Source organism: Micromonospora sp. NPDC047527, from assembly GCF_040643015.1.
In the GTDB taxonomy this organism is placed as follows: domain Bacteria; phylum Actinomycetota; class Actinomycetes; order Mycobacteriales; family Micromonosporaceae; genus Micromonospora.
The window spans coordinates 170459-284966 of the sequence record NZ_JBEYTK010000004.1 but is presented as its reverse complement, the minus strand read 5'-3'; the positions used below and the strand labels follow the sequence as shown (position 1 = coordinate 284966).

At 71.0% G+C, this 114508-nt stretch carries 106 protein-coding genes, 2 tRNA genes and 2 pseudogenes (2 of these 110 cut by a window edge); 51 read left to right on the top strand and 59 right to left on the bottom strand.

Annotation, left to right across the window (positions count from 1 at the left end; translation table 11 throughout):
* Positions 1-893, top strand: partial view of a glycerol kinase GlpK gene (glpK, locus tag ABZ808_RS18045; RefSeq protein ID WP_357007451.1) — the 3' portion only. Its footprint begins 592 nt before the window's first position; 893 of the gene's 1485 nt are visible here — the last part of the coding sequence; its start codon lies beyond the left edge, outside the window; its stop codon occupies positions 891-893.
* Between the two features lie 10 nt (positions 894-903).
* On the opposite strand, the gene ABZ808_RS18040 is transcribed toward glpK, so the two are convergent.
* Positions 904-1737, bottom strand: coding sequence for a phosphoribosylaminoimidazolesuccinocarboxamide synthase (locus tag ABZ808_RS18040; RefSeq protein WP_357007449.1), 834 nt, complete (start codon positions 1735-1737; stop codon positions 904-906).
* A gap of 148 nt (positions 1738-1885) precedes the next feature.
* Here ABZ808_RS18040 and ABZ808_RS18035 point away from each other — a divergent pair, with 148 nt between their 5' ends.
* Entirely contained in the window at positions 1886-3217 is a 1332-nt protein-coding gene (locus tag ABZ808_RS18035; RefSeq protein WP_357007447.1) for an extracellular solute-binding protein, read from the top strand.
* A gap of 106 nt (positions 3218-3323) precedes the next feature.
* Here the strand turns inward: ABZ808_RS18035 and ABZ808_RS18030 are convergent, their stop codons facing one another.
* Entirely contained in the window at positions 3324-3572 is a 249-nt protein-coding gene (locus ABZ808_RS18030; RefSeq protein WP_357007444.1) for a hypothetical protein, read from the bottom strand.
* 161 nt (positions 3573-3733) lie between these two features.
* Here ABZ808_RS18030 and ABZ808_RS18025 point away from each other — a divergent pair, with 161 nt between their 5' ends.
* A complete protein-coding gene (locus tag ABZ808_RS18025; protein WP_357007442.1) occupies positions 3734-7501 on the top strand; it encodes a S8 family serine peptidase in 3768 nt (1255 codons plus the stop codon).
* A gap of 129 nt (positions 7502-7630) precedes the next feature.
* On the opposite strand, the gene ABZ808_RS18020 is transcribed toward ABZ808_RS18025, so the two are convergent.
* The 6 genes from ABZ808_RS18020 to ABZ808_RS17995 form a co-directional block, all read right to left on the bottom strand.
* Positions 7631-7704: transfer RNA gene (locus tag ABZ808_RS18020), tRNA-Met, on the bottom strand.
* Positions 7705-7875: 171 nt separating this feature from the next.
* Positions 7876-7949: transfer RNA gene (locus ABZ808_RS18015), tRNA-Met, on the bottom strand.
* An 88-nt stretch (positions 7950-8037) separates the two neighbouring features.
* Positions 8038-8967, bottom strand: coding sequence for a hypothetical protein (locus ABZ808_RS18010; protein WP_357007439.1), 930 nt, complete (start codon positions 8965-8967; stop codon positions 8038-8040).
* On the bottom strand, positions 8957-9466 hold the full coding sequence (locus tag ABZ808_RS18005; RefSeq protein ID WP_357007437.1) for a SigE family RNA polymerase sigma factor: 510 nt from the start codon (positions 9464-9466) through the stop codon (positions 8957-8959). Before ABZ808_RS18005 ends, ABZ808_RS18010 begins: the two co-directional genes overlap by 11 nt.
* 192 nt (positions 9467-9658) lie before the next feature.
* Positions 9659-12664: a UPF0182 family protein gene (locus ABZ808_RS18000; protein ID WP_357007435.1), complete on the bottom strand. Its 3006-nt coding sequence runs from the start codon at positions 12662-12664 to the stop codon at positions 9659-9661.
* Positions 12665-12760: 96 nt separating this feature from the next.
* Positions 12761-13774, bottom strand: coding sequence for a PDZ domain-containing protein (locus tag ABZ808_RS17995; RefSeq protein WP_357007432.1), 1014 nt, complete (start codon positions 13772-13774; stop codon positions 12761-12763).
* Between the two features lie 115 nt (positions 13775-13889).
* Between ABZ808_RS17995 and ABZ808_RS17990 the strand changes: the two genes are divergently transcribed.
* Positions 13890-15179, top strand: coding sequence for a zinc-dependent metalloprotease (locus ABZ808_RS17990; RefSeq protein WP_357007430.1), 1290 nt, complete (start codon positions 13890-13892; stop codon positions 15177-15179).
* 102 nt (positions 15180-15281) lie between these two features.
* On the opposite strand, the gene ABZ808_RS17985 is transcribed toward ABZ808_RS17990, so the two are convergent.
* Both ABZ808_RS17985 and ABZ808_RS17980 read right to left on the bottom strand, forming a co-directional pair.
* Positions 15282-15890 (bottom strand): hypothetical protein, encoded by a 609-nt coding sequence (locus tag ABZ808_RS17985; protein WP_357007427.1) that lies wholly within the window; start codon positions 15888-15890, stop codon positions 15282-15284.
* A 548-nt stretch (positions 15891-16438) separates the two neighbouring features.
* The gene (locus ABZ808_RS17980) at positions 16439-16969 is read right to left on the bottom strand and encodes a M48 family metallopeptidase (protein WP_357007424.1); all 531 of its coding nucleotides are present in this window, start codon (positions 16967-16969) and stop codon (positions 16439-16441) included.
* 511 nt (positions 16970-17480) lie between these two features.
* Between ABZ808_RS17980 and ABZ808_RS17975 the strand changes: the two genes are divergently transcribed.
* The 3 genes from ABZ808_RS17975 to ABZ808_RS17965 all read left to right on the top strand — a co-directional run bounded on the left by ABZ808_RS17975 (position 17481) and on the right by ABZ808_RS17965 (position 20309).
* The gene (locus tag ABZ808_RS17975) at positions 17481-17648 is read left to right on the top strand and encodes a DUF5679 domain-containing protein (protein ID WP_167517324.1); all 168 of its coding nucleotides are present in this window, start codon (positions 17481-17483) and stop codon (positions 17646-17648) included.
* 205 nt (positions 17649-17853) lie between these two features.
* On the top strand, positions 17854-18966 hold the full coding sequence (locus tag ABZ808_RS17970; RefSeq protein ID WP_357007421.1) for a TOMM precursor leader peptide-binding protein: 1113 nt from the start codon (positions 17854-17856) through the stop codon (positions 18964-18966).
* Positions 18963-20309 carry an AarF/ABC1/UbiB kinase family protein gene (locus ABZ808_RS17965; RefSeq protein WP_357007419.1) on the top strand — a complete coding sequence of 449 codons (1347 nt, stop codon included), beginning with the start codon at positions 18963-18965 and terminating at the stop codon, positions 20307-20309. The genes ABZ808_RS17970 and ABZ808_RS17965 overlap by 4 nt, the downstream gene beginning before the upstream one ends.
* A 291-nt stretch (positions 20310-20600) precedes the next feature.
* Here the strand turns inward: ABZ808_RS17965 and ABZ808_RS17960 are convergent, their stop codons facing one another.
* The 3 genes from ABZ808_RS17960 to ABZ808_RS17950 form a co-directional block, all read right to left on the bottom strand.
* Positions 20601-20966 (bottom strand): WhiB family transcriptional regulator, encoded by a 366-nt coding sequence (locus tag ABZ808_RS17960; RefSeq protein WP_357007417.1) that lies wholly within the window; start codon positions 20964-20966, stop codon positions 20601-20603.
* A gap of 133 nt (positions 20967-21099) precedes the next feature.
* Positions 21100-21351, bottom strand: a complete 252-nt coding sequence (locus ABZ808_RS17955) for a hypothetical protein (RefSeq protein ID WP_357007414.1) — start codon at positions 21349-21351, stop codon at positions 21100-21102.
* A gap of 121 nt (positions 21352-21472) precedes the next feature.
* Positions 21473-23638, bottom strand: coding sequence for an ATP-dependent DNA helicase UvrD2 (locus tag ABZ808_RS17950; protein ID WP_357007411.1), 2166 nt, complete (start codon positions 23636-23638; stop codon positions 21473-21475).
* Between the two features lie 93 nt (positions 23639-23731).
* Here ABZ808_RS17950 and ABZ808_RS17945 point away from each other — a divergent pair, with 93 nt between their 5' ends.
* Positions 23732-23974 carry a mycoredoxin gene (locus ABZ808_RS17945; RefSeq protein WP_357007408.1) on the top strand — a complete coding sequence of 81 codons (243 nt, stop codon included), beginning with the start codon at positions 23732-23734 and terminating at the stop codon, positions 23972-23974.
* Between the two features lie 67 nt (positions 23975-24041).
* Here ABZ808_RS17945 and ABZ808_RS17940 read toward each other — a convergent pair whose 3' ends face one another.
* Entirely contained in the window at positions 24042-25349 is a 1308-nt protein-coding gene (locus ABZ808_RS17940) for an MFS transporter (protein WP_357007405.1), read from the bottom strand.
* A gap of 218 nt (positions 25350-25567) precedes the next feature.
* Between ABZ808_RS17940 and ABZ808_RS17935 the strand changes: the two genes are divergently transcribed.
* From ABZ808_RS17935 to ABZ808_RS17925, 3 genes are all read left to right on the top strand, one after another.
* On the top strand, positions 25568-26548 hold the full coding sequence (locus ABZ808_RS17935) for a helix-turn-helix transcriptional regulator (RefSeq protein WP_357007402.1): 981 nt from the start codon (positions 25568-25570) through the stop codon (positions 26546-26548).
* A gap of 73 nt (positions 26549-26621) precedes the next feature.
* Positions 26622-26861 (top strand): DUF397 domain-containing protein, encoded by a 240-nt coding sequence (locus ABZ808_RS17930; protein ID WP_357007399.1) that lies wholly within the window; start codon positions 26622-26624, stop codon positions 26859-26861.
* A 209-nt stretch (positions 26862-27070) separates the two neighbouring features.
* Positions 27071-27340: a hypothetical protein gene (locus tag ABZ808_RS17925; protein WP_357007396.1), complete on the top strand. Its 270-nt coding sequence runs from the start codon at positions 27071-27073 to the stop codon at positions 27338-27340.
* A 126-nt stretch (positions 27341-27466) separates the two neighbouring features.
* On the opposite strand, the gene nudC is transcribed toward ABZ808_RS17925, so the two are convergent.
* From nudC to ABZ808_RS17905, 4 genes are all read right to left on the bottom strand, one after another.
* Positions 27467-28408 carry an NAD(+) diphosphatase gene (gene nudC, locus ABZ808_RS17920; protein ID WP_357008194.1) on the bottom strand — a complete coding sequence of 314 codons (942 nt, stop codon included), beginning with the start codon at positions 28406-28408 and terminating at the stop codon, positions 27467-27469.
* A 49-nt stretch (positions 28409-28457) separates the two neighbouring features.
* On the bottom strand, positions 28458-29801 hold the full coding sequence (locus ABZ808_RS17915; protein WP_357007393.1) for a pitrilysin family protein: 1344 nt from the start codon (positions 29799-29801) through the stop codon (positions 28458-28460).
* Between the two features lie 114 nt (positions 29802-29915).
* A complete protein-coding gene (locus ABZ808_RS17910) occupies positions 29916-31226 on the bottom strand; it encodes a pitrilysin family protein (RefSeq protein ID WP_357007390.1) in 1311 nt (436 codons plus the stop codon).
* A 10-nt stretch (positions 31227-31236) separates the two neighbouring features.
* A complete protein-coding gene (locus ABZ808_RS17905; RefSeq protein ID WP_357007387.1) occupies positions 31237-32364 on the bottom strand; it encodes an LLM class flavin-dependent oxidoreductase in 1128 nt (375 codons plus the stop codon).
* A gap of 142 nt (positions 32365-32506) precedes the next feature.
* Between ABZ808_RS17905 and ABZ808_RS17900 the strand changes: the two genes are divergently transcribed.
* The 4 genes from ABZ808_RS17900 to ABZ808_RS17885 are packed head-to-tail and all read left to right on the top strand — an operon-like array spanning position 32507 to position 35684.
* Positions 32507-33571 carry an ABC transporter substrate-binding protein gene (locus ABZ808_RS17900; RefSeq protein ID WP_357007384.1) on the top strand — a complete coding sequence of 355 codons (1065 nt, stop codon included), beginning with the start codon at positions 32507-32509 and terminating at the stop codon, positions 33569-33571.
* Positions 33568-34347: an ABC transporter ATP-binding protein gene (locus ABZ808_RS17895; protein WP_357007381.1), complete on the top strand. Its 780-nt coding sequence runs from the start codon at positions 33568-33570 to the stop codon at positions 34345-34347. Before ABZ808_RS17900 ends, ABZ808_RS17895 begins: the two co-directional genes overlap by 4 nt.
* On the top strand, positions 34337-35221 hold the full coding sequence (locus tag ABZ808_RS17890) for an ABC transporter permease (protein ID WP_357007378.1): 885 nt from the start codon (positions 34337-34339) through the stop codon (positions 35219-35221). The genes ABZ808_RS17895 and ABZ808_RS17890 overlap by 11 nt, the downstream gene beginning before the upstream one ends.
* A gap of 1 nt (position 35222) precedes the next feature.
* Entirely contained in the window at positions 35223-35684 is a 462-nt protein-coding gene (locus tag ABZ808_RS17885) for an Rrf2 family transcriptional regulator (RefSeq protein WP_357007375.1), read from the top strand.
* A gap of 125 nt (positions 35685-35809) precedes the next feature.
* Here the strand turns inward: ABZ808_RS17885 and ABZ808_RS17880 are convergent, their stop codons facing one another.
* The 7 genes from ABZ808_RS17880 to ABZ808_RS17850 form a co-directional block, all read right to left on the bottom strand.
* Positions 35810-36010 (bottom strand): hypothetical protein, encoded by a 201-nt coding sequence (locus ABZ808_RS17880; protein ID WP_357007372.1) that lies wholly within the window; start codon positions 36008-36010, stop codon positions 35810-35812.
* Positions 36011-36242: 232 nt separating this feature from the next.
* On the bottom strand, positions 36243-37556 hold the full coding sequence (locus ABZ808_RS17875) for a DEAD/DEAH box helicase (protein ID WP_357007370.1): 1314 nt from the start codon (positions 37554-37556) through the stop codon (positions 36243-36245).
* A gap of 222 nt (positions 37557-37778) precedes the next feature.
* Positions 37779-37982 (bottom strand): cold-shock protein, encoded by a 204-nt coding sequence (locus ABZ808_RS17870; protein WP_101369720.1) that lies wholly within the window; start codon positions 37980-37982, stop codon positions 37779-37781.
* Between the two features lie 227 nt (positions 37983-38209).
* Positions 38210-41587: an ATP-dependent DNA helicase gene (locus ABZ808_RS17865; protein WP_357007368.1), complete on the bottom strand. Its 3378-nt coding sequence runs from the start codon at positions 41585-41587 to the stop codon at positions 38210-38212.
* Positions 41588-41688: 101 nt separating this feature from the next.
* Positions 41689-45318: a PD-(D/E)XK nuclease family protein gene (locus tag ABZ808_RS17860; protein WP_357007365.1), complete on the bottom strand. Its 3630-nt coding sequence runs from the start codon at positions 45316-45318 to the stop codon at positions 41689-41691.
* Between the two features lie 179 nt (positions 45319-45497).
* The gene (locus tag ABZ808_RS17855; RefSeq protein WP_357007362.1) at positions 45498-46043 is read right to left on the bottom strand and encodes a TIGR00730 family Rossman fold protein; all 546 of its coding nucleotides are present in this window, start codon (positions 46041-46043) and stop codon (positions 45498-45500) included.
* Positions 46043-46906 carry a TIGR00730 family Rossman fold protein gene (locus ABZ808_RS17850; RefSeq protein ID WP_357007359.1) on the bottom strand — a complete coding sequence of 288 codons (864 nt, stop codon included), beginning with the start codon at positions 46904-46906 and terminating at the stop codon, positions 46043-46045. The genes ABZ808_RS17855 and ABZ808_RS17850 overlap by 1 nt, the downstream gene beginning before the upstream one ends.
* Before the next feature lie 154 nt (positions 46907-47060).
* On the opposite strand from ABZ808_RS17850, the gene ABZ808_RS17845 reads away from it, so the two are divergent.
* Complete coding sequence (locus ABZ808_RS17845) at positions 47061-47225, top strand: hypothetical protein (RefSeq protein WP_357007356.1); 165 nt, start codon at positions 47061-47063, stop codon at positions 47223-47225.
* Between the two features lie 50 nt (positions 47226-47275).
* On the opposite strand, the gene dapE is transcribed toward ABZ808_RS17845, so the two are convergent.
* The gene (dapE, locus tag ABZ808_RS17840) at positions 47276-48349 is read right to left on the bottom strand and encodes a succinyl-diaminopimelate desuccinylase (RefSeq protein ID WP_357007354.1); all 1074 of its coding nucleotides are present in this window, start codon (positions 48347-48349) and stop codon (positions 47276-47278) included.
* 123 nt (positions 48350-48472) lie between these two features.
* On the opposite strand from dapE, the gene dapD reads away from it, so the two are divergent.
* On the top strand, positions 48473-49432 hold the full coding sequence (dapD, locus tag ABZ808_RS17835; protein WP_357007352.1) for a 2,3,4,5-tetrahydropyridine-2,6-dicarboxylate N-succinyltransferase: 960 nt from the start codon (positions 48473-48475) through the stop codon (positions 49430-49432).
* Positions 49433-49483: 51 nt separating this feature from the next.
* Here dapD and ABZ808_RS17830 read toward each other — a convergent pair whose 3' ends face one another.
* A complete protein-coding gene (locus ABZ808_RS17830) occupies positions 49484-52849 on the bottom strand; it encodes a S8 family serine peptidase (protein WP_357007350.1) in 3366 nt (1121 codons plus the stop codon).
* A gap of 139 nt (positions 52850-52988) precedes the next feature.
* Between ABZ808_RS17830 and ABZ808_RS17825 the strand changes: the two genes are divergently transcribed.
* A complete protein-coding gene (locus ABZ808_RS17825; RefSeq protein WP_357007348.1) occupies positions 52989-53546 on the top strand; it encodes a sugar O-acetyltransferase in 558 nt (185 codons plus the stop codon).
* A 22-nt stretch (positions 53547-53568) separates the two neighbouring features.
* Here the strand turns inward: ABZ808_RS17825 and ABZ808_RS17820 are convergent, their stop codons facing one another.
* Genes ABZ808_RS17820 through fdxA form a run of 5 tightly spaced genes read right to left on the bottom strand, consistent with a single transcriptional unit; the run spans position 53569 to position 57351 of the window.
* Positions 53569-54216, bottom strand: coding sequence for a nucleoside/nucleotide kinase family protein (locus ABZ808_RS17820; protein WP_357007346.1), 648 nt, complete (start codon positions 54214-54216; stop codon positions 53569-53571).
* On the bottom strand, positions 54216-54866 hold the full coding sequence (locus tag ABZ808_RS17815; protein ID WP_357007343.1) for an SIMPL domain-containing protein: 651 nt from the start codon (positions 54864-54866) through the stop codon (positions 54216-54218). The genes ABZ808_RS17820 and ABZ808_RS17815 overlap by 1 nt, the downstream gene beginning before the upstream one ends.
* A 10-nt stretch (positions 54867-54876) precedes the next feature.
* Entirely contained in the window at positions 54877-55905 is a 1029-nt protein-coding gene (locus ABZ808_RS17810) for a prephenate dehydrogenase/arogenate dehydrogenase family protein (RefSeq protein WP_357007340.1), read from the bottom strand.
* A gap of 16 nt (positions 55906-55921) precedes the next feature.
* Positions 55922-57028, bottom strand: coding sequence for a succinyldiaminopimelate transaminase (gene dapC, locus ABZ808_RS17805; protein WP_357008191.1), 1107 nt, complete (start codon positions 57026-57028; stop codon positions 55922-55924).
* Positions 57025-57351 (bottom strand): ferredoxin, encoded by a 327-nt coding sequence (fdxA, locus tag ABZ808_RS17800; protein ID WP_110563518.1) that lies wholly within the window; start codon positions 57349-57351, stop codon positions 57025-57027. Before fdxA ends, dapC begins: the two co-directional genes overlap by 4 nt.
* A 79-nt stretch (positions 57352-57430) precedes the next feature.
* Between fdxA and ABZ808_RS17795 the strand changes: the two genes are divergently transcribed.
* A complete protein-coding gene (locus ABZ808_RS17795) occupies positions 57431-58387 on the top strand; it encodes a GNAT family N-acetyltransferase (protein WP_357007337.1) in 957 nt (318 codons plus the stop codon).
* A 124-nt stretch (positions 58388-58511) separates the two neighbouring features.
* Here ABZ808_RS17795 and ABZ808_RS17790 read toward each other — a convergent pair whose 3' ends face one another.
* From ABZ808_RS17790 to mshB, 3 genes are all read right to left on the bottom strand, one after another.
* Positions 58512-58976: a hypothetical protein gene (locus ABZ808_RS17790; RefSeq protein WP_357007334.1), complete on the bottom strand. Its 465-nt coding sequence runs from the start codon at positions 58974-58976 to the stop codon at positions 58512-58514.
* Positions 58977-59059: 83 nt separating this feature from the next.
* A complete protein-coding gene (locus ABZ808_RS17785; RefSeq protein ID WP_357007331.1) occupies positions 59060-59494 on the bottom strand; it encodes a hypothetical protein in 435 nt (144 codons plus the stop codon).
* Between the two features lie 17 nt (positions 59495-59511).
* Positions 59512-60438, bottom strand: coding sequence for an N-acetyl-1-D-myo-inositol-2-amino-2-deoxy-alpha-D-glucopyranoside deacetylase (gene mshB / locus ABZ808_RS17780; RefSeq protein WP_357007328.1), 927 nt, complete (start codon positions 60436-60438; stop codon positions 59512-59514).
* 86 nt (positions 60439-60524) lie between these two features.
* On the opposite strand from mshB, the gene ABZ808_RS17775 reads away from it, so the two are divergent.
* Positions 60525-62678, top strand: a complete 2154-nt coding sequence (locus tag ABZ808_RS17775) for a prolyl oligopeptidase family serine peptidase (RefSeq protein WP_357007326.1) — start codon at positions 60525-60527, stop codon at positions 62676-62678.
* Here ABZ808_RS17775 and ABZ808_RS17770 read toward each other — a convergent pair whose 3' ends face one another.
* From ABZ808_RS17770 to ABZ808_RS17750, 5 genes and pseudogenes are all read right to left on the bottom strand, one after another.
* Positions 62679-63092, bottom strand: a complete 414-nt coding sequence (locus ABZ808_RS17770) for a nuclear transport factor 2 family protein (RefSeq protein WP_357007323.1) — start codon at positions 63090-63092, stop codon at positions 62679-62681.
* Positions 63093-63280: 188 nt separating this feature from the next.
* Positions 63281-63695, bottom strand: a pseudogene (locus ABZ808_RS17765) (cyclic-phosphate processing receiver domain-containing protein).
* 298 nt (positions 63696-63993) lie between these two features.
* Positions 63994-66054, bottom strand: coding sequence for a hypothetical protein (locus ABZ808_RS17760; RefSeq protein WP_357007320.1), 2061 nt, complete (start codon positions 66052-66054; stop codon positions 63994-63996).
* A 96-nt stretch (positions 66055-66150) separates the two neighbouring features.
* Positions 66151-66282 carry a hypothetical protein gene (locus ABZ808_RS17755; RefSeq protein WP_357007317.1) on the bottom strand — a complete coding sequence of 44 codons (132 nt, stop codon included), beginning with the start codon at positions 66280-66282 and terminating at the stop codon, positions 66151-66153.
* A 173-nt stretch (positions 66283-66455) separates the two neighbouring features.
* Positions 66456-67631 carry a helix-turn-helix transcriptional regulator gene (locus tag ABZ808_RS17750; protein WP_357008189.1) on the bottom strand — a complete coding sequence of 392 codons (1176 nt, stop codon included), beginning with the start codon at positions 67629-67631 and terminating at the stop codon, positions 66456-66458.
* Between the two features lie 277 nt (positions 67632-67908).
* Between ABZ808_RS17750 and ABZ808_RS17745 the strand changes: the two genes are divergently transcribed.
* The gene (locus ABZ808_RS17745; RefSeq protein ID WP_357007314.1) at positions 67909-68505 is read left to right on the top strand and encodes an XRE family transcriptional regulator; all 597 of its coding nucleotides are present in this window, start codon (positions 67909-67911) and stop codon (positions 68503-68505) included.
* A gap of 122 nt (positions 68506-68627) precedes the next feature.
* On the opposite strand, the pseudogene ABZ808_RS17740 reads toward ABZ808_RS17745, so the two are convergent.
* Positions 68628-68939, bottom strand: a pseudogene (locus ABZ808_RS17740) (DUF664 domain-containing protein); the annotation flags it as partial.
* 69 nt (positions 68940-69008) lie between these two features.
* The gene (locus ABZ808_RS17735; protein WP_357007311.1) at positions 69009-70067 is read right to left on the bottom strand and encodes a Glu/Leu/Phe/Val dehydrogenase dimerization domain-containing protein; all 1059 of its coding nucleotides are present in this window, start codon (positions 70065-70067) and stop codon (positions 69009-69011) included.
* 108 nt (positions 70068-70175) lie between these two features.
* Here ABZ808_RS17735 and ABZ808_RS17730 point away from each other — a divergent pair, with 108 nt between their 5' ends.
* Positions 70176-70634, top strand: a complete 459-nt coding sequence (locus ABZ808_RS17730; protein WP_357007309.1) for an Lrp/AsnC family transcriptional regulator — start codon at positions 70176-70178, stop codon at positions 70632-70634.
* Between the two features lie 217 nt (positions 70635-70851).
* A complete protein-coding gene (locus ABZ808_RS17725; RefSeq protein ID WP_357007306.1) occupies positions 70852-71367 on the top strand; it encodes a pyridoxamine 5'-phosphate oxidase family protein in 516 nt (171 codons plus the stop codon).
* A gap of 52 nt (positions 71368-71419) precedes the next feature.
* Here the strand turns inward: ABZ808_RS17725 and ABZ808_RS17720 are convergent, their stop codons facing one another.
* The 11 genes from ABZ808_RS17720 to ABZ808_RS17670 form a co-directional block, all read right to left on the bottom strand.
* Entirely contained in the window at positions 71420-71866 is a 447-nt protein-coding gene (locus tag ABZ808_RS17720; protein WP_357007303.1) for a hypothetical protein, read from the bottom strand.
* A 92-nt stretch (positions 71867-71958) separates the two neighbouring features.
* Positions 71959-72495 carry an ATP-binding protein gene (locus tag ABZ808_RS17715; protein WP_357007301.1) on the bottom strand — a complete coding sequence of 179 codons (537 nt, stop codon included), beginning with the start codon at positions 72493-72495 and terminating at the stop codon, positions 71959-71961.
* A gap of 66 nt (positions 72496-72561) precedes the next feature.
* On the bottom strand, positions 72562-73248 hold the full coding sequence (locus ABZ808_RS17710) for a uridylate kinase (RefSeq protein WP_357007298.1): 687 nt from the start codon (positions 73246-73248) through the stop codon (positions 72562-72564).
* A 75-nt stretch (positions 73249-73323) separates the two neighbouring features.
* Positions 73324-73623, bottom strand: a complete 300-nt coding sequence (locus ABZ808_RS17705) for a hypothetical protein (RefSeq protein ID WP_357007295.1) — start codon at positions 73621-73623, stop codon at positions 73324-73326.
* Positions 73624-73693: 70 nt separating this feature from the next.
* Positions 73694-75436 carry an ABC transporter substrate-binding protein gene (locus tag ABZ808_RS17700; protein ID WP_357007292.1) on the bottom strand — a complete coding sequence of 581 codons (1743 nt, stop codon included), beginning with the start codon at positions 75434-75436 and terminating at the stop codon, positions 73694-73696.
* 147 nt (positions 75437-75583) lie between these two features.
* On the bottom strand, positions 75584-76570 hold the full coding sequence (locus tag ABZ808_RS17695; protein WP_357007289.1) for an ABC transporter permease: 987 nt from the start codon (positions 76568-76570) through the stop codon (positions 75584-75586).
* An 8-nt stretch (positions 76571-76578) separates the two neighbouring features.
* Positions 76579-77586 (bottom strand): ABC transporter permease, encoded by a 1008-nt coding sequence (locus ABZ808_RS17690; RefSeq protein WP_357007286.1) that lies wholly within the window; start codon positions 77584-77586, stop codon positions 76579-76581.
* Positions 77583-78617 carry a dipeptide ABC transporter ATP-binding protein gene (locus ABZ808_RS17685; protein ID WP_357007284.1) on the bottom strand — a complete coding sequence of 345 codons (1035 nt, stop codon included), beginning with the start codon at positions 78615-78617 and terminating at the stop codon, positions 77583-77585. Before ABZ808_RS17685 ends, ABZ808_RS17690 begins: the two co-directional genes overlap by 4 nt.
* Positions 78614-79669 (bottom strand): ABC transporter ATP-binding protein, encoded by a 1056-nt coding sequence (locus tag ABZ808_RS17680; RefSeq protein WP_357008186.1) that lies wholly within the window; start codon positions 79667-79669, stop codon positions 78614-78616. The genes ABZ808_RS17685 and ABZ808_RS17680 overlap by 4 nt, the downstream gene beginning before the upstream one ends.
* 634 nt (positions 79670-80303) lie before the next feature.
* Positions 80304-81320 (bottom strand): hypothetical protein, encoded by a 1017-nt coding sequence (locus ABZ808_RS17675; protein WP_357007282.1) that lies wholly within the window; start codon positions 81318-81320, stop codon positions 80304-80306.
* Entirely contained in the window at positions 81317-81856 is a 540-nt protein-coding gene (locus ABZ808_RS17670) for an RNA polymerase sigma factor (protein WP_357008183.1), read from the bottom strand. The genes ABZ808_RS17675 and ABZ808_RS17670 overlap by 4 nt, the downstream gene beginning before the upstream one ends.
* Positions 81857-82199: 343 nt before the next feature.
* Between ABZ808_RS17670 and ABZ808_RS17665 the strand changes: the two genes are divergently transcribed.
* From ABZ808_RS17665 to ABZ808_RS17640, 6 genes are all read left to right on the top strand, one after another.
* On the top strand, positions 82200-82751 hold the full coding sequence (locus ABZ808_RS17665; RefSeq protein ID WP_357007280.1) for a Uma2 family endonuclease: 552 nt from the start codon (positions 82200-82202) through the stop codon (positions 82749-82751).
* 33 nt (positions 82752-82784) lie between these two features.
* Positions 82785-84221, top strand: a complete 1437-nt coding sequence (locus ABZ808_RS17660) for a TldD/PmbA family protein (protein WP_357007277.1) — start codon at positions 82785-82787, stop codon at positions 84219-84221.
* Positions 84218-85624: a metallopeptidase TldD-related protein gene (locus ABZ808_RS17655; protein ID WP_357007275.1), complete on the top strand. Its 1407-nt coding sequence runs from the start codon at positions 84218-84220 to the stop codon at positions 85622-85624. The genes ABZ808_RS17660 and ABZ808_RS17655 overlap by 4 nt, the downstream gene beginning before the upstream one ends.
* Before the next feature lie 261 nt (positions 85625-85885).
* Positions 85886-86692, top strand: coding sequence for a hypothetical protein (locus tag ABZ808_RS17650; protein WP_357007268.1), 807 nt, complete (start codon positions 85886-85888; stop codon positions 86690-86692).
* A gap of 12 nt (positions 86693-86704) precedes the next feature.
* Entirely contained in the window at positions 86705-88633 is a 1929-nt protein-coding gene (locus ABZ808_RS17645) for a fumarate reductase/succinate dehydrogenase flavoprotein subunit (protein WP_357007265.1), read from the top strand.
* Positions 88630-89694, top strand: a complete 1065-nt coding sequence (locus ABZ808_RS17640; protein ID WP_357007262.1) for a succinate dehydrogenase/fumarate reductase iron-sulfur subunit — start codon at positions 88630-88632, stop codon at positions 89692-89694. The genes ABZ808_RS17645 and ABZ808_RS17640 overlap by 4 nt, the downstream gene beginning before the upstream one ends.
* Positions 89695-89870: 176 nt before the next feature.
* Here ABZ808_RS17640 and ABZ808_RS17635 read toward each other — a convergent pair whose 3' ends face one another.
* A complete protein-coding gene (locus ABZ808_RS17635) occupies positions 89871-90311 on the bottom strand; it encodes a (deoxy)nucleoside triphosphate pyrophosphohydrolase (RefSeq protein ID WP_357007259.1) in 441 nt (146 codons plus the stop codon).
* Between the two features lie 183 nt (positions 90312-90494).
* Here ABZ808_RS17635 and ABZ808_RS17630 point away from each other — a divergent pair, with 183 nt between their 5' ends.
* The 8 genes from ABZ808_RS17630 (at position 90495) to ABZ808_RS17595 (ending at position 96530) form a co-directional block, all read left to right on the top strand.
* Positions 90495-90803, top strand: coding sequence for a 4a-hydroxytetrahydrobiopterin dehydratase (locus ABZ808_RS17630; protein WP_053660437.1), 309 nt, complete (start codon positions 90495-90497; stop codon positions 90801-90803).
* Positions 90804-90817: 14 nt separating this feature from the next.
* On the top strand, positions 90818-91573 hold the full coding sequence (locus tag ABZ808_RS17625; RefSeq protein ID WP_357007257.1) for a class I SAM-dependent methyltransferase: 756 nt from the start codon (positions 90818-90820) through the stop codon (positions 91571-91573).
* 10 nt (positions 91574-91583) lie between these two features.
* Positions 91584-91946, top strand: a complete 363-nt coding sequence (locus tag ABZ808_RS17620; RefSeq protein WP_282256748.1) for a PH domain-containing protein — start codon at positions 91584-91586, stop codon at positions 91944-91946.
* A gap of 229 nt (positions 91947-92175) precedes the next feature.
* Positions 92176-92910, top strand: coding sequence for a class I SAM-dependent methyltransferase (locus ABZ808_RS17615; protein ID WP_357007255.1), 735 nt, complete (start codon positions 92176-92178; stop codon positions 92908-92910).
* A gap of 187 nt (positions 92911-93097) precedes the next feature.
* A complete protein-coding gene (locus ABZ808_RS17610) occupies positions 93098-93676 on the top strand; it encodes a hypothetical protein (protein WP_357007252.1) in 579 nt (192 codons plus the stop codon).
* Between the two features lie 59 nt (positions 93677-93735).
* Positions 93736-94110, top strand: coding sequence for a VOC family protein (locus ABZ808_RS17605; protein WP_357007250.1), 375 nt, complete (start codon positions 93736-93738; stop codon positions 94108-94110).
* Between the two features lie 172 nt (positions 94111-94282).
* Positions 94283-95497, top strand: coding sequence for a GAF domain-containing SpoIIE family protein phosphatase (locus tag ABZ808_RS17600; protein ID WP_357007248.1), 1215 nt, complete (start codon positions 94283-94285; stop codon positions 95495-95497).
* 163 nt (positions 95498-95660) lie between these two features.
* The gene (locus ABZ808_RS17595) at positions 95661-96530 is read left to right on the top strand and encodes an AraC family transcriptional regulator (protein WP_357007246.1); all 870 of its coding nucleotides are present in this window, start codon (positions 95661-95663) and stop codon (positions 96528-96530) included.
* A gap of 185 nt (positions 96531-96715) precedes the next feature.
* Here the strand turns inward: ABZ808_RS17595 and ABZ808_RS17590 are convergent, their stop codons facing one another.
* Together ABZ808_RS17590 and ychF are read right to left on the bottom strand one after the other, a co-directional pair.
* Positions 96716-96898 carry an SDR family oxidoreductase gene (locus ABZ808_RS17590; protein ID WP_357007244.1) on the bottom strand — a complete coding sequence of 61 codons (183 nt, stop codon included), beginning with the start codon at positions 96896-96898 and terminating at the stop codon, positions 96716-96718.
* 928 nt (positions 96899-97826) lie between these two features.
* Positions 97827-98912, bottom strand: coding sequence for a redox-regulated ATPase YchF (gene ychF / locus ABZ808_RS17585; protein WP_357007242.1), 1086 nt, complete (start codon positions 98910-98912; stop codon positions 97827-97829).
* A 161-nt stretch (positions 98913-99073) separates the two neighbouring features.
* Here ychF and ABZ808_RS17580 point away from each other — a divergent pair, with 161 nt between their 5' ends.
* From ABZ808_RS17580 to ABZ808_RS17555, 6 genes are read left to right on the top strand one after another with little or no spacing between them, the layout of a single operon-like run.
* On the top strand, positions 99074-99490 hold the full coding sequence (locus ABZ808_RS17580; protein ID WP_357007240.1) for a YbaB/EbfC family nucleoid-associated protein: 417 nt from the start codon (positions 99074-99076) through the stop codon (positions 99488-99490).
* 4 nt (positions 99491-99494) lie between these two features.
* A complete protein-coding gene (locus ABZ808_RS17575) occupies positions 99495-99812 on the top strand; it encodes a hypothetical protein (RefSeq protein ID WP_357007238.1) in 318 nt (105 codons plus the stop codon).
* An 8-nt stretch (positions 99813-99820) separates the two neighbouring features.
* Positions 99821-100312 carry a hypothetical protein gene (locus tag ABZ808_RS17570; protein WP_357007236.1) on the top strand — a complete coding sequence of 164 codons (492 nt, stop codon included), beginning with the start codon at positions 99821-99823 and terminating at the stop codon, positions 100310-100312.
* Positions 100309-100911 carry an exonuclease gene (locus ABZ808_RS17565; protein WP_357007234.1) on the top strand — a complete coding sequence of 201 codons (603 nt, stop codon included), beginning with the start codon at positions 100309-100311 and terminating at the stop codon, positions 100909-100911. The genes ABZ808_RS17570 and ABZ808_RS17565 overlap by 4 nt, the downstream gene beginning before the upstream one ends.
* Positions 100908-101462: a nucleotidyltransferase domain-containing protein gene (locus tag ABZ808_RS17560; protein WP_357007232.1), complete on the top strand. Its 555-nt coding sequence runs from the start codon at positions 100908-100910 to the stop codon at positions 101460-101462. The genes ABZ808_RS17565 and ABZ808_RS17560 overlap by 4 nt, the downstream gene beginning before the upstream one ends.
* A 29-nt stretch (positions 101463-101491) precedes the next feature.
* A complete protein-coding gene (locus tag ABZ808_RS17555; RefSeq protein WP_357007229.1) occupies positions 101492-101839 on the top strand; it encodes a hypothetical protein in 348 nt (115 codons plus the stop codon).
* Positions 101840-101846: 7 nt separating this feature from the next.
* Here the strand turns inward: ABZ808_RS17555 and ABZ808_RS17550 are convergent, their stop codons facing one another.
* Together ABZ808_RS17550 and ABZ808_RS17545 are read right to left on the bottom strand one after the other, a co-directional pair.
* Positions 101847-102581: a peptidase E gene (locus ABZ808_RS17550; protein ID WP_357007225.1), complete on the bottom strand. Its 735-nt coding sequence runs from the start codon at positions 102579-102581 to the stop codon at positions 101847-101849.
* Between the two features lie 95 nt (positions 102582-102676).
* Positions 102677-103183, bottom strand: a complete 507-nt coding sequence (locus ABZ808_RS17545) for a hypothetical protein (protein ID WP_357007222.1) — start codon at positions 103181-103183, stop codon at positions 102677-102679.
* A 139-nt stretch (positions 103184-103322) separates the two neighbouring features.
* On the opposite strand from ABZ808_RS17545, the gene ABZ808_RS17540 reads away from it, so the two are divergent.
* Both ABZ808_RS17540 and ABZ808_RS17535 read left to right on the top strand, forming a co-directional pair.
* On the top strand, positions 103323-103832 hold the full coding sequence (locus tag ABZ808_RS17540) for a SigE family RNA polymerase sigma factor (RefSeq protein ID WP_357007219.1): 510 nt from the start codon (positions 103323-103325) through the stop codon (positions 103830-103832).
* On the top strand, positions 103829-104323 hold the full coding sequence (locus tag ABZ808_RS17535) for a hypothetical protein (protein ID WP_357007216.1): 495 nt from the start codon (positions 103829-103831) through the stop codon (positions 104321-104323). Before ABZ808_RS17540 ends, ABZ808_RS17535 begins: the two co-directional genes overlap by 4 nt.
* 15 nt (positions 104324-104338) lie before the next feature.
* Here ABZ808_RS17535 and ABZ808_RS17530 read toward each other — a convergent pair whose 3' ends face one another.
* Positions 104339-104752 (bottom strand): helix-turn-helix domain-containing protein, encoded by a 414-nt coding sequence (locus ABZ808_RS17530; protein ID WP_357007213.1) that lies wholly within the window; start codon positions 104750-104752, stop codon positions 104339-104341.
* Between the two features lie 198 nt (positions 104753-104950).
* On the opposite strand from ABZ808_RS17530, the gene ABZ808_RS17525 reads away from it, so the two are divergent.
* The 6 genes from ABZ808_RS17525 to valS form a co-directional block, all read left to right on the top strand.
* Positions 104951-106351 (top strand): FAD-binding oxidoreductase, encoded by a 1401-nt coding sequence (locus tag ABZ808_RS17525; protein ID WP_357007210.1) that lies wholly within the window; start codon positions 104951-104953, stop codon positions 106349-106351.
* A 157-nt stretch (positions 106352-106508) separates the two neighbouring features.
* Positions 106509-108032, top strand: a complete 1524-nt coding sequence (locus tag ABZ808_RS17520; protein ID WP_357007207.1) for an AlkA N-terminal domain-containing protein — start codon at positions 106509-106511, stop codon at positions 108030-108032.
* Entirely contained in the window at positions 108029-108538 is a 510-nt protein-coding gene (locus ABZ808_RS17515) for a methylated-DNA--[protein]-cysteine S-methyltransferase (RefSeq protein ID WP_357007204.1), read from the top strand. The genes ABZ808_RS17520 and ABZ808_RS17515 overlap by 4 nt, the downstream gene beginning before the upstream one ends.
* A gap of 37 nt (positions 108539-108575) precedes the next feature.
* Positions 108576-110414, top strand: coding sequence for an ABC transporter ATP-binding protein (locus tag ABZ808_RS17510; protein ID WP_357007201.1), 1839 nt, complete (start codon positions 108576-108578; stop codon positions 110412-110414).
* Positions 110411-112291 (top strand): ABC transporter ATP-binding protein, encoded by a 1881-nt coding sequence (locus tag ABZ808_RS17505; RefSeq protein WP_357007198.1) that lies wholly within the window; start codon positions 110411-110413, stop codon positions 112289-112291. The genes ABZ808_RS17510 and ABZ808_RS17505 overlap by 4 nt, the downstream gene beginning before the upstream one ends.
* Before the next feature lie 55 nt (positions 112292-112346).
* On the top strand, positions 112347-114508 hold the 5' portion of the coding sequence (gene valS, locus ABZ808_RS17500) for a valine--tRNA ligase (protein WP_357007195.1). 403 nt of this gene lie beyond the right edge of the window; the window shows 2162 of its 2565 coding nt (coding positions 1-2162); it begins with the start codon at positions 112347-112349; the stop codon falls past the right edge of the window.

The following is a 114508-nucleotide window of genomic DNA, read 5'->3' as shown; positions in this document are numbered from 1 at the left end:
CCCCGGAGCTGCTGGACGCGATGGGCGTGCCGGCGGCGATGTTGCCGGAGATCCGCTGCTCCGCCGAGGTGTACGGCACCGCCACCGGCGTCCTCGCCGGGGTGCCGGTGGCCAGTGCGCTCGGCGACCAGCAGGCCGCGCTCTTCGGTCAGACGTGCTTCCAGCCGGGCGAGGCGAAGTGCACCTACGGCACCGGCAGCTTCCTCCTGCTCAACACCGGCGCCAGCCCGGTCCCCTCCACGCACGGCCTGCTCACCACGGTCGCGTACCAGATCAAGGGCCAACCCCCGGCGTACGCGCTGGAGGGCGCGATCGCCGTCACCGGGTCGCTGGTGCAGTGGCTGCGGGACAACCTCGGGTTGATCTCGACAGCGGCGGAGGTGGAGGAGCTGGCCCGCACCGTGGACGACAACGGCGGCTGTTACGTGGTGCCGGCGTTCTCCGGGCTCTTCGCCCCGCACTGGCGCAGCGACGCACGGGGCGTGATCGCCGGCCTGACCGGCTACGTCACCAAGGGGCACCTCGCGCGGGCGGTGCTGGAGGCGTCGGCGTGGCAGACCCGCGAGGTGGTCGACGCGATGAACGCCGACTCCGACGTGGCGCTGCGCCGGCTCCGGGTGGACGGCGGGATGACCGCCAACGGCCTGCTCATGCAGTTCCTCGCCGACGTGCTCGACGTGCCGGTGGTCCGCTCCCGGATCACCGAGACCACCTGCCTGGGCGCGGCGTACGCGGCCGGCCTGGCGGTCGGCTTCTGGCCGGACCTCGCCACGTTACGGGCACAGTGGCGCTCGGACGCGCAGTGGACGTCGACGATGGCGCCGGAGCTGCGCGACCGGGAGCTGCACAACTGGCGCAAGGCCGTGCAGCGCACCCTCGACTGGGTGGAGTGAGGGCCGGCGGTCACTCCCAGCGGTTGCCGGTGAGCTTCTCGTAGACCTCGACGTAGCGGGCGCGGGTCGCCTCGACCACCTCGGCGGGCACATCCGGCGCCGGGGCCTGCTTGTTCCAGCCGCTACCCGTGGCCCAGTCCCGCACGTACTGCTTGTCGTAGGAGAACTGCACACGGCCCGGCTGGTACGACTCGGCCGGCCAGAACCTCGACGAGTCGGAGGTGAGCAGCTCGTCGGCGAGGACCAGGGTGCCGTCCGGCGCCCAGCCCAGCTCGATCTTGGTGTCGGCGACCAGGATGCCCCGGTCGGCAGCCAGTTCCGCGCCGCGCCGGTAGATGTCGATGGTGATCTGCCGCAGCCGCTCGGCGGTGGCCTGGCCCACCTTGTCCACCACGTCGGCGAACGTGATCGGCTCGTCGTGCTCGCCCGCCGGGGCCTTGCTCGACGGCGTGAAGATCGGTTCGGGCAGGATCGACGCCTCGCCGAGCCCTCGGGGCAGCGGCACGCCCGAGACCGCGCCGGTGCGCTCGTACTCCCGCAGGCCGCCGCCGGTCAGGTAACCCCGGGCGACGCACTCCACCGGGACCATGTCCAGTCGCTGGCAGCGGATCGCCCGGCCGGCGAACTCGGCCGGCACGTCGGTGGCCGAGATGACGTGGTTCGGCACCAGGTCGGCGAGCTGCTCGAACCACCAGAGCGAGAGCGCGGTGAGCAGTCGACCCTTGTCCGGAATCGGCGTCGGCAGCGCCACGTCGTAGATCGAGATACGGTCCGAGGCGACCAGGATCAGGTCGTCGCCGTCGGCGTAGACGTCCCGGACCTTGCCCGAGTGCAGAAGTTCCACGCGCCCTAGTACACCACGCGGCACCGGCGGGCCCGTTTTGGCCACCCACACCGGAGCCCGGTCGGGAGGGGTGACCGGACGGACGTTGACACCCAACTGCGACGCCTGCGTGAATGGTCCGACCCCGCCCGCAGTGCCAGGAGACCCCGTGCCCGTTGTTCGTCCTCCGTTCGCCCGCCTCGGCGCCGACCCGGGCCGGCGCCGAGTGCTGACCGCCCTGCTCGGCGCGCCTCTGCTGGCCACGGGCGGGCTGGCCGGGTGCAGCGACGAATCCGCCACGTCGACCGAGGACGGGCCGGTCGAGCTGTCGGTCTTCTGGTGGGGTGGGCCGAGACGGGCCGAGTTGACCGAGAAGGTTCTGCGGCTCTACTCGGAGCGCAACCCCCGGGTCACCTTCCGGGTCACCTGGCAGGGCGCCGACGGCTACTACGACCGGCTGGCCACCCAGGCTGCCGGCGGCAACGTGCCGGATCTGATCCAGCTCGACGACGCTGTGCTGGCCGAGTACACCCAACGTGAGATCGTTTTCGACCTCACCGAACGGGTCGTCGATCACCGGTTGGATCTGCGCGGCCTGCCGGACGGCCTGGTCCGCTGCGGCACCGTGGAGGGCCGGACGATGGCGGTGGCCGCCGGGCAGACCCACGCGGCCGTGGTCTTCAACCGTGACCTGCTGAGCGAGCTGCGGGTGCCCGAGCCACGCGCCGGGATGTCCTGGGCGGACTACATCTCCTGGGCCGAGCAGGTCACCGAGGCCAGCGACGGGCGGGTGGCCGGCACGGTCGACGCGTCCGGCGACTATCGCGCCCTCTGGCTGTGGCTGCGTTCGCAGGGCGGCGAGTTCTATCGGGGGCGGCAGGTCGGCTTCGGCGCCGACGAGCTGATCGCCTGGTTCGAGCTGTGGCAGCGGGCCCGCAGCGGGCGGGCCACGCCGGGCGCTGCTCTGGTCGAGCAGGTTGACGGTGGGGAGCCGGCCCGGCAGCCGGTGGTCACCGGGTTGACCGCCGCGTCCTTCGCCTGGTCCCACCAGCTACCGGAACTACAGCGACTCACCGACTCGGAGCTGGGCGTGGTGGGCTTTCCCGGCCCGCCGGGCGCGCAGTGGGCGAGGGCGTCGATGTACTGGTCCGCGTTCCGCGGCACCCGCCACCCGGACACCGTCATCGACGTGATCAACTTTTTGACCACGAACGGCGAGGTCGGCACCGTTCTCGGCCACGAACGCGGCCTCAACGCCAGCATCGCCGTGCGTCGGTACACCGAGGGCAGCATCACCGACCCAGCTCAGCAGCGCGCCTCCGCGTTCGGCGCCAGCATCGCCGACCAGCTCGGGCCGGCGCCCGCGCCGCCGCCGAAGGGGCACGCGAAGGTGCGTACCCTGCTGGTCGCCGCCGCGGAGAGCATCCGCGGCGGGCGGGCCGGCACGCGCGCGGCCACCTCGCGTTTTCTCGCCCAGGCCAACGCCGCCCTGGCGGCGTGACCACCGGCGGCTCGACCGGCACGGCCCGCCGCCCGGCGATGAGCTGACAGCCCGCACGGCGGCCGGCAGTCAGCTGCCATCAGCGGCAGGCCGCGCGGGCGACGGGTCAGCGCGGCGGGCCACCCCGGCGGCCGCGCGTCAGGCGCAGCAGCAGGAACACGATGATCGCCACCACCACGAGGCAGCAGAGCAGGCCGAGAAAACCGAAGCCACCCCGGGACCGCCGTCGGGCGGCCTCCACCACCAGCTCGCCGGTGCCCGTGGACGCCCACGCCGCGACGGGCACGAAAACCGCGAGGACAACCCCGCCAAGGACCGCGCTGAGCCGGCCCCACCACTTGCCGAATGAAGACATGTGCCCATCCTCGCCGAAGCGCGCAACCTGGGCACGTCGGTCCACGCCGAACCATGGGCGAGATCTTCCAGGGGTACGCCGGGTGGCGCGCAACAATCTTGCAACCTCCCGGCAAAGACGATGATCTTTACACGTATCGCCGCGGATGATCAGATCCGACCATGGTCAACTTTAGATGTCTGTTGCCGCCCTCTCTCACCCGGAGATCTGCGGCAGCAGCGGTCGGCGTCACCCTCATCGCCGCTCTCGTCACCCCCACGGCGGCGCACGGCGCCCCACCACCTCCGGTCACACCGACCGCAACCGCCAACGCGCACCGCACACCCGTCACAGTCACGCTGATCACCGGCGACAAGGTGACGGTGACCCCGGGCGTCAACGGTGCACCCCCCACGGTGGACGTCAAGCGCCCCCCGGGCGCCATGGGCTCCGTGCGCATCACCACCGAAGGCGGGGACACCTACGTGTACCCCGACCAGGCAACGCCCTACCTCGCGACCGGTCGACTCGACAAGCAGCTCTTCGACGTCACCCAACTGATCGCGCAGGGCTACGACGACGCGCGGGCCAGCGAACTCCCCCTGATCGTCACCCGTACGGCGGGCTCGGCGAAGCTCAGGACCGGCACCACACTGCCGGGCGCACGGACCACGCTGGACCTCTCCTCCGTCGGGGGTGAGGCGATCCGCACCCGCAGGTCGCAGGCCGCCGACTTCTGGTCGGCCCTCACCAGCGGCGGGCAGTCGTCGACGGGCCGGAGTGCTGCCACGTCGGAGCCCTCCTTCACGGCCGGCGTCGACAAGGTGTGGCTCGACGGCAAGGCGAAGGCAGCCCTCGCCGAGACCACCGCACAGATCGGCGCACCCGCCGCCTGGGCCGCGGGGGGCACTGGCAGCGGCGTACGGGTCGCCGTCCTGGACACCGGAGTGGACACCACCCATCCGGACCTCGTGAACCGCATCGTGGCGTCCCGGAGCTTCATCCCCGGCGACGACGTCATCGACCGCAACAGGCACGGCACGCACACCGCCTCGACCGTCGCGGGCACGGGTGCCGCCTCCGGCGGCAAGGAGCGCGGGGTCGCTCCCGGTGCCGACCTGGTCGTGGGCAAGGTCCTCGACCAGGACGGAGGCGGGACGATCTCGGGGATCATCGCGGGCATGGAGTGGGCGGCGCGGACCGAACGCGCCCGAGTGATCAACAAGAGCCTGGGCGTCAGCGCATGGCACACCCAGGACGACCCGCTGAGCCAGGCCGTCAACCAGCTGACCGCCGAGACGGGGGCGCTCTTCGTCGTCTCGGCCGGCAACAGCGGACCCGACCCGTACACCCTTGGTGCGCCGGGCACCGCGGACGCCGCGCTCACCATCGGCGCGGTGGACGCCTCCGACCGCCTGGCCGGCTTCTCCAGCGCCGGGCCGCGCATGAACGACGAGGCTCTCAAGCCCGACATGACCGCTCCCGGCGTGGACGTGCTCGCGGCACGCTCGCAGCACACGGACGGTGAGGGCTACTACTACGTCGACAGCGGCACGTCCATGGCGGCACCTCACGTCGCCGGGGCCGCCGCCCTGCTGGCTCAGAAGCACCCGACGTGGACCGGGCAGCAGATCAAGGACGCTCTGATGAGCACCAGCGCGCGTACGCCGGACTACGACGCCTACCAGGCCGGCAGTGGTCGGCTCGACGTCGCCGCCGCCTACCGGCAGGACCAGGTCATCGCGACCGGATCGGTGGACGCGGGGCTCGTCCCATCCTCGACCGGTACGCAGCAGCAGCCGATCAAGCGGAAGATCACCTACACCAACACCACGGCCAACCCGGTGACGTTGGACCTCTCCGTCGACAGTGGCACGTCCCCCGCACCGACGTTCGCGGCAGCCGCCAACCGCGTCACCGTGCCAGCACGCGGAAGCTCGACGGTCGACGTCGTGGTGAACCCCAAGGGACTCCCGGCGGGCCGGTACTCCGGCCAGGTCACGGCACGCTTCGCGGCCGGTACGGTGCACACGGCCGTCGGGGTCGCCATCGAATCCAAGAAGTACGACCTCACCATCCGCCTGAGGGACCGCGCCGGACGGGCCATGAGCGGCGAGGCGGAGATCGTCAGCGCCGACGGCGTCTCCACCTTCATGTGGGTCCGGGACGGAAGCCTCACCAGCCGCTGGGCGCCCGGCTCCTACACGGTCGTCACCGCCGCGGACGTGGAGGGCCTCAACGGCCCCCGCTCCCTCGGGCTCGCGATGCTGACCGCTCCGGAGGTCGACCTGACGACCGATCGGGTCGTGGAACTCGACGCCTCACGGGCACGGCAGGTCAAAGTGGCCACACCCCAACCGACCACCGTCGCCAACAGCAGGATCGACGTCTACCGCTCCTTCACCGCAAGCGAGCCGACGCCAACCGACTGGAACGCCCTGCGCGAGACGATCTTTCCCAGTGCCACGTACGACAGCCTGTGGGCACTGCCGACCAACAAGGTGAAGAAGGGCAGCTTCGTCTTCACCACCAGGATTCGTGCCGAGCAGACGCCGCTGGCGGTCACCTACGGCGGCCGTCGCCTCAGCGACCCTCTCGTGCAGCCCGGTTCACGGCCGCTGCCCGACGGCACCTCGCGCCTGGACGCCGTCTTCGCCGGCAACGGCGCGAAGGCCGACTACGCCGGCCGGTCCGCCCGTGGCAGGGCCGTGGTCGTACGCGGCAACGAATCGGTGAGCCCCACGGATCAGGCAGCGGCGGCGCACACCGCCGGTGCCGCGCTGCTCATCGTGGTCAACGACCGTCCGGGCCGCAAGAGCGACTGGTACGGCAACCCCGACGGCGTGACGACCGGGCCGATTCCCGTCGCCTCGGTGACCCTGGACGAGGGCGAAGCACTGATCCAGAAGATCACCGCTGCGGGCCGGCACACCGTACGGCTCGATGTGGTGGCCCACCCCGCGCCGAAATACCTGTACGACCTGGTCGACTACCACCGTCAAGGGGTGCCCGACGATCCCTCCGCCAAGACCGGTCCCCGCGATCTCGCCCGTATCGATCTCACCTTCAGCCCGCCCCCGGGGAAGCAGGCCACCGAGAACCGGGTGGACTTCCCGCCGTACGAGTACTCGGCGGGTCGCCCCTTCCCGACCGAGCCGGTCTCCCCGGGGCCGCGTACCGACTGGGTTTCCACGGGCAGCGACGTCAGGTGGCAGCAGTCGACCGCGGTTGTCAACTGGACGCAGTCGTACACGGAGGAGGTGAGCTACCGGCCGGGCAGCGTGCAGAAGGACCGCTGGTTCGGGCCCATCATTCGGCCGCGTCTGCTCAGCAACGACATCCCGGGCCGCGGTGACACCTGGCTCAGCGCGTACATCCAGGGGTTCAGCGACGCGGGAGCCGCGCACAGCGGCGGGTCCGTGCTGCCACAGAAGATCACCTTCTACCAGGGTGACAAGCAGTTGCGCCAGGCCGAAGGCGTGGCGGAGTTCTTCGTCGACTCGCTGGCGCCGGCCACGTTGCCATACCGACTGGTCGTCGACACGAAGGGCGATCCCGACTTCGGCCCGTACTCGACTGCCACCCACACCGAGTGGAGCTTCGTCTCCGGCGCCGCCGAGGGAGTGCAGGCCGTCCCGCTGCTCCAACTGGACTACGAAGCCGATGTGGACACCACCGGCCGGGCGAAGCGCAGGACCGACTTCTCCATCGTGCCCGTGGTGGTGGGCAGCGCCGCCGCCCAGGATGCGGTGTCCTCGGTCAGGTTCGAGGTCTCCTACGACGACGGGGTCACCTGGCAGCGGCAGGACCTGAACGAGAAGAACGGCACCTGGCAGGCGTCCCTGAACGCACCGAACCGGGCCGACTTCGTGACCATCCGGGTCACCGCCAAGCAGCGCAACGGCGGCGGCATCAGCCAGACCGTCACCCGGGCCTTCGGCCTCAGGTAACACCCGCGAGAAGGGGCCGGTGCCCGCCTCGGCGCGCACCGGCCCCTTCGAGGCTGCTCATCCGGCACAGGCACCACATGAGTCCGGCCCCCACGATGTGGGGGCCGGACTCAGTGTTATTTCCATTTGTAGCGGGGACAGGATTTGAACCTGCGACCTCTGGGTTATGAGCCCAGCGAGCTACCGAGCTGCTCCACCCCGCGTCGACTGGTTAAGACTAACCCATCGGATCCCCGCGATGATCAGTGGGGTCGTCATCGGCCGCGGACCGCCGGTGCGGCCCCGGAGCCGCCCGCTGTCGGCGCTGTGGCACGCGTGGGAAACACCGAAGGCCCGCATCCGGATCCGGATGCGGGCCTTCGACACTTCTCTCGTAGCGGGGACAGGATTTGAACCTGCGACCTCTGGGTTATGAGCCCAGCGAGCTACCGAGCTGCTCCACCCCGCGTCGGTTCACTAACCGTAGCGCACCGACCCGGGGCACCGCAAAGCGACTCCGATACCGCTGCCGCCGACACCTCTGACCTGGGCCGCTGTCAGTCGAGCCAGCTCTCGATCGCCGCCACCGCCCGTCGACTGTCGGCATCGACCCGGGCGCGCTCGGCGGTGGTGTGCTCCCAACCCTGCTCCCAGAGCACCGTCACCACGTCGCCGATCCGGACCGCCCGGACCAGCCGCACCTCCTCCGCGCCCGGCTCGCTCATCCCGTCCGGATACGGAGACCGCATCTCGAACAGCACCGACTCGTCCCCGTACTCCCCGGAGGCCAGTAGCCGCTGCCGCCACGTCCTGGTGCCGTCGGACAGTTTCTGGACGGGACAGTCGCGAACGGCCTGCCGCAACTCCCGCAACACGTCGTCGGCCCGGCCGGCGCGGTAGATCGTGATGGTGTGCCGGTAGCTGCCGTCCGGCACACTCTCCGCCGGTGACTCCGGCCGCTTGTAGGCCAGGAACCGACCGCGGCGCTGGACCACGGCGGAGTCGCTGGGATAGTTGGCCGCGCAGAGCTTCGGCAACACCTCCGACTTCGTCCACGACTCCAGACCTCGCTCATTGGCCGCCGCCAACGAGAAGAAGGCTCGGTCCGGGATCGAGGTGGGCGTTCGGGGCACCGCCGGGCCGGTTGTCGAGGCTGGCGGTCTACCACCCGACGTGCTGTCCGGCGGTGTCGGTGACGCCGACAGCGTTGGTGAGACAGACGGCGACGGCCGGAGAGCCGGCCCGGTCGGCAGCGGGCCGGGCGTGTCGGCCGGTGGCGGCAGCGGCGCGGATCCGTCCGCCGAGAACGCCAGTCGTCCGCCGACGGCCACCCCGCCGAGCAGCACCACCACCGCGACGGCGGTGCTGGCGACCCGGATCCTGGCCCGCCGGTCGGCGCGCCGTCGGACCAACTCGGGGCGGGTCACCTCCACGCCGTCGGCGACGACGGTGAGCGACCGGTACAGGTCGGAGATCTCAGCTGACATCGTTCGCCTCCAGTTCCTCGGTGCGGAGGTCGGGTAGCAGCGCGGCCAGTCGGGCCCGACCCCGGGACAACCAGGACTTGACGGTGCCGACCGGTACGTCGGTCTCCCGGGCGATCTCCTCGACCGGCATGTCGAAGAGGTAGTGCAGGGCCAGCGCCTGTCGATGCGTGGCGGGCAGTTGGCGGAGCGCGTGGACCAGCAGCACCCCGTTCTCGCTCGGTGCTGGCGCGGTCGGTGGCGGCCCGGAACGACTGAGCACCACCCGCCAGCGGTGCAGGCGCCGCCAGCGGTCGTTCGCGAGCCGGGACACCACCAGCCGCAGCCACGCCTCGGGCGCCGGATGCTCCGACAGCCGCCCCCACTGCCGCCAGGCCCGGGTGAAGGCTTCCTGCACCAGGTCCTGCGCCTCGGTGTGGTCACCGGCCACCGCGTAGCCGTACCGCATCATCCGCCGGGCGGTGCTGCGATAGAACTCGTCGAAGCTCTGCGCATCCCTCACGACTGTTCCCCCTCGTCCGCGCCCCGTTGCAGTGAGGACGGCGGCCAGGTGTCGTGGGTTGCGGGTCGGCCGGACTAAAGCTGTCGGAGAGGCGACAGGCGGGCATACCGCGCGAACACGGCGGAGCCCCCGCCGTCAGGACCGGATGAGGTCCGACGGCGGGGGCTCCGCGAGGTGCTTCCCGGTAGGCGGTCAGCCGCCCGCGCTCGGGCTGCCGCTCGGCGACGGCGGCGGTGCGCTACCGCTCGGCGTACCGGCCGGGTTGACCGCCTGCTGTGCCTGCTGGAACGCGGTGAGCGCCTCGTCCAGAGCCTTGAGCGCGCGGCCGTACCGCTCGAAGTCACCGGACGTCTGCGCGGCCCGGACCTCGGTGATGGCGGTCTGCACCCGCTCGGCCGCGACGGCCAGATCGCCGGTCAGCGGCGGTTCCTCGCCACCGGGCGTGGGCGGCGTCGTGGGCGTCGTCGTGGGTGACGGCGTCGTCGGGTTACCCCCGGTGGTCGGAGGCGGCGTCGCCTGCCCGGCCCGCTTACCCTGGTCGACCAACTGTTTGATGCCGTCGTTGATGTTGTCGGCGAGCGCCACGAACGAGCCGCCGTCACCGTAGGAGAGCAGCACCTTCTGCAACAGGGGGTACGCGTCCTGCTGGTTGCTCTTCACATAGACCGGCTCCACGTAGAGCATGCCGTCGGCGAAGGGCAGCGAGAGCAGGTTGCCGTAATGCACCTGCGCCTGGTTGCTGGAGAGCAGGTTGAGCTGCTGACGGATGTTCGCGTTGTTGGTCATCTGCTGGTGCACCTGCACCGGGCCGGAGATCCGGGTCTGGTCCGGCAGCTCCAACACCTCCAGCCGGGGCTTCCCGTCGACGTACGACCCGGAGATCAGCGCGGCCAGGTTCTGCCTGCCGTTCGGGGTGACCGCGGAGGTGAGCTGGAACCGAGGGCTCTCCTGCCCCGGGAACTGGGTGAACAGGTAGTACGGGGGCTGCTTCTGGCCGCTGTCCGGGGCGTCCGGCACGTTGGGCACCTGCCAGAAGTCCTGTGCGGAGTAGAAGTCGCCCGGGTTGGTCACATGGAACTTGGTGAGCAGGTTGCGCTGCACCTTGAACATGTCCGCCGGGTAGCGCAGGTGCTCGCTCAGCTCGACCGGGATGTCCGCCTTCGGCAGGATCAGGTCGCCGCCGAACGCCTTGTTCCATGCCTTGAGCACCGGGTCGGTGTCGTCGTACTCGTAGAGCTTCACCGTGCCGTCGTACGCGTCGACGGTGGCCTTCACCGAGTTGCGCATGTAGTTGACGTTCTCCCGGGCCAGCTGGAAGGTGCCCCGGTTGGTCAGCTCGTCGGTCGTCTCGGTCTGGAGGTTGACCCGCTCGGCGTACGGGTAGGTGGCCGCCGTGGTGTAGCCGTCGACGATCCACTGCACCCGACCGTCCACGACCGCCGGGTACGGGTCGCCGTCCAGGGTGAGGAACGGCGCGACCTTCTCCACCCGGTCCCGCGGGTTACGCACGTAGAGCAGCTTGGAGTCCTCGTTGACCGCCTCGGAGAGCAGGAAGTTCGTCTCCTGCTCCTTGATGGCGTACAGCAGCCGCCGGGCGAAGGAGCCGATCTCGACGCCGCCCTCACCGGTGTAGGTGTAGGACTCGCCGCCACCCTCACCGACCGGCCGGTCGAACTCGGCCTTCTTGTTCGGGTCGGACTGGCCGACGATCGCGTAGTCGTCGGCCGCCATCCGCTCGCCGTAGTAGATGCGCGGCTGCTTGGCCGGGATCTGCTCGGTCTGCGAGGAGCACGCCTCCTGGGTGCGCTCGCCGAGGAAACCGGAGACGAAGAACGGCTGCCCGCCGCAGACCACCTGGTTGGCCGGGGCGGCCACCAGCCCGAACCCATGGGTGTAGACGGTGTGCCGGTTGATCCAGGTGTTCTGCTGGTCGGTCAGCTCGCCATAGTTGATCTCTCGGACGCCGACCACGTAGTCGGAGACCTTCCCGTTCACCCCATAGCGGTCGATGTCCAGCTTGGGGCCGAAGTCGTAGAAGCCACGCACCTGCTGGAGCTGGGTGTACGTCTCGCTGACCAGCTGCGGGTCGAGCAGCCGCACGTTCGACACGACCGAGGTGTCGGTGGCCAGGCTCGCCGGTGGGTTGAGGTTGCTCGCCGCGTACGGGGTCGTCTCGGTGGCCCCCAGCCCGAACGCCGCCCGGGTCGCGTCGATGCTGCGCTGGATGTACGGCGCTTCCTTGTCCTTGAGGCTCGGCTTGACCTCGAAGGTCTGCACCGCCCAGGGGTAGATGCCGCCGATGGCCACCGCGGAGACACCGAGCAGGGCGAGCGAGATGCCCGGCCAGACCAGGTTCCGCATCCAGGCGTTGGAGAACACAATGATCGCGATGGCCACCACGATCGAGATGTACGCCAGGATCTCCTTCGCCGGCAGCAACGCGTTGACGTCGGCGTAGCCAGCGCCGTACAGCCTGGCGCCCTCGTTGTACTCCAGCAGCATCGCCCGCCGGTCCAGCACGTACGCGACGGCCTTGAGCAGCACGAAGGCCGCCACCAGGCTGCTCAGGTGAGCGCGTGCCGCGTTGGTCATGCGGTCCCCGACACCCTGGAGGCGGACCCCGCCGAAGAGGTAGTGCACCGCCAGCGCGCCGATCAGAGCCAACACCACTGCGGTGAAGCCGACGCCGAGCAGGTAACGCCAGAACGGCAGCTGGAAGACGTAGAAGCCGATGTCCACCCCGAACTCCGGGTCCTTGACCCCGAAGTCGCCACCGTTGCGGAAGAGCAGCCACTGGTTCCACCGACTCTGTGCCGACAGGCCGGCGAAGAGGCCAATCACGACGGCGGTCAGCGCGATCCAGGTGCCGAGGCGCGGGCTGAGCACCATCCGGTAGCGTTCCAGGGCGGCCTGCTCGACCGAGTGCGGGCGCAACCGCGGGCGCAGCCGGTGGGCCAGCCACAGGTTGCCGGCGACGATCACGGCCATGCCGAGACCGATGGCGAGGAAGAGCAGCAGCCGGGTGAACAGCACACCGGTGAAGACCTCGGTGTAGCGGACCTCATCGAACCAGAGCCAGTCCGTCCAGGCCTGAACACCCCAGCCCAGCAGGGTGAAGAGCACGAAGACCCCCACCAGGACGGCGATGGTGACGCGTCCGCGCCTACTCATCTTCGGTAGGGGGGTGCTGCTACGCATTACCACTGTTGGCTCCGCACGCTCGATGTGATCGGCTCCGACCAGGCACCCAGAGTACGGGGTGTTCCTGAACGTGTCCGGACACGGTCACGAGCGTCAGCAGCGGGTCGGCTGGCCCCCCGAGCGCAGCGTCTCCAGCGCGGTCATCGCCTCGTCCAGCGACCCCACCCGCAGCAGCGGCAGATCGGGCTGCGGATTGCGGACCGCCTCGGCGCAGTTGTCCGCCGGCACCAGGAACACCTTGGCCCCGGCGCGCTTCGCGCCAACCAACTTCTGGGCGATCCCGCCGATCGGGCCGACCGTGCCCTCGTCGTCGATGGTGCCGGTGCCGGCGATGATCTTGCCGCCGGTGAGGTCGGCCGGGGTCAACTTGTCCACGATGCCCAGGGCGAACATCAGCCCGGCGCTCGGGCCGCCGATGTCACCCAGGTCGATGCTGAGCGTGAACGGGTGCGGCTGCTGCTGGTCGATCTCGACGCCGATCCGCGGCCGGCCGTCCTGCTCACGGCTGGTCACCGTCGCGGTGGCCGGCGCGCCGTCGCGGGTGTAGCCGATGGTCAGGGCCGTACCGGCCGGCTTGGCCCGGATCAGCTCGGTGAGCTTCGGGGCCACCGGCACCGGCTGGCCGTCGACAGAGGTGACCACGTCGCCGACCTTCAGCAACCCGGCGGACGGGCCGTCCGCCGCCACCGTCTTGACCACCACCTGCACCGGGAAGCCCAACTCACGCAACGCGGCGGTCTCGGCGCTGCTCTGCGACACCTTGAAATCCTCGGCGTTGCGCTGCTCGACCTGCTCCGTCGACTCCCCCGGCGGGTACACCAACTCGCGCGGCACCACCGCCTCGTCGTCGGAGAACCAGCCGGCGATCGCCGATCGCAGCCGCACGGTGGGCTGCACCCCCACCGTCGTCAGCCGGAGCTGACCGGCGGACGTGGAGGTCTCCCGTCCGGTGACCTGGATGACCTCCTTACCGTCGGCCGTACCGAGGGTGTTGACCGTCGGGCCCGGGCCGAGCACCACGTACGGGATCGGCACCCGGAGCACCCCGACGCTCAGCAGAGCGGTGAACAGGGCACCGAGCAGGACCGTCAGGCCACGACGTCTCATGCGGCAGAGCGTACCGATCGCCCGGGGCCGGGCTGCCGGATGCGCCACGCGACTTCGCCCTCAGCGCAACGCCAGGGGCGGCTACCTGGGGCTCGGCCCGCGTACCGTAGACGTCGTGCCTGATATTCCGTTCGGTTTCGCGCTCCCGGGTGGGCAACCACCAGACCCCAACGATCCCGCGCAGATGCAGCAGTTCATGTCGCAGTTGCAGCACCTGCTCTCCGCGCCGGGCAGCGGGCCGGTCAACTGGGACCTGGCTCGGCAGGTAGCAGCCAGCCAGCTCGCCGCCGCCGGCGACCCGGCGGTGTCGCCGTACGAGCGCAACGCCGTCGAGGAGGCATTGCGCCTGGCCGACCTGTGGTTGGAGCCGGCGTCGTCGTGGCCGACGGGCATCCAGACCCCGGTGGCCTGGAACCGCAATGAGTGGATCTTCAAGACGCTGGACGTGTGGCGCAAGCTCTGCGACCCGGTGGCCAGCCGGATGGTCGCCGCGATGGGCGACCTGGTGCCACCGGAGGCCCGCGCCCAGCTCGGCCCCATGCAGTCGATGGTGGCGACCCTCGGTGGCGCCCTCTTCGGCGGCCAGTTGGGGCAGGCCCTCGGCTCGCTCGCCGCCGAGGTGCTCTCCGCCGGCGACATCGGGCTGCCGCTCGGCCCGGCCGGCACGGCCGCGCTGATCCCGGCCAACATCCGCGCGTACGGCGAGGGCCTGGAGCTGCCCGAGGACGAGGTACGCCTCTACGTGGCGCTGCGTGAAGCCGCCCACCAGCGGCTGTTCCAGCACGTCCCGTGGCTGCGCGGGCACGTGCTCAGCGCGGTGGAGATGTACGCCTCGGGCATCCGGGTCAACCGGGAGGCGATCGAGGAGGCGATGGGCCGGGTCGACCCGACCGACCCGGAGTCGATGCAGGCGATCGCCTTGGAAGGCATTTTCACCCCGGAGGACAGCCCGGCGCAGAAGGCCTCGCTGGCCCGGTTGGAGACCGCGTTGGCCCTGGTCGAGGGCTGGGTGTGCCACGTGGTGGACAGCGCCGCCAGCGACCGCCTGCCCAACGTCGTCCGGCTGGGCGAGGCGTTCCGGCGCCGTCGCGCCGCCGGCGGTCCCGCCGAGCAGACCTTCGCCGCGCTGGTCGGTCTGGAGCTGCGCCCGCGCCGGCTGCGCGAGGCGGCCGCCCTCTGGGCCGCGCTCACCGAGCACCGCGGCATCGCCGGCCGGGACGCCGTCTGGGGTCACCCGGACCTACTCCCGTCCGACGACGACTTCGCCGACCCGGTGGCCTTCGCCATGAACGACATGGACCTGAGCGAGCTGGACAGCTTCGACTTCACCGCTCCCGGCGGTGCGGAGGAGAAGGCCCCGGGCCAGCCCGACGAAACCGACGGCGAGGGCGACGCCAAGTCCTGACGCCTGAGCCGGGGTGCCCGCCGTCGATCTGTGCGGGCACCCGGCCTGGGCTCGGACAGCAGGTCGGCCGCTACTCCGTCACCGCGCGGAGTCGTGGCAGGGTCAGGCGGGTCGGCCCGAGCCCGACAGAAGGGCACGGGTCGCTTCCCAGCCCTCGAAGGCCTCGTCCAGCGTGGCCAGATCAGCCGGGCCGCGTAGCCGTCGCCAGCCGGCGGTGACGACCACGTCGCCGGGTCGAGGGGCACCGGCACGCGCGTCGACCGGCGTCGCAGTGTCCAGGTCCAGTGGGGGCAGCCAGCCCGGCACCGGCAGTCGCACAGCAACCCCGAGCAGGCCCGGGTCGGCACCCTCCGCCGGAGCGACCGCGACCGGTCGGGTGGTGAGCGGGCGCAGCAGCTTGCCGACGGTCAGCGCGGGCAGATTCGGCACGTCACCCGCGAGCACCGCCGCCTGGTCGTAGCCGTCCAGCAGCGCGAACACGGCGTTCGGCGACGGCTCAGCCACCTCGTACACGGCCGTGCCCGGCCACACCAACGCGTCGGCGAGAGCACGATCGGTCGGGGTCACCGCGACCGCGACCTCCACCTCGTTGAGCGTGGCGAGCAGGTCGATGACGTCTTCCGCGAGCGCGGCTCGCCACTCCGCCCGGTCGACGCCGGGCGGCGACCAGTTGACCGGCCCGAGCAACGCCACCACTACCCGTCGTGCCACATTCCGACCCTAGCGCCCTGCCCGCCCACGCGCCGAACCCACCCGGCCCGCCCTCGCGCCGAGCCCGCCCGGCCCGCACCAGCACAGCACCGACCTCGGCTTGCCCTGCCCTGCCCTGCCCTGCCCTGCCCTGCCCTGCCCTGCCCTGCCCTGCCCTGCCCTGCCCTCGGGCGAGCATGATCGACTCCGTATCGGCGACATGGGGGTGTCCCAAGTCGCGGATACCCCCATGTCGGCGAAACGGAGTCGATCACCGAAGACGACCGCCCAGGCGGGGCGTCACCCAAACAGAGTCAGGGCAAAAGGGGCGGCAACAGACGTGGACGCGAGGACTGGCGGGCGGACGGCTGGAGCCAACGGGCCCACGGCGGGGGATCAGCGGGCCGCCGGCGCGAGGAACGGCGCGGACCGGCGGGAACAGCGCGGAACAGCGCGAACCGGCGCGGAACGGCGAGAGATCAGCGGGCCGACAGCGAGGTCAGCCGCCGACGGCGCGAGGACCAGCGGGGGGCCGGCGGGGCTGGTTGGGCACGGGCTTGCGGATGAGGTCAGGTGGGGACCGGGGCGCAGGAGGCGGCGGCGACACCTTCGAGGTAGCCGCGGGCTCGTTCGGTCCTGGGGTAGCGGCCGACCAGCGCCCAGAAGCGGGCGTTGTGGCTGGGCACGATGAGATGGGCCAGCTCGTGCAGCAGCACGTAGTCGATCACCCACTCGGGCATGTCCTGCACGCGGTGGGAGATCCGGATGCTGCGATCGGCGGGCGTGCAGGAGCCCCAGCGGCCGTTCTGGTTGGTGACCCACCGGACGCTGGCGGGCACCGCCTTCTCGCCGTACCCGCTGAGGTAGAGGTCGATCAGGCGGGTGGCCCGGGCTACCAGCTCGGCGTCGGAGCGGGCCAGCCGACCCTCGCGGGCGGCGAGCCGGGCCAACATCCGGTCGACCCACTCGCTCTCCTCGGCCCGGGAGAACTGGTCCGGAATGAGGACGACGACCCGCTCACCATCACGGTACGCAGACACCGTGCGTCGCCGGCGCTGGCTGCGCCGTACCTCGACGACCGGCTTACGCGTCCCCGCCATCACTGGCTCGCGCAGCCTCGGCTACGTGTCACGAAGGAAAGCTAATGCGTACTGACCAGGGGTCCGCAAGAGTCAACCACCCGACACGCGCCCAGAAAATGGCGATTGGTCGCCCGGCGTCCCGAAAATTTCTTGGCCAGGCCGTCGTCAGGCCATCTCGTCACCCTTGGTGAACACCGATGGCGACGCCGCGCGCCTCCCTCCACCGTAGGTGATCATCGTGCTCCGCAGTGCCGCGGGGGCACTCGCACGGGTGTCTGTGAGGGTTTGGTCGGCGTGTCCCCGCCAAACTGACTTATCCGACCTTATTCGCCATGCACACTCTCGACGTCGACTTGCTCACAGGCCGATGCACAGCTGACATGGAACCGCCCAGACCTGGGTAGGGTCCGCGGACCAGCGGTCACGAAGGTGGCTGCGAATGAGACCCAGCGCCGGCGCCCCGCGTGGCCCGCCGCCGGGCACCCCGCCGGGACGGCATTGACCGGCGGACGAGACGAGGAGGGGCACCGTGGCCGACCAGGCCCAGAGCTACAACGGTTACTGCGTGAAGTGCAAGGAGAAGCGGGACTTCGAGGGGCACGTGGAGGTCTCGAAGACCGGGATGAACATGGCCAAGGGCAAGTGTCCGGTATGCGGCACAACAGTGAACCGCATCCTCGGCAAGGCGAAGGTCTGACCGTACGGGTCAACGGGGGGCGGGGTGGCTCGATGGTCACCCCGCCCCCCGTTGCCGTACCGGCAGGGATCCTGTCGGGTGACCGACACCCCTACCGGCGGGTTGTGGATAACCCGGCAAATCCTGTGGACAGCGCTGGACACAGGCCCGGCCATCTGTGGACAACGATCGACTGAGCGCAGGGGCTCGGTCACGATTCGTCATCATGAGTCGTACCGCACTGCCCCGCCCCATGCTGCTTCCCGGCCTCAGCCGGCTCTGGCGGGACCGGCACACCCTCCAGCTCGGCATCGGCCCCGGGCCCGCCGTGCTGCTGGAGCTGGCCAACCCGCGCGCCGCCCACCTGCTCGACCTCCTGGACGGCACCCGCAGCGAACGCACCGTGCTGACCCACGCGAGCACGGCCCGCGTCACCGCCGACGACGCTCGTACCCTGCTCGACGCCCTCCGCGCGGCGGGCCTCCTGGTGCCCGCGCACAGCCTGCTCCCCCGCGACCTTGCCGGGCCGGTCCGTGCCCGACTCGCCGCCGAGGCCGGCGCGTTGGCCCTGGTCGCGGCCCGACTTCCGGGCACTCCCGCGCAGGTCCTGCGTCGACGGCAGGCGGCCCGGGTGCTGCTCGCCGGGGCCGGAGCGTTCGGCGGGCCGCTGGCGGTTGCGCTGGCCCAGTCCGGCGTCGGGCAGGTGATCCCGCAGCTCACCGGCTCGGTACGCCCGGTCGACCTGGTCGGCACCGGCATCCCGACGACCGAGTTGGGCCATCCGCTGGCCGGGGCGGTCCGGGCCGCGATCGACCGCGTCGCGCCGGGCACCGGCACCCACCCGGTCCGGGCCACGCGGGTGGACCTGGTGATCCAGCTCGGCGCGGACCGCCCGCCCGCGCTGCTCGCCGCCGGCCTTGCCCAGCGTCGTCAGCCGCACCTGCTGGTCACCCTCCGCGAGGGCGTACCGGTCATCGGGCCCCTGGTCCGCCCGCCTGCCGGGCCGTGCCTGCACTGCATCGAGCTGCACCGGACCGACCGTGACCCGGTGTGGCCCCGGCTCGCCGCCCAACTCGCCGCGGCCGACCCCGTTGCCGCCGGCGCGACCGGCACCCTGCTCGCGGCCACCGGGTACGCGTTGTCCGAGGTGCTGGCGCACCTCGATGGCGGCAGCCCGGAGACGCTGGGCGGCGCTGTGGAGATCACCGGCGCGGGCCGCTTCCGCCGCCGGGGCTGGCCGCCGCACCCGGCGTGTGGGTGCTCGCGGGGCCGGCTGTCGGCACCAGCCCGGCCGCAGAGCAGCAGCGGGGCCCTCCGGTCGGTAACAATGGCCGAGTGACCGACATCCCGCGCCGGGCCGTGTCCCGGACCGCCAAGCTCGCCGCTCTGCCGCTCGGCTTCGCCGGTCGGACCGTCCTCGGCATGGGTAAGCGCGTCACAGGGCTCGCCTCCGACGTGATCTCCGCGGAGATCCAGCAGCGCACCGCCGAGCAGCTGTTCAGCGTGTTGGGCCAGCTCAAGGGCGGGGCGATGAAGTTCGGCCAGGCGCTGTCGGTCTTCGAGGCGGCGCTGCCGGAGGAGATCGCCGCGCCCTACCGGCAGGCGCTGACCAAGCTTCAGGAGGCCGCCCCGCCGCTGCCGGCCGCCAGCGTGCACAAGGTGCTGGCCGAGCAGCTCGGGCCGGACTGGCGCGACCGGTTCGTCGAGTTCAACGACACCCCGGCCGCGGCGGCCAGCATCGGCCAGGTGCACCGGGCGCGGTGGCGGGAGCCGGGGTACGACCCGTCGGGCGAGCCGAACAGCCGCGACGTGGCCGTCAAGATCCAATATCCGGGAGCGGGCGACGCGCTGCTCACCGACCTCAAACAACTCTCCCGCCTGGGCGGGATGTTCCGGGCCATCCAACCCGGCCTGGACGTCAAGCCGCTCCTGGTCGAGCTGCGCGAGCGGATCACCGAGGAGTTGGACTACGAGCTGGAAGCCGAGTCGCAGCGCACCTTCGCCGCGGCGTACGCCGACGACCCGGAGATCTTCATCCCGGAGGTGGTGTCGGCGTCGCCCCGGGTGCTGGTCACCGAATGGGTGACGGGCACCCCGCTGGCCGACATCATCCGCGACGGCAGCGAGGAGCAGCGGGACGAGGCCGGTCGGCTGATGGCGACGCTGCACCTCTCCGCGCCGCAGCGGGCCGGTCTGCTGCACGCCGACCCGCACCCGGGCAACTTCCGGCTGCTGCCCGACGGCCGACTCGGGGTGATCGACTTCGGTGCGGTGGCCCGCATGCCGGGCGGAACGCCGGAGCCGATCGGCCGCATCGCCGGGCGTGCACTGCGCGGCGACGCCGACGGGGTGGTGGAGGGGCTACGGTCCGAGGGGTTCATCGGCTCCGCCGACCAGATCGACGCCGAGGGGGTGCTCGACTTCCTTCGCCCGATGTTGGAGCCCATCGCAGCTGACGGATTCCGGTTCACCCGGGCCTGGCTGCGGGGCGAGGCGACCCGCCTGGCCAGCCCCCGCTCCCCCACGTACCAGTTGAGCCGGCAGCTCAACCTGCCGCCGTCGTACCTGCTCATCCACCGGGTGACGCTGGGGTCGATCGGGGTGCTCTGCCAGTTGGAGGCGAAGGCCCCGTACCGGAGCATCCTGGAGCGCTGGTTGCCCGGCTTCGCGCCGGTCGCCTGAACGTCGCGAAGGGCGGGTGCCGATTGGCACCCGCCCTTCTGCGTGGGGTGGTACTAGAGAATGCCCAGGTCGCGGGCCGCCTGGTTGCGGCTGTTCATGGCGACGGTACGGGCGGATCGGGTTGCCTCAGTGCTCGTGGTGGTACGACCGGCCTGAGGCCGCCGCATTCGAGCCCGGGACAACGCTTCGTGGAGTAGTTGCATCTCGAAGGCTCCAGTCGGAACGTTCAACATCGTCGTCTCTCTAACTGCCGATGTGGCACCGGCGTAGTTGGTACTGGTCGGGAACATGTCAGGCTGCCAGCCGGACCGCGCCACGCGCCTCGGAGAGCCCACTGGCCTCCAAGCGCGCCTCGGCCTCGACCCGAAGTGCGGCGTCACGAGCGACGTCCTCCTTACGCGGACGGCCACGGGGCCGCTTGCGCGGAACGACCGCGCCACGCTCGAAGATCTCGCCGCCCCAGACGCCCCACGGCTCCGCACGCTCCACCGCTCCGGCCAGGCACTCGACGCGCAGCGGGCAGTCCCCGCAGAGCGACTTGGCCAGCTCGAGCTCGGCAGGCGAGTCGGAAAACCACAGGTCGGGGTCGAACTTCCGACAGGGCAGGTTCGCCTCCATCTCGACGGTTAAGTCGACGGGGGCCAACGCCAGACTCATCGCCCGGTCACCTCTCTCTCACACTTCGATCTCGTGGATCGCATTCCGACGTACTTCGGCGGGGCAAAAAAACTAAGGCCGCGGATCCCGGTATGCGGGTTCCGCGGCCTCAAGGTGAGCCGGTGTCTGATGGTCAGACCGGTCTACCTCGAGGTGGAACGCCGCGGATATCCATGCGCTTCTTGGCGACCTGGATGCCCTTGCCCGTGAAGCCACTGGTCCCCTCGACTCCGGTGGCCGGTGCAACGGTCAGGTTCAGCTCGGCCTGAACCTGGTGCACCTGCGGAACCGACGGTCGCGTGGCCGCGAGGGCCACCCAGACAGCCGACAGCGGAGCGTGGACAGACGGCATCGCCGCCAGACGCTCATAGGTGAAGATCTCCACGGGTGCCACCTCCCTCACGTTCCTCGAATCGACTGGACCGACCCCTTGAGCAGCCGGAATGGCGCCGCTCGCGTGGTGTGTTCTGAGGCTATTCCTCGCCCGGGGGCGAGGGCAAACGAATTTACGACGAGATTTCGAAAGTTTTCTCTGGGCAGACGTCGTCCACCCCCGCGCCCCCCACGAGGGCCAGCACCGACTCGCCGTAGAGGCCCAATTTTCGGGGGCCGATGCCGGCGATGGCGATCAACTCCTCCGGTCGGCCGGGACGTCGCTCGGCCAGCGCGACAAGCGTGGCGTCGGTGAAGACCACGTACGCCGGGACCTTCTGCGCGCCGGCCACCCGCTGCCGCCACTCGCGTAGCCGTTCGTGCAGCTCATCGTCGATATCGGAGGGACAGGTGGGGCAGCGACCGAGCTTGCGGTCCGGGCCGGCGAGCAGGGTGGCGCCGCAGATCCGGCAGGACACGATCTGCGTCCGGCGCCGCTCCGGGCGACGCGCCGGGCCGGTGCCGGCAGAGGCCCGCTCGGTTCCGCCGGAGCGGTCCAGTTGGGGCAGGAACCGCGACGGCCGCCGGGCCCGACCGCCCGGCGAGCGGGCGGCGGCGTACGACAGCCAGAGCCACTCCCGAGCCCGGGTGATCCCCACGTAGAGCAGTCGGCGCTCCTCCTCGACCTGCTCGACGGTCTTGGCGTACGTGGTGGGCAGGGTTCCCTCGGCGAGGCCGACCAGGAAGACGGCGTCCCACTCCAGCCCCTTGGCCGAGTGCAGCGACGCGAGGGTGACCCCGTCCACCGTCGGTACGTGCTGTTGGGCGGCCCGGCGGGCCAGTTCCTCGTTGAAGTCGGTGAGGGTGACCGGGCGCTCCACCGACGCCGCCTCGCCGATCGGCACCACCTCGGGGCTGGCCGCGTACTCCTCGGCGAGCTGGACCAGCGCGGCGAGCGCCTCCCAACGCTCCCGGGCGGCACCCCCGGCCGGAGGCGAGTCGGGGGCCCAGCCGACCGCGGTGAGCGCCTCGACGACGGCGGCCGGCAGCGGGGTCTCGCCCGGAATCGAGCGGGTGGCGGCGCGCAGCGCGACCATCGCCTGGCGCACCTCCGTCCGCTCGAAGAAGCGCTCGGCGCCCTGCACCACGTACGGCACCGCGGCCTCGGTGAGCGCCTTCTCGTACGCCTCGGACTGCGCGTTGATCCGGAACAGCACGGCGATCTCCTTGGCCGGCGTGCCCGCGTCGATCAGCGACCGGCAGCGGGCGGCCACCGCGTTCGCCTCGGCCGGCTCGTCGGTGAAGATCCGCAGGTCGGGTTCGGGGCCGGCCGGGCGCTGCCCGCTCAGCTCCAGCCGCAGTCGCGCCTCGGTGCCACGGGCCTGGGAGATCACCGCGTTGGCCAGCCCCACCACCTGCGGGGTGGAGCGGTAGTCGCGGACCAGCCGGACCACGGTGGCGCCCCGGTGTCGGCGCGGAAAGTCGACCAGGTACGCCGAGGTCGCCCCGGTGAACGAGTAGATGGTCTGGCTGGCGTCGCCGACCACGGTCAGGTCGTTGCGGCCGGCCAGCCAGGCGTCCAGCAACCGCTGCTGGAGTGGGTTGACGTCCTGGTACTCGTCGACCACGAAGTGCCGGTACTGGGTGCGGATCTGCTCGCCGACGTCCGGGTGCTCCTCGATGCCCCACACCGCGGCACGCAGCATGTCCTCGAAGTCGATCACCCCGTTGGAGCGCTTGAGCTGCTCGTACGCGGTGAACACCTCGGCGACCTTCGCCGGCTCGTGCGGCGTGTCGCGCAGCGCGCGGGCCGCCGACACCACGTAATCCCCGGGCTCGACCAGCGACGACTTGGCCCACTCGATCTCGCCGGCCAGGTCCCGTGCGGCGGCCCGGTCGGTGCGCAGGCCGACCCGGGCGGCGGCGAGGGTGACCAGCCGCACCTTGCTGTCCAGCAGCTCGGGCATGGCCCGCCCGGCCAGCAACCGGGGGGCGAAGTAGCGCACCTGGCGCAGCGCCGCCGCGTGGAACGTCCGCGCCTGCACACCACCGACCCCGAGCACGGTGAGTCGACTTCGCATCTCGGCGGCGGCCCGGGCGGTGAAGGTGACGGCGAGCACGTGCCGGGGGGATATCTCACCGGAGAGTGCCCGATGGGCGATCCGGGAGGTGATCGCGCGGGTCTTGCCGGTGCCGGCACCGGCGAGGATGCAGACCGGGCCGGCGGGTGCGGTCACCGCGGAGCGTTGCTCAGGGTCCAGCCCGGCAAGTACGCGTTCCGACGCTGAGTGAACCACCACAACCAGGAATCATCTCAGCTCCTCCGGATGTTGTAGCGGACAGCCTCGGCTTGATCCGCAAGCCGGCGGCTGGAGGAGTTGGAGGGTCCGACCATGCTGACGATGTATTCCACCCCCTGGTGCGGCTACTGCCACCGGCTGAAGTCGCAGCTCGACCGGGAGGGCATCGGGTACGAGGTGGTCGACATCGAGGAGGACCCGAAGGCCGCGGAGTTCGTGATGAGCGTCAACGGCGGCAACCAGACGGTGCCGACGTTGCGCTTCGCCGACGGCAGCGCCCTGACCAATCCCTCGATCACCCAGGTCAAGCAGCACCTGGCGACCCTCACCGCCTGACCGGCCGAGTCGCCTCTTCCTGAACGGCCGCCCCACCCGGGCGGCCGTTCGTCGTGCCCGGCGCCGGTCACCGCCGGGGCGTACGGGGGGTTCCCGTCGCCACCGGCTGGTCGATCTCGACCTCGGCCGGGCGGCGGGGCGCCGGAATTGACGGGTTCGTCGGCGAGGTGGGCGGCAGGGGCGGACGTGCTCCGGCCGGCGCGCTCAGGTGCCGACCCCGCCACAGGTAGGCGCCCGCCGCGAGGGTGGCCACCCCGACGAGCACGAACAGCGTCCGGTAGTCCAGGACGCCGACCAGCAGCGCGCCCACGCCGATGGAGAACGCCTGCGGGCCGCTCACCACCGCCTGGGTCGCCGCGGCGACCCGACCGACAAGCGCCGGCGGGGTACGCCGCTGGATCAGCGTGTGCAGCCCCACCATCGTCAGCGGCAGTGAGATGCCGGCCAGCAACACCGCCGCGAAGGCGAGCCGCAGGTCGGGGTACGCGAGCGCGAGCGCCGCTGGCCCGAAGAAGGCCACGCCGGCAGCCAGCGTGCCGACCTCGCCGAGCCGACGGACCAGCGCCGGTGAGCAGAGCCCGCCGAGCAGCCCACCCACGCCCTGCACGGTGACCAGCACGCCCACGAACGCGGCGTTGCGGTCCAGCCCCTGGTCGACGTAGGCGAAGATCAGCGACTCGCTGAAGCCCATCACCAACGACCCCAGCCCGTAGCCGAGCAGTGCCCGGCGCAGGGCCGGCACACCGGCCAGGTGTCGCAGGCCGGCCCCCAGCTCGGCGGGCCAGCGCAGCCGCAGGGTCGGCGACGCCGGCTGCGGGCTGGGCACCGTGGTCACCACAGCGGCCGCGGTCATGAAGCCGATCATGCCGATCCCGGCCAGCGCCCACCCGCCGAGAGCCGCGTAGAGCGCCGCGCCGGCCAGCGGGCCGATCAGCCGAAGCCCCTGGCGTACGGTCTGCAGCGCGCCGTTCGCCTCGGCCAGCAACTCCACCGGCACGAGTTGTCGGATCAGCCCGCTGAGCGCCGCGCCCAGTGTGATCGACGACAGGCCGTACAGGGCGGCGACCAGGTAGACGAGCCAGATGTCGCCCGCGTCCCGGACCGTGAACAGCGGGGTGAGCAGCGCCGCGGTGGCCAGGTTCGCGCCCACGAAGAAGGGACGGCGCGGGTACCGGTCGACGAACCAGCCGACCAGTGGTGCCAACGTCATCGGGGCGACGACGGCGAAGATGGTGCCGCCGGCGAGCCCGTTGGAGCCGGTCAGATCCTTGACCCAGATCGCGAGCGCGAGCAGCAGGATCGACTCGGCGGTCATGCTGGCCAGCAGACCGCCGAAGAGCAGGCGGAAGTCGGGTCGGCGCAGGACGGTGCGCATGGGGTCCCTCCGGCGGGGATGGCGCGCCCGGGGTGGGCGTGGTCGACGGGGCCGCGACCGCAGGTCCGTCGTCGTCCGGCGTACCCGTGGTCCATTTTTCGCAAGACACGCCCCCGCCGGAACCACCGACGCCGGTCGCGCCGTCCATACTGACTGTGGGGGGCGAATTTCATACAGTTACCGTCGCGTCTGCGGCGGTCGACGGGAAAGAGGACACTGTGCCTCCTGCCGCACCCAGCCCGATCATGCGTCGCCGCAGGTTGGGCCTAGAGCTGCGCCGCCTGCGTGAGGCCGCGGGCCTCACCGGTGACCAGGTCATCGAACGGATCGGTTGGGCGTCCGCGTCCAAGCTGTCCCGGCTGGAGAACGGTCGTAGCCGGCCAGACCCGCAGGACGTCGCCGTTCTGCTCGACCTCTACGGTGCCGACGCGGCCCTGCGCGAGGAGCTGCTCGGAATCGCCGGCGAGGCAGGCGACATGCGGGGCTGGTTGAAGAACTTTCCGGTGATGACGCAGCAGCAGCGCAGCTGGGCCGAGTTGGAGGCGGGCTGCGCGGAGATCTCCGAGTACAACCCGGTGCTGGTGCCCGGCCTGTTGCAGACCGCCGGGTACGCGCAGGTCCGCATCGTCTCGGCCCGCCAGGTGGCCGAGAGCGCCGGCGAACCGAAGCCTGGCGACGAGCCGGAGACCGAGGTGCGTGCGCGGCTGGCCCGCCAGTCGCTGCTGACCCGGGAGCCGCACGCGCCGCGCTACACCGCCGTGCTGGAGGAGGCGGCCCTCGGTCGCCGGGCCGGGCCACCCGAGGTGCTGCACGAGCAACTGCGTCAGCTCTGTGAGCTGGCCCTGCTGCCCAACGTGACGCTGCACGTGCTGCTCCGGGACACCCAGATCGGCGATTGGTACCTTCCGCCGACCGCGTTCTCCCTCTACCGGTTCGCCGATCCGCTCGATCCGGAGACATTGGCCATCGAAGGGGGGTTCACCGACGTCATGTCGACCGAGGCAATCGCGCTAAATCGCTATAAAGTGGTGTTCGAGTGGCTATGCACGGCGGCACTTAACGCCTCGGACACCCTCTCCTGGCTGATCGAGGCGACAGGACGGGTGACCGAGGCGACGCCCCCATCCACAGTGGTGTTCGGCTCGGCAACCGCGCCGGTCCAACGCCGCCGGGCTTCGGGGCGGCTGACGGAACTGTGATCCACAGGGGACCTCCGTCGGGGCGTGCGGCACCACTCGTCCCATCGGATCGGTTCACATCAGGAGCAGAACCATGAACGACATCCACAACACGCCGTCCGTCTCCGCCAACTCGTTGGCGGACGCGCCATGGCGTACGAGCACGCGCAGCCAGACCTCCAACTGCGTGGAGGTCGCCCCGCTGGGCACCGGGCCGTCGGCCGTCGCGCTACGCGACAGCAAGGACCGGGGTGGCCCGGTGCTGCTGTTCAACCGGGCGGGGTGGCTCGACTTCATCGCGGGAACGAAGACAGGTCAGTTCGATCTGGACTGAGCCGTCGATAGGAGACGGGGCCGTCGGCAGCTTGCCGGCGGCCCCGTCGCGTTACCCGCCGCCGACCCGCTGACCAGGCATCCACCGATCGGATGACTCGCAATCAATAGGTGCGTTTCACTTGCTGGGACGAACACGCGGCGTAACATGGCCCTTGAATTCATAGAACTTCCACCGGCTCATCCGTCGCGGTTCATCCGGAGACCCCCATGCGTTTCCTGATCGTTCGCACCGACATCCGCACCGTCGCCGACGGGGACATCGCCGCAGCCTGGGCGGACGGCCACCGACTCCGCGACGAGACGACCACGCCCGAGCCGCGCCGGCAGACCGTGCACGCGGAGGACCGGGACGCCGCGCTACTGCTGGCCCGGGCCCTCTCCACGGTCGGCGCGGTCCGCGCCGGCAGGCAACGGGTCAAGGTCCTCCCGCTCGGCGAGCCCCGACCCGCCTTCCTGCGCCGCCGCACCGGCACCTGACCCACCAGACGTCCGTCGTGGTCGACTCGGCTCCCCCGCCGCGTAACTCGCCCTAACCGACCACGGCGGCCCGTGTTCCCGGCCCGTGACCGTCGCGGCAACGGCGGCCACGGGCCGGGACCGTGCTCACCGACCCGTGTCCACCCAGCCGTCCAACCAGCGGTGGATGAGGAAAAGCGCGATCGACGACGGCGGCGGCAGGATCAGCCGGGCCCCATCACCCACGTCCACGGTCCGCCCGGCCAGCGCCGCACCGACCTCGTCCCGAGAGAACCAGCGGGCGTACGCGATCTCCGACGGGTCGACCCGCACCGGTTCCGTCGGGTCCGCGGTGGCCAGGAAGCCCAGCATCAGCGACCCCGGGAACGGCCATGCCTGGCTGCCGGCGTACCCGATCCGGTCGATCCCGATGCCCACCTCCTCGCGGACCTCACGCAGCACGGCGGCCTCCGCCGACTCCCCCGGCTCGATGTAACCGGCCAGGCAGGAGTAACGCCGACCGCCCGGTGTGCCCGACCAACCGGCGTTGTTGCCGAGCAGGCAGCGGCCGTCCGGCCCGTCGACGCCGTCGTGCACCAGCACGATCATCGCCGGATCGGTACGCGGCCAGATCCGCCCGCCGTTGCGGTCCACCCGGGACCAGCCGGCCTCGTCCATCGCGGTCGGCGCCCCGCTCGTCGCCGAGTAGCCGTGCCGGGTGTGCCAGTTGACCAGCGCGAGCGCGGTGGTGAAGATGCCCGCCTCCCGGTCGGCCAGCAGGTGGCCCACCTCCCGCAGGTTGACCGCCCGGGTGCCGCGGAGCGCCGGCAGCCGCGCGTCGACCGCGAAGACCGGCACCCCGTCCGGCTCGACACCGAGGAACATCGCGGTCGCCTCGGAGCCGGCCGGCACGTCCTCCGCGCCGAACAACACAAGGGCCGGGGGCGACACGTCGGTACGGGCCAGCGTCCGCCCGTCGGTCGAGTCGAGCAGCAGCACCCGACCGCGCAGCCACGCCTCGGTCAGCCACTGCGAGTCGCCGCGCCGGTGCGCGACCCGGTCCAGGGTGGACCGGGCCAGCGGCGGCATCGTCTCCCCGCTCACGCCACGCCCGCCGCAGCCGGTGTGACCGGTCGGCTCACGACTGCACCGGCTCGGTCCGGATCTCGGTCAGCGCGGTCAGCGCGGGGGTGACCCGCTCCGCGTCGCCGAGCACCACGACCGCCGCCCGAGCCGGCGCGAGGTACTGCGCCGCGACCCGCGCGACGTCGTCGACGGTCGCCTTCGCCAACCGGGCCGCGTACTCGGCGAGGAAGTCCAGACGCAGGCCGCTGCCGGCGTACGCGCTGGTCAACGCCGCCAGACCGGCCTGGGTCGACATGCCGAGCTGGAGGGTGCCGAGGGCGTACTGGCGGGCCTGCTCCAGCTCCTCCGGCTTCGGCGGGAGCGACGCCAGCCGGCCCAGCTCGTACGTCGTCTCCAGCAGTGCCGGGCCGGTGACCTCGGTGGCCACCTCGGCGGCGGCGACCAGCACCGACCCGGCCACCGAGTGTTCGATCACCGAGTGCGGGCCGTACGTGTAGCCCTTGTCCTCGCGGATGTTCTCGACCCAGCGGGAGGAGAAGTAACCGCCGAAGATCAGGTTGGCCAGTTGCAGCGAGGCGTGGTCCGGATCGGTGCGCGGCACCGCCGGCAGCGCCACCCGCAGCGAGGACTGCACCGAGCCGGGCCGGTCGACCAGCAGCAGCGGCCCCGGCTCCAGCGGCGGAGTGGCCGCCAGGGTGGCCGTACGCCCAGCGCCGACCCAACCGCCGAGCGCCCGCTCGACCGCGTCCAGGGCCTTCTCCGGCTGCACGTCACCGACCACCACCAACTGCGCGCCGGCCGGATGCACCCGCTCGGCGTGCAGGGTGCGCAGCGCCGCCGGCCGCACGGCGCGGATCTGGCTCGGCTCCGGGGTCTGCGTCGCGTACGGGTGCCGCCCGTAGATCCGCTTCAGCAACGCCTCCCGGGCCAGGTGCGCCGGCTGGCTCTGCGCGACCTGGATCCGATCGATGAGCCGGTCCCGTTCGGTGGCCACCTCGTCGCTGGGGTAGCTGGCGCCGGTCAGCACCTCGGCCATCAGCTCCAGCATCCGGTCCAGACCGGTCACCAGGCCGGCACCCGAGAGCATCAGGCGGTCCGGATCGACCCCCGCGGACAGCCCGCCGCCCACCTTCTGCAGCTCGGCGGCGATCTGCACGCTGGTCATCGACTCGGTGCCGGAGAGCATGGTCTGCGAGAGCATCGCGCCGCGCGCCAGGTGTGCCCGGCCGAACGGCACCCAGAGCCGCAGCTCGACCAGCGGCACCGCCGGCCGACGTACGGCGATCACGGTGAGCCCGTTGCGCAGGGTGCGCTCGGACTGCTTGGGCACCTTGAGCTTGCGGGTGGGGCCGAGCGGAGGCAGCGTACGCGGCCCGGCAGACACGGTCGCGGTCATCGGGCCACCTTCGTTCGCGACTGCGGGGCTCGCAAAACCGGCTCACTCCTCGCGCTCACCACATCACCTTCGTTCGCGACTGCGGGGCTCGCAAAACCGGCTCACTCCTCGCGCTCACCGGGCACCTCCGGGAATGACCTCGATCGTGGCGCGCCGCTCCGGGCGCAGGGTGGCCGCGGCGGCTTGGACCTGCTCCTCGGTCACGTCGCCGACCAGCCGGGGCAGGTCGTTGAGCAGGCCCGGTTCGCCGCGCTGCTGTTCCAGTACGGCCATCTGGAGCGCCCGGCCGAGCACCGCGTCGGTGTCGCGCAGCAGGTGGGTCGCCATCCGGGCCTGAGTCCGGGCCAGCTCGCCGTCGGTCAGCCCGTCGGTGGCCAGCCGGTCCAGCTCCTCGTCGACGGTGCGCAGCACCTTGTCCACGTCGCCGCCCGGCGGCAGGTGCGCCTGGAGCAGCAGCGCGGTGGGGTCGCGCACGTCGAACGGGTCGCCCATGAAGCCGAGGTACCCGCTGAGGCCGGTCACCGAGCGGTCGCGCTGGACCAGCCGCTCCACCAGCCGTGACGCGTCACCATCGGTGAGCACCTCGGCCAGCACGACGTACGGCAGGTAGCCGGCGAAGTCGGTGATCGGGTCGGGCACCCGCCAGGCGCCGGCCACCGCAGGCAGCGGTGCCAGGGCGTCGGTGTACGAGGTGCGCCGCTCGGCGGTCAGGTCGGGCTCGGTGAAGTCGGGCCGCTTCGGCGCCGGACGGGCCGGCACGTCGCCGAAGTGCCGGGTGACCAGCTCGGTCGCCTCGGCCACGTCGATGTCGCCGCTGACCGCCAACACCGCGTTGCCGCTGGCGTAGTAGCGGCGGAAGAAGTCCGCCGCGTCGGCGACGGTGGCCGACTCCAGGTCGTCGAAGGAGCCGTAACCGTCGTGCGCGTTGGGGAACGTGTCGAACATGACCGGCGGGAGGGTCAGCCAGGGGAAGCCACCGTACGGCCGGTTGAGCACGTTGACCCGGATCTCCTCCTTGACCACGTCGACCTGGTTGCGCAGGTTCTCCTCGGTCAGCCGGGGGCCGCGCATCCGGTCCGCCTCCAGGAACAGCGCGCGCTCCAGCGCGTTGCTCGGCAGCGTCTCGAAGTAGTCGGTGTAGTCCAGGTGGGTGGAGCCGTTGAAGGTGCCGCCGGCGCCCTGCACGTGCCGGAAGTGGGCCAGCTTCTCCAGGTTCTCCGAGCCCTGGAACATCAGGTGCTCGAAGAGGTGGGCGAAGCCGGTGCGCCCCTCCGGCTCGGACCGGATGCCGACGTCGTAGACCACCGCCACCCCGATCACCGGGGCACTGCGATCAGGGGTGAGCACCACCCGCAGGCCGTTGTCGAGGGTGAACCGCTCGACCGGATACTTCGTCGCTGGAATTCTGGATCTCCGCGCCGCCACGGGAACGACCCTAGCGCGTCGGCACCCCCGTCATCCGCGACCTCCCCGGAGCAGCCGCTACCGGGGCGGTGAACCGGGGCAGCACCTCGGCGCCGACCCGCTCGGCCTCCTCCCGGTGCGGCCAGCCGGAGAGGATGAATTCGTCGACGCCGAGCGCGGCGTACTCGTCGATCCGGGCCGCCACCTCGGCGTAGCTGCCGACCAGCGCGGTGCCGGCGCCCTCGCGGACCAGGCCGACGCCGGCCCAGAGGTTCGGTGCGACGGTGAGCCCGTCGGTGCGGCCGGCGTTCAACGCGGCCATCCGGGCCTGGCCGACGGAGTCCATCCGGCGGAACCGGGCCTGGGCGGCGGTGATCCGCTCCGGGCTCATCCCGGCCAGCAGCCGGTCCGCCTCGGCCCACGCGTCGGCGCTGGTGGGCCGGGCGATGACGTGCAGCCGCAGGCCGGTGCGCAGGGCGCGGCCATGCTCGGCGGCTAGCGCCCGGATCCGGGTGACCCGGGCCGCGATCGCCGCCGGTGGTTCGCCCCACATCAGGTACGTGTCGGCGTGCCGGGCGGCCACCGTCTCGGCGGCCGGGGACGCGCCGCCGAAGTAGACCGGCGGCGGGTTGGCCAACGGTGTGGCCAGGCCACCGCCGTCGACCCGGTAGTGCGTTCCGGCGTGGTCGAAGGGGCGGCCGGCCCAGGCGCGGCGCAGCACCTCGATGAACTCCCCGGTGCGCGCGTAACGGTCGTCGTGCCCCAGGAAGTCGCCGTACGCGCGCTGCTCGGCCGGGTCGCCGCCGGTCACGATGTTGAGCGCCAGCCGACCACCGGAGATGGCCTGGAACGCCTCGGCCTGCTGGGCGATCAGGGTGGGCAGCGCGAAGCCGGCTCGGACCGCGACCAGCATGCCGAGCCGCTCGGTGTGCTGGGAGACCGCCGCGCAGACGATCCACGGGTCGGGGCAGCCGGCGCCGACGGGGGTGAGGACGGCGGCGAAGCCGTTGGCCTCGGCGGCGCGGCCCACCTCGGCCAGGTACGCCACGGTCGCGGCCCGGTCATGGCGCGCGGCCCCGGCGGTGACGGTGGCGGCGCCGACCTGGTCGCCGTCGCCGGAGGTGGGCAGGAACCAATGGAAGGTCATCGCTCCGGTCACCCGCCTACCCTAGCGAACTGGTAGGAAATGCCGACATATCTGAGACGCGTCTTCCCGCTATGTGGATGGGGCTTGACGCTGCCGCCACCCTGGCCCACTCTTCCTACCAACTAAGTAGGAATACTGCGGATTGGATAGGACGATGAGACGCCTCCCCCTGCGCCGGTTGGTCACCCTGGCCACCCTCGCCGCCGTCGGCACGGCCACCCTGGGCACCGCCGCCGCGTGCGGCGACGACAGCGAGGGCGCGGGCGGCAGCTCCGGCCCAGTGACCCTCCGGCTCGGCTACTTCCCCAACATCACGCACGCGCCGGCGGTGGTCGGCGTGGAGAAGGGCATCTTCGCCGAGAAGCTCGGCGCTGACGTGAAGCTGGAGCCGAAGACGTTCAACGCGGGTCCGGCCGCCATCGAGGCCGTCTTCTCCGGCGCGCTCGACGCGACCTACATCGGCCCGAACCCCACCGTGAACGCGTTCTCCAAGTCCAATGGGGAGGCGGTCCGGGTCGTCTCCGGCGCGGCCTCCGGGGGCGTGGCGCTGGTGGTCAAGCCGGGCATCAACGGAGCGCAGGACCTCAAGGGCAAGAAGATCTCCACCCCCCAGCTGGGTAACACCCAGGACGTGGCGATCCGCTACTGGCTCAAGCAGCAGGGGCTGACCACCACCAAGGAGGGCGGCGGCGACGTCAAGATCGTCCCGCAGGAGAACGCCCAGACGGTGGAGACGTTCAACAGCGGCGCCATCGACGGTGCCTGGGTGCCCGAGCCCTTCGTCTCCCGCCTGATCAACGCCGGCGGCAAGGTGCTGGTCGACGAGCGCGACCTGTGGCCGGACGGGAAGTTCGTCATCACCAACCTGCTGGTCAGCACGAAGTTCCTCAAGGCACACCCGGACGTCGTGCAGAAGCTGGTCGAGGGCCAGGTCGCCGCGAACGAGTTCGTCAACACCAAGCCGGACGAGGCCCAGCAGGCCATCTCCGAAGCGATCGGCAAGATCACCGGTAAGCCGCTGGACCTGAAGCTGATCAAGCAGGCGTGGCCGACGTTGGAGTTCACCAACGACCCGATCCCCTCCTCGCTCAAGGCCGGGCTCGACCACGCCGTCGAGGTCAAGCTGACCGACCCGGTGAACCTCGACGGCCTGTACGACCTGTCGTACCTCAACAAGGCGCTCAAGGCCGCGGGGAAGCCCGAGGTCGTCCAGCCATGACGTCGACCACGACGACGCCGGGAAGCGCGACCACCGCGGTCGCGCTCTCCGGCGTGACCAAGGTGTACGGACGCGGGGAGAGCGCTGTACTGGCCCTCGACGGCGTGTCCCTGGACGTGGCACCCGGTGAGTTCGTCTGCCTGGTCGGCGCCTCCGGCTGCGGCAAGAGCACCCTACTCAACCTGGTCGCCGGCCTGGACCGGCCCAGCGGCGGGCAGATCGACCTGGCCGGCGACATCACCCCTGGGCTGATGTTCCAGGAGCCGGCGCTCTTCCCCTGGCTGACCGTCGACGCCAACGTCGACTTGCCGCTGAAACTGCGCGGCCTGCCCCGGTCCAAGCGACGCGAACGGGTGGCTGAGCTGCTGCGCACGGTGCACCTGGGCGAGTTCGGCCGCAAGCGGCCGCACGAGCTGTCCGGCGGCATGCGGCAGCGGGTAGCGCTCGCCCGCACCCTGGCGCTGGACACGCCGGTGCTGCTGATGGACGAGCCGTTCGGCGCGCTGGACGCCATGACCCGGGACATCCTGCACGACGAGCTGGAACGCATCTGGTCCGAACGCAACCTCTCGGTGCTCTTCGTCACGCACAACGTCCGCGAGGCGGCCCGGCTGGCCGACCGCATCATCCTGCTCTCCAGCCGCCCCGGCCGGATCATCTACTCCACCGAGGTGAACATCCCCCGGCCACGGCGGATCGACTCCCCCGAGGTCGCCGCCATCGCCGCCGACGTCACCGAACGGCTCCGCACGGAGGTGGGCCGCCATGGCCAATGACACCCTGACCAGCACAGCGCGGACCGACGCGCAGATCTCCGGCCTCGACGCGCTGGAGATCGCCGGTCGGGAGCCGGAGGTCTCCCGGGGCAAGCGGATCTGGGCGGCCACCTGGCCCAAGCTGGCCGCGTTGGCCATCGTCATCGCGGCCTGGCAGCTGGTGGTCTGGTCGGGCTGGAAGCCGCCGTACTCGCTGCCCGGCCCACTGGTCGTCGGCCGCGAGCTGGTCAACCAGGCCCAGGGCCCACAGCTCTGGGACGGTCTGGTCACCACGCTGCGACGGGCCGCCCTCGGGTACGTCTTCTCCGTCGCCGTCGGTCTGCTGGTGGGCCTGGCGGTGGCCCGGTTCAAGGTCCTCCGGGCCGCCATCGGCTCGATGATCACCGCGTTGCAGACCATGCCGTCGATCGCCTGGTTCCCGCTGGCCATCCTGCTGTTCGAGCTGAGCGAGAAGGCGATCTTCTTCGTGGTGGTGCTCGGCGCGGCGCCGTCCATCGCCAACGGGGTCATCTCCGGTGTGGACTACGTGCCACCGCTGCTGCAGCGCGCCGGCCGCAACCTGGGTGCCCGAGGGCTCAACCTCTACCGGTACGTGATCGCGCCGGCGGCGCTGCCGGCGATCGTCGCGGGGCTCAAGCAGGGTTGGGCGTTCTCCTGGCGGAGTCTGATGGCCGGCGAACTGCTCGTGGTCGGCATCTCGCAGACCTCGCTCGGCGCCCAGCTCACCTACTCACGCGAGCTGTCCGACGCGCCCTGGCTGCTCTCCACAATGATCGTCATCCTGACGCTCGGCCTGGTGGTGGACGCGGCGTTCGGCGCGGCGGACAAGTCGATCCGTCGGCGCTGGGGCGTACTGGACCAGGCTGGTCAGTGACGTGTACGTCTCCGCGCGCAGCGACTACGCGCTCCGGGCCATGCTCGCCATCGCCGCCGCCGTTCGCGGCGGCGGCGGTGGCGGTGGTGGTGACGGTGCCGAGTTGGTGAAGGCGGCCAGCCTGGCCGAGGTGCAGGAGATTCCGCTCAGCTTCCTCCAGGGCATCCTGCTCGACCTGCGCCGGGCCGGCCTGCTGCACAGCCATCGCGGCGCCGAGGGCGGGTACGCGTTGACCCGGCCACCCGAGGAGATCACCGTCGGGGACGTGCTGCGCGCGGTCGGCGGCTCGCTGACCACGGTACGAGGGCTGCCCGCCGAGCGAGCCGGATACCACGGGGTGGCCGCGGGGCTCACCGACGTCTGGCTGGCCGTGCACGGGGCGATCGCCACCGTGGTCGACAGCACCACCCTCGCCGACCTGCTCGACCGCGAATCGACCGACCGAGCACCCACCGCATCATGATCATCTGGTCCGGCCGCCCACTGCGGTGGCGGTGTGGTCGGGCCGGTGCCCCGCCGGCCCGACCACACCTCGTACCGAGCTGACCGGGCCTGCCCCTCCGCCGGCGCCGGTCGGCCGGTCACTGCTCAGCCCACGTGCCCGACCGTCGGGCCAGAGCCCGGGTCGCCGGGGCTGCGCAGCTCCACCAGACCGGCGGGAGCGTTGCCCGTCGCGGTGGTCTGCCAGGGCATGAAGGCTGCAACCATGGCGAGCAGCAACCCGGCGAGCGCGACCACGACCACCAGGGTCAGTTCCCGCAGCGCTCCCGAGCCGGCTTCGCCCGCCATGGCCACCCCTTCCGCGCCGAGCCCCCCGCCCGGCGTCCCCCCGGTGGTCAGCTTTGCCCACATCGCGCCGGAAAACAGTCGGCCAGCCGACCCAACCGAGGCTGATTGCCGACTCAGCCGAACAGCCGGGGCCGCGACCACCGGCCGTTGACGCGGGGCCAGAACCGGACCACCGGGAAGACAAACCGACCCGCCCAGCCGAAGCGGGACGGGTCGGTCAGGGTGTGAACGGTCAGACGGTACGCGGGCGACGCGGCCGGCGGGACCGACCCGACGCACGGTGCGCCGGCCGGGCGGCGCCATCGGCGACCGGACCAGCGGCGGCGCGGCCCCGACCAGCGGCCACCGGCGGGGCCACAATGGTCACCGGCACGCCGGACGGCTCGCGGGCGCCGGTCACCCGGGCCAGCGACCCGTCACCCGGGCGGACCTGGACCGACTCGGGCCGGATGCCGGCGATGGACATCAGCCGGGACATGTCCCGGCGCTGCTCGGGCAGGACCAGGGTGACCACGCTGCCGGACTCGCCGGCCCGGGCGGTCCGACCACCCCGGTGCAGGTAGTCCTTCGCCTCGGTCGGCGGGTCCACGTTGACCACCATGTCGAGGCCGTCGACGTGGATGCCCCGGGCCGCCACGTCGGTGGCGACCAGAGCGGTCACCTGGCCGTTGCGGAACTGCTCCAGGATCCGGGTGCGCTGCGGCTGGGACTTGCCGCCGTGCAGCGCGGCCGCGCGTACCCCCTTGGAGAGCAACTGACGCGCGAGCCGGTCGGCGCGGTGCTTGGTGCCCATGAACAGGATGGTGCGGCCCTCGCGGGCGGCGATCCGGGTCAGCGCGTCGGGCTTGTCGACCGCGTCGACGTGCAGCACGTGGTGGGTCATCGCAGTGACCGTGGCGGTGCCCGGGTCGACCGAGTGGGTCACCGGGTTACTCAGGAAGCGGCGGACCAGGCGGTCCACGCCGCCGTCCAGAGTCGCGGAGAAGAGCATCCGCTGCCCCTGCGGGGCGACCTGCTCCAGCAGCTTGGTCACCTGCGGCAGGAAGCCCATGTCGGCCATCTGGTCGGCCTCGTCCAACACGGTGATCTCGACCTGGTCGAGCCGGGCGTCACCGCGGTTGATCAGGTCGTGCAGCCGGCCGGGGGTCGCCACGACCACCTCGGCGCCGGCGCGCAGCGCGTCCGCCTGGCGCTGCAACGACAGCCCACCGACGATGGTGGCGCAGCGCAGCCCGACGGCGCGGGCGTACGGAGCCAGCGCGGTGGTCACCTGCTGGGCCAACTCCCGGGTCGGCACCAGCACCAGGGCCAGCGGACGACCCGGCCGGGCCTTGCGGCCGGCGGTACGCGAGAGCAGCGGAAGCCCGAAGGCAAGGGTCTTGCCGGAGCCGGTGCGGCCCCGTCCGAGCACGTCCCGACCGGCCAGCGAGTCGGGCAGCGTGGCCGACTGGATCGGGAACGGCTCGTTGATGCCCTGCGTGGTCAGCGCGCTGAGCAGCGCCGGCGCCAGACCGGTGTGGGCAAAGGACGGAATAACTGTGGTCACGCAGGAGCCTTCCTCGACGCGGCACGTGTCGAGGGAGGGCGCCGAAGTCGGCGCTGTCACCAGCGGAAAAGGCCGCCAGGACTCACAAGCACGAACCGATTAGGGTACGGGCCGGCCCGCCGCCGGGCCGCCGCCTGCCTAGGCAGGTCGACGGCGGGGCGGGCCGGTCCCGTCACCGTCTCACCCGGAGGGCGCGACGGGTAGTACCGACCGATCCGAAGATCAGATCGGACGGATGTTCTCCGCCTGCGGGCCCTTCTGGCCCTGGGTCACCTCGAACTCGACCCGCTGGTTCTCGTCCAGGCTCCGGTAGCCGGAGGACTGGATCGCCGAGAAGTGGGCGAAGACGTCAGCGCCGCCGCCGTCCGGGGTGATGAAGCCGAAGCCCTTGTCAGCGTTGAACCACTTCACGGTGCCAATAGCCATGTGTTTCGTCTCCTTGACGGAACGTCGGACCCGCACTTGTTGCCGGTCCGAAGAGGAGCGCTCCGCGCGGGAATGCGCGAATCGCCTGTCGCTTCTGGTCGCCCCGCCCGGAGAACTCCGGACACAACAAAGAGCGCCTGGGGCCACAATTCCCGCCAGGCGCACACAGAGTCTCTGGTAACCAAAACTGCAACCCGTTCAAGCTAGCACGGATTTCCCCGCAGCGGTCAACCTTGGGCGGAATGCTCTGGCAAATGCGCGATCAAGGCCGTGAGCCCCGCCACATCCAGCAGGTCGGCCGGCCGGACCGTCGCCCCGGCCCGCACGTAGTGGAACGCCGCCCCCACCCGATCGACGGGCACACCCGCCAACTCCGCCCACGCCAGCCGGTACACGGCCAACTGCACCGCCGCCACCTCCGCCGCCGGCCCGACGGGCTGCGCGCCGGTCTTCCAGTCGACCACGTCGAACCGGCCACCCGGGCGGGCGAAGACCGCATCCATCCGCCCTCGCACCACCACGCCGGCGATCACCGTGGCGAACGGCACCTCCACCTCCACCGGCACCCGGTCGGCCCACTCGCTGGCCAGGAAACGCTCCTGAAGCTCCACCAACGCCTCATCCGGCGCCGCGTCCGCGTCCGCCGCGCCGGGAAGCTCATCCAGGTCGAGCAGCCGGTCGGCACCGAAGCGCTGCTCCAGCCAGGCGTGGAAGGCGGTGCCACGACGGGCGTACGGGTTGGGCTCGGTCGGCACCGGGCGGCGCAGCGTACGCGCCAGCGCCGCCGGGTCACGGCGCAACGCGACCAGCTGGGTGACGCTCAACTGCCCGGGCAGGGCCACCTCCACCGCGCCCGACAGCCGGGTCAGCTCGGCCCGCTCGGCCAGCAGCAGGTCCGCCTCGCGCCGCCAGCGCGCCACCTCCGGATCCACCTCCGGCTCGGCCGGGCCACCGGAGACCACCACCTGCGCCGGGCCGTCGGTCATCAGTCGGCGGACCAGCCCCGCCGCCTCGGACAACTCCGGCCGACGGCCACCCAGCGGATCGGCCGGCCACTCCGCGCGCAGCACCACCTCCGCCGTCGGGTTCGTGGCATCCGGCGTGGGCTCCGGCGCCCACGCGTCGACCAGGTGGCCCGGGCCGCCGTCCAGGCAGGTGTCGTACACCTCGCTCAGGAAGACCGACGGACCTCGCGGCCGCTTGGTCCCCTCCCCCCACCAGTACCCGGAGCAGAGCAGCAGCCGACGCGGCCGGGTCACCGCCACGTACGTCAGCCGGCGCTCCTCCCGCTCGTCGTGGGCCCGCCACGCGTCGGTGAAGTCGGTCACCGCCCGGGCCACCGCCCGCTGGTCGACCGCCTCGTCGAGCGCCAACTCGGGCAACCCGTCGGCGTCGCCGCGCAGCGGGAACGGCAACACGCCCAGCCCACCCAACCAGTGATCGGAGTTACGCACCGGCCCAGGCCACAGCCCACGACACAACCCGGCCACCGCCACCACGTCCCACTCCAGGCCCTTCGCGGCGTGCGCGGTCACCACCTGCACCGCGCCCTCCACCACCTCGACCTCGCCCGGTGCCAGGCCACGCTCCTCGTCCTCGGCGGCGGCCAGGTAGGACAGGAAACCGGCGAGGGTCGCGCCGGGCGTCTCCCCGCTGAACCGGGCCGCCACGTCGCCGAGAGCGTCCAGGTGACCCCGGGCCAGACCGGCGTCGCCGGCGCCGTCCCGGCCGGCCCGCACCGCGACCTCCACGTCCAGGCCGATGGTCCGCTCGATGTCCGCGATCAGATCCGGCAGGGCCTGGTCCAGGCGGTAGCGCAACAACGCCAACTCCCGGCCGTACGCGCGCAGCCGCGCGAAGCCCTCCGCCGAGTACGCCTGCGCCGGGCCGAGATCGGCCAGCGCCTCCACCAGGGTCGCCTCGTCCAGGAGGTCAGGGCTGATCTCCGAGTTGTCGTCGGCGGCCACCTGGCGTCGGGCGTTGGCGATCGCCCTCGCCCGCCGGTGCAGCGACACCAGGTCACGCGGCCCGATCCGCCAGCGGGCGCCGGTGAGCAGCCGCAGCAGCGCCGCCCCATCGGTCGGATCGGCCAACACGCGCAAGGTGCACACCACGTCCCGCACCTCGGGGGTGTCCAGCAGGCCACCCAGGCCCACCACCTCCACGGGCAGGCCACGCTCGCGCAACGCCGACTCGATCGCCGGGATCTGACTGCGGACCCGGACCAGCACGGCGGTGGTCGGCCGCTGCGCCACCGGAATGTGCTCGGGTGCCGCACCGGGCATCCGAGCCGCCCCCCGCCATGCGGCGAGCACGCTGTCGGCGATCCACGCCGCCTCGTCGGCGTACGTGGGCAGCAGCGCGCAGTGCACCGTGCCGCCGGCCGACCCCCCCGGGCTGCGATGCGGGATCGGGTCGCGGACGGTCAACGCGGAGCGCAGCTCCGGCACCCGCGCGCCGGCCGCGCGCAGCGGGGTGGAGAGCGCGTTAGCCACCCGCAGGATCTCCGGACGGTTACGCCAACTGGTGGTCAGCCCGAGCGCTGCGGCCGGCTCGCCGTCGGTCCGGGCGAACTCGGTGGGAAACCGGTCCAGGGTCCCGGCGCTGGCACCCCGCCAGCCGTAGATCGACTGGCACGGGTCACCCACCGCCGTCACCGGGTGCCCCCCGCCGAACAACGCGTTGAGCAGCACCACCTGCGCGTGGCTGGTGTCCTGGTATTCGTCGAGCAGCACCGCCCGGAACCGGTCCCGCTCGATCTCGCCGACCCCCGGATGATCCCGGGCCACCCGGGCCGCCCGGGCGAGCTGGTCGGCGAAGTCCATCGCCTCGAAGTCCTCCTTGCGCCGGGCGTACGCCCGCACCAGCGGCAGCAGACGCAGCCGGGTCTGCTGGAGGGCGAGCGCCTTGCGCACGTCCGCGTAGACCCGACCCGGGCGGGACTGCACCTCCGCGAAGAACCGACCCGTCCAGGCGGCCAGCTGATCCGGGGCGACCAGGTGCTCGTCCAGCTCCCCGGCGAGCGCCAACACCGCGTCGGTGATGGTGCTCGGCATCCGGTCCACCTCGGACATGTCGCCGTCGTAGTTGCGCACCAGCAGATCGACCAACTGCCAGCGGGACGCCTCGGTGAGCAGCCGCGTGGACGGCTCGTACCCGGCCCGCAGCCCGTGCTCGGTGACGATCCGCCCGGCGTACGAGTGGTACGTGGAGACGGTCGGCTCACCGGCGAGCGGGTCGTCCAGCGGGTCGCGACCCTGCCGGCCAACCCGGCGGATCAACTGGTCGAGCCGGGTACGGACCCGGTGGGCCAGCTCCCCGGCCGCCTTACGGGTGAACGTCAACCCGAGGATCTGCTCCGGGCGAACGTACGAGTTGGCCACCAGCCACACCACCCGGGCGGCCATCGTCTCGGTCTTGCCCGACCCGGCCCCCGCGACCACCAGCAACGGCTCCACCGGGGCGGCGATGATCGCGGCCTGCTCCCGGGTGGGCGCCGGCAACCGCAGCAGCTTGGCCAGCTCCACCGGCGTGTACCGAGGGCCGGAGTCCGCGCGGCGCGGCGTCGGTGCCGGACCGGCCCCGAACAGGGTGGGCTGACTCACGGTGCAAACTCTGTTCGCGACTGCGGGGCTCGCAACACCGGCTCACTCCTCGCGCTCACGGTGCTATCGCTGTTCGCGACTGCGGGGCTCGCAACACCGGCTCACTCCTCGCCCTCACGGGTGCGCCGGACGGTCGGCGGCTCGACGACCTGGCGGCCCTGCCCGGAGACCGGGCAACTGGTACGCACCGGGCAGACCCGGCACTTCGAGTTGGCCACCGCGGCGAACGTGGCGGCTGCCATCGTATCGGCGGTCCGCCGAACCAGCGCCGTCGCCCAGCCGGCCGCCGGACCCTCGCCCGCCGCCGGCTGGTTCTGCTCCCGGGCATCCTTCGCGGAGGTGCCGAGCTGCACGAGCGCCGCGCCACCGGACTCGTCGCCGAACTCGGCGAACGCCCCCGCCTCCACCGCCGCCTGGTAGGCGCCGAGCTGCGGATGCTCGGCCAACTCGGTGCCGGTGACCGCGGTGGACTTGCCGGTCTTCAGGTCGATCACCACCAGCCGCCCGTCCTCGTCGACCTCCAGCCGGTCGACCCGGCCGGTCAGCTCCACGGGCCGGTGCGGATCGTCCAGGCGCACCGCGAACTCGTGCTCGATGGCGAGCAGCCGACGCGGGTTGGTGGCCAGCCAACGCAGCAGCTTGTCGACCATCGCCTCGGCGCGCTCCCGCTCCGGGCCGGCCATCCACCGGGCGGCCAACTCGATCGCGTCGAACCGGGCGGCCACGTAGTCGAGCAGCGCACCCCGGTCGGCACTGGCGTCCTCGGCCAGCATCGCGGCGGCGTGCACCAGGTTGCCCACCCCCTGCGCCGTGCTGGTCGGGCCACTGCCGCCGTGCCGTTCCAGCAGCCAACGCAGGCTGCACCGCAGCGCGCTCTCCATCGCCGACGGGGTGACCCGCACCGGCTCCCCCTCGTCGACCAGCGGCCGGTCGTCGGAGAGCGCGCGCAGCCCCCACCAGTCGTCCGGGTGCGCGCCTGGCACGCCGGCGGCGGCGAGCCGCGCCAGTTCGGCCGCCGCCGCGCGCCGCCGGCCGGCCGGGGCGGCCGGGTCGGTGATGGCGGTACGCAGTTCCGCAACCAGCGCCGGCAGAGTGAGCGCCCGGGGCGGACGGGTCACCGGCAGAGCCCCCGGCCGGTCCGGCCCATCGTCGCCGTCACCAGCCGAGCCGCCACCGCCGGCCGCACCGTCGCCGCTGGGCGTGGTGTGCGGGTCGTCGCCGTCGGGGGGACCAGCGGTCGGCGGGCCGGTGCGTGGGCCGGGCGTCGAGGGCGGATCGACCGGCCCGGAGCCGTCCGGCGGCGCCGGCGGGGTGGTCGGGCGCAGTTCGTGGAGGAACCGGCTCGGCTGCTCCTCGTGGTCGTCCCCGCCGACCGCCGCCGACGCCACCGCGCTGACCAGTAGTCGGTGCCGGGCGCGGCTGATGGCGACGTGGAACAGCCGGCGTTCCTCGTCCAACAGCGCCGAGGTCTGTCCCACGACGTTCGCCGCGCGGGCACCTCCCACGGACCGGCCGGCGAGCACGTCGACCAGCCGTTCCGAGCCGAGCAGGCTGCCGCGCAGTCGCAGGTCCGGCCAGATGCCCTCCTGCACACCGGCCACCGCGACCAGGTCCCACTCCAGGCCCTTCGCGGCGTGCGCGGTGAGCAACCGGACCGCGGCACCCCGATCGGCGGTCGGCGCGATGGTGTCCGCCGGGAGGTCCTGGGCGAGCACGTGGTCGAGGAAGACCTCGGTACGGGCACCGGGCAGCCGGTCGGTGAAACGGGCCGCCGCGTCGAAGAGCACCAGCACGGCGTCCAGGTCCCGGTCGGCCGCCTCGGCCCGCCGCCGCCGCGCCAGGTCCCCCTCGCCAGCCTCCGGACGCCCCTGACCGATCGCGCCCGCCCAGCGCTCGGCCAGCCCGCTGCCGTGCCAGACGGCCCAGAGCACGGTCTCGGCGGTCGCGCCGGGCCGGGCGGCGGCGTCCCGAGCCGTGGCGAGCAGCCCGGCCACCGCCTGGGCGTGCTCCGCCCACCGCCGGTCGATGCCGGCCAGCTCGGCCGGGTCGCTCAGCGCCTCGACGATCAGCTCCCCGGACGGGCGCCGGTCACCACCGGCGAGCGCCATCGCGCGCAGGCCCTGCCGCAGCCGCCGCTCGGCCAGCGGGTCCGCTCCGCCCAGCGGCGAGTGCAGCAGCGCAACCGCCGCCTCCTCGTCCAGTCGCTCCGGCTCCAGCGCGCAGCGCAGCAGGAGCAGCAGCGGCGCCACCGCCGGCTGGAGATGCAACGGCAGGTCCTCGCCGTGCACCACGGTCGGTACGCCGGCCGCGTGCAGCGCCCGTTGCAGGCTGGGCAACTGCAGCGCGGTGGAGCGCACCAGCACCGCCATCCGCGACCATGGCACGCCGTCGAGCAGGTGGGCGGAGCGCAGCGCGTGCGCCAACCAGGCGGCCTCACTGGTCGCCGAGCGGAACGTGTGCACCTCGACCACGCCGGCGGGCGCATCCGGCAGGGGACGCAGCCGGCGGTGCGCCGCAGGGCCGCGCAACCGGCGGCCCAGCCGGGCGATCGCGGCGAGCAGGTCGGGCCCGGCCCGGTACGACGTGGTCAGCAGCACCTGCGCGGCCGGCGCGCCGGAGGCGGTGCGGAAACGGTGTGGGAAGGCGCTGACCGCAGCCGGGTCGGCGCCCCGGAAGGCGTACGTGGAGGAATCCGGGTCGGCGAACGCGACAAGCGACTTGCCGGCGCCGGCGATCACCGACAGCAGTTCGACCTGGGCGGGGTCGGTGTCGGCCAGCTCGTCGACGTACACGTGGGCGAGTCGGCGACGCTCGGCGGCCAGCAGTTCCTCGTCGTCGCGCAGCAGCCCGGTGGCCGCGCGGACCAGTTCCGCCGGGTCGTACGCGATCGAGCCCCGGTTGCTGACGTCGCGCAGCGCGAGCACCGCGACGTACTCCCGCAGGAAGCGCGCGGCGGCCGGCCAGTCGGCGCGGCCGAGCTTCTCGCCCAGCCGGGCCAGGTCGACCGGCCCGACACCGCGCTCGGCGGCGCGCATGAGCAAGTCGCGCAGTTGACTGGCGAACGCCCTGGTCCGCAGGGCCGGGCGCAGGTCGGTGGGCCAACCGACCGGGTCGTCCTCGGGCTCCTCGCCCACCACGTCCAACAGCTCGCGGATGATCAGATCCTGCTCGGGGCCGGTGAGCAGGCGGGGCGACGGCTCGCCGCGTTCGGCGGCGGCCCGGCGCAGCAGCCCGAAGGCGTACGCCGGGAAGGTGCGGACCAGCGGCTCGCGCAGCACCCGGTGGCCGTCCTGCGCGACCCGGGCCTCGATGCGCTGGCGCAGCGCGGTGGCGGCACGGCGACCGAAGGTGAGCACGAGGATCCGCTCAGGATCGACCCCCTCGGCGACCCGGGCGGCGACCGCCTCGACGAGGGTGCTGGTCTTGCCGGTGCCGGGGCCGCCGAGCACCAGCATCGGCCCGTCGGTGTGCCCGACGACCTCCGCCTGCGCCGGGTCGACCCGCCAACCCAGCCCTCCGACGGCAAGCACGGCCTCGGCGGCCTCGGTGGCCCCACCGACCCCGTACACCTCGGCCTCGGACACGGCATGACCCTCGGCCACGGCGTTGCCCGCGGACACGGCATGGCCCTGGGACGCACCGCTGCCGGCGGGCACGACGCCGCTGGCCGGCGCGCCCCCGCCCTCCGGCGCCGGCCCACCGGACCGCCGCACCAACCGGTACGCCTGCATCAGCTCATCCCATCACGCCCATATGACACCCACCCACACCACCCAACCACCCCATCTACCACCGTCGATCATGAAGTTAGCAGCACGACACGCCGACAACGACGTCGCTAACTTCATGATCAACGGGGCGAGAGCACGGGGCGAGAGCGGGGGCGGGGCCGCGGTGGGGGTCCAGCGGGTTAGGTTAGGGCGGATTCCAGGGTGTTTAGGGCTTCTGGGACGGTGGGGGCCACCGTTAGGAGGTCGCGGCCGCCGGGTTTGAGGAAGTTCTGGTCGGTGATCGTGTCGAGCCAGTCCAGCAGCGGGCGGTAGAAGCCGTCGGTGTCGACCAGCACCATCGGCTTACGGTGCAGGGCGAGGGTGGCGGTGGTCCAGACCTCGAACAGCTCGTCCAGGGTGCCCAGCCCGCCGGGCAGGGTGAGAAACGCGTCCGACTTGTCGATCATCACGGTCTTGCGGCTGGCCATCGAGTCGGTCACCAGCAGCTCGTCCGAAGCCAGGTCGGCGACCTCCAGATCGACCAGCAGCTGCGGGATCACGCCCACGGTGCGCCCCCCAGCGACTCGGGCGCCGTCGACCAGGGCACCCATCATGCCGACACGGCCACCGCCGCTGACCAGCGTGTGCCCGCGCCGGGCCAGCTCCGCGCCGGTCTCGTAGGCGAGGTCCAACCAGCGCTGGTCGAGGGTGCGCGACGAGGCGCAGAAGACACAGATCGCCGCCATCAGCTCTCCCGGGACTGGTCGGCGGCCTGCTCGGCGGCGGCCTGCTGGTCGGCACCGGTACGGGCGACGGCCTCGTCGCGGACCGCCTCCTGCTCGACGGAGAGCGCCGCCTCGGCCTCGACGATGTGGCGGACCGCCGCGTTGACGTCGTCGGTGACGCAGATCAGGTCGAGGTCGACCGGGCCGATCTTGCCTTCGGCGGCCATCGTGTCGCGCAGCCAGTCGAGCAGCCCCTGCCAGTAGGCGACGCCCATCATGACGACCGGGAACCGGGTGACCTTGCCGGTCTGCACCAGGGTGAGCGCCTCGAACAGCTCGTCCAGGGTGCCGAAGCCGCCGGGCAGCACGACGAACGCCTGCGCGTACTTGACGAACATCGTCTTGCGGGCGAAGAAGTAGCGGAAGTCGATGGCCAGATCGACCCAGTCGTTGAGGCCCTGCTCGAACGGGAGCTCGATGCCGAGCCCGACGGAGAGGCCACCGGCCTCGCTGGCGCCCCGGTTGGCGGCCTCCATCACACCCGGCCCACCCCCGGTGATCACCGCGTAGCCGGCGCGGGCCAGCGCGGCGCCCACCTGCTCGGCGAGCTGGCACTCGGCGCTGTCCGGGCTGCTGCGCGCGGAACCGAAGACGCTCACCGCCGGCGGCAGGTCGGCGAGGGTGTCGAAACCCTCGACGAACTCGGACAGGATGCGCAGCGCACGCCAGGCGTCCCTGGTCTTCCAGTCGCCCCGCCCACGCGAATCCAGCAGTCGCTGGTCGGCAGTGCTGGTCGGGATCGCCCCCCGGCGCAGCGTGACCGCGCCCCGATGCCGCTCCTGACCTGGACCGCGACCGGCCTCCCGCGCGTTGCTCTGGCTCATGCAGCAACCGTAGTGGAGCCGTACCTGCCCGGTGCGCGGGGCAGGAACGGCGAGAAAAAGTTCATGATCTTGGGCAACTATTTGGCTTCCCCGTACGTCTTACTATTCACATACCGGGTATGCCCGGGCGCGCGCCTTCGGGGGAGGAGACAGCGTGATCAGCAACAGCGAGATGATCCGGATCCGTCGACAGATGCAGCGACGGATCCGAGATGTGGTGGCCGAGCGCCGCCGCACCCGCCTGCTGGACCCTGCCCTGTCGCCCGCCGCCTCCGGAACCGATCAAGAGGTTCGCGCCGCCGACAACGGGCCAGGCTGACGCGAACCTCTTGATCACCGGCGAGAGCCGGCGGTGTGGACACGGCCGAGTCAGGCCGGGGCCAGCCAGCGGTGCAGGGTTGCCGCACCGTCGCGGATCTTGCTGATCTCTACGTGCTCGTCCTTGTGGTGGGCGAGGTTGGGGTCACCCGGGCCGAAGTTCAGCGCGGGGATCCCCATGGCCGCGAACCGGGCCACGTCCGTCCAGCCCAGCTTGCCGATGGGCGCCGCGCCCACCGCCGCCACGAACTCCTTCGCCGGAGCGGCCTCCAGCCCGGGAGGCGCGCCGGCCGCCGCGTCGGTCACCTTCACCTCGAAGCCAGCGAAGACCTCCCGCAGGTGCGCCTCCGCCGCCGCCGGGTCACGGTCCGGCGCGTACCGGTAGTTGACCTCGATCTCGCAGTGATCGGGGATCACGTTGCCGGCGACACCACCGTTGATCCGCACCGCGTTCATGCCCTCGCGGTAGTCGCACCCCTCGATGGTGACCCGGCGGGCCTCGTACGCCTGGAGTCGCCGCAGCACCTCACCGGCCGCGTGGATCGCGTTCACACCGTGCCAGGAGCGCGCCGCGTGCGCCCGCTCACCCGTCGTCGTCACGATGGCCCGCATGGTGCCCTGGCAGCCCGCCTCGACGATGCCGTACGTGGGCTCCAGCAACACCGCGAAGTCCGCCTCCAGCCACTCCGGGAACGCCTGGCCGACCAGGGTCAGCCCGTTGTACCGGGACTCGATCTCCTCGGCCTCGTAGAAGAAGTACGTCACGTCGTAGCGCGGCTCGGGCAACGTCACGGCCAGGTGCAGCGCGTACGCGACGCCAGACTTCATGTCGGAGGTGCCGCAGCCGTACATCAGGTCGCCGCGCATGGTCGACGGGAAGTTGTTGTTCAGCGGCACCGTGTCCAGGTGCCCGGCCAGCACGACGCGCTGCGACCGACCGAGGTCGGTGCGCGCCATGATCGTGTTGCCGTGCCGGTGGGTGGTCAGGTGCGGTACGCCCCGCAGCACCTCTTCGACGCAGTCGGCGATCGCCTTCTCGTTGAGGGACACGGACTCTATGTCGACCAGTACGCGGGTCAGCTGCACCGGATCGGCGAGGACCTCGGGGGTCAGCGGGTTCTCCATGGTTCGCACGGTACCTTCAGGTCTGTCAGCGCGAAGAGCGAGCTTACGGGCCACCGGGGCGAGCGTGGGAAGCCCCGCAGTCGTGCGCAGAGGCCGGCCCGGCCGCGACCGAGAGGTGAAACAGTGACGTCCGCAGATTCCGCCTGGGGCATCGGCCTGGCGACGGTGACCGCAGACGAGCAGGTGCTCGACACCTGGTACCCGACCGGCAAGCTGGGCCTGGGTGAGCTGCCGCTGGTCGCCGGTGAGGACCAGTCGGACGTGCTCGACCTGCCGCCGACGGCGCTCGGCGACCGGCCGCTGCCTGGTCTGCGTACCGTGCAGGTGGTCACCGTCATCGGCTCGCTGGACGACCCGATCAAGGACGCCCCGGACGCGTACCTCCGTTTGCACCTGCTCTCCCACCGCCTGGTGCGACCCAACCAGCTCAACCTCGACGGCATCTTCGGCAAGCTGGCCAACGTGGCCTGGACCTCCGCCGGGCCGTGCCCGCCGGAGCGGGTGGACGAGCTGCGGGTGATCGAGCGGGCCGCCGGCCGCCACCTGGCGGTGTACGGCGTGGACAAGTTCCCCCGGATGACCGACTACGTGGTGCCCTCGGGTGTGCGGATCGCCGACGCGGACCGGGTCCGGCTCGGCGCGCACCTGGCCGCCGGCACCACCGTGATGCACGAGGGCTTCGTCAACTTCAACGCCGGCACCGTGGGCACCTCGATGGTGGAGGGCCGGATCGTGCAGGGCGTGCTGGTCGGCGACGGCTCCGACGTCGGCGGCGGCGCCTCGATCATGGGCACGCTCTCCGGTGGCGGCACCGACAGGGTGAGCATCGGCGAGCGCAGCCTGATCGGCGCGAACGCCGGTGTCGGCATCTCCCTCGGCGACGACTGCGTGGTCGAGGCGGGGTGCTACATCACCGCCGCCTCCAAGATCACCCTGCCGGACGGCCGGGTGGTCAAGGCCCGCGAACTGTCCGGCGTCGACGGCCTGCTGTTCTGGCGCAACTCGGTGACCGGCGCGTTGGAGGCCCGCCCGCGTACCGGCCGGGGCATCGAGCTGAACGCCGCCCTGCACGCCAACGACTGACGTACCCGCCGGGTCCGCGGCGCTCGGCCGCGGACCCGGAGGGGGTACGCCTCAGCGCAACCGGTACGCCTGGATGATCCGTTGGGTCACCGTGTTGCCTGCGGCGTCCCGGGCGGTGGCCCGCAGGGACGCGTAACCGGGCCCGGCGGGATGCCGGACGGTGGCCGTCCAGCCGTGCCCGCCCTTGCGGACCTGGGCGGCCCGCCAGGTCTTGCCGCCGTCGTAGGAGACGTCGACTGTCAACTTCTGCACCCGGGCGGCCGGCGCGCCGGGCTGCGGCTCCACCCGCACCGGGACGACGAAGCTCCGCCCGGCCGGAGCGCTGTTGTCGACCCGCAGCGGAGGCGCGAAGCGCACCGCCATCAGGGGCAACCGGGCCGGCGCGTCACCGGCGACGTGCTTCGACCGGAAGGTCCAGCTCGACTCCACCTCGGTGCTCAGGTCGGTGAAGCTACGCGTAGCCGACGTGCTGAGCCGGTAGTCCGCCGCGCCCGGCGGCACTGCGAACTCGCCGTAGCCGGCGAACTCGCTCTCGCCGACCAGCTTCCCGTTGCGCCACAGGCTGGTTCGCTCGGTGTCGGTGAGTGAACCGCCCGGGTGCCCCGCTGCGTCGCTGAAGATCGGCAGCCCGACCAGGATGGTGTCACCGATCCGGGTGACGCTCTGCTCGGGCCAGCGCGGGGCCGGGAACGACGGCCCGTACGGCGCCTGGTTCCAGTCCTCTCCGACGGTCCGCCCGGCCCGGTACGCGGTGGGTGTGGAGGAGAGCAGCGCCTTCAGGTTCAGCCAGCCGTCCTCGTCCCGCGTCCCGAAGCCGATCTCGGACTCCCACTTCACGCCCCGGGTGTTGTAGTGCTCGACCCGCTGACCCGGTACGGCTGTGGGTAGGACCAACGCGGAGCCGCCGGTGTTGTACCCCACATCGGCCAGCACCAGCCGTTCGGCCTCCAGCCCCGGGTAGCCGCCCCGGAACTGGTGCACGACTGTGGCCAGGTCCCGCCGCGCGTAGTTCCGGACGAAGCCGGTAGGCATCCGGCCCGGGACCGCTTCGGCCAGCGCGTACAGGTAGGGGCTGGGCGCCGCGCCCGGCTTGATCCACTGACTGCTGACGGTGGCCACGAACCGGTCCGCGGAGGCCGGCTTGCCGATCGGGCCGGTGGTCAGGCCGGTGAAGGTGTCCGTCCAGAGCCCGATGCCGTACGAACTGCCGTCATCGGCGGTGAAGACCGTGCTGACATCGATCAACTCCGGGGTGGCACCCCGTTCCGGGATGGTCGTCCGAACCGGCTTCGCCCAACGGGCATCGACGGTGATCCGCGTGTCGCGCTCCACGGTCAGCTCGGGCTGCGCCAGCATGGACAGCCCGGCCGGCTCATCGTCCGGCCCGGCCTCGAAGACCAGGCTGTTCAGGCCGTACTTCCCCTTGGGCAGCCGTACCGTGGCCACCCCGTCGGTGCCGTAGAGGTCCCAGAAGCCGAAGCCAGCCAGCCCGACCAGGAGCGTGGAGTAGTCCGCCGTTCGCACACCGGCGCGGTTCAGGTGCTCCACCGTCAGCGTGTAGCTCTCCACCTCCCGGTGCACGGCCAGCGGCGTGACCGCGACCGTCGACCCGGAGCGGGCGACGACCCGTCCGGTCCAGTAGCCGTCGACGTCGCCGAGCCGCGTGTCCGCGGTGACAGTGGTCGCGGCCGTGCCGCCCGCCGGCACGGTGAGCTGGCTCGCGCCGAGCTGGAACATGCCGGCCGGAAGCGCCCGCCCGTCGGGGCCCGCGCCCTCGACGCTCAGGTCCAGGGTGACCGGGCCGGGACCGTCGTTGCGCCAGGTCACCGTGCGGGTGATCGGGGCGTCGTCGCCGTGCGGCCAGAGGGCGCGCCCGAACGAGACACTCGCCGGCTCGGTGCTGACCAGCTGGGTGATCGTGTGAGCGATGTCGACCCGCCCGGCGCCCTGCTGGTAGGCGGTCTGCGTCGGGTGCGGCTTGGCGGCGGCCATCAGGGTCGCCTTGAGCCGCTCGGCCCGCCAGCCCGGATGCTGCTGGGCCAGCAGCGCCGCCGACCCGGCCACGTGCGGGGTGGCCATGGAGGTGCCGGAGATCGCGACGTAGCGCTCCCCCACCGGGTCGCCGATCACACCGTTGGCGGCTCGTGCGGCGACGATGTCGACGCCTGGCGCGGTGATGTCCGGCTTGATGGCGTCGTCCCCGACGCGAGGACCCCGGCTGGAGAAGTCGGCCAGCTCGTCGTCGCGGTCCACCGCGCCCACGGCGAGCGCGGCGTCCGCGCTGGCCGGGGAGCCGACCGAGCCGTCCGCGCCGCTGTTGCCGGCGGCGGTGACGAAGAGGGCGCCGGTCTGCGCGGTCAGGGTCTGCACCGCCTCCTCCAGCGGGTCGACCTCCGGGGTGTCCCAGCCGCTGAGGCTCATGTTGATCACGGAGGCCTTCTTCTCCACCGCGGCCCACTGCATTCCGGCGAGGATCGCCGATTCGGTGCACCCGGCGTCCTCGCAGACCTTGCCGTCCAGCAGCGTCGCATCCGGCGCCACGCCCCGGTACTTACCGCCGGAGGCCGCTCCGGTGCCGGCGATGGTCGAGGCCACGTGGGTGCCGTGACCGACCGTGTCCCGACCGTCGGTGACTTCGGTGAAGTTGCGTGCCTCGGCCACCTTGCCGGCCAGGTCCGGATGGGTCGCGTCGACGCCGGTGTCCAACACGGCCACGGACACCCCCTTGCCGGTGAGCCCGGCCGCCCACGCGGCTGGCGCGCCGATCTGCGGCACGCTGTGATCAAGGGTCACCCGGCGGCGACCGTCCAACCAGATCCGCTCGACGCCCCCCGCCGCGCCGAGCCGGGCCGCGCCGGGGCCGGTGGTGATCGTCGCCCAGACCGCGCCGAGGGAGGACTTGCCGGTGCTCAGGGCTGCGCCGCGGATCGCCGGCAGATCCTGGGTCACCCGGGCACCGGGCAGCGCGCCGGCCACAGTTCGGGCGGTGCCCGCCGAGCCGTACGAGACGAGCAGCGGCAGGGTGTTCCGGTGGGCGTCGTCGTAGCCCGATTCGACCAACTCGGTGACGTCGAAGAGTCGCGGGTCGACCCGGCCTGCGCGGAGCAGTGGCAACGCGTCCTGTGGCGTCACCGACAGGTGGCCGCGTTCGCGTCGAACGAGGAACCGTACGTCCTCGCGGCCGACGCCCGGTCGGACGGCGGCGCCGGACCCGCTGACGGTCACCCGGTCACCGGTGATGAGGGTGACCGTGGCCGATCGGTCGGCGATGGGCGCACCCGGGGTGGCCGGGCGGGTCGCCAGGCCCGCCCGGTCCGGCGTACCGGGCACAGCGGCGGAGGCGGGGGCGGGGACCGGCGCGGCGAGCGCCAGTACGGACACGAGGCCGAGAGCGGCCAATCTTCTGATGTGGTGCAACGGATCCTCCTCGGTGGAACGTCCTTACCACGGGAGACGCATTGACAGTCATCAGAGTTGCATACTGGGTATGCAGATGGAAGTCCCGAATATGACGATCTGAACAACCGTCGCGGACCAGGGACGGCATGATCGGGCGGTGACCTCCATGAAGGACCGCATGCTCGCCGGCGAGCCCTACCTCGCCGACGACCCCGAGATCGTCGCCGACCGGGACCGGGCCGCCCTGCTGATGGAACGCTTCAACACCAGCCCCGCGGCCGATCCGCAGGCACAGCTCGCGGCGCTGCGCGAACTGCTCGGTCAGCTCGGTGAGGACACCTGGATCCGGCCACCGTTCTACTGCGACTACGGCTGGCAGATCCGGATCGGGCCCCGCAGCTTCGTCAACTACCAGTCGGTCTTCCTCGACGTCGCCCCGATCACCATCGGCGCGGACGTCCAGGTCGGTCCGAATGTGCAGCTCCTCACCCCGACCCACCCGGTGGAACCCGACCCCCGGCGCGACAAGTGGGAGGCCGCCAAGCCGATCACGATCGGGGACAACGTCTGGCTCGGCGGCGGCGCGATCGTGCTGGCCGGGGTGACGATCGGCGCGAACACCGTCGTCGGCGCGGGCGCGGTGGTCACCCGGGACCTGCCCGCCAACGTCGTCGCCGTCGGCAATCCCGCCCGGCCGGTCCGCGAACTGGCCTGACGGCGTCGACCCCGACGGGCGGTCAGGCGGCTGGCGGCTCGGGCAGGCGGACCACCAGGTCGGCCTTGTCGGCGGTGGGCGTGATCAGGGCGGCGTTGGCCTCGTCGCTGCCCAGCGCCCAGGCCCGCGCCTCTTCCGGCGAACGCCCGAACGCCTCGTGCCGGGCGGTCAACCGGCGCAGACGCAGCTCGACGTCCAGGTCGAGGAACCACACCTCGTGCAACAGCGTCCGGACCTCCTGCCACGGGAAGTCCGGCAGCAGCAAGTAGTTGCCCTCGGTCACCACCAGGCGGACCGACGGCGGCACCTCGATCGACCCCGCCACCGGCTCCTCCAGCTCCCGGCGGAACTCCGGCGCGTACACCGAGGTCGGCTCCAGCCGGTGCAACCGGCGCAGCAGCGAGACGTACCCGTTGGCGTCGAAGGTGTCGACCGCGCCCTTGCGGTCGGCGCGGCCCAGCCGGACCAGCTCCGACTGCGCCAGGTGGAAGCCGTCCATCGGCACCAGCCGAGCGCTCGGCCCGACCTCGGCGACGACCCGCTCGGCGAGCGTGGACTTGCCGGCACCGGGTGCCCCGGTGATGCCGAGCAGTTGGCGCGGACCGGCCTCGGCCAGCGCCCGCGCCCGGGCCACCAGCTCGTCGAAGGCCAGCACCCGGGCCGGCGTCATCAGCCCAGCACCGGTTCGCTGATCGTGAACCGCGCCCGCACGGCAGCCTGGACGGTCTGCGGCTGAGGGTCCAGCTCCAGGTCGGGCACACCGCCACCCGCGCCGCCCCCGACCTCGAACGCCGCGCGGGCGAACATCGGCCGGTCGGCCGGGCCGGTGTCGGCCAGCTCGATCAGGGCGGTGACCCGGGCACCGAGCGCCTCGGCGTACTCCCGGGCGCGCAGCAGCGCGTCGCTGATCGCGGCGTGCCGCGCCTCGCGGTGCGCGGGGCTGTCCGTACGCAGCTCCCACCAGGGCCCGGCCACCTCGACCTGGTCCTGATCGGCCAGCCGGAGCATCAGCTCGCCGAGCGCGGTGAAGTCGGTGACCGTGACAGTGGTGGTGACGCTGCCGTGCCAGGCCACCACGCGCTCGCCGGAGCGCCGCGTCTCGGGCCAGACCCGCAGGTCGCCGGTCTCCCGCCGGGCCACCGTCTGCTCTGAGCCGTCCAGCAGCACCCGCACGGCGGCGGCCCGCTCGGCCAGCCGGGTCAGCGTCGTCTCCCGATCGCGGTCACGGGCCTTCGCGGTGACCGCGAAGCGGGCCAGCTCGGGCGGCACCTCCCGGTACGCCTCGCCGCGCACCTCCACCACCGGGCCGTCCATCGCCATGGCTGTCAGCTTAGTCAGCCACTGGCCACCAGGCGCTGTAGGAGACAGCGTCCGAGCCGATCCGGCACCCGGTCAGGTGCCCGCCGGCCGCACCCAGATCACCCAACCAGGCCACCTCGGCAGCATGGTCGCCACCGACCGGGAAATCCTGCTCCAGCCCGGTGAACCGGCGGCCCAGCAGCGCCGACCGGGCCGCGCCGGCCTCCGCGTACCCGCCGGTCAGGGCCGCCGCGTCGCCGGCCCGCAGCGCGGCTGCCAGCTCGTCCAGGAGTACGCGGACCTCGGCCAACTCGTGCAGCACCCGATCGCGGTTGCCGAGCAGCATGTTCGCCGTCCGCTCGGCCGGCGTGCCGGCGACCCGGGTGCCGTCGGAGAAGCTCCCCGCCGCCAGCGCCAGCACCGCGTCCCGCAGCGGCGACCGCTGGGCCGCCCCGGCCAGGGCGCCGGCCAGCAGGTGCGGCACGTGCGACGCGAGCGCGGCCACCGAGTCGTGTGCCGGCGCGGACATCGGCACCACCCGGGCGCCGAACAGGTCCACCAGCAGCCCGGTCAGCCAGCGGAAGGCGAGCGTCGCGGCGCCCGTCGCCGGGCAGAGCACCCAGGCGGCACCGGCGAGCAACGTCGGGGAGGCGGCCGTCAGACCGGCGGACTCCGCGCCGGCCATCGGGTGCCCGGGCACGAACCGGTCGGTGAGCCCGAGCCGCTCGGCCATCTCGGCCACCTCGACCTTGGTGCTGCCGACGTCGGTCAGCACACAGCCCGGCGCGGTCAACTCGGCCACCTGGGCCAGTGTCCGGGGCAGGGTGGGCAGCGGGCCGCAGAGGAAGACCACGTCCCGGCCTGCGACGGCCTGCTCGATCGTGGCCGGGGCCGTCAGCCCGCGCTCGCGCGCCTGGTCACGAGTCGCCGGGTCCGGGTCCCAGCCGGCGACGTCAAGCCCTGCGTCGGCGAGGCGCAGCAGCAGCGAGCCGCCGATCAGGCCGGTGCCGAGCACCGCCGCCCGCACTCCGGCGTACCGCCCGGTCATGCCGTCGGTCATCGCCGGCCGCCCGGGGTCAGGCCTGGAGCCGGCCGGCGACCGCGGCGACGTGCTCGTCGGACTCGGTCAGCGCCACCCGGACGTACTGCTCGGCGGAGGGGCCGTAGAAGACGCCGGCCGCGACCAGGATGCCGCGTCGGGCCAGCCAGTCGACCGTCTCCCAGCACGCCTCACCACGGGTCAGCCAGAGGTAGAGGCCGGCCTCCGAGTGCTCGACCGTGAAGCCTGCGCCGGTGAACGCGGCCTTCAGCACCTCCCGGCGTGCGCGGTAGCGCTCCCGCTGCTCGGCGGCGTGCCGCTCGTCCCGCAGAGCCGCCACCATGGCTGCCTGCACCGGCGCGGGCACGATCATGCCGGCGTGCTTACGGACCTTCAACAACTCGGCGACGAGCGCCGGGTCACCGGCCACGAACCCGGCCCGGTAACCGGCGAGGTTGGACCGCTTGGAGAGCGAGTGCACAGCGAGCACGCCGGAGTAGTCACCGCCGCAGACCTGCGGGGACAGCACCGAGACCGGCTCGGCAGACCAGCCGAGTGGCAGGTAGCACTCGTCGCTGGCGACCACCGCGCCGCGCTCCCGCGCCCAGTCGACCACCTTGCGCAGGTGCGCCGCGGGCAGCACCTGGCCGGTCGGGTTGCCGGGCGAGTTGACCCACACCAACCGCACTCGGGAGGTCGGCCCGACCGCGGTGAGCGAGTCGGCACGGACCACCGTCGCGCCGGCCAGCCGGGCGCCGTCCTCGTACGTCGGGTACGCGATCGACGGCACGACCACCACGTCACCCGGGCCGATGCCGAGCAGGGTGGGCAGCCAGGCGACCAGTTCCTTGGAGCCGATGGTCGGCAGCACACCGAGACCGTCGACCCCGGCACCGCAGGCGCGGGCGACCCACGCCGCGATCGCGTCGCGCAGCGCCGGAGTGCCGGCGGTCAGCGGGTAACCGGGAGCGTCGGACGCGTCAGCGAGCGCCCGACGGATCACCTCCGGGACCGGGTCGACCGGCGTGCCCATGGAGAGGTTGATCAGGCCCTCCGGATGCGCCGCGGCCAGCGTGGCCGCGGCGTCCAGGGTGTCCCAGGTGAACTCGGGCAGCCGCGACGAGACCGGCGCGGGCCGGTTCAGTGGCCCTCGCCGCGCGGCGGCTGCGCGGCGACGAAGGTGGCGTCCTTCTCCACCTTGCCGACCTTCGAGGCACCGCCGGGCGAGCCCAGCTCCTCGAAGAACTCGTAGTTGGCGCCGGTGTAGTCCTTCCACTGCTCCGGAACGTCGTCCTCGTAGAAGATCGCCTCCACGGGGCAGACAGGCTCACAGGCACCGCAGTCGACGCACTCGTCGGGGTGGATGTAGAGCATCCGGTTGCCCTCGTAAATGCAGTCGACCGGGCATTCCTCGATGCATGCCTTGTCGAGCACATCCACGCACGGCTCGGCGATGATGTAGGTCACCGGTCTTCTCCTCCGCAAGACACGCCGCGATCTCCCGCGACGGTAAGAGCCTAGTATCTCGCCGGGGAGGGGGTCGATCGTGCTCCGACAGCAGGATGTGGGACACCGGATCGTAGTTCGCCGGATTGTGGGGATTCGCGACGGCCGTCCGTTCTTCTCAGATGCTCTAGGTGAGCTCGTGGAGTTGAGCGAGACCCATCTCACGCTTGCCACCGCGCAGGGCTACCTACGGGTCCCGGTGGCCCAGGTGCACCGGGCGAAGCGCGTACCGCCGACCCGCCGACCCACCGCCGCGGCGGTGGTGGCGCTCGAGCGGGCCGCCGACGAGGCGTGGCCCGCGCCGACCCGGGGCCGACTCGGTGACTGGCTGCTGCGGTCGGCCGAGGGCTGGACCGGACGGGCCAACTCGGCGCTGCCGGTCGGCGACCCGGACCGACCGCTGCCGGCGGCCGTGGACGCGGTCGAGCACTGGTACGCCGAGCGGGGCCAACCGGCGATCATCAACACGCCGCTGCCGCTCGCCGCGCCGGTCGGTGCCGAGCTGGACGAACGCGGTTGGGCGACCCGCCCGCCGACACTGGTGCAGACCGCGCCACTCCCCCTGCTGGCCGGTAACGTCGGCGAGTGGAGCAGCGTCGTCGTTGAGCTGGCCACCGCGCCGAGCGAGGAGTGGCTGGCGGTCGCCGCCGGCCGTAAGGGCGGCCTGCCGGAGGCCGCCCGACACGTGCTCACCGCCGTGGACCAGGTCCGCTTCGCCCACGTGTACGCCGACGGCGCGCTGGTGGCGATCGGTCGGGGCACGGTGACCGGCCAGGGGCGCTGGTTGGGCCTCAGCCTGATCGAGGTGCTGCCGGTGGCCCGTCGGCAGGGGCTGGCGCGGGCGGTGATCGCGGCGCTGGTCGGCTGGGGGGCCTCCCTCGGCGCGACGCACGCGTTCCTCCAGGTCGAGCAGCGCAACACGGCAGCCGTGGCGCTCTATCAGCGGCTCGGCTTCAGCACCCACCACACGTACCTGACGCGGGTCGCCCCGCGCTGACCCTCGACCGCGCGCCCACCGCTTGATCGACTCGACATCACCGAAAGCGGGGTGACCGAGAGCCGGGATACCCCGACATCACCGAAAGCGAGTCGATCAACCCCCAGACGCAGACCGACGGCGGTCAGCGGCGGACGACGCGGCGGGGCTTGGCGGCCTTGACCTCGGCGAACCGCTTGAGCTGCTGGGAGCGGTGGTCGAGGCCGAGGGCGGTGGCCGCCAGGTATCCAATCAGCGTTCCGGCGCCGGTGGCGAGCAGGTAGAGCCAGATCGAGGCGAAGAACTCGCCGGCACCATCACCGAACGGGTTCTTGCCGACCAGCAGTGGCCCGATCAGCACGGTCAGCGCCATCGCCACCAGCACCACGACGACCATGTCGCCCGACCACGCGGCCAACGGCCGGCGGCAACCCCAGCGGAAGGCCACCACGGCCAGAGTCAGACCGATCACCACGAACATCGCCAGCGACACCCAGCCGGCGGCGGTGTCGTCATTGTCGAAACCGAACCGGCCGATCAGCCGGGCGACCACGTTGACCGCGAACAACGCTCCCGCGAGCACGCCGACGTCACGCCACCGTCTGTCCATCCGACGACCTCCTGCCGTACGCCCCGTTCCGCGGGGCCGCATCCCTGGCAGGAATATCTACCACCCGCACCTGTGTGGCGTCATCAACCGTTGAGCGTGGGAGGCGGGGCGAGGATCTGCCGGAAGCCCATCACGGCGAAGGTCATCGCGCCGGCCACGATCATGGCCAGGCCGACCCAGTTGTCGCCGGCCAGCAGGAGGTCACCCTCGCTGGTCCGGATCGCGGCCACCGCCATCAGGGCGAACCACGGCACGGCCGGCAGCGCCACCGCCCACCGGCGGCCGACCGCCTCGTGCGCGAACCAGCTCAGCGCGATGTTCGCGCCGATGGCGACCAGCACCGAGACACCGATGAGCTGCCCGCCGACGCGGAGCGTGGCGAGCAGCAACTCCAGCACACCGGTCAGGACCCCGGCCACCACCACGACGATCCCGCCGGTCACCCGCAGGCCCAGGTCCAGCAGTCGCGGCGGCGGCCCCGCCTCGGGCGGGGTGTCCTGATCTTCCACGACCGGCATCGGGGCGGCGGGCAGGGTCACCGGAGACCGGCCGCCGCGACCGGGGACCGGTCCGGATCGGTCTCCGCGGGCAGCCCCGCGAAGAGGTCGTCCTCCCAGCCGTACGGGCCGGTGCCCGGACCCTTCTCGCCGACCGCGAGGGTGAAGAACTCCACGCCCATGAACTCGCCGCCGAAGTTGCCGGCGATCGAGTAGAGCCAGGAGGTGGCCGGGATCTGGGTGGCGTGCGCCCGCATCGCCGCTTCCTTGGCGGTGTGCTGGTCGGTGCCGTCGATGCGGGCCGCGATCTGGTCGTCGGGGGTGCCGAAGGGCAGCTCGGCGAGATCGTTGATGTTGGCGAACGGGTTGTCCGAGGATTCGGCGAAGTGCGTCATGCCGGCTTCCAGCACGCTGAGCGGCATGGCCGTCCAGTACACCTTGAGCGGGGCGCACCCCTCGGCGGCGGCCAGCTCGACAGCACGCATCGCCACCCGGTGCGCCTGGATGTGGTCGGGGTGGCCGTAGAAGCCGTTCGGGTCGTACGTGATCAGCACCTGCGGGCGTACCTCCCGCATGATCTCCACCAGGTGCCCGGCGGCCTCGTCGAGGTCGGCCTGCCAGAAGGCGCGGGGGTGCTGGTTGGTGGCGAGGCCCATCATGCCGGAGTCGCGGTAGCGGCCGGCGCCGCCGAGGAAGCGGTGGTCGGTGACGCCGAGTGCGGCGCAGGCGGCGGCCAACTCGGCGATCCGGTACCCACCGAGCTGGTCGGCCTCGGCGGCGACGAGCTGCGACAGGGCCGGTACGTGGATCTCGCCCTCCTCGCCGAGGGTGCAGGTCACCAGCGTGACGTGTGCGCCGGCTTCGGCGTAGTGGGCCATCGTCGAGCCGGTGCCGATCGACTCGTCGTCGGGGTGCGCGTGGACCAGCAGCAGGCGGCGGTCGGGCAGCGTCGTCACGACGGTCACTCTAACTGGCGGTTCCGCCGGGGAGTCGTCGACGCGTCCGCCCAGGTCGGCCACATCACCCCCGGCGCGGCTCTACGATTTGGGCTGTGGACTTTCCGGAGCTGGCCGCCCGCACCCGCCGGTTCAGCCACGGCGCGCCACGCGCTGTCTCCGTGGCTGACGACGGCTCCCGAGTGATCTTTCTGCGCTCCGCCGGGCCGGAGGACCCGGCGGACGCGCTCTGGCTGCTGGACGTGGCGACCGGCGAGGAGCAACTGGTGGCCGACCCGGCGACCCTGCTCGGCGACGATGGTGACGTCCGGGCGCTCTCGCCCGGTGAGCGGGCGCTGCGCGAGCGGCTGCGGCTCACCGCCGCCGGCATCGGCTCGTACGCGCTGGACGCCGCCGGCCGGGTGGCGGTGTTCGCGCTGGCCGGGCGGTTGTTCCGGGCCGACCTGGTGCACGGCGACGTGGTGGAGGTGGCCGCCGTCGGCCCGGTGCTGGACCCTCGGCCGGATCCGACCGGGCAGCGGCTGGCGTACGTGACCGACGCGGCCGACGGTGTGCGCCGGGGTGAGCTGCGGGTGATCGAGGCGGACGGCACGGACACCCTGCTGGCCGGCGAGGACGCCGGGGTGAGCTGGGGGTTGGCCGAGCACATCGCGGCCGAGGAGTTCGGCCGGTACCGGGGCTACTGGTGGGCGCCGGACGGCCGGATGGTGCTCGCCGCCCGGGTGGACGAGTCCCGGCTGGAGCGCTGGCACCTGCACGACCCGGCCGAGCCGGCCAGCCCGCCGACCGCCGTCGCGTACCCCCGTGCCGGTGGCCCGAACGCCGAGGTCAGCCTGCATCTGCTGGACCTGGACGACGGCTGGGTCGACGTGCACTGGGACCGGGAGACCTACCCGTACCTGACTGGGGTCAGTTGGGTCGAGGGCAGCCCGCTGATCACCGTGCTGCGCCGTTCGCAGCAGCACGGGCTGGTGCTCGCGGTGGACCCGCGCACCGGCGAGACGCAGGTGCACGCCGAGCTGGCCGATCCGCGCTGGGTCGAACCGATCGACGGCACGCCGGCGCACCTGCCGGACGGCCGGGTGCTCGTCGGTGGGGAGTTGGCCCACGACGGGTACGACGCGCGCTGCCTGTTCGCCGACGGCACCCTGCTCACCCCACCGTCGCTGTACGTGCGTCGGGTGGTGGGTCGGCTGCCGGCGGTCAGCGGGCCGGCCGACCTGCTGGTCGAGGCGAGCGACGGCGAGCCGAGCGAGCGGCACCTGTTCCGGGTCCGCACCACGATCGGCGGCGGGGTGGACGCCCGGCGGCTCACCACCGACTCGGGGTGGCACACGGCGGCCGTAGGCGGGGACGTGCTGGTGGTCGGGACGGCCTCGCTTGATCACGCCGGGGTGCGGTGGACGGTGTCCCGCGCCGGCCAGGAGCTGACCGAACTGCGGTCACTGGCCGCCACCCCGCCGTATTCTCCGCTGCCGCTGCTGGAACGGGTGACCGACCGACGGCTGCCGGCGGCGGTGCTCTACCCGGACAACCACGTGACGGGCCGGCGGCTGCCGGTGCTGCTGGACATCTACGGCGGGCCGGGGCACCAGGAGGTCGTGGCGGCACGGGCTGCCTGGTTGGAGCGGCAGTGGTGGGCCGACGCCGGGTTCGCGGTGGTCACGATCGACAACCGGGGTACGCCGGGAGTGGCCCCGTCGTTCGAGAAGGCGATCCACCGGCGGCTCGCCGACGTGATCCTCACCGACCAGATCGACGCGCTGACCGCCCTCGCCGACAAGCACCCGGACCTGGATCTGGGTCGGGTCGGAGTGCGCGGCTGGTCGTTCGGAGGCTGGCTGGCCGGGTTGGCGGTGCTGCGCCACCCGGAGCTGTTCAAGTGCGGGATCGCCGGTGCCCCGGTGACCGACTGGGCGCTCTACGACACGGCGTACACCGAGCGTTATCTGGGGTTGCCGGAGGACGGCATGGACGTCTACGCGCACCACTCGCTGGTCGAGATGGCCGCCGAGCCGGTCACCGGCCCGGACCAGGCCCGCCCGTTGCTGCTGGTGCACGGGCTGGCCGACGACAACGTGGTGGCCGCGCACACGCTCCGACTCTCGGCGGCGCTGCTGAGCACCGGCCGCCCGCACGCCGTGCTGCCACTGACCGGGGCCACGCACATGGCCGCGAACGGCACCGCCGAACGTCTGCTCCCGCTGGAGTTGGACTTCCTCCGCACCCATCTGCTGCAACGGCCATGATCACCAACGCTCCACGAGGTGTTCCCGGCCCGGCGGCGGATCGTACGGTTCGGGCCAGTAGTCGATGACCTTGCTGATCAGCCCCTGCTCGGACATCTCAAGCCAGACACACGCCTCCTGCTGCTCGACGCCGACGCGAACGTCGAGCCACAGGGCTGCGAGGCGGCCGTCGGCGATCACCCGTCGCGGCCGGAGGTGCCAATCGCCGGGATACTCGGTGTTGAACCGCAGGAACGCGTCCTTGCCGCGAATGCGCTCCCGAGTCTGCGGCATCTCGTAGACCACGTCATCGGTGAGCAGGGCGGCCAACCTGGACCAGTCGCGGCGCTCTAAAAGATCAACGTAGGCGTGGGCGGTCTGCCGGGCCGTCGAGGTGTCATCCACGGCCCGGACCCTAGCCCCCGCCAGCGACAATCCGGCGGCCCTCGGCCCATCACCGGCCTTGCCCGCGCGGATGCCCGCAGCACCTGACCCAGCCGCACCCCCGCGCGGGCCAGCAACACCCGGTCACCGGCCAACCAAGCGAGGCTCATAGTGCGAACGTCCGAATCTGTCGCGAGTCACGCGGCTCGACAACCGTGTGTTTGCTCTCTCGGTGGTCGTCAGTCACCTCGCATTGGCGGGACCTCCATCTGGCCGGACGCGACGTGGAGCAGGTAGCCCCAGTGCCGCAGAACCTGGACGATTTTCGTAGCGCCGGCCGGGTTAGCAGAGTGGACGTTGATGACGCCGATGTCGAACGGGCCGGCGCTCCTCGAAGGCGGCCCGCTCCGATGCCTCCACGACCGGCCAGACCGTGTCGTCCTCACCCCAGTCATGGTCGGGTCATGGTCCAGACAAAACTCGTCCAGCCGCCGGTCTCGGTACCTGTCGAAGAGCTGGGCCCCCAGCCGCACTCGTGCGGGCCACCTCCGCATTGCGGCCATTTACGAAAGAACGGAGAGCATCAACCAGAACGGCTTTGTTCTGGCTGGCATCCGCCCAAAGATTGGGACTGAAGTCGCCGTTATTCGGCATCCGGAGCCGATGAGCGGACACCGAGAGGCCTCGGCTAAAGACAGCCTAGAAACCGAGCCAGCCGTCTTCGGCGCCTAGTTGACCATCGCGCAGCTCTTAGCTTGTGACTATCCGAAGCAGACATTCAGATGATCGCAGAAAGACTGCCAGCCGCCGCCCTTGGAAGGGTCGATCAGCACACCCCGATCAACTTCGAAGAGCCGCCATACGGCGTTGCCGTTCGCCGATCACTCGTTCCGGGGAACACGCAACGGCCGGAGCGATTTCCCGTGGGACCACGCCTGGCGTAGGTTCGCCGTCAAGGTGCGGAAAGGGCCTTCTCAATCGAACGGATCACTGGAGACCAGGCCTCCTTGACGTCGGCAAACTGGCGCTGGCCTTTTAGGGCCTTACCGCTGTACCGGTGCGCCTCCCATTCCTGCCGCAGGAAGACGATCTCGTCGTCTATACGCACGACCCTGGCCGCGATGAGCGCTTCAAGAGCAACGTTGAACTCTGACGACGTGAATGGCTGCCGACCCTGAAATTTCCTGATGAAAACCCCGCGCTCGCCAGAGTGCCCATGGGCACGCGTAAGATTCATCAGTTTGTTAAGGAATCGGATTACCTTCTGGTCGGGCAGCTCCTCGTCCACCAACTCCAGCCGATACTCATACCAGGGGTATCGGATTTTAATAGTGGACGGAACTCGCAGTTCGAACTCATTCGTGGGCGGCAGCTGCGTCGAGGTGAGAGGCAGTTGCAGCGCCTCGACGGCCTCGATTACGACAGACGGCTCCTGGTCGCCGGCGGCGTCCAGGTCGGGTCGACGCGCGAACTCCAGCGCGGGTCCTTCGAATCGGACTGCTTTCGCGCGGATGAACAGGTCCGGACCCAGCACGATCCCCTGGGGCTTTCCCGGCACGATGACGGTGCTGTCGCTGCGGATTGACAGCTCGGCTAATGGGCCGAGGACTTGCAGCTCGTTGAGGGTCCCGGTTGACAGCTCGAACTTGGTGACGCGGACACCTTCCCGGCCTCGTTTCATCGCAAACTCACCCTCGTACGTGAGTGTGTCGATCTGGTCGATGGACGTACTCGTCGTCGACTCCGTCCACTCGGAAGCGATAATGGAGGCGTGTAGCGCGGCAAACTGGGGCTCGCTGATGATGAGCTGCGGCTTGGCGCCCACGAAGTCGAGCAAGAGTCCGGACGTGTCTCCGATCTCGATGATGCGCGACGGCGAGAAAACGGAGTCGTCGAACTCGATCGACGCTACATACGCCTCGAACACAGGACTTGCCCACTTGCTCTCCGAGCGGAAGGGGTGGTCATCCGCGAACGCGGTGATGCGCTTCACGTACTCCTGCCGCACGGCTACATCGGTGATATGTGCAAGCTTTGGCGGTTCAGCCTTCTCCAGGAAATGACAGAGCCAGCCAATCTGCTCGCGCGGGCTGTAGACCTCATTAGGATCGAGTGCCAGCTCGTTGGCGAGGTCGGCGACCTTAGTCTGATCTCGCCGGAGCAGCCGATCAAGAATTCCCTGCAGAAGGTCGATGCGTCCCTCAGCCCGTGGTCCTTGATCCTCGAACTGCTGCCGTAGCGCCAGGAAGTTCGGCCGCTTGATGAGCATGGCCGCAACCGCGTCCAGCACGGGGGGATAGCCCGCGAACGCCTCAGCGTAAGCTCCCTCGGTGGCGCTGCGCAGTGAGTCGATCAGTGCATCCCGAGCGGCCAGGTATTCGGCGGAGGAGCAGTCCGTGCCGGGCTCGCGCTTCGCGACGACCCCGTCCACGTATTCGGTGCTCTGGGCCGGCGCGAGGTGGGAGATTTCCCACCACGCTACAGAGAGCCCAAGGTCGCTGAGTGTCGCCCACAGATCCTCCAGTGTGCGCTCGCGGCCGAACAATACGTAGTGCAGCCCACTGTGGGCGAGCCGCCCCAGCGACTCAATGAACTCCCGCCACGAAATCGCGGAAACCCGGGCCCTGGCCTCGTCGAGCGAGTCGATTACGATGAGCGGACGGGTCTCGCCGTCGATGCGTGTGATAACGTCGTGGCTTTCGAGGTACCGCCCGAGCGCGTACTCCAGTGATGTGGCACCGACAGCACTGTCGAGATCCAGCCGCCATAGCGGCGCGTCGAGCCGGTTGGCAAGCTCCTTCGCGGCCGTGCTCTTCCCAGCCGCGCCACGCGCTGACACCAGAGTAATCACCGGGTTGGTATGGTCGTCCTTCTCCAGAAGGATCGGCGGCACGAAGAAGTGCCGGGGCTCCATGGCCGGAAGCCCGAAGCTCTTCGACCGGTTGCCCGGCAACGGCGACGTCCTGAAGCCGCGGCAGAAGTCGTCGAAAGTCCGCGTCGAGTCGAGACTCAATGGAGGCTCCTCACCTCGCGACGGGTTCGCACCTAAGTACGACGGCCATCTGTCCACAGTACTGGTCGTGTTCCGCCCAGCGCATGGTGGGTCGTTTCAGCCCATTCGGGGCGGCATTACGTCCAGTCGAGCGAACAGTCCCAGCAACCGGCGTTTGGCTTCCTCCCGCTCGGCGGCGTCAAGCTGCTCGCCCGTGTTGTGCGTACCGGTGTCGTCCTTGTCGCTCACTCCCACCTCCGCTGGCAGGGGCGGCGGCGGTCACTACCGCCGCGCCCGGCTACGGGCAGGTCTGGTCTCGCCTTAGCGACCTGTTCGCACCGATCCCGCCCTCACTCACAGCATCTGGTGAACAGGGGGTGACAGAAAGCTAGCGACTGTCCGCTGGCCGCGCGTGCCGTCCGCTATCGAGTCACAGGCCGGTGCGCCTCGTACACCTCGCGAAACGCTGCCGCCTCCGCCGTCCCGGTGTGCTCGACCTGCCGGAGCACTTCCCGCGCCCGCCACCAGTTCGACGACACCACTCGCCCCGAACGGACCGCGTCGGCGGCCACGACGCTGGCCTCGTCCGGCTGGCCGGCGGCCAGCAGCGCCAAGGCGAGATCCAGACGAGCGGAAGCAGAGCGCCGTGGCCGCTCCCCGCCATCGCCGCGCGGGTCCAACTCCGCCAGGACAGTTCGGGCGATCTGCTCCGCAGCCGGGTCGCCCGCCCACGACAGCGTGGTCGCCATGTACGCCAACGCCTTCGTCGGGTCGTACCGGTAGTGGTGCTCAGCCCGCTCCGGCACCGGCAAGTTCGCCGTCAACCGCTCCAAACGATCAAGCGCATCACGCGTCCGCCGCACGTCAGCCAACCGCGCCCACACCCGCGCCTCCTGGGCGGTGGCCTGGAGGTGCGCCGAACTCCCCCGAGGCGCCACCCGCTGAGCGTGCCGCGAAAGATCCATGGCCCGCCGATAGTCACCCCGAGTGAGCCAGTCCCACGCCTGCGTCTCCAGGCACCACGCCTGAATCTCCGGATGCTCGGCATGTTCGGCAAGAGCCATGGCCGTGCGCAGATGAGCGCCTGCTGCGGGCTGTTGCAGCAGATCAATGTGCACCGTCGCCCGCAGCACCGACAGCCAACCACCGGCGACGACGAGCCGCCGACGCTGCGCCAACGTCCCTCGACCGTCGAGCAGTCGCTCTACATAGGCCAACTGTCGACGCACCCTCGGCAGCAGATCATCCGGCCGCGCGGTCGCGTACGCGCTCGCCAGGTCGTCCACCCCGATCTCGATCCGCGCGAGCGTCTCGGCGCTGACATCGCTGGCCCGTACCCGGGCAAGCAACTCCCCGGCCTCAGCGTCGTGATCAATGGGCTCGTCCACCAGGCGGACAAGTGCCCCGTCGGCTCGCAGCACGTCGTCGAGGTGCCGAGCCGTCTCGAGAGTGGGGGCCTTCGCCCCGGTCTCCAGATCGTGCAGGTGGCTCTTACCCCGATGGGCGAGCTGACCGAGCGCCCGTAGAGACAAACCCTGGTTGGTCCGCAGGGCAAGAAGCTGGGCACCGAAGCGCGGATCGACATGCGACACGACGATGCCCCAATCGACAAGCAGGACAGCTCGGACCGGATCGGCGGACCACTGCTACGGACAGTACATCGAGCAAACACGTAGTCGTGCTATTTGGACGCTCTCGTTGCCGCCGTCGCAAGGACAGTCATCATGGCCGCCCACCATCACCCCCGTTGGCGGAACGCGTCGACAACCTCAGCCGTCGCCCGCTGTCCACCATGACGCAAAAGATGTCGCCTGGCGCGACACCTCAGGCGCACTCAAGGCGACATTAGAGTGACCCAGCGCTATCGTGACGGACATGAACGCCCCGAACACCGCCCTGCGCGCGGTCCGCACGGGGATGCGCAAGAGCCAGGACGACTTCGCCCGCGCGCTCCAAGCCGCTGGCGACCGCGTCGGCGAGCCCGATGACCAACACGGTGGCCACGACCTGACCTCGCCCATGTCCAGCCTGGCCACGCCGACACCCAAGCCACTCTCGGTCCACGGGTCGCACGAGGGCGTCTGGCTCAGCCGCTACCAATTCCATTCCAGCGGCCGGGGAGAGTCATTCGCCGGGCAGCACTTCGTGGTCGTACTCCAGCACGGCGACCGACTGACCGTGCGCAGCCTGCCCGGCTCGGCAACGTCGTCGCTGTCGCTGGATCTCACCGTCGACGGTGCCGTGGTTACCGGCACCTGGGTGGAGCAGACCGATCCAGCCGGCTACTACCGGGGAGCCCGGTACCACGGCGCAATCCAGCTACTGGTGGAGCCCACCGGCCGACGGATGGCCGGGAAATGGGTCGGATTCGGCAAGGACATGGACGTCAACACCGGCCCGTGGGAGCTCACCTTCCAGGACGCCTCCACGTCCAAGGCGACGCTCGACCAATACAACACGTCACCCGAATAGGACGTCGCCCATTGGCGGCACCGCGTCATGGGAAGCCGCCCTACCCCGCCGGCAGCGTCTGCTTCGACGCCGAGGCGCACGCTCATGCCGAGAACAGTGCACCTGATCATGACGGGAAGGGCTTACATGCCGATGGTTCCGTCGATCCGCTCGCGGAGCAGGCCTGCGTGGCCGTTGTGGCGGGCGTACTCCTCGATCATGTGGATGAGGACCCAACGCAGCGAAACGGTGCCGCGCCACATGTCGTGGCCCTCGATGTCGAGGTTGTGGGCGGCGGCGATGAACGCGTCGGCGAACGTGACCTCGTCGTGCCACGCCTGCCGGGCTGCGGTGACGAAGGCTGCGTCGGGCACGGCGTCGTCGAAGTCGCCGTCGAGGTTGGTCTGGGACGAGAACCGTGGGCGTGTTGACCTGCCAGGTCTGCGCATTTCAACGTCAGCGTGGTGTGTTGGGCTCGCAGCATGTCGTGCAGCATCTGCCGTTCGTTGCCGGTGGCGGCAGGGTCAGCGGCGGCCGTGTTCGATGTGGTGGCGGGCGCGGGAGCGGGCGGCGGCGGCCGGGGTCGAGCCGGTGGCGCGGGCGGTGCGCAGGATGTCGGTGAGGGTGTCGGCGATGCCCTGGACCCGGGCGGTGGCCTGGGCGGAGGTTTCCTGGTGCAGTTCGACGGCGGTGGCGTGGATGATGCCGCCGGCGCTGACGATGATGTCCGGCGCCCAGAGGATGCCGTGCTGGTGCAGCAGGTCGGCGGTGGCCGGGGTGTCGAGTTGGTTGTTGGCCGGTCCGGCGATCGCGGCGCAGTGCAGTGTCGGCACCGTGTGCGGGGTGAGCAGACCGCCGAGGGCGGCGGGCACGAGCACGTCCACGTCGGCGGTCAGGCAGTCCTGCGGGCTGGCCCAGGCGGCACCGGCGGCGTCGGCGAGCATTCGTCTACCCTCGTCGATGTCGGCGGCCACCAGGGTCGCGCCGGCGTCGGCGAGCATGCGCAGTACGTGGCCGCCGACGCGGCCGAGGCCGAGCACGGCGAAGCTGCGCGCGGACAGGTCGGCTGACCCGAATCGCTCGGCGCACAGGGCATGCAGCGCGGCGAGGACGCCGACGGCGGTGTGTCCGGAGGAGTCGCCGCTGCCACCGGCGTGCACCGGTCGGCAGAACGCATGCGGGGTACGCTCGGCGATCGTGACCATGTCGTCCGGTCCGGTTCCCACGTCCGGTCCGGTGGCATAGGCGCCGTCCAGCCCGGCGATCGCGTCGCCCACGTCGTGCAGCACCGCCCGACGGGCAGCCGCGTCGAGTGTCCTGCCCTGGGGCAGGGCGACGACGGTCTTGCCACCGCCGTTGGGCAGCCCGGCCAGCGCGCATTTGTCCGACATCGCGGCCGACAGCCGCAGCGCGTCGGTGAGCCCGTCACGCCAGTGCGGGTAGTGCGCGATCCGGCAGCCGCCGATGGCCTGACCGAGCGCGGTGGAGTGCACCGCGACGACGATCGGCAGGCCGGACCGTACGCCCCGCCTGACGACGACGTGTTCGTGCATGGACTCGGTGTCGAGGTGGGTCGCGACCATGATGGCTCCTGTCGTGTGCTCGCCGGAACGGGATCGACAGTAGGCAGATGGTTGGCATCGACCGGCTCAAAGCGGACATCGTTCGGAGACAATGGCAAGATTCCGGTCGTGGACGAACTTGATACGGCGATCATCCAGCACCTGCAGACACATGCGCGGCAGACCAACCGCGAACTGGCCCGCGCGGTCGGCATCGCGCCGTCCACCTGCCTGGAGCGCGTGCGCGCACTGCGGGAACGCGGCGTGATCATCGGCTACCACGCCGAGATCAGCCTGGCCGCCCTCAACCGCGGCGTCCAAGCATTGCTGCACGTGCAGGTCCGGCCCCTGAGCCGCACCGTCATCGACGGCTTCAAGAAATATGCGATGGAGCTGCCCGAGGTGCTCTCGGTGTACGTCGTGGCCGGCGGCGACGACTTCCTCGTCCACGTCGCCGTACCCAGCGTCGACAGCCTGCACTCCTTCCTCATGGACAAGTTCAGCGGACGCCGCGAGATCGTCGGGTTCCGCAGCTCCGTCATCTATCAACACGCCCGAAAGCAGGTCATCGAACCACTTGACCCGTAACGCACGGTCGCAAAGTCGGGACAGTGCACACATCTACCGCCGATCAGGCGCGGCGCGGTCGCCAGGACCGCTTGATCAGGTGCGCGCTCATGCCGCGATCCGTGCGCTACGCAGCGTCACGCCGAGCTGGCCCGGTTGCCGTCCGGACGTGCCGAATACAGGGCGTCCGGGTGAGGAGGGTCGGTGGGAGTTTGAGCGGTTCAGTGAGAATGCCGGTATGCCGCTGACGAACCCTTGGCTTGCCGGTCCAACTCCTGATCGAGACCTGCCGCGCGAGCAGCTCGAAGAACGCATCCTGAATCTGCTGTCGACTCACAACCTCGCTGTGATCGCCACAGTCAACAAGGACGGCAGCCCTTCCGCGACCCCGGTGCGCTACTACAGCCTGGGCTTCGAGATCTTCTACACCAGTTGGAATGCCTCGGTGAAGTCCCGGAACCTCAAGCGCGATCCGCGGATCTCGGCAGGGATCGTCGCGTCCCTTGTCGGACAGTCGAGCAGCCGCGGGGCGCAGCTGTTCGGCAGGGCACGGACTCTCGAGCGTGACGACCCCGAGGTTGAGCAGTACTGGGAGGCGTTCCGGTGGCAGTCGGACCACGTTGAGCAAGGACGCTCCCTGGGGGAGCCTCCCACCGACCCTCTGACGATCATCACCCCCAACCGCATCCTTTACACCGAGCACTGGCTGCGACGTGCTGGATACCGACCCCGGCAGACCTGGCGCCCTGCATAGGCTCTGGTACCCGCTTCTAGCCGCTGGTCGGGCACCCGCCTCTGCATCCCGGTCAGGAACGCGCGGCGCTGGCCTTGAGGCTCCGCAGCTGTTCGACCTTGCGCTCGGCGTCCTGCCGTGAGTACGAGCCGAGCGCTGAGAGAGGCATGGCGTCGTCACCGAGACGGAGGACGGGAGCGTAGAGCGGCAAGCCTCCCCGTACGTCGATCTGCACGCAGTCGACCGACTGGATCGCGCTCCACGGTGTGACCTGGTCACGGCTGTCGAAGCCGCGGGCACGGACACCCTCTCCGCTGATTACCACGCCGAGTCGAAGAGCCCGCCAGATCCCGGCCATGCCGCTCGTGACGAGTAGGCATCCCAGCACGATGCCGAACCAGTCGCGCTCGGCCAGTACGTCCCCGGAGGTGAAGTACGTGACGCCCAGCAGGGTCCACACCGTGAAGAGGACGACCAGGACCGGAATCTGGATGCGTGGCCTGATCACGATGCGGTGCATAGCGGAACATGCTAAGCGTCACGACCGCTGAAGCCAGGCGCCGTCCGGTCGTAACCGATGAGAGCTCGTGGGGGCGCTGCGAGGAGTAGGCGTCAGGAGACCGACGGCGGCCAGCGGTGAATGCGCCACCCGTTCCAGGTCGCGAATCCAGCCGGAGGGTCATCAATGGGTTCGCTGCCGTCGAGTTCGCCCGGCGTGGGGATCTCGATGGTGGCGGCCCACTCGGCGAGTTCCTCGTCGGACATGGGCCACGTCGTGTGTGGCGCTTCGGCTTGGCGCTGATCGAGTCGTCTGCGCTGCTCGGCTGGGGTGAGTTCGAAGTAGCGCATCTCCACCGTCGCGCCGAGGTCCGTTGCTGCCTGCCGCAGGGCGGAGCGCTCGTCCCGGCTCCAGAGGCCGTAGTCGATCACGACGTTGTTGCCGAGTTCGAGGGCGCGCAGCCCGATCTCGATGAGCCGTCCTTCGATCACGTCCTGAGCCGAAGGCGGATTCTCGTGCCCGTAGAGAGCCTTGACCCATTCGTCCTTCGTCAGACGAAGGGCGTTGCACTCGATCTCGATACGCCGAGCAGCGGTGGTCTTCCCGGTGCACGGGAGCCCCACCGTCAGGAACAGCGTTGGCTGCGTCATCGCCCCGCTTCCGATCGAACACCCCATCATTGCTGACATCCACTCATGCCGGCGATTCCAATGCGGTCAGCGTGTCCGGGTCTCCCAGACCGGCTGCTGGGGCTCGTCGTTGTGCACGATGACGTCGACGTGATCGGTCGGGCGCACCGTGTCGAAGTAGAGCCGTTGGGACGGGATGTACCGCTCCCGCCAGCGCCGTTCGACGTCGGCCCGAGATGACACCCGCCGCTCTCGGATCACGGCACGTTCCACGGTCTTCTCAAGCGCGATCGACACAAAGATTCTCAGGTCCCACCGATCAATCAGTTCCGGGCGCATGAGAAAGACGCCGTCGAACACCAGCACGGCGTCGGCGCGGGCAGTGTTGACCGTCGGGGACAGCACAGCGTCGGCGGTGCGGTCGTACACCGCGGGTTGGAAGTTTCGGTCTCCGCCAGGGCCGAGAGGATCGAGCAGAACACCGTTCAGTGCGCCGTAGTCGTGGGCGTCGAAGTAGCAGCCTTCGGCCGAGTACTCGCCGCGCGGATAGCGCTGTGCCCGGGGGAAGAGGAAATCGTCGATCGTGGCACGGATGACGTCGCGGCCCTGTTCGCGTAGTACGGCGGCCAGTTCATCGGCGAGGGTGGTCTTGCCGGCGGCGGGTGGACCGTCGATGGCAACCCGTACCGGGTGTGCGACGGTGACGGACCCAACCGCCTCAGACAGGCGGCCGAGCAGCTCCGAACGGCGCGACCCAGGCCGCTTCTCACTCACCGCAACTGGCAATCTTGGACAGTTTCCGTCATCGCTTGACGGTAATTGTCCAAGATCTGCCCTGCCAGCTCCATGTCAGTCTTCGATGCGTCCGGTGGTGGGGTCAACCATGGCCAGGAAGTCGCGGATGTTCTCCCTGTGCTCGTCGAGCGACAGGTCGAGAGTCGGGCTCATACCAAATCCGTAGCCGGGGTTCGGCCCGCTGAGCCACGTGTAGTCGGTGCCATTGCACTCGTTTCGGCGGAGAGCGAACGTCTCTCCATCGACGTCAAGAGTGAGCGACGTGGCACCTCCAGTCTCGGGGCGCAGGCCGGGCTCGGCCTCCGCACCGGCCCCCTGGTCGCCGTTGCCGTCATCTGGGTAGATCGCCTTCACAAGGCCATCTTCACAGCAAGGGTCCCCTCCCGGCGACGTTGTCGGGAGGGGGCCCTTGCTGCGGTGTGACTTACGGCTTGACGTACGCGTTGACGAACGACGGGTAGCCGAAGACGCTGGAGATGAAGATCCCGCCCGCCTTGGACCCGTGCACGTTGTAGGCCACGTCGACATAGAGCGGCACCACGGGCGCGTACTCCTTCATGATCCGCTCATCGAGCTTGGCCCACTCCGGGCCCTGCTCGGCCGGGGCCAGCGCCAGGATGCGGTCCATCTCGGCGTTGATCGTCGGGTCGTTGAAGTAGGACTGGTTGCTGTTGCCCTCGGCCTTGATGGTGCGGCCGTCATAGAGCACCGGCAGGATCGAGGCGCCACTCGGCCAGTCCGCCGCCCAGTTACCGATGTACAGGTCCCAGGGGTTGTCCTTCTTCTTGATCTCGTCGAGCTTGGCGTCGTCGGAGATGTTCCGCAGCGTGATCTTGAAGCCGGCTCGCTCCAGGTTCGCCTTGAGCTGCGCGCCCTGCTGCTGCTCGGTCGAGTTGTCGGCGACACCGAGGACCAGCTCCGGCGTCTGCCCGCCGAGCAGTTCCTTGGCCTTGGCGACGTCACCGTTGGGTCCCGCCGGGTACGCCTCGTACGCCTTGTAGCCGATGGTGGCCGGCGGCATGAGCGTGGTCAGCGGCGCGGCGACGGTCTGGCCACCGAGGGCCTTGATCATCCCATCGCGGTCGATGGCGTAGTTGAGCGCCTGGCGGATCTTGAGGTCCTTGACGCGCTGGTTGTTGATGACGAGCTGGTTGGCGCTCGGCGTCGGCGACAGGATGCTGCGCGACTTCAGCGACGCGTCACCGACCACCTTGGCGACGAGCGAGGCGGGCACGGCGTTGAAGGCGAGCGCGCTCTGGTCGGCGCCGTTGTCGGCGATCACCCGGTTGTTGGCGGCGTCGGCGGTGGGGCCGAAGGTCCAGACGAACTGGTCCGGGTACTGGTGCCGGACCGGGTCGGTCTTCGGGTCCCAGTTGGGGTTGCGGTCGAGGGTGATCTGCACGCCGACCTGGTTCTTGGCGACCTTGTACGGGCCGGACGAGAAGGGCTGCTTGTCCAGGTCGACGCCGGTGTCATTGTCGGGCGGCAGCGGCGCGGTGGTCGGCAGCGAGACCGCGAACGGCAGGTCGCAGCGGGGCTTGGCGAACTCGAAGCGCAGCGTCTTGTCATCCGGCGTGGTCAGGCCCGGCGGCAGCGACGTCTTGTTCTTCTTGAAGTCCCACGTGGTGTCGAACTGCGGGCTGTCGGCCAGCCACTCCTGGATGTAGGTCGGGCCGCCGGAGAGGTCCGGGTCGAAGGAGCGGGCGATGCCGTACGCGATCTCCTTGGAGGTGATCGGGCGGCCGTCCTCGAACTTCACCCCGTCCTTGACCTTGAATTCCCAGACCTTGCAGTCGTTGTTGACGTTCTTGCCCGGGGTCTCGGCCAGGTCGCCCACCAGGACCAGACCACCCTTGCCGTCGTCCTTCCAGGTGGTGAGGTAGCGGGCGAAGAGCGGGTTGGCCATCAGACCCGCGAACGAGTACGTCCGCTGCGGGTCCAGGTGGGAGATCGGCGACTCCCGGATGATGGTGAAGGTGCCGCCCTTCGCGGCGCCGCTCACCTCGGCCGCCGGGCCCTGCGAATCCTTGGGGTCGGTCGCGATGACCCCGGTCTGCTGCCGTTCGGTGTCCACCGTGGTGCCCTCGCCCGTGTTCTTCGAGCACGCACCCAATGCCACAACCAGAGCGATCGCGCCGCCTGCGGCAACCGCCACGCGTGGTCGCATGAAGTACCCCCTTCACTCATGTGCCGTGCGTTTGCGTCGGGGCGAGAACCGCCGACGTTCCGAGGATCGTAAGGAAGAAAACCTACGAGTTGTGTAACAGTTGTCGATAAATTTCGCCATCCGTGGGCGTGGCGGGCACGCTGCGGATCAGCGCAGCCGCACCCGGGGGTCGATGGCCGCGTAGAGCAGGTCCACCAGCACGTTCGCCACCACCACGAAGACGGCCGCGATCAGCACGGTCGCCATGATCGTGGGCAGGTCACCGGAGCGAACGGCGTCCACCGCCGTACGCCCCAACCCCTGGATGCCGAACGTCGTCTCGGTGATCACCGTGCCGCCCAGCGCCCCGCCGACGTCCAGCCCGGCGATGGTCACCACCGGGGTGATCGCCGCGCGCAGCGCGTGCCGCCCGTACACCTTGGGTTTGGCCAGGCCCTTGGCCCGCGCGGTGCGGACGAAGTCCTCCGACAGCGTCTCCAACATCTGCGCCCGCGACAGCCGGGCGTAGATCGCCGAGAACAGGAACGCCAGCGCCACCCAGGCGAGCACCAGCCCACTCGCCCACTTCAACGGGTTGTCGAAGATCGACGTGTAGCTCGGCACCGGCAGCCACCGCAGGTTGTAGACGAAGACCAGCAGCAGCACCGCGCCCACGAAGTAGAGCTGCAACGAGGCGCCGGTCAGCGAGAAGCCGATGGCGGCCCGGTCCAGCCAAGTGCCCCGGCGCAACGCCGACACCATGCCCAGCCCGACCCCCAGCAGCAGCCAGAGGATCGCCGCCGGGATCACGATGCTCAGCGTCACCGGCAGCACCCGGGCGATGGTGTCCGAGACGGCCTCGTTGGTGACGTACGACCAGCCCAGGCAGGGCGCGTCGCACCGGCCGCCCTGGGCGCTGCCCAGGTCCCGACCGGTCACGATGCCCTTCATGTAGCCGGCGTACTGGCTGATCAGCGGGTCGTTCAGACCCAGGTCGTCGCGGACCCGCTCCAGCCGCTCCGGGTTGCAGTTCTTCGAGCAGATGCTGCTCACCGGGTCGCGCGGCAGGGCGAAGAACATCAGGAACGTCAGCACGCTCACCGCGAAGAGGGTCAGCACCGCGGAGAAGAGTCGCTTGATCAGAAATCGCGTCATGGGGACCCCTACCGGGACGACTTCGGGTCGAGCGCGTCCCGCAACGCGTCGCCGAAGAGGTTGAAGGCGAACACCAGCGCGAAGATCGTGATGCCCGGGAAGAACACGTACGCCGGGTCGGTCTGGAGGAAGTCCAGGCTTCGATAGATCATCCGGCCGAAGCTCGGCGTCTCGTCGCTGAGGCCGACACCGATGAAGGACAGCGCGGCCTCGCTGGTGATGAACTGCGGCACCGCCAGGGAGAACGACACCAGGATCGGCGCCCAGATGTTCGGCAGCAGTTGCCGGAAGAGCATGTGCCCGAGCCCCGCGCCGCTGGCCTTGGCCGCCTCCACGAACTCCCGCTCGCGCAGCGCGACCACCTGCCCGCGGACCAGGCGGGCGGTGCTGGTCCAGCCGAAGATCGCGAAGACGGCGATCAGCACGCCCACCCCGAACGCGGACGACACCTGGCCCCGCTCACCGTAGAAGCGCAGCGTGATGGCGGGGGTGAGCGCCAGCGCGATGATCAGGAAGGGCATGGCCAGGGTCAGGTCGGTGATCCAGTTGATCACCGCGTCGAGCCAGCCGCCGAGGTAGCCGGCGAGCGCGCCCAGCACGACCCCGATCGTCGCCGTGATCAGGGCCGCCGCGAGCGCGATGAACAGCGACGTCCGCAGCCCGTAGATCAGCCGGATGAAGATGTCCCGACCCAGACCCGGCTCCAGGCCGAACCAGTGGTCCCCGGTGACCCCGCCGGCGTAACCCAGCGGCATCCCGAAGCCGTCCAGCAGGTTCTGGAACTGCTCGCGCGGGCCGACGCCGTAGGCCATCTCGATCAGCGGGGCGGCCAGCCCCAACACCATGAAGAAGATCAGGAGTACGCCGCTGACCACGGCGGTCCGGTCACGACGCAGCCGCAGCCAGGCGAGTTGGCCGGGCGAGCGGCCGACGACCCCCTTCGCCGCGGGCTCACCCACGCCGTCGCCGGACTCGATCTCGGCCAGCGCCACACCCTCCACCGGAGACAGGCTCACGACGACACCTCCTCGACGTCCACGTCGGCCCCGCGACTTCCTGCGACGGCCGCCGCCTCGGCGGGTTCCGGGAAGTGACACGCGGTGGCCTGGTTGCCGCCGTCGCGCGCCACCAGCGCCGGCTCCTCGGCGGCGCAGACGTCCTGCGCCTTCCAGCACCGGGTGCGGAACCGGCAGCCCGACGGCGGGTCGAGCGGCGTGGGCACGTCCCCGGTCAGCCGGATCCGGCCCGCCGGGCCGAGCTGGGTGACGTCCGGGATCGCCGAGAGCAGAGCCCGGGTGTACGGGTGCTGCGGGCGCTCGTAGATGTCGGCCCGATCGCCGATCTCCACGATCCGGCCCAGGTACATGACCGCGACCCGCTGGCAGAAGTGCCGCACCACGGCCAGGTCGTGCGCGATGAACACGAACGCCAGGCCCAGCTCCCGTTGCAGGTCGCGCAGCAGGTTGACGACCTGCGCCTGGATCGAGACGTCCAGCGCGGAGACCGGCTCGTCGGCGACGATCAGCTTGGGCCGCAGGGCGAGCGCGCGGGCGATGCCGATGCGCTGGCGTTGGCCGCCGGAGAACTCGTGCGGGTACCGGTTGTAGTGCTCCGGGTTCAGCCCGACCAGTTCCAGCAGCTCCTGCACCCGGGCCTTGATCCCGCCCGGCGGCTTGACCCCGTTGACCTGCAACGGCATGGCCACGATCCGGCCGACGGTGTGCCGGGGGTTCAGCGAGGCGTACGGGTCCTGGAAGATGATCTGGAGTTCCTGGCGCAGGGGGCGCAACTCCCGTCGACCGGCGTGGGTGATGTCCCGCCCGGCGAACTCGATGGTGCCTGCGGTCGGCTCCAGCAGCCGCACCAGCATCCGTCCGGTGGTGGTCTTGCCGCAGCCCGACTCCCCCACCAGGCCGAGCGTCTCGCCCGGCCGCACGTCGAAGTCGAGCCCGTCGACCGCCCGCACCAGGCCGGTGCCGCGCAGCCCCTGGCGTACCGGGAAGTGTTTGGTCAGGCCGCGGACCCGCAGCAGCGGCTCCTCGCTCATCGCGCCACCCCCACGGATGCGACGTCCTCGGCGTAGCGCTCGGTGCGCTCCTGCGCGCTCAGGTGGCAGGCGACCAGGTGGCCATCCGCGCCGGCCCGGCGCAACTCGGGCACCTCGGTGCGGGACCGGTCGCCGTTGCGGTTGGCGTAGCGGCAGCGCGGGTGGAAGGCGCAGCCGGACGGCAGGTTGATCAGGCTGGGCGGGTTGCCGGGGATGGGCAGCAGGTCCGCGTCCGCGTCGCCGTGCAGCGACGGCACGCTGGAGAGCAACCCCCAGGTGTACGGGTGCTGCGGCGAGCGGAGCACCTGCTCCACGCTGCCGTGCTCGACGGCTCGCCCGCCGTACATCACCAGCACGTCGTCGGCGACCTGGCCGACCACACCGAGGTCGTGGGTGATCAGGATGATCGCGGACTGGAACTCGGCCTGGAGGTCGGCGAGCAGGTCCAGGATCTGCGCCTGCACGGTGACGTCCAGCGCGGTGGTCGGTTCGTCGGCGATCAGCAGTGCCGGGTCGTTGACCAGCGACATGGCGATCATCGCCCGCTGGCGCATGCCGCCGGAGAACTCGTGCGGGTACTGGTCGAAGCGGCGCGCCGGCTGCGGGATGCCGACCCGGTCCAGCATGTCCACCGCCCGCTGGCGGGCCTCGCGGCGGCTGGCCTTCGGGTGGTGCACCCGGTACGCCTCGGCGATCTGCCGGCCCACCGTGTAGTAGGGGTGCAGCGCGGAGAGCGGGTCCTGGAAGATCATCGCCATGTCCCGGCCACGCAGTCGACGTACCTCCTCGTCGGCCAGGCCGACCAACTGCCGGCCGCCGACGCTGATCTCCCCGGTGATCGTGGTCCGCTTGGGGTCGTGCAGGCCGAGGATGGCCAGCGAGGTGACGCTCTTGCCGGAACCGGACTCGCCGACGATGCCGAGGGTGCGACCGCGCTGCACGGCGAAGGACACCCCGTCGACCGCGCGCACCACGCCGTCGGAGGTGTCGAAGCGGACCCGCAGGTCACTCACCCGCAGGTAGGCGTCCTCGTTGCCGCGCTGCGCCGGCACGGTGGGATGGTCGTCCGGTCCCCCGGACGGCGCCGGATCCGAATTGCCCACGGCCGCCTCCCTCAGTGACGAAGAGAACTTACAGGCAAGTCCCGAGGGTGAAAATAAGCTACAACGTCAGCACCTGTCAGCGGGCCCGAGCGTAACGAGTCGGCATCGACCCCGCAGCCCCGTCACCTCGCCATCCACGCCCATTCATGCCGCGACCGCACCTTGGGTGCGCTGTCGACGCCGCCGCGCCCCGCGCCCCGCGCCCCGCGCCCCGCGCCCCGCGCCCCGCGCCCCGCCACAAGATCCTCACAACATCCCCGATGTTGCTGCCTCAGGTGCGGCGGAGGCAGCAACATCCCCGATACTGCGCGAATCTTGACGACGAACACCGCCCCCGACAGGCCGGAAGCGGAGTTTGGGGCGCCCACCGCCGCCAAGGTCACTCTCGAACCAGGATCTAGTGGCATCACCGACGCGCCGATACCACTACATCCGAGATCGAGCGCGATCTTGTAACTCAGCTGAGTTGTCTGCACCACCCCCGATGCGCCTTGCCTGCGACGGCAGGGAGTGCCGCGACTCAGGGGCGATCAGGTGAGGTGCAGATGGCCGTGGCCGTGGCCGTGGCCGGGGCCCTGCCGCTTCACCGACCGCGCGGTGTGACGATGACCTGGGCGCCAACGGCCACGATCTGCTCGCCAGTCAACATCGCTGGCGCCTGAAGGTGGAAGGCGGTCCCGTCGGGCAGCGGGACCTGCAGGAACCACCCGTTGAGCGTCTGCACCAGATCACTTTCCCTGCCGTTGACCTGCACCGTCTCAATCCGCTTCGCGCCACTCACCAAGCCCATCAGATTTCTCTCGGGAGCTTCGACGAGATTGACACTGAGTTCCTCGCCAGACACGGGGGCGCGCAGGGTAACGATCTTGTTGTCCTTGAAGGCTGCCAACCGCCAGCCCGCTGGAGCGAGACGCACCTGCAACGGCACCGGCTGGGCATCATCCGCCACGGTCGCGGCCAGCGCCCGCACCGCCGTTTCGCTGCCGAAGCGACCATGGCCGGTGAGCGTGACCCATTGACCGGACCGGCGCTGCCAACTCAGCACCACCGACGTGCCGGACTGTGCCTGATGTTCGACCACGAAGCCGGGCACGCCCTGCAACGTGACGGACCGGATCCGCTCAGGCGCGTCCTGTGGCACATACCGATCCCCGACGCCGAGGTAGACATCGCTGACGCCATCAGTCGCCGGGAAGACCGCCGTCATAACCGGCCGGTCGTTGCCCTGCTCGTCGCGGGCAACACCGCCACTGAAGGTCGGCGCCGCCAGGTCAGCGGGGCGAGGACGCAACCCGATGGGATACACCGGCGCGTCGAACGCGACGAGCTGCACGCCCGCCGACTGGCCCGCCGGAGCACGATGCTCCGACAACACGAATGAACCGCCAGCAGCCGCGGCGACCACGACCACAACGGCGAAGCTTAGGCCAACCCGCCGATGTTGAAGCGCCCACCTTGCACGTCTCCAGCCCCACCCAGGGTGGGCCGGCGCAACCGCGATCACCTCGGCCATCAGTCGGTGACGAGCACTGGACAAAGCCGCCGAAGACGCCGCCGGCGCGTCCGGACCATAGTCGCTTAGCAATTCGAGATCATTCATGGCAACTCCTCCTTGATCATCGCCGAGCTGAGGGATTCACGAGTCAGGCGTCGGGCCCGGTTCAGCCGGGACCGGACAGTGCCAACAGGTATGGCGAGCACCGCGGCGATCTCGACGTAGGACAACTCGGCCCACGCCGTCAGCAACAACACGTCCCGGTCCCCGCGCTTCAACCGCGCGAGAGCCGCAGCCAACTGCTGGCGCAGGGCCTGCGCGTCCGTGCGCTCGACTGCTTCATCGTCGCTCGACGTCAGATCGGTGGTGATGGCGGCCAACCGGGCCAACATGCGGTACCGGCGCTCCTCCTGCCGCGCTTGTCGGTGCAGCACATTCGTGGCGATGCCGTACAGCCAGGCCCGCGGATCAACGCCCTGCGATCGATAAGTCGCCCTCTGCCTAAACGCAATCAGGAACGTCTCAGCCAGCAGGTCGTCCGCCGCGCTACCGACCCGGCGCGCCAGATACCGGTGAACGGCCACAGCATGCCGGTCGAACAGGGCGGCGAACCGCTCAGGACACTCGACCGACTCGCGCATCAACAGGTCATCGCTCACCAGCTGCGACGGCTCCACGAGCTGCACCGGGGGAGGCCGCTCCGATCGAGGGCCGGCCGGCTCGCCCAAGGAAATATCCCTCACTTCGTACGTTGCGCTCACACCTGTTTATGCCCGCAGAGCGCCACCGGGTTCACGCCGCCGCCTACGGAACTCGGCGGCCCACACCACCAGAATCGAACTTTCAAGAAGGAGCTCTCCCGGTACTTCCAATCTCGCTCTGACGCAAATGAACCTTTGCGATCACAACGTCTGAGCGGGCATTTCATCTCGCGCTCGCACGTCGAGTGCGACGTTGGCGATCCCCATGAGTTGCACTGGCCGCATGCTTCACGACGGAATTCTTGACCGTGCGCTGCCCTGGACCGAGTCCGACTACCTTGCCGTCGGTGAGACGGCCCACCGGATCGAACTCCTCGACGGCGGACTGCTCATCGGACCATCACCGTCCGTCCGACACCAGGTGATCGTCCGTGGCCTGGCAACCGCGTTGGAACCAGGCTGCGCTGCGGCGAACCGTACCCTTCTCCCGGTCATCAACCTGCGGCTGAACCCGACGCGGATCCTCAACCCCGACCTCGTGGTGACGGCGGAGCTGGATCTCACGGCGGACTGCGTGCCGGCGGGCGCGGTCCTGCTGGTTGGCGAAATCACCGCGCCACACACCGCAGTCATCGATCGGGTGCTGAAGCCGCACCTGTACGCCGAGGCCAGCATCGAGTGGTACCTGCTCGTCGAGCAGGAGTCCCTGACCCTGCACCTCTACCAGCGACAGGGTTCCCACTACGTCGAGCGGTCGATGACCAGGGCCGGCGAGGTGTTGGAGCTGACGGAGCCGGTGCGGGCCACGATCCGGCCGGAGGATCTCGTCCCCTGACGGGTGTCGGTCGGCTGGCCTAGGGTCGGTCGCATGACCGAGTTCGACGCGGCCACCGCCGCCGTGCAGGCCGCCCTCGATGCGGGCGCCCGGTATGCCGACGCCCGGGTGATGCACCGCCGCTACGAGTCGATGACCGCGCGCAACGGCGACGTGGAGGAACTGACCCAGGACGAGAGCATCGGGCTCGGCGTCCGGGCCCTGGTCGGGTCGAGCTGGGGCTTCCACGCCGTACCCGATCTGTCGGACGCCGCCGCCCGCGACGCCGGCCGCCGTGCCGCGCGGACGGCCATGGCGAGCGCGCGGGTGCCCGGCCCGCCGGTCGACCTGGTGCCGGGCCAGCCGGTGGCCGCGAGCTGGGCGTCCGACTGCAAGGTCGACCCGCTCGGGGTGCCGCTGTCCGACAAGGGCGACCTGCTGGTCGGCGCGACCCGCACGATGGCCGAGCACGGCGCCGACCTGGCCGAAGGGCTCTACCAGATCTGGGACACCGCCAAGTGGTTCGTCTCCAGCGAGGGCCACCGGATCGACCAGCGGATCCGCGAGTGCGGCGGCGGCATCTCGGCCACCTCGATCGGCGACGGCGAGACGCAGCGGCGGTCCTGGCCGAGCTACCGGGGGCAGTACGGCACCACCGGCTGGGAGCTGGTCGAGTCGCTCGACCTGGCCGCGCACGCCGCGCAGATCGCCGAGGAGTCCCGGGCGCTGCTCACCGCACCGCCCTGCCCGGCGGGCGAAACCGATCTGATCCTCGGGGGCGAGCAGTTGGCCCTGCAGATCCACGAGTCGGTCGGGCACGCCATCGAGCTGGACCGGATCCTCGGCTGGGAGGCCGCCTTCGCCGGCACGTCCTGGCTGGACCTGGCCCAGCTCGGCTCGCTGCGCTACGGCTCCGAGCTGATGAACATCACCATCGACCCGACCATCCCCGGCGCGCTGGGCAGCTTCGGTTTCGACGACGAGGGCTCACCGGCGGTCAAGCGGGACGCGGTACGCGACGGGCGGTGGGTGGGCGTGCTCGCCGGGCGCGACTCGGCCGCCGTGGCCGGCCTCGACTACGGCGGGAGCGTACGCGCCGACGGGTGGGCGCGACTGCCGATGGTGCGGATGACCAACGTCGGCCTGGAGCCCGGCCCGCACACCCTGGAGGAGATCATCGCGGCCACCGACGACGGGGTGCTGATGGACCTCAACCGGTCCTGGTCGATCGACGACAAGCGCCTCAACTTCCAGTTCGGCTGCGAGGTCGGCTGGGAGATCAAGAAGGGCCGGCGGGGGCGGATGCTGCGCAATCCCACGTACACCGGGATTGGCCCGCTCTTCTGGCGTTCGATGGACATGCTCTCCGGCGAGACGGTGCCCTGGGGGACGCCCAACTGCGGTAAGGGCCAGCCCGGCCAGACCGGGCACACCGGCCACCCGGCCGCGCCGGCCCGCTTCCGCAACGTCCGGGTGGGAGTGTCCGCGTGAGCGCGTCGACGGAGGTGGAGCTGGCGGGGCAGGTTGTCGAGCTGGTCCGACGGCTCGGTGGTCCGGGTGCGCAGGCTGAGGCGGTGGTAACGCGGGCGGATCTGGCGCTGACCCGGTTCGCCAACTCGGCCATCCACCAGAACGTCGCCGAGTCGACCGTCGGGGTCCGGCTGCGGCTGCACGTGGATGGGCGGACCGCCGCGGGCAGCGGCAGCGTGGTCACCGCCGATGGGCTGCGCGCCCTGGTCGAGCGCACCCTGACGGCGGCTCGGCTCTGCCCGCCCGACCCGGGCTGGCCGGGGCTGACGCCACCCTCACCCGGGCCGGATGCCCCGCCGGTCGACGAGGCCACCGCGCACGCCGAGCCGGATCAGCGGGCCGATCGGGTCCGCGCGTTCGTGGCCGCCGCCGGTGACCTCACCACGGCGGGTTACTGCCGTACCGCGCACCGCTCGTCGGCGTTCGCGAACTCGGCCGGGCACACCGCGTACGGCCGCTCCGCGGAGGCGGCGATGGACGGCATCGCGCGCCGCGACGGCGCGGACGGGGTGGCGCGGCGCTGCGCCGACCGGCTGTCCGACCTCGACGGCGCGGAGTTGGGCGCGCACGCCGCCGCGAAGGCGCGCGCGGCGGCCGACCCGGTCGAGTTGCCGCCGGGGCGCTACGAGGTGGTGTTCGAACCGGCCGCCGTGGCGGACCTGCTGCAGAACCTGTCCTGGTACGGCTTCAACGGCAAGCGGTACGCCGAGCGGCAGTCCTTCGCCGAGCCCGGGGCGGCGCAGTTCGACCGGCAGGTGACCCTGGTGGACGATCCGCTGGGCGCGTCGGGGCTGCCGTTCGACGCGGAGGGCACCGCTCGGCGGGCGTTGACCCTGGTCGAGGCGGGCACCACCCGGGCGGTGGCGCACGATCGGCGGACCGCCGCCGAGGCGGGCGCGGAGTCCACCGGCCATGCGGTCGCGGGTGGTGCCACCTGGGGTCCGATGGCCCGCAACCTGTGCCTCTCCGGTGCCGCGGCCGGCCCGGCCAGCGCGGTGGGTCGGAGCACCACGGGCACGGCGGCCGGCGCGGTCGTCGACACGGACACCGCGGCGCTGGTCGCCGGGATGCGGCGCGGGCTGCTGGTCACCGACCTGTGGTACACGCGTGTCCTCGATCCGAAGAGCCTGGTCGTCACGGGGTTGACCCGCAACGGGGTCTGGCTCGTCGAGGACGGCACTGTCGTGCGGGCGGTCCGCGATCTGCGGTTCACCGAGTCGTACCCGAGGGCGCTCGGGCCGGGTGCGGTGCTGGGGCTCGGCGCGCGGCCGGTGCGTCAACCGGACCGGGTGGACGGTACGTGGTGGACGGCGCCGTCGGTGCGACTGGCGTCCTGGCATTTCACGGGAGGCGCCTCAGGCTGAGCGGCAGGGCGGGCAGTGATCTTCTTAACAACGTGCCATCGATCGGCGTGCCAGGCCTTTTCCGCAGGCCAGAGACACGGGACACTCCCTTGCGCGGACGGCTCGCAAAGATCGGCGTAACGTGTGTCACTTAGCTGCGCCGGTCATCCGGCGTGGTCGTTGGTGTGCGCATGACGTGGCAGCGGGTGCGGTTCGCCGGGCCGCGTGCCGACCGGAGATAGATCAGCCCGCCCGTACGGGCCCGCCGAGGAGACGACTCGAATGACTTCAACGGCAACGAAGCCGCGGGGAGCGCGGGCACGCGCCGCCATCGCGGCGAAGACGTTGCGTACCGACCGATGGTGGATCGCCCCGCTGATCACCGTGATCGGGCTCAGCGCCTGGGTCGCGTACGCGACGGTCCGGGTCTTCATGCACAAGTGGTACTGGGTGGACCAGTACCACTACCTGACCCCGTTCTACTCCCCCTGTGTGACGGACCGATGCGTCGAGGGGGCCTCCCACTTCGGCCGGTTCCTGCCGGGCTGGTGGATCATCCCGGACGCCGCGCTGACCCTGCCGTTCCTGCTGCTGTTCCGGCTCACCTGCTACTACTACCGCAAGGCCTACTACCGGTCGTTCTGGCTGTCCCCGCCGGCCTGCGCCGTCCCGGACGGCCACGCCTCGTACAGCGGCGAGACCCGCTTGCCGCTGCTCGGCCAGAACCTGCACCGCTACTTCTTCTACGCCGCCGCGATCATCTCGCTGATCAACACCTGGGACGCGATCCTCGCCTTCCACTCCCCAGAGGGCTTCGGCTTCGGCCTGGGCAACATCATCCTGGTGGGCAACGTGGTGATGCTGTGGGCGTACACCATCTCCTGCCACTCCTGCCGGCACATCATCGGCGGCCGGCTCAAGCACTTCTCCAAGCACCCGGTGCGGTACAAGGCCTGGACGTTCGTCTCGGCCCTGAACGTCCGCCACATGCAGCTCGCCTGGATCACCCTCGGCACCCTGGCGCTGGCCGACTTCTACATCATGGCGCTCGCGGCTGGCTGGTTCTCCGACCTGCGGTTCATCAACTAAAGGGCCCCTGACATGACCACTACCACTCGCATCGAACGACACCACTACGACGTCGTCGTCATCGGGGCCGGCGGCGCCGGTCTGCGCGCGGCGATCGAGGCCCGGCTCGCCGGCAAGAAGACCGCGATCATCTCCAAGTCGCTCTTCGGCAAGGCGCATACGGTGATGGCCGAGGGCGGCGCCGCCGCCGCGATGGGCAACGTGAACAGCCGGGACAACTGGCAGGTGCACTTCCGCGACACCATGCGCGGCGGCAAGTTCCTCAACAACTTCCGGATGGCCGAGCTGCACGCGAAGGAGTCGCCGCAGCGGATCTGGGAGCTGGAGACGTACGGGGCGCTCTTCGACCGCACCAAGGACGGCAAGATCTCGCAGCGCAACTTCGGCGGCCACGAGTACCCCCGGCTGGCGCACGTCGGCGACCGGACCGGCCTGGAGCTGATCCGCACCCTCCAGCAGAAGATCGTCTCGTTGCAGCAGGACGACAAGCGCGAGTTCGGCTCGTACGACGCCCGGATCAAGGTGTTCTCCGAAACCACCATCACCGAGCTGCTGCTCGACGGTGACCGGGTCGCCGGCGCGTTCGGCTACTACCGCGAGTCGGGCGAGTTCATCCTCTTCGAGGCGCCGGCCGTGGTGCTGGCGACCGGCGGGGTCGGGCGCTCCTACAAGGTCACCTCGAACTCGTGGGAGTACACCGGGGACGGTCACGCGTTGGCGCTGCGCGCCGGGGCGACTCTGATCAACATGGAGTTCCTCCAGTTCCACCCGACCGGCATGGTCTGGCCGCCCTCGGTGAAGGGCATCCTGGTCACCGAGTCGGTCCGTGGCGACGGCGGTGTGCTGAAGAACTCCGAGGGCAAGCGGTTCATGTTCGACTACGTCCCCGACGTCTTCCGCAAGCAGTACGCGGAGACTGAGGAGGAGGCGGACCGCTGGTACACCGACCCGGACAACAACCGCCGTCCGCCGGAGCTGCTGCCCCGCGACGAGGTGGCCCGCGCGATCAACAGTGAGGTCAAGGCCGGTCGGGGCTCCCCCGCCGGTGGTGTCTTCCTGGACATCGCGAGCCGGCGCTCGGCCGACGAGATCCGGCGGCGGCTGCCGTCGATGTACCACCAGTTCAAGGAACTGGCCGACGTCGACATCACGGCCGAGCCGATGGAGGTCGGGCCGACCTGCCACTACGTGATGGGCGGCGTCGAGGTGGACCCGGATTCGGGTGCCGCCTTCGGCCACGTACGCGGGCTGTTCGCCGCCGGTGAGGTCTCCGGCGGCATGCACGGCTCGAACCGGCTGGGCGGCAACTCCCTGTCCGACCTGCTGGTCTTCGGCAAGCGGGCCGGTGGGCACGCGGCCAGCTACGCCGACGGGCTGGACGCCCGGCCGAAGGTGGCCGTGGACGCGGTCGAGGCCGCCGTGGAGACCGCGTTGGCTCCGCTGCAACGTGACACCGGCGAGAGCCCGTACACCCTGCAGCAGGACCTCCAGGCGGTCATGGGTGATCTGGTCGGCATCATCCGGCGCGAGGGTGAGCTGGCCGACGCGCTCGTCCGGCTGGCCGAGCTGCGCGAGCGGGTGGCAAAGGTGAGCGCGGCCGGCGGCCGGCGCTACAACCCGGGCTGGCACCTGGCTCTCGACCTGCGCAACATGCTGGTGGTCTCGGAGTGCACCGCGAAGGCGGCGCTGGAGCGGCAGGAGTCGCGCGGCGGGCACACCCGGGAGGACTACCCGACGATGGAGCCGAAGTGGCGGCAGGTCAACCTGGTCTGCTCGCTGGACGGCGACGCCGTGCGGCTGACCCGCAAGCCGCTGCCGAAGATGCGTCCGGAGCTGATCGGTCTCTTCGACCGGGCGGAACTGGCCAAGTACCTCACCGACGAGGAGATCGCCGACTTCGACGCTCTCGTCGCCGACGCTGGAGAGGCGGACAACCGATGAGCGCGAAGCGTCAGTTCCGGATCTGGCGGGGCGACGAGTCCGGCGGTGACCTGCAGGACTACATGGTCGAGGTGAACGAGGGCGAGGTCGTTCTCGACGTCATCCACCGCCTGCAGGCCACCGACGCGCCCGACCTGGCGTGCCGGTGGAACTGCAAGGCCGGCAAGTGCGGCTCCTGCTCCATGGAGATCAACGGCAAGCCGCGGCTGGGCTGCATGACCCGGATGTCGACCTTCGGCGAGGACGAGACCGTCACGGTCACCCCGCTGCGTACCTTCCCGATCATCCGGGACCTGGTCACCGACGTCTCGTTCAACTACGAGAAGGCTCGGGAGACGCCGGCGTTCGCCCCGCCTGCGGACGTCGCCCCGGGCGACTACCGGATGCAGCAGGTCGACGTCGAGCGCTCGCAGGAGTTCCGCAAGTGCATCGAGTGCTTCCTGTGCCAGACCGTCTGCCACGTGATCCGCGATCACGACGAGAACAAGCAGGCGTTCTCCGGCCCCCGGTACTTCATCCGGGCCGCCGAACTGGACATGCACCCGCTGGACGCCCGGACCGACCGCAAGGAGTACGCACAGGCCGAACAGGGCCTCGGCTTCTGCAACATCACCAAGTGCTGCACGGAGGTTTGCCCCGAGCACATCAAGATCACTGACAATGGGATCATCCCCATGAAGGAACGGGTCGTCGACCGCAGGTACGATCCCCTTGTGTGGCTTGGTAGCAAGATCTTCCGTCGGGGCGAGACGCCCCAGACCAGCGTGTCCACCGCCCGTCAGGGCTCGGCGACGCCTGCGGGCACGAGCCGGCGCGGCGTGCACTCGCACGCGGGTGGCTCACACGACCCGCAGGCCGAGGCGCAGGCACAGAGCGGCGTCAACTGGCACCGGGAGGTGCCCCACCCGACCGCTCCAGCGGTCGACGAGCGGGGCAAGCTGCCGCTGACGGAGCTGACCTTCGACCGGGCTGCCGCGCCGTCGCCGTTCGGCGACGACGTGACCTTCCCGCTGCCTCCGGACGAACTCAACTTCGCCCACCCAGACCAAGACAAGCACTAAGCACGACCACGAAACGGGGGCTACCGGCACTGCCGGTAGCCCCCGTCCCCATACCCCCCTGTCCCCGTCCCCCCGGTTGCCACCCCCGTTGATCATGAAGTTATTGCCGGTCCGGCCGGCGTGTCGCAGCAATAACTTCATGGTCAACGCCGGTGACGGGTGGGGTGGGGGTGGGGTTAGGGGGTTTTTAGGAGGGGGCGGAGGGCGGCCACGATGGGGGCGTCGGCGGGGAGCCAGGTGACCGAGTCCAACTCGTCGGCGGCGAGCCAGCGCAGCGCCGAGTGCTCGAGCGCCTGCGGCTGGTCGTCGCCGACCAGGCGGGCGGCGTACACCTTGAGAACCGAACGGCCGTGGGCCATCCGCACGTTGCGGCCGACCCGGTCGCCGATCTCCACGCGTACGGCCAACTCCTCGGCGCACTCCCGGATCAGCGCGTCGGTCTCGGCCTCCCCCGGCTCGACCTTCCCACCAGGGAACTCCCACATGCCGGCAACCTCCGGTGGGGCGGCACGCGCGCACGCGAGCACCCGCCCGTCCCGGATGATCGCCGCCCCGACGATCACTTTCAGGTCCCGTCGTTCGGCCTGCCCGCCGCCACTAGCCCGTTCGGTCTGCACGGGCGTCCAGGGTGCCAGATCAATCGGCGGTTTGGGTGCCGTCGCCGTCCGCTAGGCCAATAGAACACGGAAGTGTGGGCGTGGACACCTCCAGCGAGCGGCGACAAACTAGAGCACACCGACAAGACACGGGATGGCGACGATTTGGCCACAAGCCGACAACGGCGCTTGGGGGGTGCGGTCATGCGCGTGTTGTTCAACAGCCGAGCAAAGCACGATTACCTGTCCGACGCGTTGACCTTGCTATCTGGTTGGACGCGGGAGGGCGAACAGATCCGGCGCACGCTCGTGATCGACGATACCCAACACGCGGCGCTAACTGAACGGGTGAAGGTGGTCGCCGATGCGCTGCATCTGCGCCCCGAGATCAGCCGTCGGTCCGACAGCACCCAGATCCGGGTCGGGCACGGCAACGGCGAGCCGCTGACCGAGGGTGAGGTCCTGCTGGCTGCCCGCATCGAGGACGCGTACCGGGCGGTCACCGAGTCCTGACGTCCCCAGCTCAGATGAAACAGGGCGAGTTCCGCCACCGCAGGTTGGTCCAGGTCTACGACGCGGAATGCCAGTGGGGCCCCGACGACGACTTCCTTCTCGCGATCGTCGACGAGACCCCGACCGCGCGGGTCCTCGACCTCGGCTGCGGCACCGGTCGTCTGACTGTCGCTCTCGCCGCCGCCGGCCACACCGTCACCGGCATCGACCCGGCCCGCGCCTCCCTCACCGCCGCCCGTGACCGATCGTGCGCTCAGCAGGTGACCTGGATCGAGGGCACCTCGGCGCTGCTGCCGAGCCGAGCGTTCGACGTGGCAGTGCTGACCAGCCACGTCTCGCAGTTCTTCGTAGCGGACGCGGAGTGGGCGCGTACCCTCGCCGACCTGCGGCGGGCGCTCGTGCCCGGCGGTCGGCTGGTCTTCGATGCCCGCGATCCGGCGGACCGCCGCTGGGAGCGGTGGAACCCGAGGGATTCGCAACGGCGGGTCCCGCTGCGCGACGGCGGCGAGGTCCGCGCGTGGACCGAGGTCACAGGTGTACGCGACGGAGTGGTGGACTTCACCCACCACTACCACTTTGCCGACGGCGAGGATCTGCTCAGCTCGGCGACGCTCCGCTTCCGCACCGAGGGCGAGCTGCGCGAGTCCCTGACCAGGGCGGGCTTCACCGTGGACCACATTTACGGCGGTTGGCACCGCGAGCCGGTGGGCCACGGTGACGGCGAGTTCGTCGTCCTCGCCCGCGCTGCCTCGTTGGCACCGGTTTTCTAGCCTGGGACGCATGGCGAACATCGCGTACGACCGCAAAGAGCAGGTCCAGCAGATCGAGAGCGGCCTCCTCGACGGCGAGCAGATCATCGCCGTCTACGACGCCGTGGGCACCGGCACCGGGTTCATCGGGCTGACCGACCGGCGGGTGATCATCCAGGACCGCTCCTTCGTCGGGAAGCGGTTCGCGATCACCAGCATCCCGTACTCGAAGATCACCAGCGTGAGCGTGGTCAGCAACAAGTCCTGGGGTGGCTCGTTCTTCTCCACCGGTTCGATCGCCATCCACGTCGGCACGCACACCTACGAGGTGGAGTTCCGTGGTGCGCAGAAGAGCCACCACGTGCACAACGTGATCCTGCACCACATCTCCTGACCCGTCCGGCCGCCGGCGGCCAGGCACCGCCTAAATGGGTTGCCCGGCCCCGGCGGCTTCTGGTGTCGTCACTCGACAGCCGCGCGAAGGGAGCAGCCGACATGCCCAACACAACGAAGTTCCTCCGACCCGACGTCATCCACACTGAGGAATCGAGACTTCGTGAGCAGCTCAGCTCCCTGACCACGGCGCTGTCGAGCGCCACTGACACCAACCGCGGAGGCCGCTGATGTCGGTCTTCGACGATCCCGGCCTCTTCGGCCGGCTGTGGGGCGCCGACTACGACGTCGGCGACACCAACCCTGACCCGATGCCCGCCGTGGACTTCCTGGCCGACCTGGCCGACGGCGGCCCGGTCCTCGAACTGGCGATCGGCACCGGCCGCGTCGCGCTGCCGCTGGCCGAGCGCGGCCTCACCGTGCACGGCGTCGAGGCGTCCGAGGAGATGCTTGCCCAGATGCGGGCCAAGCCCGGGGGCGACCAGATCCCGGTGGTGGTCGCCGACATGGCCGACGTACCGGTGGCCGGTGAGTTCCGGCTCGCGTACCTGGTCTTCAACACGCTGTTCAACCTGGTCGACGCCGAGCGGCAGGCGGACTGCTTCCGTAACGTCGCCCGGGTGTTGTCGCCCGGCGGCGCGTTCGTCATCGAGACGTTCGTGCCGGACCCGCGCGACTTCGACGTCGACGAGCAGGTGCAGGTCCATGCCGTCACCGAGGACTCGGCGACGATCCGACTGCACCGGTACGACCGGCCGGCGCAGCGCTTCATCCGGCAGACCATCACGTTCGACGGGGACGGCGTGCACCTGAAGCCGTTCGCCATGCGGTACGCCTGGCCGCACCAGATCGACGAGATGGCGCAGCAGGCGGGGCTCCGGCTCACCGAGCGGTACGCCGACTGGCACCGGCAGCCGTTCACCGCCGACAGTCCGGCGCACATCTCGGTGTACCGCGCGGAGTAGCGACGATTGGTCGGCTCTGGTTCCGGAAGTACGGGTGCGACCCCGACCCCAAGGAGCCAGAGTCGACCTCCGTTCGGCAGTCGGGCTGCCGACAGCGGGCCGCGCCGCACCGCCACGCGATCCTAGAATCGCCTCCCTGGTTCAGATCGAATCGCCCGGCTCGCAGGCGACCGTGTCAGGGAGAGTGATGGCAGCGGAGACGCAGGGCAGCCGAGGGCGCTTCAAGATCTCCGTGTTCTTGAGCTATCCCAAGCCGTGCATGCGGGAGCAGGCCGTGTTCATCGACCGGATGTGCGCGTACCTCGACTCTCGGGGGTTTGCCCCGCGCACCCTCGGCGTCACCGACTACGACATGGACGCCCCGCTGAAGGCGATCAGGCGGCTGATGCTGGAGTCGAACGGCCTCATCACGATCGCCCTGCGGCGGACCTACATCGAGACGGGCAGCGGCAACTTCCGGACCAACCTCGCGGGCCTGAAGAGCTACCGACTGGACGACACCTGGCTGACCAGCCCCTGGTCGCACATCGAACCCGCGATGGCGTACCAGCTAGGCCTGCCGATCCTGATCCTGCGCGAGAAGGCCGTCCTTGAGGAGGGCCTGCTCCAGAAGGGCGTGGTCGGCATGTACATGCCCGAGTTCGACCTCGACGGGTCGATCGAGAACTACTTCGACTCGCCCGAGTGGAACGACCTGATCTTCAAGTGGGAGGCGCAGGTCCGGGCCGTCGTGGACCGCAAGGGCCTGCCGCCACAGCTCTACTGAGTCTCGCGTCTGCTCCGCGGTCGGCGACCGTGTCACACCCCGCGCGCACAATGCGGCGCATGTCTGAGTCTTCTCCCCAGCGACACCACGCCATCGACTACGTGGAGTTCACGGTCGACGACCTCGCCCAGGCCAAGCGCTTCTACGCCGACGCGTTCGGCTGGCAGTTCAACGACTACGGGCCGGGGTACGCCGGAATCCGGAGCCCGCACGGTGAGTCCGCACCCGAGGTGGGCGGTCTCCGTGTGGACCAGGAAGTCCGGGCAGGCGGCCCGCTCGTGCTGCTCTACTCCAGCGACCTGGACCGGTCCGTGCAGGCCGTGAAGGAGGCCGGCGGTCACGTGGTGAACGGGCCGTACGAGTTCCCGGGCGGGCGGCGTTTCCACTTCACCGACCCCAGCGGCAACGAGCTGGGCGTCTGGGCCGAGCGGTAGCCGGCCGGGCGAGACAGCTCGCTCCCGGCTCTCCGTCGTGTAGTGCCTGATCAACGGGCTGGACTGCCGCGCGGCTCACGGAGCAACCAGCTGCCTGCGGGCAGTCCACTGCCGGACATTGCTTGACCAACGCGCGACCAGCAACAGCGGACGGCACAGCTACGATCATTGCGTGGTTGCGACCAGCGGTGTCACGGACGCGGAGCGGTTACGCCGCATTGAGGCCGTAACCGACGCGACGCTGTCTCGGCTCGACGCCGCCGACCTCTTCGACGAGCTGCTCGACCGGGTCCGCGAACTGCTGAGCGTCGACACGGCCGCCATCCTGCTGCTCGACGTGCACGCCCGGCAGCTCGTGGCCACCGCCGCCAAAGGGCTGGAAGAAGAGGTCCGGCAAGCCTTCCGGGTCTCCATCGGCCGGGGCTTCGCCGGCCGGATCGCCCTGACCCGGCGGCCAGTGATCATCGAACACGTCACCGCCGAGCAGGTGGTCAACCCGGTCCTGTTGCAGGCCGGGATCAAGTCTCTGCTCGGCGTGCCGGTCCTCGCGCGCGGTGACCTCATCGGCGTCCTGCACGTCGGGACCCTCACTCCACGCCGGTTCGCCCCGGACGACGTCCGGCTGCTCGAACTCGTCGCCGACCGGATCGGCGTGGCCAACCAGGCCCGTGTGCACAGCCTGGACCAGAACGCCGCGCTGGCCCTGCAACGGAGTTTGCTCCCCACCGAGCTGCCCAAGGTGCCGAATCTGGAGATGGCCGCCCGATACGTCCCCGGTCACGTCTCCGGTGTGGGCGGCGACTGGTACGACGTCTTCCCCCTGCCATCCGGGTGGCTGGGAGTGGTCATCGGTGACGTGTCGGGGCACGGATTGCAGTCGGCCGTGGTGATGGGACGGATCCGAAGTGCGCTGCGGGCGTACGCACTGGTCTCGGACGATCCGGCGGAGGCGCTGACCCTCCTCGATCGGAAGGTCAACCACTTCGAGACCGGCAGCCTCAGCACCGCGCTGTACGCGATGATCTCCCCGGACGGCGCGACCATCAAGGTTTCCCTGGCGGGGCACCTGCGCCCCGTGATGGTTGTGCCCGGGCAACCCGCCGTCCTGCTCTCCGCCAAGGTCGACCCGCCGCTCGGCATTGGCTACCGGACACCGCAACGGCGCAGTACGGGGGCGGACTTCCCGCCCGGCGCGGTCCTGATCTGCTACACCGACGGGCTCGTCGAACGTCGTGACGAACCGATCGACATCGGCATCGCCCGCCTGATGGCTGCCGCTCCGGTCGGGCCTGCCGACACCGTCTGCGCCGCCGTCATGGCAACCCTCGACACCGAAAACCCGAACGACGACATCGCCCTGCTCGCCATCCGCCGGACAGCCACCTGAGCGACGTGCGTCGGCAGGCCGGCCACCCGCGCCGCCTGGTGTGCCGTCCCAACTGATCTGCGACACCGCTGCGCGGCGTTCCCCGTACATGATCGGATCGGGCCTCTATGGTCGGGCACGGCCAGGGGTTCCTCGGCCAGGCTTGACGGCGAAGGGAGGCCTCGTGATCGCGGCACTCAACAGGCTTGTCGACCTGGTCGAGAAGCACCTCACCGAGGAGTTCGACGTCAACGGATTGGCGAAGGCACTCGGCACGACCGAATACCACCTGCGCCGGATGTTCTCGTCGTTGGCTGGCATGCCGCTGTCGGAGTACGTGCGCCGACGGCGCATGACCGTCGCCGCTGCCGACGTCGTTCGGGGGGAGGGCGATCTGCTGAGCATCGCCGTCCGCTACGGGTACGGCTCGACCGAGGCGTTCGGACGGGCGTTCCGGGCGGTCCATGGTGCCAACCCCGGTGACGTTCGCCGCGACGGAGGTCCCCTTCGCACTCAACCGCAGCTCAGGTTCCGCCTGACCGTCGAAGGGAGTATCCCCATGGACACTCGCATCGTGGACCGCCCCGCGTTCCGGCTCGCCGGCCACGCGGCCCGGGTCCCGCTCATCCACCAGGGCGTCAACCCACACATCCAACAGCACATCGCCGCGCTGCCGCCGCAGGAGCATCTCCGGCTGAAGGCCCTCAGCGACACCGAGCCCGGAGGCCTCCTCCAGGTCAGCGACGGGCTCGACCCCGACGCCGCCGAGGGCAGCGAACTGACCTACCTGCACGGGGTCGCGCTGTCCCAGGACACGCCGGTCCCCCACGACCTCGACGCCATCGAGGTACCGGCCGGCACGTGGGCCGTCTTCCGCACCTCCGGACCCCATCCGCAGGCCCTACAGGACACCTGGGCGGCGACCGCGACCGAATGGTTCCCGTCCAACCCGTGGCGTCTGCGGCCGGGGCCCTCGATCGTCGCCATCCTCGATCGCGCGGACGACTTCAGCACCGCGACCTGCGAGCTGTGGCTACCGGTCGAACCGGCGTAACGGGTCTGCGGGGATACGCACCGAACCGGACCGGCTGCCTCCTCTCGCCCGGCGAGGAGGCGGCCGGTGCCGGGACGTGGACGCTCCGCAGCACAAGCCCTGGCGGCGGCCATCCTCAAGGGCGGACACCAACCTGAGGGCCCGGCCGACAGCAGGCCGGATTCAGACGTTGATGTCTGCCGTCGTCAGGCGGCGGTGAGGCCGCCGTCGGTCGCGAGTGCGGCTCCGGTGATGAATCGGGTCTCGTCGCTGAGCAGGAAGGCGGCGAAGGCGGCGATCTCCTCCGGCCGCCCGAGCCGTTCGGTGGCCGGCGGCCTTCCTCGGCCCGGGTGGTTGCTGTCAATGCTGCTGTCGGCGGGCCCCCGCATACGGTTCAGAAAGCCAGTTGCCCTGCGTTGAGATGCCTTGAGCAGCGAAAAGGCCAGTCAGCATTCCTTGGCACCCTAGATCAGGGTGTGAACGCGGGCACGGACATCATTTAATGCGTTTTGCTGTCGTCCCACTTCGTCAAGCATGGCTACCCTGGCGCCCTGCCTCGTCTCCCGCCATTCCGCTAGTCGTCGTCGCGCTGCCTCTTCGCTGCCTCTCCGGCTCTGCGATTGACGCGCCGCCACTGCTGTCGGTCGGAATACCGCCGCCGAGTCCCTCAGTCCGGCCCAATCGTCACCTCGTCCCAAGCAACCATCGCCAGCTCTGACCTAAGTGACTGCCCGCTCAGGACAGTCACTCAAGGTGCACGCCAACTCCGCCCCTTCAGCCCGAAGATCCACACGTGGATGACGACGTTGAGGACCGCCGGCCCCGCCATCCCCAGCATGGCCAAGGCCACGGTTGAGTATGTGTAGGGACTGACCACATAGTGCAATGACCAGGGCAACCCGAGTGCTAACAGTGGCAGGCCCGATAGAGCCAAGGCCATACTCGCGGTCGGTCCAGCGTCCGAGGAGCGTAAGGCGAAAACCTGGAACACAAATATGACCAGCAGCACGGCCACCGTGGTGACGTGCACGAGCAGCCAGCGACCAGAGGGTGCCATGCGCCCAATCTAAGCATGGGACGGAGGCAAAGAACGGCCCACGTATGGCTCGGCTTCGCCTGTTCGGTCAACTCGGAGCTGAACTCGGCAAACAACTTGTCGTCAACGGATTCCGTCGGTCACCGCTGGTGCAGCAGATCCCGTCGGCGACAGCCGAATCGATCTGCGCTAGGACGGGTGGTCGCGGCTGGATTCAATCTCGGACGCCTACCTTCGCACGCCCTCCAGGGCCTACGGGACACGTGATTGAGCGGCGGGGATCAGACGTTGAAGCGGAACTCCACCACGTCGCCGTCCTGCATGACGTACTCCTTGCCCTCGATGCGGACCTTGCCCGCCGCCTTGGCCGCCGCCATCGATCCGTGCTCGACCAGGTCGTTGAAGGAGACCACCTCGGCCTTGATGAAGCCGCGCTGGAAGTCGCTGTGGATGACGCCCGCGGCCTCCGGCGCGGTGGCGCCGACCGGGACGGTCCAGGCGCGCGCTTCCTTGGGGCCGGCGGTGAGGTACGTCTGGAGGCCGAGGGTGCGGAAGCCGACCCGGACGAGCTGGTTGAGACCGGGCTCGTTCTGCCCGATCGACTCCAGCAGCTCGCGGGCCTCCTCCTCGGGCAGGTCCACCAGCTCAGATTCGATCTTGGCGTCCATGAAGATGGCCTCGGCAGGGGCGACCAGGGCACGCAGTTCGTCGAGGAACGTCTCGTTGGCCAGCTCGGCCTCGTCGACGTTGAAGACGTACAGGAAGGGCTTGGTGGTGAGCAGGTGCAGCTCGCGCAGGTGCTCCAGCTCGATCTTGGCGGCGGCGGCCCCGGAGTAGAGGGTGGTGCCGCCGTCGAGCACCTCGATGGCCGCCTTCGCGGCGGCGACCGCGGCCAGGCGGTCCTTGCGGAGCTTGGCCTCCTTCTCCAACCGCGGCAGCGCCTTGTCGAGGGTCTGCAGGTCGGCGAGGATCAGCTCGGTGTTGATCGTCTCGATGTCGTCGGCCGGGGAGACCTTGCCGTCGACGTGCACCACGTTCGGGTCGGAGAAGGCCCGCACGACCTGGCAGATCGCCGAGGCGTCCCGGATGTTGGCCAGGAACGCGTTGCCCCGGCCCTGCCCCTTCGACGCGCCGCGCACCAGGCCGGCGATGTCGACGAACGACACCGGCGCAGGCAGCACCTTCTGCGAGGAGAAGATCTCGGCCAGCTTGCCCAGCCGCTCGTCGGGGAGCCCGACCACGCCGACGTTGGGCTCGATGGTGGCGAACGGGTAGTTCGCCGCCAGCACGTCGTTCTTGGTCAACGCGTTGAAAAGCGTGCTCTTGCCGACGTTGGGCAGGCCGACGATGCCGATGGTGAGACTCACGACGGGCCAGCTTACGCCGGTGCCAACCGGACCGGTCCAGGCGGCTCCGATTCGGCCCGGACCGCGCCAGCCGTGGTCGCGCCCTAGCGCGTCCCGGCACTGGAGTCCCGTTGCTACCCTCTTCGATGTCACGTGCGACGTTAGGGGGCGTTGTGGACCAGGTGACGGAATTCGACCGACTGTTCCAGCAGACCCGACAGGCGCTGGCGTCGATGCGGTCGACCGGTCAGGCTCCCGACGACGGCGTGAGCGCCCAGCCGGCACGGGCCAGCGGATCCGCGGCGGGCGGGCAGGTCGAGGTCGTGGCGGTCGGCCAGCGCATCGAGTCGGTGACGGTGGACCCGCGCGCCCTGCGGATGGGCGCCGAGGTGCTCGGCGAGCAGATCACCCTGGCGGTCAACGCCGCGCTCGACGACCTGCGGCTCCAGGCCGGCGAGGCGGCGGACGCGCCCACGGTGGACCCGGTGGCCCTGGGCCAGCAGCTCGACGAGTTGCAGAACGAGTCGGTACGCAGCATGGCGGCGATGACCGATGCCCTCACCGACGCGGTGCGGCGCATCCAGCAGGCAGCGAGGTGACGACATGCGCGACGACCTGCAGGTGCATCCACCCGCGCTGCGGCAGGGCGGCGGTCACCTGACGGCGGTGGCCGAGCAGCTCGCCGCGCAGTGGGAGGCGCTGCGCGCACGGACGGCCTCGATGGGCGACATCTTCGGCGACGACGACGTGGGCGGTCTGATCGGCATGTCGTACCAGGTGGCCGAGGAGATCGCGGCGGAGTGCCTCGGGTCGGTCGTCGACGGGCTGCGCGGCTTCGGTGACGGGTTGAGCCTGATGGCCGACCAGTACGACCTGGTCGAGCAGGACAACGACGCCCAGTTCACGACAATGAGCTGGTAGGCGGGTCGATGGGCATCATGCTGCCCGGCGAACTCGCCGGCCTGCTCAACGAGCTGGGCTACACCTGGCCCAAGTCGGACGAGACAAAACTGTTCGAGCTCGGCCAGATGTGGATGGAGATGGCCGACTCGCTGAACAACGCGGCGGCGGAGGGCACGGCGGCCGCGCAGCGGGTGCTGGCCGGCAACCAGGGCGACGCGCTGACCGCGTTCCAACAGCGCTGGGAGGCCAACGGCTCGGCGATCTCGGTGCTGCGGGACGGTGGCACAGGCGCGCAGATGGTGGCCGCGACGCTCTTCGTGTGCGCGCTGATCGTCCTCGCCCTGAAGATCAACGTGATCGTCCAGTTGGTCATCCTGTTGGTGCAGATCATCCAGGCGATCGCGACGGCCGCGCCGACGTTCGGTGCCTCGTTGCTGGAGATCCCGGTCTTCAAAAAGCTCACCGACATCGTCCTCAACATGCTGATCGACCAGGCCATCGGGGTGGTGCTGGGATGACCTCTCCCCTACCCGAGCTGTACATCGGCGTCGACGTGGAGGCGGACGGGCCGATCCCCGGGCCGTACAGCATGATCTCGCTGGGCATGGCCGTGGCCGGACGCCCGGATCTGACCTTCTACACCGAACTGCGTCCCATCTCCGACGAGTTCGTCCCGGCCGCGCTGGCCGTGTCGGGTCTGGACCGGGACCGCCTGCTCCGCGAAGCGCCCACCGCACAGGAGGCGATGTCCGCGGCGGCGGCCTGGGTCAACGGGCTACGCCGGATCGGCCGTCCGGTCTTCCTCGCCGCACCCGCCGTCTGGGACGGCATGTTCGTGCACTGGTACTTCGTCCGCTTCGTCGGCTACAGCCCGTTCGGTGCCACCGGCTCCGGCGTCGACCTGCGCAGCTACTGGATGGGGCTGACCGGCAGCGAGTGGGTCCAGACCCGCAAGGGCAAGATCAAGCACGAGCTGGGCCTGCACGACGTGCCGCACACCCACCATGCCGGCGAGGACGCCGCCGAGCTGGCACAGGTCTTCGACGCGGTTCTACGCCACCGACGCCTGAACGACGACGCGGTACAGCGCCGCGGGCAGTCGGACGAGCCGGCGTGACAGGGCATCGGCGGGACCTGCCGGACGGCGCCACGACGGCTGCCCGGGGCATCGTGGCGCAGGCCGCCCGGAGCATGATGCGGCGGGCCGACGACGTGGCGGGCGAAGCGGCCGAGGCGGCGACCACCCGGGCCGCCCGCCGGATTCCGCAGGGTTTCACCGAACGACAGTGGACCCGGTTCACCCGAGGTGCCCGGCAGACGCAGCGGCAGGCCGGGCTGCCCGACGGTGACCTGGTCGCCCACGGCAGCCGGGTACGCGGCACCGCCCGCCCCGACTCCGACATCGACGTGGCGCTCATCGTCGACGACAAGACCTTCTTCGACCTCGCTGAACGTTCCCTGTCCCGGGCACCGGACGGGACCCGGCTGCGCAAGACGATGCTGCGCCGGATCAACGAGAACGGTCAGCTCGCCAGCTTCGACCTGGGCACCGACTTCACCCACCTGCGGCGCGAGCTGATGGACACGCACGTACCGCACAAGGTGCAGTTCTCGGTGTTGCGCCGGGGCGGCAAGTTCGACAACGGCCCGTTCCTCCCGCTCGATTGAGCGGATCCGCATCTGGCAGGGTGGCAGACGTGCAGACGACGTTGCAGTTCCTCATCATGGTCGACGGCCCGCTGACGGCGGCGGAGCTGTTGGACCTGATCCGCACCCGGCTGCCCGACGCGGTGCCCTACCGCCGGGACTCGGTGGACGTACGCGGCAACCTGCTGGAGATCAACCCCAACGAGGACGCCGACCCGCGGCTGGCCGCCACCGACGAGGACGACTACCTCTACTTCCGGTGGCGCGTGGAGCTGACCCCGATGGACAAGGCGGTCGACGAGGGGCACCAGATCGCCCTGGCCCGGGAGCTGCTGCGGGCGATCGAGGGGCCACAGGCGCGGGCCACCGTGTGCGCCGCGTTCGAGGACCGGGTCTGACCGGCGCTCAGCCGAGCAGGCGTGGGGCGATGACCGTCTCCTGAACGCTGCCGTCCGCGGTGCGGCTGACCTCGTACGCCGAGACGCCCTCGCGGTCGGCGACCGCCTCGACCAGCCGGGTCCCCCGGTAGACCAGGCCGACCCCGTCGTCGGTGCAGTGGCTGGTCGGCAGTGTCCCGTCGCCGACCAGCTGGTGCATCAGCGGTCGCCGCTGGTCTTCGCTGTCGTAGTGCACCCCGTTGCCGTACGGCAGCCAGCCCAACCCTTCGGTGAAGCCGCGCAGTCGAAGGCCGAAGCTGTCGGTGGCGCCGCCCACATGCCAGCAGATCGAGCCGGCGGAGACTCCACCCAGCACCACGCCGGCCTGCCAGCACTCGTGCAGGATCTCGCCGAGCCCGTGCACCCGCCAGACCGCAACCAGGTTGGCGACGCTGCCACCACCAACCCAGATCACGTCCTGGGCGAGCAGGTGGGCGCGGACGTCGTCGACGTTCGGCATCGGGAACAGCGCCAGGTGCGACACGCGGAACCGGGTGTCGGCGAACGCCCCGTAGACGGCGGTCAGCGAGGTGGGCTGGTCCCCGACGGCCTGCCCCAGGTAGCAGATCCGCGGCTGCGGGCCGGCCTCGGCCAGCTCGGCCGCCAGCTTGAAGACCGGGCCGGGGCGCAGATCCATCGGCCCCCGGTCGCCCCGGCGGAAACCCATGCTGGTGGCGAGGATGGTCGGTTCGCTGGCGGGCATCGGGCGTCCCTTTCGTTGGTGCGGTGCGGCGTCCATCCTGCCGCAGCCGGCCGGTGGCCGGCTGCGCGGCGCGCGTGCGGCCAGCGCAGCGTCGGTCAGTCAGGCCGCCGTTGGCGGGGCACCCGGGCCTCGGGCCAGTGCCCCGGCGGCAGCTCGTCGAGGGGCCGGTCGGCCGGGGGCAGTTGCGCGGCGGCGGCACCGGGCAGGGTGAACCGTTCGGCGGCGCCCGGCCCGGCCCAGACCGACTCGCGCAGCATCCAGCGCACCTCGTCGGCCGTCCAGCCCAGCCCGGGCCGGGCGGCGATCTCGCGGACAAGCCGCCGGCCGGGCCGGGTGTCGTCGTCGTAGAACCGCATGCACCAGTGGTGCGTCCACATGCCGAGCGCCCGCAGGCCCGCGTCGTCGAGGGAGCGAACCAGCCGGCCGCAGGCGGTATCGGAGAACGCCTGCTCGGGGTCGGCGGCCCGGTCCCGCTCGATGGCGCCGACGGCGGCTGGCGCGACAGCGCGCATGCGGCGGTAGAAGGACTGCACGACCGCCCGGGGCAGCGGCGGGAAAGCGCCAGGTGTCGACGCCGCCGCCCTACCCGCCACGCTCGCCATCGCCGCACCCCTTCTTGAGTTGGTGGCCGGACGCTACCCGGCACGACCGACACTTTCGGGCGGAAAACAATCCGTCGATCGTGGATAGCGACGATGACCTGGGGCGTCTGTAGGGGTGACAACGAAACGGGGGTGGTGGGTGGACGAGGACGAACGAGCCCGGCTGGCCGAGTTCGTCGGCAGCCGAACTCCGGCGCTGATGCGGGTCGCGTACCTGCTGACCGGGGACCGCACCGCGGCCGAGGACCTCTTCCAGTCGGCGTTGGCGCGGGCCATCCCGAAATGGGGAACCATCCGGCACACCGATCCCGAGGGATATCTGCGCGTCGTCATGTACCGCCAGCAGATCAGCTGGTGGCGGCGCCTGCGCCGGTGGCGGGAGACGCCGCTCAACCCGGCGGACGAGCCGGTCGGCGCCGACCCGAGCGGCGGGTCGGACGTGCGGTTGGCGATGCGCGCCGCGCTGCGGCACCTGCCGCCGGCCCAACGGGCGGTCGTGGTGCTGCGCTACTACGAGGACCTGCCCGAAGCCCGGGTCGCCGAACTGTTGGGCTGTTCGGTGGGCACCGTGCGCAGCCGTACCCACCGGGCGGTCACCCGACTGCGGGAACTCCTGCCGGAGATCGAACTGCTGGAGGTACGGCGATGACCGACTCCTTCGAGCACCTCATCCGCTCCACCCTCACCGACCTGGCCGAGGAGGCACCGATCGTGCATGACCTGTTGAGCCGAGCGGAACGGCGGGTGCGCCGCCGGCGTCGAGCCACTGTGACGTTGGGTGCGGTGGGCACCGTGGCCGCCATCCTGATCGCGGCACCCATCGCCCTCGCCGCTACCGGCTCGGACCAGCCCAGACCGGCCGTGCCCAGCCCAGCCGGCCCGGCGGCGGTGCCCAACCCGGCCGACCCGGCCGCCGTACCCGGACCGCCCGGCGTGCCGGCGCGACCGACCGTCGAACCCACCGTCGTTCCCGGGCCGCCCGGCGTGCCGAGCCCGGCCCAGCTGACCGTCGAGCCGAGCCCGCTAGGACCGCCCGGCGTGCCGGGCGGCGGACCGGTCGGCGCGCCGGGCGCACCCCCGCCGGGACTTCCGGCGGTCAGCCCGAGCCCGCTCGGACCTGCGGGGCAACCGGCCCGGTGAGTTGATCAGATCCGGTCAGGCCGGGCGGCTTCTCCGCTCGGCCTGGCCGGCCGGGCCGCCGTCGTCGGCCGGGTGGCCGTCGCGCCTCCGGTGACTCCAGTCGACCAGCGGCTGGAGCAGCAGCATCAACTCCCGGCCGTCCCGGGTCGGGGCGTAGAGGATCTGCACCGGCGACGTCGGAACGACAGTGCGCTCGATCAACCCGTCGGCCTCCAGCTCCCTGAGCCGCTGGGCGAGCAGCCGATCGGAGATCCCGGTCACCCCCGCCCGGTACTCCCCGAAACGACGTGCGCCGCGCATGGCGGCGAGCAGGATGGCTCCGGTCCACCGCCGACCGACCAACTCGAGCGCGTCCTGGAAGGTGCGGCAGCTGGAGTCGTCGATTCCCTGGTAACGCCGCAGAGCGGCGGCCTGCGCCTCGCTGGTCACTTACTGAAGATTAGTAGCTAACCCTCAGTTTGCCAAGGCCGCTGCCGCCGCCCACTCTTGACCCATGACCGATTACGGACAGCCGATCACCATCGGCGTGAGCCTCGATCCGTCTGCGGACAAACTGGGCGAGACACGACACCCGACCCGGGCGGCCGCGGGCGGACGGGCAGCGGTCCGTGAACAGAGGGGGCAGCGATGACCAACACCCTGGCCCGGGTGCCCGACTCGCTGACCGGGCAGATCGTCACCCCCGGCGACCGCCGGTACGCGCAACTGCGCTCGACGTACACCACGCCGGCTTCGCCGGCCGCCGTCCTCCTGCCGAAGAGCACCGCGCAGGTGGTCGACGCGATCCGCTACGCGCGGGAGCAGCGGCTGCCGATCGCCGTCCGCAGCGGCGGGCACGGGCTCTCCGGGGCGTCCTCGAACAACGGTGGGCTGGTCATCGACCTGTCGATGCTCAACCGCGTGCGGGTGCTCGACGAACGGTCCGGCCTGGTCCGGATCGAGGCCGGCGCCCGCTGGGCGAACGTCGCGACGGCGCTGGCCCCGTACGGCCTGGTGGTCAGCTCGGGCGACCACGGCAACGTCGGCGTCGGCGGCCTGGCCACCGGCGGCGGCGTCGGCTGGTTGGTGCGCTCCTACGGCCTCACCATCGACCGTGTCCGCGCGGTGGAGGTGGTGCTCGCGGACGGGACGCTGGTCCGCGCGGACGCGGAGCACGAGCCGGAGCTGTTCTGGCTCGTCCGGGGCGCGGGCGCGGGGGCGGGCATCGTGGTGGCGTTCGAGATCGAGGCCGCCGAGCAGCGCAACGTCGGGGTGACGCAACTCGTCGTCGAGGCGCACCCGGACGGCCGCACCCTTCGGGAGTGGTCGAGCTACCTGGCACAGGCTCCCCGGGAGTTGTCCGCTGCGGCCGTGGTGTTCGCGGAGGGACGCTCGACCCTCATGTCTGTCACCGCCGTGGCGGCCACCGAGAGTCTGCGCCGCGCCCGGCCGCTGGTGGAGCCGCTGCTGGCCATCGGAAAGGTGCTCGAACACCGCACCGACCTGCTGCCCTACCCGGCCCTGGTGCCGACCGCGCACCTGCACCCGAACGTCGGGCAGCAGCGCAGCACGACGACCAACGGCCTGTTCACCGAGCTGAACGACGCCGGCGCACGGGCCGTGATGCGTGCGGTGACCGGGCCGGGTCGAGCGGTGATCCAACTGCGCTCGGTCGGCGGGGCGGTCAACGACGTCGCCCCGGACGCGACCGCTTACCGCCACCGGCACCAGAACACCCTGGTCGTCGCCTCGGTGTTCCCGCCCCAGGGCGGCGCGGCCTTGGACGCCGCCTGGCGGGGCGTCGCCGCGCACGTCGACGGCGAGTACCTCAACTTCGAGAGCCGACCGGACACGGCTGCGTTCGCCCGGATCTACCCGGGCGAGACCGGCGTCCGGGTGCGGCGGCTGTGGAAGCGGTACGACCCGGACGGCGTCTTCCGGCCAGCCCTGCTGACCGCCGCCAGCCCGGCCCGATCCGGCCAGTCGGCCCGATCCGGCCAGTCGGCCCGGTCCGGCCGGTCCGGCCAGCCCCACCGACGCCGCCGCTGAACACTGGCCGGACCGGGGCCCGGTCCGGCCGGTGGGACCTCCGACGCCGCCGGTGGCGCCCCCGCCGGCAGCGGGCAGGCGGGCCGTGCGCCGCCGCGCACGCCCAGGTCCGATTCCCGCCAGCCGGCGGCCATCCGGGCGGGGCATCATCGGTGACGTGGAGATGGACTTCGAGCGGTGCTACCGGGCTGTGGACAGCCGTGACCAGCGGTTCGACGGCTGGTTCTACACCGGCGTGACGTCCACCGGGATCTACTGCAGGCCGTCCTGCCCGGCGACCACCCCGAAGCGACAGAACGTCCGGTTCTTCCCGTCCGCCGCCGCCGCGCAGGGCGCAGGTCTGCGCGCCTGCCGCCGCTGCCGGCCGGACGCCGCACCCGGCTCGCCGGAGTGGGACGCTCGCGCCGACGTGGTCGGTCGGGCGATGCGGCTGATCGCCGACGGGGTTGTCGACCGGGACGGCGTACCCGGACTGGCTGCCCGCCTCGGCTACACCGAGCGGCACCTGCACCGGATGCTGCACACCGAGATGGGCGCCGGGCCGCTCGCGCTGGCCCGGGCCCAGCGGGCGCAGACCGCCCGGATCCTGATCGAGACGACCGACCTGGGGATGGCCGAGATCGCGTTCGCCGCGGGCTTCGGCAGCGTGCGGCAGTTCAACGACACGGTCCGCGAGGTGTACGCGAGCGCACCGTCGGAACTGCGCACGGCCCGTGGCCGACCCGAGGCGACGGCCGGGGCGGGAACGATCACGCTCCGGCTGGCGTACCGACCGCCGTTGCACGCCGGGGCGCTGCTGGACTTCCTCGCGGTACGGGCCCTGCCCGGGGTGGACGAGGTCCGTGACGGGACGTACCACCGGGGTCTGCGGTTGCCGCACGGCACCGGCCAGGTGGCGCTGACCCCGGCGGACGGGTACGTGGCGGCGACGCTGCGCCTGACCGACCTGCGTGACCTGGCGCCGGCGGTGGCCCGCTGTCGTCGCCTGCTCGACCTGGACGCGGACCCGACCGCCGTCGACGGCACACTCGCGGCGGACCCAGCGCTGGCCCCGGTGGTGGCGGCAGAGCCAGGAATCCGTCTGCCCCGCGCGGTAGACGGCTTCGAGATGGCGGTAAGAGCCATCGTCGGCCAACAGATCTCGGTCACCGCAGCCCAAAAAACCCTCACGCGCCTCCTGACCGCCCACGACCGCGTTGATCATGAAGTTGTTGCCACTGACACCGGCGCGTCGGGACAACAACTTCATGATCAACGGGGCGACGGCGACGGGGGGCGGGGGACTGGGGCGGGGGACGGGGTGGGGGGGCTTCGGGGGTTTTTGGGCGCTGGGGATCTTTTGGGCTTGCCGGACTCGGGGTTTGGGATGCCGGCGGCGCGGCGGGAGACCTTGCGGGGGTTGGCGCGGGCTGTCACCGACGGGACGCTCGACCTGGCGCCGGGAGTGGATCGAGAGGACACCGTGCGGCGGCTGCTCGCCTTGCCCGGCGTCGGCCCGTGGACCGCCAAGTACCTCGCCCTGCGCGCCCTCGGCGACCCGGACGTCCTGCTCGACACCGACCTCGCGGTCCGGCGCGGCGCGGTCGCCCTCGGCCTGCCCGACACCACCCTCCACGCGCACGCCGAACGCTGGCGGCCCTGGCGGTCCTACGCCACGATCAGACTCTGGAGAGCGGCATGAGCATCGACAGCACCGTAATGACCACCCCGACCGGCCCGCTGAGCATCCTCGCCGGCCCGGACGGCGACGTCCTCGCGGCCGGCTTCACCCCGGACCCGGCGGCCCTGCTGCCCCTGATCCACCCGACGCTGCGCGCACCGCTGCGGCAGCGCGCCGACCTGGGGCTCGCCTCCGCTGCGGTCCGGTCCTACCTGGACGGTGATCTCGCCGCCATCGACGCGGTTCCCGTGCGGCAGCACACCGGCGGCGTGTTCATGGCGCACGCCTGGCAGGTGCTGCGCGAGGTTCCGGCCGGCACCCCGGTCACCTACACCGGGTACGCGGCGCTGGCCGGTCGGCCACCGGCGGTGCGGGCCGCCGCGGCTGCCTGCGCCCGCAACGCGGCGGCGCTGTTCGTCCCCTGCCACCGGGTCCTGCGGACCGACGGCACGCTCGGTGGCTACCGCTGGGGGCTGGACGTGAAGACGTGGCTTCTCGGTCATGAGCGCCGGTTGACAACAAGCTGACAGAAGCATCGCCATCCATTGACGCTACCGTCGGGTAGTGCCTGTGGAGAGCGACGGCGACCCGGCCCCCCACCCCGTGCACAACCTCTGGCGGCTGCGCCGCTACCTGCGCCCGTACGCCGCCGAATTCGTCTGGCTGCTGGTCGCGGGGCTCGCCGGCACGGCCGCCAGCATCGCCGTACCCCTGGTGGTGCAGCGGGTGGTGGACGGGCCGGTGGCCCGGCACGAACCCACCGGTCTGCTCCAACTCGGCGGCCTGGCGCTGCTGCTCGGCGTGGTCGAGGCGGTGCTCATCTTCATCCGCCGCTGGGTGCAGTCGTCCTCGGCGGTGGGCATGGAGGCGGCCCTGCGCGCCGACGTCTACGCCCACCTGCAACGGCTGCCGGCCAGCTTCCACGACCGCTGGCAGTCCGGCCAACTGCTCTCGCGGATCACCAGCGACCTGTCGGTGATCCGCCGGTTCCTGTCGTTCGGCGTCTTCTTCCTGGTGCTCAACCTGGTCACCTATGTGGTCGTGGTGGTGCTGCTGATCCGGCTGCACGCGGCGCTCGGGCTGCTGGTCGCGGCCAGCGCGGTGCCGCTGCTGCTGATCACCCGACGGTTCGGTCGGCACTACCACACCGCGTCCCGCCGGATGCAGGACCAGCAGGGCGACGTGGCGACGATGGTCGAGGAGACCGCGCAGGGCCTGCGCACCATGAAGGCGTACGGCCGGGGGCCCGAACTGGCCGCCCGCTTCGCCGGTGGCGCCCGGACACTGCACGACACCGGCGTCGGCAAGGGCCGGCTGCTGGCGAACACCGCGGCGCTGCTCGACCTGGTGCCCAACGTGACGCTGGGCGTGGTGCTGGTGGCCGGGGCGGCGGCCGCCGCGCGGGGTGTGCTCACCATCGGCGAGCTGGTCGCGTTCGCCAGCCTGCAACTGATGCTCATCTGGCCGGTGCAGTCGCTGGGCTGGATCATCGCCAACGGCCAGGAGGCGGCGACCGCCGCCGACCGGATCCAGGAGGTGCTGGACACCCCGCCCCAGATCGTGGACAACCCCGGGGCGCTCGCCCTGGCGCGGGACGCGGTGCACGGGAGGCTCCGCTTCGAGCGCGTCGCCTTCCGCTACCCGGGCACCGCCGCGCCGGTGCTGCGCGAGATCGACCTGACCATCGAGCCGGGCGAGACGCTGGCCCTGGTCGGCGCCACCGGCTGCGGCAAGAGCACGTTGCTCTCCCTCGTGCCCCGGCTGCACGAGGTGACCGGCGGCCGGATCACCCTGGACGGGCACGACCTGCGCGACCTTCGGCTGGACTCGCTGCGTCGACTGGTCGGGGTGGCGTTCGAGGAACCCACGCTCTTCTCCATGTCGGTGCGGGAGAACCTCACCCTGGGCCGCCCGGACGCCGACGACGACGAGGTCCGCGCGGCCCTCGCGCTCGCCCAGGCCGATTTCGCGTACGACCTGCCGTGGGGCCTGTCCACCCGTGTGGGCGAGCAGGGGCTGTCGCTCTCCGGGGGTCAGCGCCAGCGGCTGGCGCTCGCCCGGGCGGTGCTCGGCCGGCCGGCGCTGCTGGTGCTCGACGATCCGCTGTCCGCCCTGGACGTACACACCGAGGCGCTGGTCGAGGCGGCGCTGCGGCAGGTTCTGCGCAACAGCACCGCTCTGCTGGTGGTGCACCGGCCCTCGACGATCTCGCTGGCTGACCGGGTCGCCCTGCTCGACGGCGGGCGGATCGCCGCGATCGGCCGGCATTCCGAGCTGCTGGCCACCGTGCCCGCGTACCGGGCGCTGCTCGCCGCCGAGCCGCCACCGAGGCGACCGCCACCAACCGGAGCCACCGGCCCGCGCCCGTTCCCCTCGGACGGGTGGGGGTTGGTGCACTCGTGACCGTGCCGAGGCAGGCCGACCCCCCGCCGGAGGAAGAACCGGAGCTGACCCGCTGGCGCGGCACGGCCACCGACCCGGAGGCCGACCGGAGCCGGGCCGAGGAGACCACCCCCGAGGCCATGGCCCGACTGCGCCGGCACAGCCGGATCCTCCTGGCCGATTTGCTCCGACCGCACCGACGACGACTCGCCGGCGCGGTCGGCCTGCTGCTGGCCCAGAACGCCGCCGCGATGGCCGGGCCGTACCTGGTCATGGTCGGCATCGACCGGGGCATCGCGCCGCTGCGGGCCGGTGACGCCGGCCCGCTCGCCGCCGTCGCCGGGGCGTTCGCCGTCGCCGCGGTGACCGAGTACGCGGCCCGGCGCGGGTTCCTCGCCCTCTCCGCCCGGATCGGCCAGGCCGTCCTGCTGGACCTGCGGCAGCGGGTGTTCGGGCACTTCCTGCGACTGTCCGTGGGCTTTCACGAGCGCTACACCTCCGGCCGGATGGTCTCCCGGCTCACCAGTGACCTGGACTCGATCGCCGAACTGGTCGACGGCGGGATCGACAGCCTCGTGCTGGCCGCGCTGTCGATCCTGTCGGTGGCCGCCATCCTGCTCTGGCTGGACCTGCCGCTGGCCGCGGTGACGCTGCTCGCGTTCCCGTTCCTGTTCCTGCTCTCCCGCTGGTTCGCGCGGGCGTCGGCCGACGCGTACCGGCGGACCCGGGAAGCCGTCGCGCTGGTCATCGTGCACTTCGTCGAGTCGATGCGGGGCATCCGCGCGGTGCAGACGTTCCGCCGGGAGCCGCGCAACCAGCGGATCTTCGTGGCGCTCGGCGACGACTACCGACGTACCAGCCTGCACGCGTTCCGCCTGATCGCCACGTACTCCCCCGCGATCAAGCTGATCGGCAACGTCACGATCGCGGTGGTGCTCTGCTACGGCGGCTGGCGGGTCCTCGACGGGCGGACCGAGGTTGGCGTGCTCGCCGCGTTCCTGCTCTACCTGCGCCGCTTCTTCGAGCCGATGCAGGAGTTGAGCCAGTTCTACAACTCGCTACAGTCGGCCACCGCCGCGCTGGAGAAGCTGGCCGGGGTGCTCGACGAGCGGCCCGGCGTCGCCGAGCCCACCCGACCGGTGCCGCTGCCGACCGGCCCCGGCCGCGGTGAGCTGGCCTTCCGGGAGGTCTCGTTCGGCTACCGCGCCGACACCCCCATCCTCGCCGGGCTGGAGCTGACCGTGCCGGCCGGGCAGACCGTGGCGCTGATCGGGCCGACCGGCGCGGGCAAGTCCACCATCGCCAAGCTGGTCGCCCGTTTCCACGACCCGGACACCGGCACGGTCCTGCTCGACGGGGTCGACCTGCGCGACGTCAGCGACGTCGACCTGCGCCGCGCGGTGGTGCTGGTGACCCAGGAGAACCACCTGTTCAGCGGCACCGTGGCGGAGAACATCCGGTTCGGTCGGCCGGGCGCGGACGACGCCGCCGTGCAGGCCGCCGCGCGGGCGATCGGCGCGCACGACTTCATCGCCGCGCTGCCCGACGGGTACGCCACGCAGGTGCACCGGCGCGGCGGTCGGCTCTCCGCCGGGCAGCGGCAGCTCGTCGCGTTCGCCCGGGCGTTCCTGGCCGACCCGACCGTGCTGATCCTGGACGAGGCGACGTCCTCGCTGGACGTGCCGACCGAACGGCTGGTGCAGCGGGCACTCGGCACCATCCTGCGGGACCGGACCGCCCTGGTGATCGCGCACCGACTCTCCACGGTGGAGACCGCCGACCGGGTGCTCGTCCTCGACGGTGGGCGGGTCGTCGAGGACGGCCCGCCCGCCGTGCTGGCCGAGGCCGACGGCCGGTACGCGGCCCTGCACCGGCAGTGGCGCGACTCGCTGGTCTGAACCAGCGATGCGCAACTACGTGGCCCGGCACCCCGGCGGTGCCTACGATCGCAGGATGACCGATTCGGCGAGGACCGCCCGCACCAGTGTCCCCGAGCGCCCGACCCTGGACGGGCTCGAGGAGAGCTGGGCGCGCCGCTGGCAGGAGGAGGGCACGTACGCGTTCGACCGCTCCAAGAAGCGCGCCGACGTGTACGCCATCGACACCCCGCCGCCGACCGTGTCGGGCGAGCTGCACATGGGTCATGTCTTCTCGTACACGCACACCGACACCGTCGCGCGATACCAGCGGATGCGCGGCAAGGTGGTCTTCTACCCGATGGGGTGGGACGACAACGGCCTGCCCACCGAACGTCGGGTGCAGAACGTGTACGGGGTGCGCTGCGATCCGGCGCTGCCGTACGACCCGGTGTGGCGGCCACCGGCGACGCCGATCGACGAGGCGGCACGCCGCGACCCCACCCCGATCTCGCGGCGCAACTTCATCGAGCTGTGCGAGCGGTTGACGGTCGCCGACGAGCAGGTCTTCGAGGCGCTCTGGCGGCGGCTGGGGCTCTCGGTGGACTGGTCCCTGACGTACACGACGATCGGGCGGGTGGCCCGCTCGACGAGCCAGCGGGCGTTCGTGCGCAACCTGCTGCGGGGTGAGGCGTACCAGTCGGAGGCGCCGACGCTGTGGGACGTCGGCTTCGCCACCGCGGTCGCCCAGGCGGAGCTGGAGGACCGGGAGCGGCCCGGCGCCTACCACCGGCTGCGGTTCACCGGCCCGGCCGGGCGTGAGGTGCTCATCGACACCACCCGACCCGAGTTGTTGCCGGCCTGCGTGGCGCTGGTCTGCCACCCCGACGACGAGCGGTACGCCGACCTGGTCGGCGGCACGGTGCGCAGCCCGCTGTTCGACGTCGAGGTGCCGGTGCACGCGCATCCGCTCGCCGACCCCGCCAAGGGCACCGGCGTCGCCATGGTCTGCACGTTCGGCGACCTGAGTGACGTGACCTGGTGGCGTGAGCTGCGGTTGGCCACCCGGGTGGTGATCGGCCGGGACGGCCGGTTGCTGCCCGAGCCGCCGGCCGGGGTGCCGGCACAGCCGTACGCGGCGCTGGCCGGGCAGACCGTCAACGGCGCCCGCCGGGAGATCGTCGGGATGCTGGCCGACGCCGGTGACCTGATCGGCGAGCCCCGCCCGATCACCCACCCCGTCAAGTTCTACGAGCGCGGCGACCGGCCACTGGAGATCGTCTCGACCCGGCAGTGGTATCTGCGCAACGGCGGCCGGGATGCCGAACTGCGGGCGACGCTGCTGGCCCGGGGCGAGGAGCTGCACTGGGTGCCGGCGCACATGAAGCACCGCTACGACCACTGGGTGGGTGGCCTCACCGGAGACTGGCTGGTCAGCCGCCAGCGTTTCTTCGGGGTGCCGGTGCCGGTGTGGTACCGGCTCGACAACGCTGGCGAGCCGGACTGGTCCCACCCTCTCACGCCGGACGAGTCGGCGCTGCCGGTCGACCCGTCCAGTGATCCGGCGCCCGGCTACGACGAGTCACAGCGCGGCCAGCCGGGTGGCTTCGTCGGCGACCCGGACGTGCTGGACACCTGGGCCACCTCGTCGCTGACCCCGCAGATCGTCGGCGGTTGGGAGACCGACCCGGACCTGTTCGCGCGGGTCTTCCCGATGGACCTCCGCCCGCAGGGGCAGGAGATCATCCGGACCTGGCTCTTCTCCAGCGTGGTCCGTTCGCACTTCGAGCACGGGGTGCTGCCCTGGCGGGACACCGTGCTCTCCGGCTGGATCCTCGACCCGGACCGCAAGAAGATGGCGAAGTCCAAGGGGAACGTGGTCACCCCGCTGGCGCTGCTGGAGCAGCACGGCTCGGACGCGGTGCGCTACTGGGCGGCCAGCGGCAAGCCCGGGATGGACCTGGCCTTCGACCCGGCGCAGATCAAGGTCGGCCGACGGCTGGCCACCAAGCTGCTCAACGCGTCGAAGTTCGCCCTCGGGCTGGGTGCCGCGGACGCGTTGCGCACCCCGGCGACCGCCCCGCTGGACCGGGCGATGCTCGCCGAACTGGCCACCGTGGTCACCGCCGCGGGCGCCGCCTTCGACGCGTACGACCACACGGCCGCGTTGCAGGTGACCGAGGCGTTCTTCTGGCGGTTCTGCGACGACTACATCGAGTTGGTCAAGGAACGCGCGTACGGCACCGGAGCGGGGGCCGA

Bases quoted from the DNA above. Each gene is read 5' to 3' on its own strand.
- ABZ808_RS17565 (WP_357007234.1), top strand. From the start codon at position 100,309: ATGACCTCTCCCCTACCCGAGCTGTACATCGGCGTCGACGTGGAGGCG.
- ABZ808_RS17880 (WP_357007372.1), bottom strand. From the start codon at position 36,010: ATGGCGGGCGAAGCCGGCTCGGGAGCGCTGCGGGAACTGACCCTGGTG.
- ABZ808_RS17615 (WP_357007255.1), top strand. From the start codon at position 92,176: ATGTCGGTCTTCGACGATCCCGGCCTCTTCGGCCGGCTGTGGGGCGCC.
- ABZ808_RS17820 (WP_357007346.1), bottom strand. From the start codon at position 54,216: ATGACGCCGGCCCGGGTGCTGGCCTTCGACGAGCTGGTGGCCCGGGCG.
- ABZ808_RS17940 (WP_357007405.1), bottom strand. From the start codon at position 25,349: ATGCGCACCGTCCTGCGCCGACCCGACTTCCGCCTGCTCTTCGGCGGT.
- ABZ808_RS17790 (WP_357007334.1), bottom strand. From the start codon at position 58,976: ATGGACAGACGGTGGCGTGACGTCGGCGTGCTCGCGGGAGCGTTGTTC.
- ABZ808_RS17605 (WP_357007250.1), top strand. From the start codon at position 93,736: ATGTCTGAGTCTTCTCCCCAGCGACACCACGCCATCGACTACGTGGAG.
- ABZ808_RS17945 (WP_357007408.1), top strand. From the start codon at position 23,732: ATGCTGACGATGTATTCCACCCCCTGGTGCGGCTACTGCCACCGGCTG.
- ABZ808_RS17810 (WP_357007340.1), bottom strand. From the start codon at position 55,905: ATGACCGACGGCATGACCGGGCGGTACGCCGGAGTGCGGGCGGCGGTG.
- ABZ808_RS17650 (WP_357007268.1), top strand. From the start codon at position 85,886: ATGACTTCAACGGCAACGAAGCCGCGGGGAGCGCGGGCACGCGCCGCC.
- ABZ808_RS17665 (WP_357007280.1), top strand. From the start codon at position 82,200: ATGCTTCACGACGGAATTCTTGACCGTGCGCTGCCCTGGACCGAGTCC.
- ABZ808_RS17535 (WP_357007216.1), top strand. From the start codon at position 103,829: ATGACCGACTCCTTCGAGCACCTCATCCGCTCCACCCTCACCGACCTG.
- ABZ808_RS18000 (WP_357007435.1), bottom strand. From the start codon at position 12,664: ATGCGTAGCAGCACCCCCCTACCGAAGATGAGTAGGCGCGGACGCGTC.
- ABZ808_RS17660 (WP_357007277.1), top strand. From the start codon at position 82,785: ATGACCGAGTTCGACGCGGCCACCGCCGCCGTGCAGGCCGCCCTCGAT.
- ABZ808_RS17895 (WP_357007381.1), top strand. From the start codon at position 33,568: ATGACGTCGACCACGACGACGCCGGGAAGCGCGACCACCGCGGTCGCG.
- ABZ808_RS17745 (WP_357007314.1), top strand. From the start codon at position 67,909: ATGAACGCCCCGAACACCGCCCTGCGCGCGGTCCGCACGGGGATGCGC.
- ABZ808_RS17645 (WP_357007265.1), top strand. From the start codon at position 86,705: ATGACCACTACCACTCGCATCGAACGACACCACTACGACGTCGTCGTC.
- ABZ808_RS17855 (WP_357007362.1), bottom strand. From the start codon at position 46,043: ATGGCGGCGATCTGTGTCTTCTGCGCCTCGTCGCGCACCCTCGACCAG.
- ABZ808_RS17625 (WP_357007257.1), top strand. From the start codon at position 90,818: ATGAAACAGGGCGAGTTCCGCCACCGCAGGTTGGTCCAGGTCTACGAC.
- ABZ808_RS17700 (WP_357007292.1), bottom strand. From the start codon at position 75,436: ATGCGACCACGCGTGGCGGTTGCCGCAGGCGGCGCGATCGCTCTGGTT.
- ABZ808_RS17970 (WP_357007421.1), top strand. From the start codon at position 17,854: ATGAGTCGTACCGCACTGCCCCGCCCCATGCTGCTTCCCGGCCTCAGC.
- ABZ808_RS17735 (WP_357007311.1), bottom strand. From the start codon at position 70,067: ATGGTCGCGACCCACCTCGACACCGAGTCCATGCACGAACACGTCGTC.
- ABZ808_RS17545 (WP_357007222.1), bottom strand. From the start codon at position 103,183: ATGGCGAGCGTGGCGGGTAGGGCGGCGGCGTCGACACCTGGCGCTTTC.
- ABZ808_RS18030 (WP_357007444.1), bottom strand. From the start codon at position 3,572: ATGTCTTCATTCGGCAAGTGGTGGGGCCGGCTCAGCGCGGTCCTTGGC.
- ABZ808_RS17570 (WP_357007236.1), top strand. From the start codon at position 99,821: ATGGGCATCATGCTGCCCGGCGAACTCGCCGGCCTGCTCAACGAGCTG.
- ABZ808_RS17995 (WP_357007432.1), bottom strand. From the start codon at position 13,774: ATGAGACGTCGTGGCCTGACGGTCCTGCTCGGTGCCCTGTTCACCGCT.
- nudC (WP_357008194.1), bottom strand. From the start codon at position 28,408: ATGCCGCCGCTGGCCCGGTCCACCCTGGACCGGGTCGCGCACCGGCGC.
- ABZ808_RS17925 (WP_357007396.1), top strand. From the start codon at position 27,071: ATGCGTTTCCTGATCGTTCGCACCGACATCCGCACCGTCGCCGACGGG.
- ABZ808_RS17685 (WP_357007284.1), bottom strand. From the start codon at position 78,617: ATGAGCGAGGAGCCGCTGCTGCGGGTCCGCGGCCTGACCAAACACTTC.
- ABZ808_RS17515 (WP_357007204.1), top strand. From the start codon at position 108,029: ATGAGCATCGACAGCACCGTAATGACCACCCCGACCGGCCCGCTGAGC.
- ABZ808_RS17960 (WP_357007417.1), bottom strand. From the start codon at position 20,966: ATGAGTCTGGCGTTGGCCCCCGTCGACTTAACCGTCGAGATGGAGGCG.
- ABZ808_RS17725 (WP_357007306.1), top strand. From the start codon at position 70,852: ATGCCGCTGACGAACCCTTGGCTTGCCGGTCCAACTCCTGATCGAGAC.
- ABZ808_RS17550 (WP_357007225.1), bottom strand. From the start codon at position 102,581: ATGCCCGCCAGCGAACCGACCATCCTCGCCACCAGCATGGGTTTCCGC.
- ABZ808_RS17630 (WP_053660437.1), top strand. From the start codon at position 90,495: ATGCGCGTGTTGTTCAACAGCCGAGCAAAGCACGATTACCTGTCCGAC.
- ABZ808_RS17980 (WP_357007424.1), bottom strand. From the start codon at position 16,969: ATGGCGGGGACGCGTAAGCCGGTCGTCGAGGTACGGCGCAGCCAGCGC.
- ABZ808_RS17640 (WP_357007262.1), top strand. From the start codon at position 88,630: ATGAGCGCGAAGCGTCAGTTCCGGATCTGGCGGGGCGACGAGTCCGGC.
- ABZ808_RS17850 (WP_357007359.1), bottom strand. From the start codon at position 46,906: ATGAGCCAGAGCAACGCGCGGGAGGCCGGTCGCGGTCCAGGTCAGGAG.
- ABZ808_RS17785 (WP_357007331.1), bottom strand. From the start codon at position 59,494: ATGCCGGTCGTGGAAGATCAGGACACCCCGCCCGAGGCGGGGCCGCCG.
- ABZ808_RS18010 (WP_357007439.1), bottom strand. From the start codon at position 8,967: ATGTCAGCTGAGATCTCCGACCTGTACCGGTCGCTCACCGTCGTCGCC.
- ABZ808_RS17610 (WP_357007252.1), top strand. From the start codon at position 93,098: ATGGCAGCGGAGACGCAGGGCAGCCGAGGGCGCTTCAAGATCTCCGTG.
- ABZ808_RS17675 (WP_357007282.1), bottom strand. From the start codon at position 81,320: ATGAATGATCTCGAATTGCTAAGCGACTATGGTCCGGACGCGCCGGCG.
- dapE (WP_357007354.1), bottom strand. From the start codon at position 48,349: ATGGAGAACCCGCTGACCCCCGAGGTCCTCGCCGATCCGGTGCAGCTG.
- ABZ808_RS17890 (WP_357007378.1), top strand. From the start codon at position 34,337: ATGGCCAATGACACCCTGACCAGCACAGCGCGGACCGACGCGCAGATC.
- ABZ808_RS17860 (WP_357007365.1), bottom strand. From the start codon at position 45,318: ATGCAGGCGTACCGGTTGGTGCGGCGGTCCGGTGGGCCGGCGCCGGAG.
- ABZ808_RS17930 (WP_357007399.1), top strand. From the start codon at position 26,622: ATGAACGACATCCACAACACGCCGTCCGTCTCCGCCAACTCGTTGGCG.
- ABZ808_RS17915 (WP_357007393.1), bottom strand. From the start codon at position 29,801: ATGACCGCGACCGTGTCTGCCGGGCCGCGTACGCTGCCTCCGCTCGGC.
- ABZ808_RS17720 (WP_357007303.1), bottom strand. From the start codon at position 71,866: ATGCACCGCATCGTGATCAGGCCACGCATCCAGATTCCGGTCCTGGTC.
- ABZ808_RS17870 (WP_101369720.1), bottom strand. From the start codon at position 37,982: ATGGCTATTGGCACCGTGAAGTGGTTCAACGCTGACAAGGGCTTCGGC.
- ABZ808_RS17525 (WP_357007210.1), top strand. From the start codon at position 104,951: ATGACCAACACCCTGGCCCGGGTGCCCGACTCGCTGACCGGGCAGATC.
- ABZ808_RS17620 (WP_282256748.1), top strand. From the start codon at position 91,584: ATGGCGAACATCGCGTACGACCGCAAAGAGCAGGTCCAGCAGATCGAG.
- ABZ808_RS17695 (WP_357007289.1), bottom strand. From the start codon at position 76,570: ATGACGCGATTTCTGATCAAGCGACTCTTCTCCGCGGTGCTGACCCTC.
- ABZ808_RS17575 (WP_357007238.1), top strand. From the start codon at position 99,495: ATGCGCGACGACCTGCAGGTGCATCCACCCGCGCTGCGGCAGGGCGGC.
- ABZ808_RS17670 (WP_357008183.1), bottom strand. From the start codon at position 81,856: ATGCGCGAGTCGGTCGAGTGTCCTGAGCGGTTCGCCGCCCTGTTCGAC.
- ABZ808_RS17900 (WP_357007384.1), top strand. From the start codon at position 32,507: ATGAGACGCCTCCCCCTGCGCCGGTTGGTCACCCTGGCCACCCTCGCC.
- ABZ808_RS17815 (WP_357007343.1), bottom strand. From the start codon at position 54,866: ATGGCGATGGACGGCCCGGTGGTGGAGGTGCGCGGCGAGGCGTACCGG.
- ABZ808_RS17590 (WP_357007244.1), bottom strand. From the start codon at position 96,898: ATGCGGGGGCCCGCCGACAGCAGCATTGACAGCAACCACCCGGGCCGA.
- ABZ808_RS18025 (WP_357007442.1), top strand. From the start codon at position 3,734: ATGGTCAACTTTAGATGTCTGTTGCCGCCCTCTCTCACCCGGAGATCT.
- ABZ808_RS17715 (WP_357007301.1), bottom strand. From the start codon at position 72,495: ATGACGCAGCCAACGCTGTTCCTGACGGTGGGGCTCCCGTGCACCGGG.